The organism is Legionella parisiensis (assembly GCF_001467945.1).
In the GTDB taxonomy this organism is placed as follows: domain Bacteria; phylum Pseudomonadota; class Gammaproteobacteria; order Legionellales; family Legionellaceae; genus Legionella; species Legionella parisiensis.
Genome location: NZ_LNYQ01000012.1, coordinates 576,373 through 681,617, shown reverse-complemented (window position 1 = coordinate 681,617; position 105,245 = coordinate 576,373). Strand labels below are relative to the sequence as shown.

The window sequence follows — 105,245 nt, the reverse complement described above, 5'->3', positions numbered from 1 at the left end:
ATTAAAAGGGGAGGACATAGGGACAACAAAAGGATCAAAGTTATTGTTTATAAGAGTGCCTCCTGATAAAATTGCTCCAATTGCGACGCAGATAAAAAATGAATTAATTGAACAAGCCAAATCCTTCAAGCATTATCCTGGAGTGGTGGAAGTTGTCCCCAGAGTAAAAAATTATGAAGATGGAAAAGCAGCTCACAATGATGCACAACCCATAGATAAATTTCAGATTGAGTTTAAAGATCGTGAATCCCTTGGGCAATTTGTGAAAAATCATAATATTACCGGATTAAAAGGGGAGGACATAGGGACAACAAAAGGATCAAAGTTATTGTTTATAAGAGTGCCTCCTGATAAAATTGCTCCAATTGCGAAAAAAATAAAAAACGAACTAATTGATCAATCAAAATTCATATTGCATTGTCCTGGAGTAAAGAGGGTTCTCCCCAGAGTAAAAAATTATGAAGATGGAAAAGCCGCTCACAATGAGGCACAGCCCTTAGATAAATTTCAGATTGAGTTTAAAGATCGTGAATCCCTTGACCGATTTGTGAAAAATCATAATATTACCGGATTAAAAGACAAGGTGGACATCGGGACGACAAAAGGATCAAAGTTATGGTTTATAAAAGTACCCCCTGAGAAAATTGCTCGAATTTCGAATCAGATAAAATTCACTGCTCAATCCCATTCTATCTTACATTCTCCGGGCGTTTTGGGCGTTGCTCCTTTAGTAAAAAATAGTGAGCCATTCTTAGATAAATTTAAGATTGTATTTAAAGATAAGAAATCTTTTGAGCAATTTATAAACGATCATAATATCGAGCCAGGACACAACCAAGGGAAAGCAAACAATAATTTTTGGTTTCTCGATTTACCTCCTAACCGAATTACACCTATTTTCCAAAAATTGGAACATGAGATATTGAACGGGAGATATGCGCATTATGCAACAGATAATGGACAAAATAGAAAAGATGTTGATTTCGTGGTCGAGCCAACCGATAGCTTAAAAACGAAATATAAAACTCAAAAAGGAGATTTCTTAAAAAGTACAATTCTCAAAGATTTTTATGAAGATATAGAAATGGCTGACTCAGAAGAAGAGGTTCAAAGAATTGTTGATGAATATAAGACGGATGGTAGATATGACATTCTTGCGACCGCTCAAAGATCTACGGTACAGATGTTTAAAAGATTTCTTAACACGTCATCTGAAAATGCTTTTGAAAATATCAGAAAGCTACGATTAGATGAAATCTCAGCAAGCCAAATGGCACTGAGTTAAAATGAATTGTTAGGCCAAGGCCAACCTACGCATCGACTCGAATTTTCTGTGAGCAAGCAAGATGACAAATTTTCTATGCCCTACTAATAAAAGCTTATATAAGGTGCTCTGTAAGACGTTTATTCTGAAATCCATAGATATGGAGGAAGACTCTACATTAGCGTAAATGATAAGTTGGCATTAGCCCTAGCTTATTTAAAGAGATTAAGACAAGGAATGGTATGTTTTATTTAATCAATAGATTACGCTTTATGTTACTTTTTTTCTTATTAATTTTATTTTGTTTATTTAAAGCCATTACTACCCAATTTTATTGGACCGATCCCCCTGGAATTATCTTTGCTGTACTCATTGGCTCATGTCTTTTAGTTATTGGTCATAAAGAGTAATTGCTTGTATTTTTAGTCACAACACTTATTTTTCTGCAGATTGTATTTTTTATACTTCATTATTGTTGTAGTGAGCAGTTGATGTATGTATTCAGAACTATTTTAGTTATTATCTATCTGATTATGCTGAATTATTTTTGTCTTTACATCACCTTAAAAGATCAAACCATTAATCTGACAACCTTATTTGGTTCGATTTCAGGTTATTTATTTATTGGACTCACTTTTGCTTATATTTATTTACTCTTGGAATTGTTAAGTCCAGCTTCGTTTTCTGGTTTAATCATCAAACATGTATCACAAGCAATCTATTATTCATTTATTACCTTAACAACCGTAGGTTATGGTGAGATTGTACCTCTGAAACCAATTGCTCAAATGTTTACCTAGATTGAGTCTTTAACAGGACAATTTTGTTTAGCCGTTCTTATTGGACAAATGGTCGGACGTTTTGTCGCAAGAAAGGAATCCAAGATGTAGCCATCCGAGGTAATGAAACAGGCTCGATTGATTTTCAATTCCTAATTAAGAATCAATCGAGTCTGTTGCATTTAATCCATTCATTTAAGATGTAGGGGTTAGTGACCTCGATAAGTTTGGAACAGGTTGAATTTCAAACTGCAGCCACTGCATTCTTAGTACGAGTTGCTGGGCTATCATGGCATTGTTTTCATTCACTCCTGTAATCCTAATCTTTTCCATACATGCCAGCATAAGTTCAGAAAAACTAATTTCTATGTTATCTGCCAATGAAATTTTGTCAATTCCATTGTCTTTAAGGGCCACAGCAAAATGAGTGCTGTCAAAAAGCATATGCGACACCTGAGGATCTAAAATTGCAGAAGAAGAGAGAAACTTTTCTATAAGTACCTCCAAAGTAGGTGGGGTACTATCCAATTTCAAATACTCGAGTAAGGTTTTCAAACCTCGATTAACCTCACCAGGAAGATTTGCATTATTATAAAAATCCGCTGGAATAGCAGAAATTAGTGCATCCATTTCTCCAGCGTATTGCTCCCATTCACCTTGATCAAAAGTATAAACTTCATCTCCTTGAGAGGCTACCTGGTCCAGAGAGTAACTGTTCGTTAGTTCTAATAAAGCCTGTTCCAGATTTGTATAGGTCTGATTGCAGAAGCATCTTTGCTTGATATGTTCTTTTATCGCTTCGATTTCAGACAGATTACTTTTAAGATTAATGGGTGTTGTTTCTATAAAATATGGAGGTAATTTTAAGGCTGACTCCAAAATACTTCCCAAGGTAATTCGAATCAGTTTTTTGGTTCGCTGCGATCGAACATCTTGAACAAAAGTATGTTCGGAATAAGGTTTTTGTTGAAGTTCCGCTTCAAGTTCAAAAGCTAAAATCGCAGCAATTACCCCTTTGTTTTTTCCAGTAAACAAACTCATTATTTCAGGATTGGTAAACAATTGGATAATTTTGGAGTTTCCTCCTGCAAACGAAAATTCTTGATAGAGTTTTTTCACTTGCGCTAGAACATGCTTGACCTCATTCCCATGTCGTTCAATAAGCTTTTGCCTTTCTTGTGGATGATCGCTTAAATAATTTTTCAAAGAAGCCAGAGAAGCTTCTAAATTATAAGCACAATTTATAGGTGCTTTAAGAGCAAGATGATTTGCGTGCTCCCATAACTGCCCCTTTGTTCTTTGATTTAATTCGATTAATTCCAATGAAGCATAGGACCCTGGAAATTGTTTCTCCAATAATGAGGAAATCTCATAAAAACGATGAGCAGGAACTTCCTTCAAAATCATAGCGAGAACAACAGGTTGTCCTAAAATGTTTGGATACTTATTCAAATAATCCTTAAATTCGGAAAAATTCTCATTTCTAAGGGAGTCAAAAAATTCATTGAAATCAAGCTTTTGTGTCGTTTTCAGAAACTCAAGCGATTCAATGTACTCCAAAGAAAGCGGCAAGCCCCTTACAAAGTCAATTTCCATAAATTGAAACAATTTTTTAAACGCTGCATCCAAATGCTCATGAAGGGTGTTTTCTGCAGCCAAAAGTTGGAAATGTTTCAAAATGGCATCCTTAATTATTTTTCCTTCGCTATTCCCTGGTAACGCATCGATGACACATAAGATATGTGCTAATGCTTCCCTAAAACCGCCCATTCCGTGAAATAGTTCATTTTCTGCAGGGACTCTAACAGTGCATGTATGGGTTTGTCCTTCATTAAAATAGACGAACTCATATGCTGATTTAACAGGACCATCAGCCGCTTCAGCTTGATCATCAGTCGATTTAAGAATCAATTGTATTGAAGGAGTTATTGAACAGTAAAGGTCTCCGCTTTTTTTGGAGGCATAATCATTCATTTTTATAACACAGTGCTGCAAATATGAAATAGGTAACTTAGTTAAATTGATGTTAACTTTTGCATAAGAACCTGGAATTCCAATCTGCAATGGTGCGGTACAAACCAGCCGATCATCTTGAATGCCCCTATCTTCCTTGGTGTTGGAAGTAGGAAATCCCGGCATCCCCTCATTAATACGTGCGTATTCAGACAGTAGATAGGCTGATTTAAAGATATTTTGCAGATTTTCTTCTCTTTTTATATATTGAGCGGTATAGGGACTTAGCGCCACAATGCATTGCCCATTTATCAGTTCCAGTTCATGAGCTTTTAAATAAGGTAGAACCAAAGAATACAATTCTTGAGACAAATTGTTTACTCTTGATTTTGGTTTTGTATGAACCCAAAATAAATAGCTGTTTTCAGATGGCTTCAGTAGTGTAGGGTAAACATTTTGTGCGCGATTCAACGTACGAATTCCGCCTTGAAGTATCTTGAGTCGTTCACTGGATTCCGGCGTTTCGCTTTTTTTATCTGTCAACCATTGAACAATCATTTTTTTATCGAGTTTACCTGCTAAAACAAGATGGGTTTTCTTAATCGGGTATTGCTGAGCATCAAGATTTTCTAAAATTTGATACACATGCCCAGCATCTTTTTTCTGTAAAGCACAGAACGAAATAGCCATCAACAAAATAGAGACATAATCCATATTTTTCTCTGGCTTCAGGGAATAGCCATTGGCAACCAATAACGCAAGCATCGTGACCGAGCCTTCCTTTTTGATTTGGTCGATGGTGGTTTCTCTAAAAAGAAATGAATGAATTTGCGCAAGCGCTTTTTCATTCGAGATAGATTGGAAAAACAAGTGTTCGATAAAATTATTTTGTAATAATAATCCAACGGGCAATTTGAGTAATTTTTCGATCAGACCCCAAGAAAGCTTATTGCTTTCAACAATTGCAAACAAATCCTCAGGCTTAAGCGATTCTGCATAAGCATCAATTAACTGATTTAAAATTGTTTCGTCATTTCCATAATTCTGGATAATAAAACTCAATTGATTTGGCTGAATTACTGGTTTATGAGTCGTTAAAAAATGATAAAACTGCTGGGGGTTGGGTATCCCCAAAAAAGCTAAATAAATAAATTCATCAGGAGCCAGGGAATCAAGATCAAACGTCTTATCTAAATTCAAAATATTTTCAATATTTATTTTGTTTGCATTAGCCTTAACAGCCATTGAAATTAATTTACACGTGCTCAGCTCATGTTTCTTTATTGTGGCTATCTCATCTTGCAAATTATTAGTTAATATAGCCCTTCTAATGTCGTCTAGCTCTCTTTGATTTACCAGTTTTTGCAAGACATCCAAACCTTGATTAATCCCTTGTTCCTCTAATTGCTGGACAGTTTCCGAGCTAATAAATGAGCTTTGTCCCGAAGTTACATAAAGATGGTTTAAATAGAGAATTACCTCTTCTGAGCCACTCTTTATTGCAGAAACATAAAATAACTCTTCAACATTTAGAGCAAAGTCAGTGTTGTCACACAGAAACATAGTAAATGAGAAATCGATTAGATTGCACGCCATTTTTGCGACTGTTAGATTACCCGCGCGCAGGGCTAGATGAAAAAATTTATCACATGTCATATGAGCATATGCATAGTGACAATATGCTATCGCATTACTCATAAAGGGTTCTGATAATTTTTCAGAATGATGAGCAATATAGTGCAGTAACTTTGGGGTAAATTTATGAAACAGTAAGGACTCATCAACTTCTGGCCAGCCGTCACAAGGGCAAAAATTAAAATTATTTGAATTTGATTGGATAAAAAGCGTTAACTCATTTACTAATTTTTTGACAGGCGTAATCTCAGTTGATTGGTCAAATCGTGTTTGCATGATGTTATATCTCCATAAAATTTAGCATAAAAATCCGAGTGTCATTCAGCGGGTCAAATCATTTCACTCATTTTTGTGCTCAAATTTTATACAGAATTCCTTAAGCCAAGCTGAAGTAATATTGCACTATTTTGCAAATATAGGTGTCAGAAATAGAATATTTATTGGAAAAAATACAAATACTATTGAAAATTCACTAAATAAAAGAATTTGGCAGCATGTTTATTCTATAAATAAATATTTTAAATCAAAGAGTTATAGAAAAATAAAGGGTGATTCCTAACGAATGCAAATTGACGTCTAACGAAGTTATATGAAACAGAACTCTGTTTCATCATTTATCCATTATGGGGTTTTATTAAAAAATAAGTTGCCATCTCACCTACTCCCTTCACCAAAATGGTTCCTCTTTTTTCAAATTCGAATCGATCTTTCAGGATTTGGTATGTTGCTTCACTTACATGAATTCGCCCTGGTTCACCGTGAGATTCCATACGACTTGCTAAATTGATGGTTTTTCCCCATAGATCATAAGCAAATTTTTTCTTTCCAATGATACCACCTACTACAGCTCCAGTATGAATCCCTATACGCACTTGAATGGGAAAATGAAGCGTTTCATTCATCCTATTTACCTTTTCAAGCACTTCACATGCAAAATTAGCAACGACTTCAGCGTGAAATTGATTGTTTATCGGAGCACCTGCTACCGCCATATAGCAATCCCCTATTGTTTTAATTTTTTCAAGGCCGAATTGATCAGTAAGTTCATCCATGGTTGAAAATATAGTATTCAACATCCCGATCAATTTCCCCGGGCTCAATTTATCTGCCAAATTAGAAAAATTAACAATATCAATAAATACTGCGGTTACTGAGGGGAAGCGCTCAACGATTGTTTGTTCACCCAGTTTTAAACGTTCAGCAATGGCACTCGGCACAATACTCAATAAGAGATCATCTGATCTTTTCTTGGCCTCCTGTATTTGGATAAGATAAAGTTTTTCTTTATCCCTTAGTATCTTTTTTTCTATAGAAGCTTCAATCCGAGCTTTGAAAATAACAGGATTAAATGGCTTAAGAAGATAATCATCAGCCCCCATCTCGAGACAACGTACTACCGCATCAATTTCTTTAAGTGGGGAAATGACAATTACAGGAAGGTAGTAATATCGACTATCTCCCATGATTCGTTTTAATACTTCAAAACCACTTATTCCTGACGTAATAATAGATAAAAGTATTAAATCGAAATCACCAACCTCTATCTCATCAAGTACTTTGGACGCATCGCCACACGGTGTTGCATTAAATCCAAAATGCTTTAGGCGACGCATTAATAAGTCTCTCGCCATTTCATTATCTTCAACAACAAGAATAGAGCCTTTAGGAGTTGTAGGCTCATAGATAATTTTATTTTCAAGCGGAGGAATAGATAGAATCACATCATGAATTATAATATTCGTTTTCTTAAATTGTGCTAATAGATCGGAGCCCTTCCATTTTATCTGAGCTAATTTATCTATTTCATCTATATAACTAATAAATAATTTCGCGGCTAAAAGAATTTTTTCAATATCATGGGTAAGTTGTTCTTGTTCAATAGAAAACTCTTCATCTAAAAGCAACTCACAATAGCCAATAACGGAATTCAGTGGCGTAAGTAAATTAAATTGCAATTCACTGCTGAATGTTTTCAAATTAAATACTTTCGTTTTTCCAGCAATAGTTCCAAAGCTTAACACCTCATCTACCCTGCTTTGTAAGAGTTTCCCTGATTGTAAAATCTTTTTAAGATCATCCTCGTACATTTCAAGCCGGTAAAACGCAAGTTCATCAAGTAAGATTTCGGTATAACCAACAATAACATCAAGAGGCGTGGAAAACTCACTACGTAAACTGGCAAATAATGCCTCCCGTTCACGCATCAGGTTCGAGTTACGCTCCTTCTTTATTTTTTTATCGAAATCCATTAATTCTGTTTCCTCATCGAGTTAAATGTACTATGGATTCAACAGGCTTTCACCAATCGCTCAATCTTTTCAAGAAGACGAGGGAGATCAATAGGCTTTACTTCATAATCATCACAACCTGCATCGACCGCTTTCTCTCTATCCCCCACCATAGCATGCGCCGTTAGGGCAATAATTGGGATAGCGTTGGTCTTTGGATCAGATTTAAGTTGCCGTGTAGCATCGTAGCCGTCCAAAACAGGCAGACTTAAATCCATTAAAATAAGATCAGGATTTTCAGTTCTCGCCATGTCCACACCCTTTTCCCCATCAACTGCACTAATAATCTCATATCCCTTACGTTGCAAACGCCTTGATAACATATCAAGATTCAATTCATTATCTTCAACAATTAAGATCTTTATCGTCATCGCAATATCTCCTAGCGATTTTTAATTATTTGTTCAATCTGACCAGTTATAGTGGCTACAAGTTGCTCCCGACTATAGGAGTTTTTTTGTAAAACTACTTTGCTCGAATTCATCAGAAAGTCTCGTTCTTCTTGGGTTAAATCCTTTGCAGTGAAGATGATTACAGGAATTTGAGCCCATTTTTCATGTTTTTGTAACTCCCTAATAACAGCAAAACCATCCATTTCTGGCATCATCAAATCCAGGAGAATAAGAGAGGGAGTCTTGTCAGCTAAAACATCTAAAGCTTCACGACCATTTTTTGCTTCCAGCACGTTCCAACCCGACTTTTTGATGGCTCTTCGGATAATATTCCGGGCATCTGCTTCATCATCCACAATTAATATTGATTTAATAGCATCGCGCGGTAATATACTCTCAATTTTTTCCATAAGGGTCTTGGGTTCAACGGGCTTATTGAGATAATCTACAGCACCTAAAGCAAAACCCAAGTCTTTTTCCAGCAGCATTGAGACCAGAATCACAGGAATATTAACCAAATTAGGATCAGATTTTAATGCGGATAAAGTAGTCCATCCATCCATCATGGGCATAATCACATCAAGAGTAATCAAGTCAGGCTGATATTTTTTTGCTAAAGAAAGGCATTCCTCACCATGGAATGCATGCAGCACTCTGATACCTGATTTCTCTAAGGCTTTTTGCATTATGTCATGTATTTTAGGATCATCATCAACCACAAGAACTGTCTTAGCCCCTACTTCTCCCTGGATTTGTTGTTCAGGTAATTTGACCTGAGATATTTTTTCAACTCCCACTTTACTAATCAGCGGCAAAATAATAGTAAACGTCGAGCCCTTACCATATTCACTATCAATACTGACGTCGCCCCCCAGGATTTTAGAGAAACTTTTCGTCAAATACAAACCTAACCCGGTTCCACCAAATCGACGCGCGGTCGAGGATTCTGCTTGAGAGAATGCTTTAAACAATGTACCTAATTGCTCACGGGTCAGTCCTATCCCTGTGTCACTGACTGAAAATTGCATGTATGGTTTACCGTCACTCATCAATGGTTTAACCGATAAAGTAATTGTACCTTCTTTGGTAAATTTAGCTGCATTGCTTATTAAATTTAACAAGCATTGTCTGACTTTCACGAGATCGGTATGCATCATATCCACATGGGGAGCGATCTCACATTTGAATGTATTCGTATTCTTGCTCATCAAAGGAGTAATTATAGCCTCCAACTCCTTAATCATATCGGGAATTTTGACATCTTCCAGAAAAATATCCATCTTACCCGCTTCAATTTTCGATAGGTCCAAGATATCGTTGATGAGCGATAACAAATGTTTGGCTGAAGACTCTATTTTTTTGAGATCATCCAGATAAATCTCCTGTCCTTCATCCTCCATTTCTTCTTTCAATAATTCGCAATAACCAATAATAGCATTGAGCGGAGTGCGTAATTCATGGCTGGTATTCGCAATAAATTCAGATTTTGCTTTATTAGCCACTTCCGAGTCTTTTTTAGCTTCATTTAATTGCATCACCAATTGTTCCAAATTCTGATTTACATTTTGCAACTCCTTGGTTCTTGACTCTACCAATTCGTGTAAATGCTCTTGGGTATATTGCAGGCTTTCAGCCATATCATTAAAGGTTTTAACGACCCGGTTAAGATCATCATAGGGTGTCATACTTAAACGCTGCTCTAATCCGACTTTGTCTTTGGTGATCTTATGCATTGCAGCGCTTAAACTTCCCAATGACCTGGAAATAGCGTGATATAAAAAGTATCCTACAATGCTGATGAATAGAAGTATGCCCAGAGGCAAGACAATCATAATATTGCGATTGGTTGTAATCAGTTTATGGAAAGTCCGTAGTGATTGCTCCCCTAACTCTTTTGTTATTGCATCTAGGTTTTGAAACTGTTTTGAGAGCAACGCTAAATTTTCTTTTATTTCGATATGATTTTTTTGCAGTTGCAATTGGAGATCATTGAGCTCTTTTCGCAAGGCGAGGATGCTTCCTGAACCGTTAGTTAATTGATCAACAACCAAATTGAATTGATTGCCCAAGTCCAATGCGGCTTGATGGAGTTGTGGGTTATCCTGTAATAAAATGCTTAATTGGTGCAATTTACTGCGCGTTAAAGGAATAAGCTGTAACAGTTGATTGTCTTTTAAATTATTCAATTCATCCGAATTTTCTTCATCTGCAATTTCCTCGATTAAAGCCATGAGCTGAGACAGTTCTGTATTAATTTTTTGGTCAATACGATGGGCATCTGTAGCATTACTTAAGACCAGATTTTCCAAAGCTCCTTTAAGTTGAACCCCTTGGGGAAATTTTCCCTCCTGAAAATAGCCACGGAGTTGACGTATGTTTTTTTTATATTGATACGTTAAAATACCACTGATATTTTCCGACTTGTTGTGAATATCTTTAATTTGCTGATCAATAATTCTTTTTTGATTTGCTAACTCGTTTTTCGCTTTTAAAAAAGATTGGGTCAATGTCAACAACCGATCATCAGTTTTTAAAAATTCTTGATAGGTTACTTTAAGATTGTGCAGTGCCTGCAAGACAGCGGAAACTTTATTGGTGACAGAAGCTAATTTTTCCTCACCCTCAATAAAAGTTGCCTCTATCGGTAAACGAGGCTCCAGTTTGGATAAATCATTTTCTTCATGTGCTGTTAAAATACTTTGTTGCCGCACCAAAAATTGAGCGCGTGCATTACTCATTTTAAATCGTGCGTTTTCAATTGAACCAAGTGTTAATAAAATGTTTTGATTTTGAAGCAGTTGATGATTAAGATAGAGCGCTGCAAAGCTAAGGATCATCGTAAAAATAACGGTAAGAATATAGAATAACAGAAATACGTTTACCAATGATAATCTTAGTTTTCTGTACATTAGTAATCCTTCCACTTATTCTTGAACAAACGAGCGCAGTTCAGTCCAATCAAGAGAGGTAAATTTTCCGTTTCTTAATATAGTAGGCCAGACCGTATGCAATGCCTGATGATTGTTTTTATCATAACTGATGGGAATACCGATGCCTATATCCACATCACGCATGTTTTGCATCACATCAATAAGCCCCTCTCGGGTCAATTTATTAGCGTCCGCAGCACGTTGTAATGCCAGGACAAATAACTTTGTCGCGAGGTAGCCCTCTAATGAGATATAGCCTGGTTGGGCACCATTTGCATATTTTATTAGACTCTCTCGATACTCTTTGACAGCAGGAAGATTAGAGTTATAACTAGGGACAACCTGAGTCACGATCACGCGGTTGTCTCCCAATGCACCAATCTCCTGTAGCAAAGTTTCACTTCCCACAAAAGAAACATTGAGGAACAGGGTATTAGGCAGGTCTTCAACCGCTAACTTAATGAATCGAGCAGCCGGTAGATAAGGAGCTACTATAATAATCGCCTTTGGCATTTTTTTTGCGTCCAGGATCTCGGATAAACCTTCCTCCACATTGACGGTATTTCTGGTGAACCGGCCATGCATTAATTTTTCTGAATCTTGATACCCTTCTTCCTTTAACGCTTTTATAGCTCCAAAATAACCGGAATCCCCAAATGAATCATTTTGTGTAAAAAATGCAATTTCATCGGGTTTAATTCCTGCTTTCAATAAACCTTTTACCATAGCCGCAGTTTCTTCCGCATAACTTGCACGAAAATTAAAAACGTACCGATCGGGCGGTATTTTCCGGAGTACTTCCGTTCCAGCATAACTACCATAGAGCAGTGTCCGCAATTCTTGGGCAATAGGTACGGAAACCACTGCAGTTGGTGATCCCACATTGCCGATGACAGCAAGTACTTGATCCTGCGTAATTAATTTACGCATGTTAGGCGCAGCAAGCGAAGGCTCATAGGAATCATTATAGACAATAAATGTTATTTTTTGACCATTGATACCACCAGCCGCATTTATTCTGTCGAAATACGTTTTGATTCCAAGGGTCATGCCTTGTCCCAATGTTTGTGCTGGCCCCCCCAAAGCAGTGCTGCTTCCGATCCGAATAGGCGACTGATTGGCCGTGGACGGAGTTCCTTGTGCAAATGATAATTGAGCAAAAGTAAGAAGTATAAAAATAATACTCCTGTTGAATGAAAATATAATCCATTCCTTTATCATTTGTTTATCCATAGAGAAAAAAATTTATGATAAAAAAAGTATAGTTGATTCAACGCACCTAAGCACCTCGAATAAGGATATATTTGTTAAATAATTTATTATATCGAGAGATCTCCCCTATCTATTTATTGATTTCCAAAATCGAACAAACGAATCACTTTGGATAATAATTAAGCATCACTAGAGTCACCACAGCACCTTTAGCGCTTCGGTTATACGTAGCAAAATCATAAAACTCAACTACCCTCAACGCAAATTTAGAATTGATTTGATATGTTAAAGAGCCGCCAAGAAAAGGATCAACATCTACAGAGTTTGTGTTCTGAGAAAAGAATGGACGAGGAGCAACTGTTGTCGCTGTCAGGTATGTTGAAATAACTGATGCGCCACCGACCAAACTGGTTTTTAATCTATTTTTAGGGTTAAGGGTATATCCTATGATAGCTACCAATGATTTACTTGATCTGGAAATTTTTAATCCATCTTTTATCGTAGAATGAGTAAAAATTTGATTATAATCCAGTTCATAAGTGAAGGGTAAATTGTCACCAAAGCCTGCCCCAAACCCCCACCGCATCCCGCTCGCATTATTGGGAAACGTATCCTGAGGTGTAAAATTTATTGTTGGCTGTTCGGGAGGAGATAATGACAATGGATTGTCATTGAATAAAGTATGTACAAATACATATCCACCTGTCATGTAAAAAGAACCATGGCAGCGCCAATCTGCTTTATCACAACTTTTTTCAGTTCCTGCCGCAAAAATTAAATTGCTTAGAATCATTGAAAAGATTATTGCTGCTTGATGTTTAACCACATGCTTATCCTTAAAATTTAATTGCTTTTATTCTATATAAAGCTCGAACTATTGGAATACTTAATTCTGCCTGTTATGCAACGAACAAGAAATACATAATACCAATAAATAACGTAATTTTTGACCCTAGACACATATATAATTAAGTAGGTCAAAAACAATTATTTCCCAATTAATTTCCTATAGCTCTGAATTGTATTGGCAGTGATTTCTCTAAATCGTTCCGGTGTTAGGTCATCAGAAAGATGGCTGGAGTCCTTGCTGTGAATTAAAAATTTCTCATATGCATTTTTACCCAGGAGGGTAAATAAATTATTTAATTCTGGAATAGTAAAATGCAATAGAGCCAAATTTTCTTCCGGCATAAGTGGCAAAATACTTTGCTTCACCTGCGTCTCATAGGCATAAGCAATCTCTAGCAAAGTTCCCTCTTGATATTGTTTGCTAATTAACTCAACACCAATAGGCATATGGGTCTCTTGACTATAGCCAACGTTAATACTGATAGCAGGTAATCCAGAGTTGGATGAAATTGGGGCTCGCCAAGTATTAACTTTCATCGCATCATAAGTCGCATCTCCATTCGTACTAATCGGCATGAGTAAAGCATCCAGCTGATTTTTATTCATAATCTGTTCAACATATCTCTTATTTTTTTTAAAAATTTCTAAAGCTTTTTGATAAGATACGCCGAATTTGTTTGCAGTGTTTTTCGTGAAAAGCAAGCAATCTTTAATCGAACCAAAACTTCTTGTACGGTTCGACTCACAAATATCACGAAAACTCTTTCTGGTCGATGGAAATGAGGCAAGATATTCATTTACATCTTCGATTTCCCCTGCTTGATTGAATTGTCGATCATTATTGAAATCCGGAAGCGTGATATCAATAAGGGTAGCCCCCATGTTTTGCATATTGTTCGTGGCTTGTTTTATTATTTCTTCAATGGGGGTGGACATCTCATTGAATGGATTAATACCATTTACATTATGTACAATGCCAATTCTCTTGTGATTTAAGCCATTGTTTTTCAGAAAAACAGAATAAGTTTTCACCCGGGGAATATTGAGTGTTTTATGATCCTGAGGATCAGGCTGCGCAATCACATCAAGTAAAATAGCCAAGTCCTCGATATTACGCGCAATTGGACCTGCTGTTCCATCAAGATTACCCATTGGAAAAATACCGCTCTGGCTGATTAAACCAGTACTCGGACGAAGTCCAATCAGGCCATTAAATGCAGCAGGTATTCTAACCGAGCCACTATTATCGGTACCAATACCAAGCAGAGCAAAATGAGCACTGACTGCGGCAGCGGATCCGCCACTAGATCCCCCAGGATTTTGGTCAGGATCATAAGCGTTACCAATTCTACCACTACGACTGCTGATGCCGGACACTCCCCAGGCAAACTCATCCATTCCCCCTTTTCCCAAAATAATAGCGCCAGCATTTCGTAATTTTTTCACTAAAAAGGCATCGTGTGTCGGTTGACTCCCTAATAAAGCATAGGAACCTGAAGTGGTGGTCGTATCAAAAGAATCAATATTATCTTTCAAAATGACAGGGATACAATGGAGCGGGCCTAATGCCTGACCAGTTTTTTTATAATAATCATCTAACTCCCGCGCGTACGTTAACACCGAAGGATTGAGCTCACTAAAGGCATTAATTGGCGCCTTGCTTTTTACACTTAAGTTGTATTTCTTAATGCGCTCCAGATACGTATTGGTTAGCTGTAAACACGATATTTGATGCTGCGCCAGTGCATTCTGAATCGAATGAATGGTCTCCTGCTCCAAATGAAGAGGGTATGCTTTAGAGGGGCTTGAAATTGCGATCTGACAACTTAATAAAGTAGTAAAAAATAATGGAATAAAACGAATTAGCATCATGATAGGACTCAAATAGTGCGGCAGTTTTATTACACCATATTTTTATCTATACTTACATCACTTCAGGTTAGAGCATACCCGCTATTTACTTCGTGTAGCAAATACTTGCACAAGGTAGCATTATAATAGAAAGATTGAGAGCCCAGATGGAAACTATTAATGTTCGTTTTGCTAATCCTCATGATTTGGATTTTATTTATAACTCTTTAGTTGATTTGTTTACAGAAGCACAGGTTATAGAACGATTTTCCCAGACTAAGTCATCTTTATTACAAATTCTTTTTACAACCTCTCCTGGTGCAGAAGTTCTCATCGCGGAAATCGAAAATTTATCAGTTGGTTTTGCACTTTTTTCTATGACTAACCGTAATTTCCCGCTTTTTGATGGCCCAGGTCTTTATTTACATGACTTATATGTGAAAGAGAAATACAGGCGCAGAGGTGTTGCAACACAGCTAGTGAATCAGTTAATAGAACTTGCCAAAGAACGTTCTTGTACACGAATCGATTGGGTATTATTAACAAATAACGCATTAGGACAAAATTTTTATGCCAGTATCGACTCAGCCAGGCCTGTTAGTTATATCCAGTATATGAGAATTAATTGCAATGACTCAGCGATGCTTTAGCTCCTCAGTAAAATGAATCTTGGAAAAATCATTTTCTGAAAGCATTTCGCCAATATCACAGAGTTCTTTGGCAGCAGTGTAAATGCACAGTCACTATCAGGAAACGGTTGGGTTTGAGTGCAGTGTGAGAAAATTTTCTGAGCAAGCGCTGCACACATCAGTATGTGAGCATTGAATAGAAAATTTTTCTCGCAAGATGTGCCAAATACTGTCACATCCAAGAGGTATTAATGCTTAGGACTCATTCCTTTATTATGAAGTTCTTGAAGCGCTTCTTTATTTTTCTGTACATTTAAATTCATTCCGGCTAATACTTCCGGGGCTTTTGTAAATTGAATGTTGGCATATTCAACTACTTGGATATAATTACCCCAGGGATCAAGGAAATCTAAAAATTTCTCTCCAATTAATTCTGCCCCAGCCTTTTTCACCAATTCTTTAACTTTAGAACAATCATCGACCACAAGGCCAAAATGTCGTATTTTATCTTTATGGGGGGTAGTACTTTTCATTAGAGCAATAAATTGATCTCCTAAATCAATAAAAGCATGATTATTATCTTTACCTCGCAAAGTAAAATTAAAAATTTTCCTATAAAATTCCAATGCTTTTTCCACATCTCCAACCTCAAGTGCGATATGGTTAATTCCTATCAGTTTTGCTTTTTCCATCATTAGTTCCTCCTTTATCTCTTTAACAACTATAGCTGATTAATGGATTCGAAAATCACAGTAAAACACGCAAAGACAGATTCAAAAAAAACAAACCAAAAAATTGCCATAAAATTTATTTATTTTATAAATTGGCTATAATATATACTACGGAGACATAACAAGCTGAAATCGCTTCAAGAAAAGTAGTGTATTCATTATGGCTCAAACAAAGCATATCAAAGATCCGACAGGAAAATTTGGGGGAAAACAAGTAACTCATAAAACAGATACTACCCCGCTTTTTCCCGATAAATTGGAAGTGAGACAAATCGTTCAAGGCGGCCAATCGGGTGACTGTTATCTATTGTCCGCTATTAATTCAATTCTTGCGCTTCCAGGTGGTGAAAATTTTATTCGTCAGCGAATGGTTGAAAAAGATGGAGAAATTCATGTACTGCTCTTTGATAATTCCTATAAACCCCACTGGATTGCCATTGATAAATCATTACCAACATTGTCAGGGGTGTTAAGCAGTGGTGCTACATGGGTGAGATATCTTGAAAAAGCATATACAGCGTTTCATACAGGAGATTATAATCAAACGTTAAAAAGTGGAAAAAGCACTCAAGCATTACAAACCTTCATCGGAAGACCACCGGACTCTCTTCCTCTCCCTTACCAATCAAGAAATACACTCGCTAATCTTTATACAAAGAGTATTGCTGGCTGTTCCGGTCAAGATATTTATACTTTGATTTTTTTACTACGCCCTACCAATCCAGCGACCATGCAGAATATGGTAAAGCATGTTTTTAATGGTGAGGGGGCACTCTTAGCAGATTGGTGGGCCTGGGTAAAACCACATAAGAAAGATTGGGAGAAATTATTAAAATCACACCCCTTGACCATTGAAGCATTTGAAACTCACCTTAATAAAATGGAGCAAAGTAATCCCGAAACATGCCCAAAAGAAGCGATGCGAGCAGTAGTAGCATGGATGAATACCAATAAAATACTACCTTCCAGAAAAAGCTACGGCTATGAGGAAGAGCTGTTGTTCTCTGAATTAAAAAATGCAATCGAGAACGATCAACCTGTAGTAGCAGATCCTAAAAATACTCCTTCAAAAGGCATTATCCCAGAGCATACTTATGCAATTGTCGGTGTCAGAGAAAATCCAGAAACCGGTAAAAAATTTGTTGTATTGCGTAACCCATTTTCTGAAAATCGCTCTTTAATTTCACATTTTTTTCTGTCGGGAGGACGGCATACAAGCGAACATATAGATCCTAAAACAGGTGAATCCAAGCTGAAGTTCAGCACGACTAAGAGCTCTACTTTTGAAATGGAATTACGTGATTTTACAGAATCATTTGCTTACGTTGATAAAGGAACATCTCTGCGGAATGCCGATTTTATTCCCGAACAGAATGAAACACCAACGCCCACTTAAATGATAAGATGGCTTCAAATAATACTTCAATATTTGGCAAAATATAACCAAACTGTTCTTTTTTAATAATTCCTTAATGTATTAAAGCTATCATAGAGAAAAAATTAGTTCCAATATGAATTACAGCGAGGAAAATCCTGTGTTTAGTAAGCCGTTAAATACAACAACAGATAAAGTAAATGAAAAAATTGCTGGTATTACTCGTGCCACAGAAGTAGAAGACATCAGATCTCTACCAAATTTTGATGGAATTTTGAGTAAAAACCCGCACCGTGAAAAAGTGCAAGGCTATTATGTTGAGATTCCTTTATCTCAGTATGAAACATTTGTTCCTAATGGTCCTAAATTTCCCGATCGCTATGGTAATAATTATACAGTTGGTCAATTTGATGCACCATTATTCACATTAAAAGAATGGCGTGACAACTGGACAAAAGGTCACCCTGGTAGTGATAAGCCCGATTTATTAGTCAATGCAAACTGGTTTAATGTGTGGACAACAGGTGTACCCAATGTGGGAGAAAAAATCAACCCTAGAACACAACCACGTACCTTTCTTGCCGGCTTATCGGTAAGTAATGGGGAGCTGGTGTCCACATATAAAGTTCTTGATCAGAATAATGTTGGGCTAGATACTATTGTTTTTGATACTACACTCAAAAAAGCGACTATCATCTCACATAGTGATATTGATGATACGTTACAAACAAACCCCAATTTTTATGGTGATAAAAATGCCGTCTCCGGATTTATTATTCTAAGGGATGAAACGAGATTAAAAACACCCGATTTAAACAATAACCATGGAAATCGATTGCCACGTACTGGGGTCGGCTACCAAAATAATGGTAATAATATTGTTGTCATGGTCATTCATAATCCTGATCGTAACTGCGGTGTTACTGCAGAAGAATTTGCAGATTTATTTGCAGCACTCGGTTGTACTGATGCCATCAACTTAGATAATAGCGGCTCTGTAGAGCTTTACTACCACGGATTGGGTGAGCTTGGTAAAAAAACTGTCACGGTGCAAACCCAAACCTGCGATTTTGGGGCGCCAACCGAACGACCCAAGCCTAATTGTTTGGGCTTTAAAAATGTAAGCAGACATACATTATTTGCCAAGGACGACTCAGATATACCTACAAGAAAGCAACCAAGTTCTGATGTGGAAAAACCATCAGCCAAAACAGATGATGAGATAACGTATACTTATCATATTAAACGCTAACTTAAGGTCGACAAAAACTGGAATATGCAATTTGCATTTTCTCATCCATAGAAATTGCCTCAGATGAAGACACATCGGAGGCAATTTTTACTGCTAATTCAAGCGGAAATTTAGCCTGACTAAAAAAACTAGTGCCATCTCGATATGCTTGAGCAAGTACATGAGATGTATATTGTATTTTATAACGTTCGGCGAAATAGGGACATAGTACTGCAATATGAAATGTTGAAACAGTGTCATGAATGCGTCTATCATTGATATAGAGCGTGCAATCATCGACATAAGAAGTAACAACATTGGCTCTGTCTAGATTAAGCAGATAAATAAAGCTATCTCTAGATTTAATCGTTCGAAAAGTAACTGCTAATTGCTGATTTTTTGATATAAAAGCTGGGAGATAAACACGATTCTCATGAATGACGGTTGAATCAGTTTCTTTATTTAAACCTAATCGATTCAAAAATATATCGCGCATTTCCTGATCAGGAAACTCAATTGCCAATGATTTATTTTTATCTTTAACACCCTCAGATAGCTTGATTACTGGACCTATTGCTTGCTGAATAAAATGATTCAATCGCTGTTGCAGCACCTGATCACCGGCACAATAACTATCGATAATTCTGGTAAACCACGTAGAACCATGATTATTTTCAGTTAGTGATGCATGAAGTTGTTCATAGAGGTCATGAAGTAATTTTTGCTGGACCGACTTCTGCCCTGATGATATAAAATCTGGTGATGAAGCATATGCAATGGCAATTTGACGTATTATGTTTAAAACAGAGCGAATACGCGCATAATTGGCAGATTGACGCGGTAAACGATGTAACAATGCTAAAAGATCGTTTTTATGATTAGTTATCCAATTTTTAGAATAAATTTTTGCATCATCCATTAGATTCCTTACAACTGTAATGATTCAATAACTCTAGCAAAATCAGTTTAACTATGTCTAATATTTTTAATTATGTGTTTTATGTAGCATGTTTATTGGAAAAATCCGTTTAAATTCCCGCGAACATGTTGCGAGACGTAGGGGGTAAAGAGCCAGCACTTTTTACGCTTTTTGCCCGGGAACATAGTCTTCAATCAGGATAAAATCTGCCAATTTAGAAACAATTACTTCTGAATTGAGGAGGGGAGAATTTAAATATTTGCGAAGCAAATAGACAATTTGGGACACTAAACGATGAGAAGACATTACCGAAAGGTGACCATGCCTATCTAAGATGCTTAGTGAGTTTGGATACTTATCAACATATTCCTTAATATACCCGAACTCCTCTGGGACAATAGCATCTTCGGTTGCAATAACAAAATGATATGCACTGGAGGCGCTCTCTATTATTTTTATTTTAAGCCGTCTCAAAAACCCACTGTCAATTTCCATTTCCCTTATTGAGTCAGAAAACCATGACAAGGGTTTCATGGCAAGGTATGAACCATTAAACGGAGTACCCACTGTAATAATTAAAAGTACTTCTATACCAGCTAGGCGTGCCAAAAACTCTGCGAAATATGAGGCAACTAAACCGCCGCGTGAATGAGCAATTAAAATGACGCGTCGATGATGATTTGCTTTTATTTTATCTCTGAGTTGTTCCGCAAAAAACTCGATACTTTTTCCCTGATATCGTTGTGCAAAAGAAAGTAAATTTAAGGAAGAAATTTCACTGGGAACTCCAGCTTGAATCAAGCGTTCGGCCATACGTTGAAAAGCGGAAGATTGATCTGCAGTACCATGAATAAAATAAATTGTCGCCTCTGATTCTTGATTTTGCTCCTTGGTGTAGGAAGGATTCTGATAGGTTTGATCCCCCGAGGGAGCCATTAACCAATAATATGTATGAGCAAACATCCCTGTGGTGGAAACTGGCTGTTTTGTCTTTGCCGTATTGAGGGTTCGCTCCCACATAGTTAATTCCCTTTTCATTATCAAATTTCATGGAACAGACTCTGACGTAAAATGAAATAATATAAACTTATTGATAAATAAATAATACGAATGACTATAAAGTCAGTCATGCTTAAGCTAAGCACGAAACAAATAATGATGCAACTCATTCCATCCGCACCACTCCCATGCTTTTCCATTATTTTGTTTCTGCCTCCCGCCCACACACGACTTGTTTGCGGGGGGCGGAATGTAGGAAGTAATTACATGGCCAGCAATAATCTTAAATAATGAGTATAATTAATTCATATAAACTAACAAGGATGTTTTTATGTATGAAGATCTGACTGCCCCTTATCAAGCGCCCAAAAGCATTACTTCTTTACAGCTGGGAGGGATTATTGCTGAGGATAAGGTGTTAGAAAATGCCCCTGTTAATCTCGTACTCAAATCATTTAACCGCCATGGCCTGATTGCTGGGGCTACAGGTAGTGGGAAAACAAAAACCATACAAGTGCTTTCCGAGCAATTGTCCTTAGCTGGAGTTCCTTGCCTGGTGATGGATATTAAAGGCGATATCTCTGGTTTGGCAATGCCAGGAGAAACCAATCCGGGTATTGAAAAGCGCTGTAAATCCTTACAGCTATCGTTTACTCCTCGCGGTTACCCTGTAGAGTTATATACCCTAAGCAGCGTTCCTGGAGTTCCTTTACGTGCAACTATTTCTGATTTTGGAGCCTTACTGTTCTCGAGGATGTTAGAGATCAACGAAACACAGGCGGGTGTCGTTACTATTCTTTTTGAATATGCTAAAGACAACGCGATGCCGCTCATTGATCTACAAGATTTTAAAGCGTTGTTGCAATACGTACAAAGTAAAGAAGGTAATGCAGAAATAGAATCGCAATATGGCGGCGTTGCTGCAGCTTCTATTGGTTCCATTATGCGTAAAATTGTTGAATTGGAATCTCAAGGCGGTGAAGATTTTTTTGGTGAACCTGCATTTAAAATTGCGGATTTATTACAATATAACGCAAACAGTCAGGGCATAATCTCCATTATTCGTTTAATGGACATGCAAGATCGCCCCCAGCTGTTTTCAACATTTATGTTAAAACTACTGACCGATATTTATCGACAACTGCCCGAATTAGGCGATCCCGATACACCAAAATTAGTTTTATTTATTGACGAAGCACATCTGATTTTCAAAAACGCCAGTAAAGCTTTACTCAGTACACTAGATACTATCGTTAAATTAATTCGCTCTAAAGGTGTAGGCTTAATTTTTTGCACGCAAACGCCTAATGATATTCCCGAAGCTGTTTTAGGGCAACTTGGATTGAAAATTCAGCATGCTCTGCGTGCATTTACCGCAAAAGATCGACAAGCAATGAAATTAGTCGCGCAAAACTTTCCTCCGTCAACCTACTACGATACAGAGAAAATGTTGACCTCTTTAGGCATTGGTGAGGCACTCTTGAGTGCTCTTGATGCTGAAGGAGAACCGACTCCATTAGTTCACTGTTTGATGAGGCCTCCAGAGTCAAGAATGGGGGTGTTAACTGAAGCAGAGACACAGCGGATGCTTATCAAATCTCATTTGTATCAACGCTATTCCCGTCGGGAAAATCCAACCTCCGCTGCCGAAATGCTTGCAGCAAAAAAACAAAGCCCAACTATGGATGCTCCTGCGCCTTCACAAGAGAAAACGGCACCATCTGAACCTTCTATTTTGGTCACGATGAGTAAAAACACTCTCGTGAGGCAAGTCGTCCGGGATTTTTTTCGTTGGTTATTAAAAAGTTTAACAAGCCGTAAACGCTAGCCTAAGGTAGATTTGAATCAAAATAAAACCATGTAATGGACATTTGATTCCTAAGGTAACTTATAATTTAAGTTACCTTGTGCTGGTTGCCTGGAACCAGGATTATGACGTAGCCTCTTAATTTTATCTCTTCCTTTACATATCGCTTTTTACCCATGTTGTTCTTAAAAAAATATTCCTTAACTCAAATTTGCTAAAAATGTAGTATCATTAGTGAAAATTTAAGCAATCCTTATAGGGGAGTAAGATGTCGCTGGCAAAAATATATGCAGAAGAAGCTAAAGATTTCGAGCACAGAGTAGAAAAAATATCAAAAAATGCAAAAACAATTCTAGCAAAATATCCGCATGATTTTGATGAGGAACTTGTGAGCTTTGCTGTGCGGTCTATACTACGATACAATGATATTGATGCCTATGAAGAAATTTCAGACTCCCAATGGGCGGTAGTGCTTAATGAAAAAACGCTTTTTAATGCAATTCTTGCTTACTATTTTTCTGCGCTTGATGAACAACTTTTTCGGCAGTCTAATTGGCTTCACAAAAATGATGTGCCTACAGAAAAGCAAGACATTAATATACGTACAAAATTTTTAGGTGAATTGTCTCGCATTCGTGAGAAAAAATTTGAGGGGCACTCCATTGAGGAAGCAATTCAATTTAAGTTAGCACAAGCGAAAGAATTGAGTGATGTAATTACAAAAACCGACATAGAACACCTCAAAGATCATCATACGCTAAACATCTTAGAAGTTATCTCCAGCATACTAAAATTATTTAGTATGTCTGTTTTTTGCCCACTTTATTTCGATCCCATAATTTCCAACAAAAGCCATATGGGAAATGCATTCAGTACTCTTTGGTCTGGTAAATCATTAAACACGATTCACATGGAACATTTGAAAGCTAAATCAGAACAACTGGAACACGCCTGTAACGTCGTGAGCGAAGCCTTAGCAACGTCACCAGAGGGCACGTCATTGATGCCAGAGCCTAAATAATATAAGACACATAGTCTGATTTAAGAGCCTTTTAGATGCCGCGGACAAGATGCGGCATAGGAGAAAACGTCTATTTGTCTCATGTAACGTCAGCTCGAAGTTCTCTCTGGTTGAAAACGAAGAGCTGCAAAGCTTAACATGCTGTTTTCGTGAGCAAAAGAAATGCTAGCTGTTACAAGAGAGTAGCCCATTGCTACTTTTCATGAAATGGATGAGTAATGCAATAACTACTCTGATAATAAATAAATTTCTTCTGGCTTGCATCAAGTTTACTCCCATCTAGAGGGCTCTATAATTTGTGAGTACCATTTGCTTTTCGCTTATTCCAAGTGAGGGAAGAAAAACACGTAATAATTCCGTAATAAATAATTAGTATAATAAATATACCGAGTGATTTTTTTTTCGGATATAATTATGGCTGGTGATGATTATGGTTTAGCTGAAATACGTACTTTGAGCGACGCTAAAGATGCTTGGGAGTCTTTTGCAGGTCGGTTTTTCTCACCCGAAATTCCGCCAGGAGTCGATGTAACGTTTAATCCAGAATTACGTCAATTTACGCCTAGACCAAAGAAAGACGCTAAATACAAACATCCCGGATTCAGAGACAAAGAAACTAATGAGCTGCCTGTAGATGCAGAAAGAACGCTGCACTCTGATGATTTTGATGACTTTTTAAATGGTAATACGGTTACTATTCCTGAACGTATTACTCTTACTCTAGATGGGTTAAAGAAAGTCAAAGACGCACTTGAGCGTGGGGATTATGAAGATGAAGCTTTAAAGACGGAAGATCATACGTTTTATGCCTTGTGGTTATTCAAACAAAATATAATCACTCGCCAACAAATGAGCACTATTCTCGCTAGAGCCCAGATTCCGCAAGAGTACCCACTGGAGCGAACGTTCCATATTTTTGCTAATGATAATAAAAACGATATTACCCTTAGTCCAGAAGCTAAACAATTATGGCTTCCAGCTCTTGCGAAAACTTGGTATGGTAAAGAATTTACTGAGGAACATCTAACACGATTATTGCTACTTCTTAAAACTGCTCCAAAATCAGAACAAATCTTCTTTATTTCAAAAGCAAATCCAAAGATTGTTCCACCAGAAGAACGTGCATTAGGAACGGCTTTGGAGATAAACAATGCCTGGCACATGACACAATATGGGGGAAAAACATACGATCTTCACTTTTCTTTCGGTTTAACTGAAGCAGTACAAATTGCAAAGTATGGAATCAATGGTGCAGCAGCCAGTCGTACAAAACTAGGGAAGGTAGGAATTGATGCAGTAAGAGAGGGCGTTGAGTTTTATTATAGGCCTACGGCGATTAGCATGCCTGATAGCGGCGTCGAAGCAACTACTAAAGGAATTCATGGTTATACTGACAGTCCAATGCCTGCAGTAACTGCACACGATGTTTTTCACTCAAAACTGCATAATACCATCCGACCGGAATTTCATATGATGTTAAATCATATGAGTCAGGTCATTTCCAAACACACAAAACAAAAATGGTCAAAAACAATATGGGAATTGGTAGATCGCGAGTTTCATTCTTTTCAATACCAAACAATAAAGGACTTGACCCCTAAAAAAGGTGCAGCGCTTTTCGTGCAAATGCTTCATCGTAATGGAAGAGATCCAGCGTTTTTATTTAAGAAATATGACCCTCTAGAGTTAAGTGATGATGGTTTTGCCATAGTTTGGAACATGGTAAATCAACCTGATGTGTGGAAAAGACTTTATAAAATTGATATTGATCAGATAGGCTTTCCTTATGGCAAGTTAATTGAAAAAATGAAGGATTTTAAAAAAGAAGTGGGGAGTGAACATAAGCATCCAGAGGTACTTAGACTTAAATATCATTTTTTTAATGTAATTTCGAATAACACCGAGTTTAAAAAAATATGCAATCTACTTGATACGCTTGGAGATAAATTAATCCTTGATAAAGAGCAAAAATTAGTATTTGGAAAATATACTAAAGGAGCGGATAAAAATTTAACGATACTTAAATTTAAAAATTTTGGTAAAGAAGTGCAGATTGATGAAGGTTCGGTAAAACAATTAATTCCCATATTGGTAAACATGCGCCTTGCTATGAAATTTGGTGAAAAAAATGATGAAGCCGTAAACGGGGAGTTGAAAAAAGTATCTGGGGAATTCAAAAGTACTTATCAACAGAGTAAACTCTCGAAAGATCTACTGGCGACATCAATTTCTAACCTACCATCATTAACGGCAAAACTAGATTTTCTGGAGGCATGTTACGAAGAAATTATTCACTCAAAAGGATATACCAGGAGACACGCCACCGCGGATAATATGTTTTCTTTTTTTAAAAATCCATTAACTACATCTCAACGAGAACATATTGTTTTATTAAAAGAGAAACAAAATGAATTAATTGCCCAGTATCAGAAAGAAAATAGTTTAGATCAAAACGATATTGCAGAACTAGAGTGGGATATGAAAAATCGCGGATCAAATCTGTATCTTTGTAAAACCGAGCGATTTTATTTGCATATCGATTCTACTGTCCCTTCTGCCAGAATGTAAAATCTAGGCAGCAAGGGCAGCAACCACCACTTCCATAAAACATAGCGTTCTTGCAGCATTAAGGCATTCTGTTTGATCAAGAAAAATCAGTATATTAAGATTTTTAGCGTTTCTTTTTCAATATGCTGAGCGATTACAGGCTGTCAGACCTTCTGCCTTCTGTATCGCACCCATTAAATCACGGCCCGGGTAAAAGTTGACGAAAGAAATGAATGTCTTGATGACGCATTTCGCTTATTTTATGTCCTGCAGAAAAAACGGGACTTTGGCGCGGATAATAACAACAGAAATATCATCATCCACTCCTAAGAGTTGCGATGCCGAAATCATTTCTTCCATAAGCCCAAGTGATCGCATTGCGTTGATTTGGTCGATTCAAGGTTAAATTAAGCAACAGGCTGCTCATAAGCAGGCAAAAGTGTATAATATTTGATTATTAAATCTCTTTTCCTTCTGACAACCCAAGAATGAATCACTTTGGTACCGTCAAATTAATACTGTCGAAGGGCAAGAAGACGGGCCCCCCAGTCTTCTTACTTTATTCCTTACTTCAGATTCAATACAGAAAAATAAGCACTATTCGCTATATGATATTCCGTAGCCCTCTCGAGATGATGCTCACTTGTAAACTGAGCTATTTTCATCATTGCTTCATTTTGGATGGCGGCCATTTTTCGATGTGTCGCTTTTTCGAAAGTTTGGAGCTTTTCTGGCTCTAGCTTAGGAAAAAAAAGCCCCTGCCTCTGTCCTGAAGCCAAGATTTTTGCAGCTTTTCGGATTGCTACAAAATCCTGAGCACCTTCGTCTATCACTTTAGGTAATGAAGGCGAGCAAGGAGTCCCCCCTAAATCTTCTGCCAAAATTATAGAATTGATAGGATCGCTGATTATGCTATCAAAATTTAATTGATCCAACTGATTGCTGTTCGCCAAACATCGTGCAGCACTAGCCAGCGTTTTAACATACTTCAACTTGGGTATTAACTTATGAAGATTATGTATATCGAAGAGATTCGCAGCCTTCATCGTTTCGAGTAATTTAAGCAAAGAGTCATCCGTCAATTCAGCTTTACACACTGCCGCAACAATTACATCAGTAGACAGTTTAACTCTTCCTTTACCCGCGTCAGGTTTATTCTCCGCATTATAGATCAGCGAATGTTCTTGTAAGTACTCAATGACCTTTGCTACCTTATCAGCACTTTGCGGGTATTGATCTAATCCGTCATAGGCCGCATTCACAGAGCAGTCGAGCTGGCTCAATTGAATCATCGCCCGTGCTAGCCCAAAAGCATATTTCGGATGAGAGCAAATCACATCTGTTGTTTGATTATTGAAAAGTGCTGCCTTTTTAAGTGCCACTACCGCTTCGGCCACGCGATCAGGATAATTCGTGGCAAAAGCCAAATTTAACACATCCTCTTCCAGGCTTTCTAGATTTAAGATTTCCACCGCATTGACTAATGCAATACTCTCACCAGAGCGGACAAATAGTGTTTCTAAAATCAAGGGAAGAAGCTCAGGCTTGATAGTCATTTCCTTTAGCCTGCCCGTAGCACATTCTATATCGAATCCATTTCTCTCAACACTTAAAATATAATTCAAATAAAGCTGCAGATTCCAACCAGCACTGTTAAAATTCTTGATAATTTCTTCGGCAAAAGAACACTTATCGAGTATGTCATCAACAGCAAACAACCTATCTAAACTATCTTGCGTATCAGGAAGAAGCTCTAACAATTTATAAAAATAATAAGGATTTTTTAATTTCAGGATGTTCATCACATTATCACGATTGAATAATTTCGGGTTAATCCTGTATAACGTTTCCAATGCTTGTTTCTTGCTAAGAGGTTGTTTCACTTCAATTAATAGCGGAACCACATCGTCTGTATTAATGCCGTAACGATTAAGAGTGCCCAGTATTTCAAAATAAAGAAAAGCATCCTCTTCGAATGCAAATTGCCTAAAACATCTGAACATCTCTACTAATTGTTCTGGTTCTGACATCATTTCTGCTGCATGCAGAACGATTGTCATGGTAGAAGGAGAAATTTTTTTGCCAATAGAGGCCAATAATGGTGCTAACTCTTTGGCATGTTTAGCATTTTTCGCCAAAAACCCAGCATGTTCTGCTGACAGTTGTTTCTGATTATTTAAACAATCTAATGCTTCATAACCACCAAAATAACTAACAAGTGTTCTAAAAATACGGCTACTCTCCGAATCTCCCTCTCTATCCTTCTTACCAATCAAAATAGTGGCTAATTCTAAAAGTAACGCCGGGGGTAAGGTATCAATACCTTCAAGTTTGCTATTACAAAATTCACGCAGCTCTTTTATATGCGACTCATCCTTAAGTGCTCTAAAATATCCTTTATTTCGATCATATAACTTAACTTGTTTCTGTATAATTTTCGCCTTCATTGACTAATCCTTTTGTTATTACTCCTATTTGCCTTTGACATAATACTTCAGCAATAAATAAATAAATAGGCAGAATAGTGAATCCGACTTTAGAAACAAAAAGATAAGTATTTGCCCAATATGGAGGAGTGTTGTTTCGCTGCTTGCAACTAGAGCTTAGTGAACGATCAATATCATTAGTGTCTATGCCTTCAGGCCCTATAGCTGTTTTGAACTGGAGTTTAATTTATTTAAAGCGATTTATTTCATCACTAATATGCTCGAACCTACTTTCCACATTATGCCCCTTATGCTGCAAAGGAGGAGAATATTCGTGCAAAATGGGAAAGTACGTTAACAAAGCTTTTCACAAATAGCTTTACTCGGCTTAAAGAGCTGCCAATATCTTTTAAGTCTTATGCCAAACTGATGACCAAAACACCGATGAAAATTAAAACTCCTCCCACAATAACTGAAAAATTCACGTGCGTTTGATTAAATAAAAACCAGGTAAAAATAATAGTAAATATCGGATAAGTTAATTCGACAATTCCAGAAATCGTGGCGTTTTTAAGATTAATGGAAGCTGCGATGAAATAACTGGCGATGAGAACAATAACAATCTCGACGATTGTTAATAAGAGCAGACCAGAATCAGTGGTTAATATTTCAACATCTCTTTTCATTGTCGTAAAAAAAGAAATACTGGTAAACAATATGGCCCCAATTATCATTTCCAATGCCAATAATGTAATCGGTGAAATACTGTGTAATATTTTTTCAGCCAAAGCGTAATTAAATCCCCATAAGATGGCGGCAATAATAGCAAAAGTGAACCACATAACTTACTCCCGGGAAACAGACTTTTTTTGATTTTTTTCTATTTTGAAAGCGAGCCAGATCCTTTAAGAACAAGGTCTGGAGCTCAAAACAACCTGGGTATTATAACATCAAATAGATAAAAATTCAATCACTTATTGAACAATTCGACGCACTTGAACTTTTTGCATGTCCTAATAAATTAAGAAATCAGCTAAGATAGGAATAACCATTTAGAATGAAATAGCAGAGAAACGATCATGAGTCACGATTTTAAAATTAGATTTGCAACAGCATCCGATGTACCCTTAATTTTAGAATTTATTAAAGAATTAGCGGAATATGAGCGATTACTGGACGAGGTGGTTGCTACTGAAGACCAATTGTTGAAAACCCTATTTGGTTCTAAAGCTTATGGTGAAGTAATTATCGGCTATCTTGAGGAAAAACCGGTGAGTTTTGCTTTATTCTTCCATAATTACTCAACATTCTTAGCAAAACCAGGTCTTTATTTGGAAGATTTATATGTTAAGCCCGAGGCACGCGGTCAGGGAATAGGACAAATTATGTTGGCCTATCTTGCTAAGTTAGCAAAGGATAGAGGTTGTGGACGCTTTGAATGGTGGGTATTGGATTGGAATGAAACTGCTATTAAATTTTATGAAAGGCTCGGTGCCAAACCAATGGACGAGTGGACAGTGCATCGAGTCAGTGGCCAGGCATTGGATGAATTAGCTGCCAGCTATACTGAACTAGCACCGATACAATGCTAACTTGAATATTTTATTGCATTCAAGTAAATTGCCGTAACTCATTGGCTTAAGGCTTAACACGAATTATGCATCAAATTATTCAGACACTTTTTTTTATTGGATTTTTTGTTATCGCATTCATTATAGCATTACCTTGCCAGCGTCTTTTTAATATAAGTGACGATCAAGATCATCGATATAAGCATTTGGATGGCGTAAGAGGGTTAGCTGCATTGGGTGTTGTAGCATGTCATGTGAATCATCATCTACTTGCTTTTTTTGGTATCGCTGGCATACCCCTAATTGGAAATCGCATAGGGTTTATTAGTGTGCAGTTATTTTTTGCTTTAACTGCCTTCTTATTTACTAAAAAAGCATTAGAAAATAAACTCGACCCCGCTTCTTTCTATATGGCAAGAGTAAGACGAATAGTCCCTCTTTATCTTTTTGTTGCCTCAATGACCATTCTTGTATGTTTTTACCTGTCTATAAAAACATCGAATGAATTCCCTCTTCATTTTAAAGGAATTATCGATATATTTTCATATGGCTTTTTAGGTGATGGGGTACTCTACTTTGGTAGTATCAATGCATTGTCCTTTATTGGTATTGCATGGACTTTAAGTTATGAATGGAAATTTTATTTAGTCCTCCCCCCTTTGTATTTTCTATACCGTCAGTCCACATTCATGGCGATTACAATCGTTTTATCTGTTCTTCTATTAGCTTTTCGTGATTTTTACACTTTAGGCAATGCGTCATGGCCGTTTTTTATCATTGGAAGTTTTGGCGCATGGTTCATGTGTCATTATCCAAGCTTACAGGATTCAAAGATAAAACCCTTTTTAGGGACTATACCATTATTAGCGCTTCTCTTATCTCTCATATCACCGGGTCAATTCGATTTCAAACATTTTTTTCTAGCAGGTATTTTATTTCTCAGCATTCTCATCGCAAAACCTAAAATATTAACTTACAAGCCTTTACTCTTTCTTGGCCGGATAAGCTACAGTATTTATCTTCTTCAATACCTTGTAATATTCACCGTTCAGCAATTTACCTCAATGCATCCAGTGGCACTACTCACTCATCCAATACAAAAATTCATCGTTTGTTTTAGTATTGGCATTATATTAATCCCGGTAGCGACCCTTTCTTATAAGTTGATTGAATTGCCTGGGATGAAAGGGACTTTTTGGAGTCAATTTGCTTTCATAAAAAATTTAGTACGGAGAAGACATCGGTTACTCACTGAATAATTAAACATGGATCCCTGCCGGCTTAGGGATGATTGGTATTTAGACATCACTGTAGACTAGAAAATGCCCAAGAAATTAATTAATAAACTATCATTTTTTGGAATGAATTTTGAAGATGTTTTTACTGAAGAAAATATATTTACACGTGATTTAAAGAAAAGTGCATTAACAAAAAATCCCACTCCAATTCCTGAAATTGATTTAGTATACGTGCTCGCCGCAAGAACAACTGTTTTAAGTCAGATTGCCGATGTCGAGTTGATTCAACAAAATAAAAGAAAAGAAGAGGAATTCGATTGTGTAGATGACATTCATCGCCTGAAACTTGGTATTGAGATTGCCACCCAAGTATGTGCCCTGCGTGCCGGCAAAAAGCCTGAAAAATTAACTGAAAATGATTATGTCATTCCTATTTTTTATAATGGTAGAAAAATCCATAATGAAGACTTAAAAAAAGCCTTAAGAAATCCCCAACAGCAGCAAAAAATAGGTCTGGAGCCACTTCCCTATTATCCTGCACGATTATTTACAATCTCCCCTCTGTATCATCCCAGGAAAAACAACATAGGCCAAAATACCGTGGCACAGGCCCAATCGTTTCGCCATTATCTCGAACACCACGCTCATAAACATATTGCTGTTGTTTCCAGTGCCTTCCACCTCCCCCGCGCCGCAAGGACTTTTGGTCTGGACTCTCCTCAAATGGATGAGGCATTGGATCTGGAATCAGAATTAAGCCCATCTCATTCTCTGAGCGATGTACAGTTGTTCTTGTATGGTGTGCACAAAAACGAAGCTCGAAATGGCATCAAGATGGATCTTATCGGCGAAAATGATGCTATGAAGAACTACTCTTCTGGAGATAATCCATCTATTTCCAGATATCTCAGCAGGAATGTGTTTTTTACGAATGAGGACATTCTTGCATATAAAAGTTTTGCTCAAGCCCTATTCTGGAGCAAACATACGAAGACGGTCACTCAGCAAATAACTGCGACTGAAGAAACGCATGACACCATCACCTCTTTTGGGAAGTCCTAATCAAAGTCTTGGTGTCTTGATTGGTATTGGAGCCTATTATTTTAACCAAAGCTATCAATGAGCTAAAATCCTCATCAGAAGACTTGTGGATTTTTATAATAAATCCCCAATTTTTTTGCCATCCATCCATTATCTGGAAAAGTTGTTCCCGGCACTTCCCAAACGCCTGTTGCAAAAGCGCCAGCTCCCCACAAAATTGAAAATATATGCGCATTAACTGCTGCTTTTAATTGATCGGAATTATTATGGGCCCAATTAAAGTTGTTTAACGTCAAGCACTGACTCGCATTTTTGCCAGCACACACACTATAACCATTGGGTAAGTGAGCAATATCAACATTAATCCAGGAAGCGATATTGCTTAAATCTGGTTGTAAGTTTGAGTCACCAAAAAAATATACCGGCGCCGAACCCTCTTCATGAGCTTCTAATACAGGCTCATTTTGGGTAGGTATATGGGCAGCAGGAATTTGCCATAGCATGGCAGGTATGTAATTTTTACCTGCTTGTTGCCCTAGTCCTTCACTAATTTTTTTTGTCATCGTTAGAAAATTTTGCCATGCAGCATCATTGTAAAATGTTGCTTGATTCATGAGTAAACTGGGGAATTTACTGCTGTAATCATCAGCGCCATAACGATCAAAATAAATAAAATCAGGTTTATATTTACTGGTAAATAATTCAAAGCTCTTTAAATCAGCCAGAACCTTATCCACATAGGGTTGCACAGCAGTTGCTCCCTGATGAATCCACCATCCCCCTTCCGGCGCTGCAGAAATATTTTCATGAACGCCAAGAGCAACATGAGGCCCAAAGTATTTAGCTATCCAGTTTTGAGCTTGTAACCAACCATTAAAACTATCTGAGAAATCAGGGATGTTATTATTTGCAGTTGCCGCAGCACACTGAGGCATCACATAATCATTAATGCACGAGGAAAAAGCTTGCCCCGCAGTATAATTATCCGTTTTAGACTTTAACCATACTAATAAATCAGTTGGGGTAACACGGGCTATAACCGGTTTTTTATCCCAGCCATAAGTACAATTGGGTGTGTTCAAGGCATTGTAATCCATTTTTTTAGCCATCATGCAATAAGCATTCGCAACCGCTTGACCGACGGGTATATATAAAGACTGTACTGTTTCTACACGATTTGTATTTCCCAGGTAACCAAGCATATCTGGGTTTAATAAGATAGTGCCATAGGTTCCTGTCTTGCTGTATGCATTATCCTCTAACGTTTTAGACAAAAACATGAGATTAAAGAAATGTTTCGTCAGATCGTCTAAATGGGTCACACTCTCTGTATTCCAGCCTCCGCTGAGTTGCCAGCCATATTCAACTAACACAGGATTAACAGGGTGGCCAGTATTCATTTTTATATTTTTGGCCATGTTGATCATATTCCAAATTTTATAAGGAGTTTCTATTTTTCCAGGATCCCCGTCGCCACCAGCACCATTGTAGGTAAACACTGAATCGATGCGAATATTAGTCGGTTCTTGCGGTGCTCCGTTTGTTATGGTTCCCATGGCTAAGTAGTTTGGCCATCCAGAAACAATGGCATTATTTTTAGTTTGAGCGTACACAAGACTCGAGGAGATTATTGCAAAAAGAAACAAAAAATTAGGAACCATTTTTTTCATTGAATACTTCCAAAGATAAAAAATATTCAAATTATACTATAATTGTCCAACTTAATCCAAAAATTGATTATGACCTTATTATCGCCACTGCAATAAAATTTATTTTTATAACACCCACCGATAAATCCTGGTTGCAAGCAATAAGGATCTCCATTTTATTTTCTCAATTACAAGGTACGCTCTGAGGCCTTGTTTTCATTAATTGTCTTTTCGAGGATTGCTTTTTTATCTGGCCATTGCTGAATTAATGACTTGTTCAATTGGGAACAATGTTCAGCTAGCCAAGGCCCCACTTGCACCAAGAGCAACGGTATTTTAGGTTTGACGCATGCTTCAAATTCTTTCCGCGCTTCTTTTTTACACAGATCCTTATTTTCGAGGCAGTTTTTTATAATATCATCGGTTAATTGCCGCCAATTTTCCGGTGGAGCCACTCCTAAAAAAGAATCAGTCATGATTTTTGATAAAATATTGTGGCTCATCGATGTAAATTTTGGGGGATCAATTTTTTCTTCGCAAAACTCATGCCGTAGAAGTTCATTGACTTGTTTTCCAATCCGCTCGATTTCATTTATGTTGAAACAGGGGGTTAAATTAGTACCCGCTTGTGGGACAGGTTTTGCACTGAGTAAATTGCTGCTTAAAACAAGACCTAGACATAGTAATATCCTTATCATGTTTTCATCCTTAATTAATACCCTTAAATGAATATAGAAGAAAAATCAGAAACATGCTATTTCACGAGGTTATAGCGACTATGCGCCTACCTGCGCTAAATTAAAATTCAGACGAAACGATCTTCTTCTGTGATTCAATAAAATTCTGATATTGTTTCTCGATTAAAAGAGCGAGGTTTAAATCCTTAATTTGTATTGACCACTGCGTCCCCACACATGAACGAGGAAAGGTTTGGTACTTATTATGAGGAAACCGTTTTACCATTAGAACGATCATTAAGAGAGAAACTTGCCCCCAAATTACAGATCAAAAACAGAAACAACGCTCCACCATTAAAGTAACCAATTTAATGGCAAGACCCATAGAGCACACTTAAGAACACTTTATGGAACAGATACTCGAACAAATTTGGAACTGTAGAACATCCGAAGAACGTTGATGCATGCAGCATACAAGCAACTAAGCAAAGAGCCCCTTGCTTTAAAGCTAGATGAACATCATATGCAATTGATGGAAATACACTCGCAGTTATCAAGTTTTAAAACTCGCTTCCAAACTTTCTTCAACAAATTAATTAATCCGAAAGATAAAGAGGTAGACCTGCCAAAGTGACTACAGATGTGAATAAATCAATAAGTTGCAGTGGTCATGATGGGCAGCAAACAAATTACGGCCAGTGTTCTGCATGGGTTTCAGCTATCTGCTAAACTCATCTGCAGAGGGAGGCTCTGATGACCACAACATTTTTATTTTAAAATTACCCTCATCTGAATCAGACGATATGGCTAAACTCCCATCTTCCAAGGTCTTAAGGCTGAAGGTAATTTTGAGCTCCTTGGGTTTCTTCTTTGTCGGAATTTTATCGACTGAATCAACAAAGAAACGAATGACTTCGGGTAACACAGATAAGGAGTCTTTAAAATTACCGCTACCCTCTCCCGTGCTTCCTTCCTCTACTTCAATGAGTATAGAAGTATTGCTTCCAGCAAATGATTTATATTTAGGCATCGTCGTCGTCATCCTCAGTAGTGCCAGCTTCAAGATCCGGCAATTCCATATCACTTTGCAACCATACCAGCGTGGTTGGAACCTTAAACATCCAGGCCTCAGGGTCATCCGGTGCGATAACTATATCCTCGTTAATATCACCAATCATGCTTTCATTTTGTAATTCAGCAACATAGTCTTTATAGAGTTTAAATTCAGACTCTGTATTATCTTCTACGCCGGGGGCCACAACTGTTCCGGAAGGGTCAGGGGGATCAAATTGCGGTACATCACCTCCAGGCCACATTTTACCGGTCAGTTGATAAAAGAGGATGGCTTTGGTTGCCTCAATGCGCACAGGAACAAGCACGCGCGCAGCACCAGCACGTAAAAAATCTGCAAATAAAGGGTCGTTATCTTTAATTGGATAAATATCAAGCCAATATTTTTTACGCCCCCAGTAGTAAGGATAAAACTCATAGGTCATGTTCTTCCAATCAAATGATTGTTCCAAAAATTGGATTTCTGGAGTCATTTCTAAAGCATTATCAACATGAATTTCTGGGTAATTATTGGGGACATTCGCGTTGGTGTTGTGAGTTATTCCAGGTACGGCATTATATTTAAAACCAGTCCAGAGGGTAATACACCCTTTTTTTAGTTCCTCTTTTTCAATAGTGCGATTAAGAAGAGGATTGTTTCCGCCAATTTCAACACCCTCTTGCACTTGTGCTGCTGCAAGACGCTCTTCATATTCAAGCCTTTTTTTATTATAGGCAGCCATAATCGTCTGATAGGTTTTAAGCCGCCATTCATCTTCATATTCCTGGGTTAATTTGCAAACGATCGCAATGCTTATCATCAGGGAACCAATTCCATGCCCCCGTACACCAATAGGAAACATGCCGCTAATAGCGGGTATGCTTAAACCATTTGAAGTGGATTCCCCCTCATCACGACTCAGCACATGCACAGACCGATGGATGGAAAAACGATAAACGTCTCCTGCTCCGCCAAAGGTATAATACCAAGAGCTGTTACCGTAAACGTATCCGGGAGGAATTTCCAATTCGCTGTCTGTAAATACCCATTGTTCTTCTGCAGTTAATTCCCGACCCAGGACCCGTGAAACAATCACTTCTTTTCTCGGTGGAGGTGCAATTTCATCTGCACCATAGCTCTGCGCTAAAGCAAGATAGTTGGTACGGGTAATATGATGGGGACCTAGAGGTTCATTTGACCCCGGATCGACTGGCGGCAGGGGCTCTTCAGGGAGTATTTCATTATCAAGTGTATGATGTCGTGAAAAAATATAAAATGCGGCGGGTTCGGGTACCATAAATTCATAATATAAACGTTTACCATAGTTCACGACTTTAGCTCGGTAATATTTATCAACCCAACGATAAATACCACTTTTATTTTCGCCATCCGTATTCTCAAACTGATGATAGTTTTTTTCTTCAAATTCATCTAAAGTTCGGATTACTCGTTCTTCCCGAACACGCTCAACCAAGCTTTCTAAAGAGTGTTCCACTACTTCCTTGGCATAATTGACGGCATTAAGATCAGACTCAGTTTTGGAATTGCTCGTTGAAAATTGTGTTGAGACACCGATTTGCACAGGCCCAAACCCAGCCGAAATTTCAGCACCGACCTGAAAACGTGTTTCAGATTGAATGGTTTTTTGAGTTTCCTGCTGCATTTCAAAGCGCTCGGTAGTTTGCAGATCACGCTTACTCTCTTCCGTGCGTTCAAACTCACTGCTTATGGTTTCTTCCATTTGTCGTAAACGACGGTGATGACGGCCACGGCTTTCTGTCGCCATGACATTCTCGATATGAGCAACTTCTCCAGCAGCATAGCGGACGAGGGTTTGCTTTACCACCTTTAGATCGGCAATGCCAATGGGTTTAATCTTCGGTTTGGTCATTTGTTGCATCCTTTCTACGTACGATTACAGGGACACCCCTAACCAATGTAACTCGTTTTGTATACTCTAATTTAAAAACTTCACTCTCCAGTTCCGCTTCCTGTCTTTCTAATAAGGCACTGAGTTGGGTTGCGTCATGCGTATCCAGGGAGATACCCAAACGTTCTAAAGTCTTTGCTGCATCGCTGCCAATTTCCTTAGCTGTAAGTATCCAGGGTGCTTTTTTCGTACTTATTGAGCCCCCAGAATCTGGAATAGGTTTTGTTTTTTCTGATTCTTCTTTTTCTGTAACTTCAGCCAATTTGGCGTGAAATACTTTGACGATTTGGGTACGTGTTGCCTGTAATTGTGCGATTGCTTTTCTTGCATCAGCAATTTTATTGCTGATGCTCAATGGAATTGAGCTACTGCCTGTATTCTGCTCCGACTCTTTAGTATCTTCTGTTGTTACTGCCTGCACCAATTGATTGGGCACAGCGAAAGACCATTTATTAAAATCGTTGATTAACTCTTTGAAATCATCTCCAGCCACCAATCGTTCTAAAAAATGCCAGAATCTAAGCCAGAATTCGAGTACAGGGCGATCTTGGGCGCGTCGATCGATTAAGGTAATATTACTGTAATAGCTATGCCACAATAGTTCTTTTAGCTGCTTAAATTCCTTACTCCCTATAAAATTTTCCAGGGAATCAAAGCTCGAATTAATTTGTTTTAATAAGGGATTGAAAAAGGATTTGAATTGAGTTTCATTTTCAGAGATTTTCAAAAACCTCAGAATTTCTGCGTGCCTAGCTAAAAAAGGTTGCCAATTGGGGGCACGTAAAAAATAAGTGGATGAGTCCATAAAATCATTGGAAACACGGCGACGTGCGTCCTCCAAAGAAACATTATTTGTTGCCAGCCCTGTTATACGATTCACCCATTGGTGACTATCAAAATTAATCGTACGCCTTGGTGTTGATTCCTCAATATCAGGGTTTCGGATCACAGCGAATTTGAATAAAATTTCCGTTTTCATCATTTTGAAGTATGTCTCATCATGAGACTTTATAGTCCATAATGAACAAGTATAGTTCGCAAAAAGGATTTTTCAAACAACAGGATAAGGATATGACTGCTTACGAAAATTTTTCAGCCGAAATAAGTAAGAATAAAATCAAATTAAATTTTGTCTATATTTTAAGCGGAAAAAAACTGGTTATTGAGCTAAGTGATTTACGTGGCGCACAGGCACAAGGACGAATGCCGGCTTATTATCAATATTTGGAACCTACATCTGATCGACCGTATGCCATTTTTAAAATCATAGCAGGGCCTGGCGTAAGTATTACGTTCAGCGGATATCCACCTGAGCCTTATGAAGCCAATTCATTTTATCCTTTAATTGAGATCATTAGAGTACAAGATCCTGAACTCGTGCCTACCATTGGCACAGATTTTAATACCCATAACTTGCTTGGCGAATTCCAAGTAAATCCGCCTGAACCGCCACAAGGTAAAGATGTTGGCGATCTTAAGAAGTGGTATCTGTATTCGATACCCTCCAGTAATTTTTTTACGCTTTCACCACTTAGTAATGGAATTATTATTCGCCATCAGCAATCAAAGCAGGATTTGATTATAACCGTACCACGTCATAGTGGTGATATAGAGTTTTTAGATTTGTTAAACCAGGTTGATCAAGTGCATTCGGATGCACAATTTGCCTTTCAGATTAATGCAAAAGGAAGCATGGATGCCAAGCGCGGAAATAAATTTAGTAATATACCTCTGCTCGAAATAGTGAAAACACCCGCTGTTAAAATCGAATTAGTACGGGAACCCATTTATTATACTCCCGGCAATGTATTGCTCGGTGGTAAAAAAACCTCAAGTGCCGGGAGTTTTTTTGAAATTTATGAAACAGAAAAAATAGCGAATGTCCCCACGCAAGGGCTGAAATTTAATGAGATTAAATCCTACTGGCAACACCTTAATCCGAAGACAATCCCAATTATTCAACCGATAGTACTTAGTCCTGAGCTAACGGCCATCGATTTGGCCGTTCGTTTTATACCCGCTATTGGGGATGTAGTTGATATTGCTGAATTTACCAAAGGTTGGTATAGCGGCCGTGATTTATACGGTCGAAAACTATCGAGTACAGAAATTGCAATACTTGGTCTCGGAGCACTGCTTCCCTTCGCCGCAAGCGGTGCTGCCCGCAGTGTTGCCGTATTAAGACGCTCTTTTGGGCGTAGAGCAGAAAAAACAGCACAATTACTAGAAAAAATAAAAAAAGGTGGAGTAAATGCAGAAGATGCGAAATTGATTCGCGAAACAGAAAAAAGAATCAAGAAAGGGCTTGCAGCGACCGCGCAACAAGTGGAAGAACTGAGCAGAATCTATAAAAAAATTAAAAGCGAACCACCCACTGTTGATGAGCTACTCAATGTAGATGGCACGGGATTTATGCATAGTGAGCTGCAAGAGGCTTATCGTGCCTATACAAAAGGTAAATCAAGCCCTGAAAGCCCCCGCAAATGGGCCCTGGGTAAAACGCGAAATCCTGAGGCAATAAAGCTACTCAAAGGTTTTTTAGGAAGCGACTATGTAAGACGCGCCAAGTATAAACTAAGACAAACACAGCATCTTATTAATAATTTTGAAGTGCCACGGCCAATGGACTTGTCAGATGACGAAGCTATGCAATTATTAGCGAAATTCTTCAAGCAACCCCAAAAACTTACAGAGCGGCTTGATGATATCTTTCCAACTACTTTTGCCGGCATTAATCCTAAAGAGGTATTAAAAACGTATCGAATTCGCACAGCCACCGTCACTCAAGGGAGTTTCAATGTTCTTAAAGGCAATTTAGCGGAAATTCTTTCAAAAGAAATCAAACTAAAACATCTTGATGAAATACGCAAAGCGGTACCCGATGCCAAACTGATTAGCGGCCTTAAAATTCAATTAATGGAAAATGGGAAACTCAATCCAGAAAAATTATTTGCTGATGATGTAATCGCTGTCATTGAAAAAGGCAATTTAAGAATTCTCAAATTGTATGAGGTAAAATCAGGTTTTCGAGGGGGGCACGAAGCAACCGAGCAGATTTTTGACTGGATAGAAGGGCGCTTGCCTCATGCAGAAGGCAGCAGATTGCTTCTGCCCAATGGCCAACACTTTACCTACGATCCTGGCAGTATGGGAAAAGGCCGTGTCATTGGCCTAAACAACGCTCCTCGTTGCATTATAACAGCGAAAGGTGCGTCGCATTTAGGAGTGGATTCCAGCATGCAAGTAGCTGCAAGAACAGAGCGTATCGAACTTGATATCACCTCAAAGCAAATGGAAGAAAAGTTGAAGAAACAATTTTTCACGGAATATCTTGAAGAAGTTGCTCGCAGGAAACAGTTGGCTGATTTTAGTCAAGAATTTATGGATGAATTAGCAAGTAGAAAAATAAGAACAGAGTTTAGTAATGAATATCAGGAACAATTGGCTCGTAAAAAATCAAGTGAAATCCTGGTGGATGTTATCCCTGTACCACAAGTGGAATACCTTGAAGATGTGACCTCCTCCCAACTTGATTATCTTGTTGCAGAAATTTTCAGCAAGGTCACGATAAAGTAAGAGAACCGCACACTTTTTTGACCCAAAAACTGTTCATTCAGCCTCTTGCTGAATTAACGAAATATAATGTCGCTATCATCAGATTTTATCTCACGAGAAAAACCACGCCCATGAGCAAGATCGCATAAATCCTTAGTTTTTTCCTTTAAACAATGTGCTAGAGAAAGCTTTTTTTGCAAAAACCGACTGGTATTTATGGCTTCTTTCGAATCGTCGTGTGCCCAATACGCCATAGTCATTAGAAAAATAAGTGTCAAGCCTGTTTCTTCAATAGCGCGGTGGTAATAAGTCGCTGAGCGTTGCGCTGCTTCTCTCCACCATTGTACTGTTCTGCTCACTCGCAAAAGCGCAGGAAATTGCACATGAATATGCCCCACCTCCAGCTGTGACCAAAGCATTTGTCTCACAACATTACGATGGGTTTGCAACACTTGAAACCAAGACATTAAGAGTTTATGTAAACGCTCAGGGGTATTTAGCCCTATCATTTCTGGCTGCTCGGCCCTTGCTAACATTGCTTTGTCCGCCCTATCGAAAAAAGCATCTATCAATTCATTCTTTTCACGGAAACAAGAACGAATATCCTCTAGATTAACGTTAAGTCGTTTGGCGATATCAAAGAGCCTCACGTTCTCCCATGAAGTCTGCTCCGCAAGAGAGAGCGCAGCATTTACAATTTCATTGGCGGTTACATGCACTTTTTTCATAATTAAAATCCTTTTTCTCAAACTCTATACTATAGGTATAGGAGCAATTTACTGCCTTCTCAACTTAAAACACGCAGTCATGACATGAGTTAATTTTTCAAACTGCTACAAAGTGAGTGCTGTACTATGATAATCAATCAAAAGTACACTATGTCTTCCTATGAGCTAGACAAATCAACATTTATTACAGGAACGATTGTTATAATTTCTTGTGCACTTGTTAGCCTTGGCTAACTTGCTGCAATGTTCTGTGCAAGTGGCATATTTTCCTTTTGAGCACGCGATAAGATCATAATCAATAAAAATACGCCTTTAAGATCATAGACTTATGAAAAAGACTTATGAGGATCAATAACAAATTTTTTTGGTGCTCCATGGTCAAATTCAACGTAAGCACGGGGTGCCTCATCTAAAGTAATAACAGAAACATTGACCGCTTTTGCTATTGGAAGCCGGTCGTTTAAAATAGCCATCATTAAACCATAATTATATTTCATTACTGGCGTCTGGCCTGTAGCAAACGACAATGATTTGGCCCAACCTGTACCCAAGTGCAAACTTAAAATACCTTTTTTTGCTGCTTTGTCTACCGCACCTGGATCTGCTGTGACATATAAACCAGGGATCCCAATAGCACCAGCAGCCCGGGTTACCTCCATCAATTGATTGAGAACCACAGCAGGTTCCTCAATCGTTTTTCCATCTGCATCGTGACCTCTCGCTTCAAAACCAACGCAGTCAATAGCACAGTCAACTTCAGGTACCCCTAAAATTTGCTGAATTTGTTCGCGCATAGGCACATCCAAAGAGGGATTGACCGTTTGACAGCCAAAGCTTTTGGCATGAGCTAGCCGATCTTCGTTGACATCACTAATAATGACCACAGCTGCGCCAAGGAACAATGCAGAAGCAGCTGCAGCAAGACCAACAGGGCCTGCGCCCGATATAAAGACCGTTGAGCCTGATTTAACACCCGCGTTGATACAGCCGTGGTAACCAGTAGGTAAAATATCAGACAGACACGTTAAATCACGAATTTTTGCTAGAGCCTGATCTTTATCAGGAAATTTTAATAAATTAAAATCTGCATACGGAATCATGACATATTCTGCTTGCCCCCCAATCCAGCCGCCGAGATCGACATAGCCATAGGCACCTCCTGCACGCGAGTCATTCACATTGAGGCATACGTCCGTGAATTGCTCTTTGCAATTTCTACAACGTCCACAGGCCACATTAAAGGGAACAGAACAAAGATCACCTATTTTTATAAACTCAACATCGGATCCGGCTTCAATCACTTCACCGGTAATTTCATGCCCTAAAATCATTCCTGCTGGAGCTGTCGTTCTTCCTCTCACCATATGCTGATCACTACCACAAATATTAGTAGATATCACTTTGAGTATTACTGCATGATTGATTTTTTTTCCTTTAGGATTAACGAATTTGGGGAAATCGATTGCATCAACTCGAACAGTTCCTTTACCGGTATAAATAACACCGCGATTTGTTTGCATTCCATGCTCCTTAAAGATTAGGTATTAAATTTTTTGATAAAAATCGAATAAAATTTCATTCCGTTCAAACACCTTCGGCTCCTCATTTAATTTTAGCTCTTTTTGTCTTGTTTTCTATCATTTTGTTCACAGGATTATACGCTGTATCTTACCTTCCACACTTTATGCGCAGAAGACAGCTCCTATATCCAGGCACAACCGACTGGATGCCCGTGCATAAAGCACGGCAAATAGGGCAAAGATAAGTAACAGAGTAAACACTTCCAATAGTAAGTAGCAAAAAATATTTACTACAATCATTAGTGTACTAAGATATAGATATATATATTTATCCTCTATGCAGGTACGTTATGGAAAACTATTTGATAAAAACCCCGCATCTTGGTTTGCGCTTAATTAAAAAAGGGGATGACAAGCATTTAAAGCGTATAGAAAGAGATCCCGCAGTTAAAGAGTTTTTTCCTGAAGGTTTGTTAAACGATAAAGACATCAAGGATTATATTGACGAATGTCTGGTTGATTACCAAGAGAAGCGTTTACCATGTTTTGTTATTTTTAAGCTATCTAATGACGAATTCGTAGGGGAATCCTATTTCAACCAGCTGGAGTCTGGAGAAATAAAAGTAGGATATCTCTTACATCAAAAATTTTGGCATAAAGGGTACGCAACAGAAATATTAAAAGCGCTTTTGCGCTGGGCAAGGGAGAATATCGAGACAAAATATATCATCGCCTATGCCGACAGAAAGAATACTGCTTCATTCAGGGTCATGCAAAAATGCGGTATGAAGTATTATAAAAAAGGGCACTATAAGGATATGGCTTGTTATTTTTACCGCATTCGTAATCAATAAATTTGAATCTGTTTACATTTCACTCCCTTGGGGAGCTACACAGAAAAAAGTGATTACATTCTTTAGTACTTTTTCACAGAGGTTAAGTTGTTCAATCGTTATAAATTCATTTGGATTATGTGCCTGTTTAATATCACCAGGACCACAAATCACAGTAGGGATATGTGCATTTTGAATGATTCCTGCTTCTGTTCCATAAGAAACTTTTAATCGCTCCTGTATTCCGGTCACAGCACGAACTATCCTCGTGATCGATGAGTCCTCAAGAGCACGAAATCCAGATGCATCAGAGGTTTCATCAAAATAAATCATTGCTTCGGAGTAGGTTTTTCTCATCTCAGGCAGCAGCTCATTATGAATATAATTTTCAATTTGACTGCGAAAATTTTCAATGAGAAATTGATTGATATAACGCACTTCAAGAATAAATTCACACACTCCGGGAATTACATTTGTTGCATTGCCGCCACTAACAATATTAACGGTTATCGTACTGAATGGACAATCATAATCATTATCAAACGGCCCATTTTCTTTTACATAACGAGCAATAGAATTAATATAAGAAATTAAACGACTTCCATACTCGATTGCATTACATCCTTCAAAAGCAAGGGAAGAGTGAGCTGCTTTTCCCTGTACCTGACAATGGTAAAGCTTTCTGGATTTTCCGCCTATTATTGGTCGCATATTAGAAGGCTCACCAACAATACATCCCTCAGGACGAATGTCATGTTTTTTAAGAAAATCAATTACATAATTCACGCCGATACAACCTATTTCTTCATCACAGGTAAATGAAAAGTGTATCGGCTTCAACAGGTTCAACTTTTTAAACTCGGGAACAAGAGCGAGAATGACCGCAAGAAATCCCTTCATATCACATGCCCCACGACCATAAATTTTATTATCAGACTCTGTGGCTACAAAAGGATCTGTATTCCATATTTGCCCTCCTACAGGAACCACATCAGTATGACCTGAAAGAAGAATACCTCCTTCTTTTTGATTATTTCTTGCAGGAATTGTTGCAAATAAATTAACTCTGGATTCTGTCGGTCCAGGTATAATTTTCGAATAAATGTGATGTAATTTAAACCAGTTATCAATGCTTTCAATGAGCTCCAAATTCGAAGTCTTAGAAATCGAATTGAAACGGATAAGCCGATCCAACCATTGTAACGTATCCATTACCATCCTTGATTGAATAATTAATAATCAATGTGGACCACAAAATATAGCGTGTCAAGCAGTTGTACTCGCATACACGTCAAAATAAGCGTGTACAAAAACTGAAAATTATCATTAATACTAAGCAATAAATCGCTGCATCATCCTTTATATAGATTATAATTAACCAAAAGGAATTATTTTCGCGAGGAGATTTATGAAAAATCTTCGTTTTAAAAAATCTACAGTTGGATCAATTGGTGTTGAATTGGAACTTCAACTTATTGATCCGAAATCTTATTCGTTAATTTCCAAAGCCAAGGATCTGATTAGAAATATTAAAACCGGTCCGAATCAAGTAAGAATCAAACCTGAGATAACGCAAAGTATGATTGAAATTAATACCTCGATTCATCTGTCGCCACAAACCATGCTTCAGGAATTATTTGAATTAAAAGCCTATTTGTTAGAGCAAGCATCGAGCCTTGGAATTACTATGTGCGGTGGTGGAAGTCATCCTTTTCAAAGCTGGGCCATGCAGAAGATATTCCCTACATTAAGGTATAAAAATATTTCAAGACGATACCGCTTTTTATCCCAAATGGCGACCGAATTTGGTCAGCATATCCACATAGGCTGCGGTAACTCGGAGAATGCACTTTACCTTACCCACGCGCTTTCGCGATATGTGCCTCAATTAATTGCCCTATCCGCCTCTTCGCCTTTTTACCAGAGTGTCAATACTAACTTTTGTTCATCCCGCTCTATCATGTTCAATGCATTTCCATTAAGCGGGGCTATACCCTACTTAATCAATTGGAACGAATTCTCGGACTATTTTTATAAAATGCGGCACCTGGGTATTGTCACATCCATGAAAGACTTTTATTGGGATATCAGACCAAAACCCGAATTTGGCACAGTTGAAATAAGGGTTTTCGATGCTCCCTTAAGCATCAAAAAAGTCGTTTTAATTACCGCCTATATTCAAGCTCTGGCCATTTATTTATTAGAAGAAAGGCCCACGCAAGTAAGCAATGATTTATATTATCTCTATAATCAAAACCGATTTGAGGCCAGTCGTTATGGTTTCGACGGTACTTTTATTAATCCTTATACAATGAAACATGGTTTAATTGTTGACGATATATTTGATACGGTTGAGAAAATAAAAAAATATACGAGTCAATTAGGAAATACTGACTATGTAGCTCAATTATCGGATGACGTAACCAATAAAATTAATGATTCCTTTTTGCTACTACAAATATTGAAAAAAGTAGGCTCCTTACCTAAAGTTGTTGAAGAGCAATGCAGAATATGGTCCGAAGAGATGAATCAGCAAGAATATCATTACTGAGGATATATCAATGGATACTATGGTGATTGAATCAGATGAGAACGAGTTAAATCTTAATAGGCAGCTGACCGATAGCATAGGTGACTTTCTGAATCCGATTGAGCTGGAGCTCCTGCTGAAACACGCCAAAATTTCTTCATTCACTGCAGGTGAAACTATTGTACATCAAGGAAATGAAACCGATGGAATCTATGTCATCCTTGAAGGGGCGGTGCGTATAACCGCACAAATAATGAGCGGGGGCGTCACCAATATGGAAATACTTCAGCCAGGCCATTTTTTTACGGTAAATAGTCTTATTGAAAATACAGCTGCCTCTACATCCTTTATCGCATCCGATGCAGTTCTCTGTATCCATATATCAAATAGTTACTTTGAATTGCTTGCTGATGATTTTCCAGAAACTCGTTATAAGATATTACGGGTGGTTGCACAACAGATTTGTAACAGCTTAAAAACAACACATGACATCATTACTTCATTTATTTCTAATTCGGATATGACGAGTTTGTCATTTTTTGAAAGAATTATTCATTCATTAAATCAACCCAAGAAAATTATTTTTGAAGAAAGTAATATCAATAAGAGAGAAATAGAGAATCTACTTGCACTTAAATCATTTACTCAAGATGAAATTGCTATCTTACTCAAACATTTCATTATTTTGAATGCACCAAAAAATTGCAAACTGGTCAATGAAGGAGATAACACTGCCTCATGCTATCTGGTTATTTATGGTGCAATTCAATCCTGCATCATAAAAGACAGTAAACTCGCAAAACTATCGGTGATTGGCCCAGGAACATTAATTGCCAGCATAGGTTGCATTGAAAATAATGTATTGTTTAATTTTACATATGTTACCTGCGAACATACCGTTTTATGCAAGTTGTCTGAGGCAACCATACAACGGATTAAAGAAAACAATCCTCTGCTTTGGTATAAACTGTTTAATTTAATTTTTAGCTCGCTGGTAGCTCTGAAAAAATCCATTTATAAACTGGACATAAGACTCCACATAGAGAACTATAATAGGTAACATGATATGTGCAGAATATTAACCTACCTTGGTAAACCGATCCTGGTTGAAGAACTGCTCTATAAGCCAGATAATTCATTTATCAAACAAAGTTATAATCCCAAATATATGTCCCATTTACTTAATCTGGCAGGATTTGGTATGGCCGCATGGGACCATACATCACCAAACCCCCAATTGCCTTATTTATACAAGACAACGCAGTTGCCTTTTTACGATGGTAATCTGTATAACCTCGCCTCTAAAATTTCGCCTTATTGTCTATTAGCGCATTTACGCGGAGTTTCTTATCACGAAAAACAGATCATCTCAAATCAAAATGTACATCCATTCATTTTTTCAGGTTCGAATGTGGTGCTTGCTCATAATGGCTCGTTAAGCGATTTTGAACTCATGCGTTACGATTTACTCGAATATATTGATCCTGAATATGAAAAACATATTCATGGAACTACGGATAGCGAATGGATTTATTCTATTTTTTTATCTCAACTGCCTAATCGTGCAGGAAATTACGAAACTGAAGATATTATTAAGGCAATTATTGAAACTTTAAAAATACTTCATCATGTTCGTCAAAAAAGAAATATAAAAATTAATTCACCGGTTAATCTATTTATAACAAATGGCGAATTTATTGCTGCTACCCGATTTGTGCTGGATTATGGATGGCCAGAACCCGATGATCCATCTCCCTCTGCCCACTCCGGCTATCACTCATTATGGTATACCTTCGGCGATAGTTATGGGTTGTATGATAACGAATACAAAATGAAAGCAGGTACTAAAAAAAGCATAATTATATCATCTGAACCTTTGACTGAGGACACAACTACTTGGCTTGAGGTTCCCGAATATACTCTTGTTGTCGCAAGACAAGTTGGAGATGAAATTAATATTACCTCTCAAGATATTAACTTATAATTTCAGCCCCTGAGCAAGGAGTTATCTGGTAAATCCTGGTTGCAGGCAACCAGGATAAGCTTGGTTTTAGATAAACATCTGATTTCGAGTTTCCACTTTATCATTTGTTTGTTTCAACACAGATAAAGATGCAGGTTGCCAGAACATATCTCGGGGTAAAAAAGCAGATGGAGTTTTGTATTGCTTTAAGGTTTGCTCTTCTTTATCAATTAACAGGTCAATTAATACATCATTTGCGCTGGTTTGTGGACGGCGCAGTGCTGCGAATGTGGACGAGACTCTTATTTTTTCATTCAGCGGTTTAATCTGATTTTCGTAATTTTCCAGTTGTTTTACCAGATCAAATGTATCGCTTGAAATGGATGATTTTAAATAGTTACTCAGGCACAGATCTGAATCCAATTCAAGAAATACTTTGACATCAAATTCATCACGTAATTTTTTATCCAAAAAAATATCTGGCCCAAAAACGATGACATCGCCCTGCTCACTCTCTATAGCAGATAATAATGAATGGATAGAATTATATGCAGAACTATCAATTAAGGTAGTGTTCTTTTTATTTAATAAAGAATAACATTGTTCACTGAACGCCTTATAATCACTACCTACAGGACCACAAACAGCCAATATTGTCATTGAAATCACCATGATGAGTAAAAAAGCGGCAAGTATACTGCTTTATGAATCACTTTGAAACTATCCAATCAAATTATTACTTTGCAGGTTGAATCGTTTGACCTAATACAAGAGACTGGATAAGCACAGAGCTTGGTTGGTAGCTTGCAACCATGATTTAACTTTCCCTAAAGTGCTGCTAACGCCATTAAATTAATATATGAATTCACAATCTTATAGATATATAATAGGGAAAATGCTCAACCACTTTTAAAAAATGATTACTCTCATCACTGGTGCTTCAAGAGGAATTGGCAAAGCGTTAGCGTTGGAGTTTGCAAACCACGGCCATGATTTAATTTTAACCGCGCGCAATCAAAATTTATTGGAAGAGCTCGCTGATCAAATTAAAGAAAAGTATTCAGTCAAAGTAAATGTCATTGTATTGGATCTCAGCACACCCGGATCAGCTGATGATTTAATCAATCAAATCGAGACACTGAATATAGAAGTCGATTGTTTAGTGAATAACGCGGGCATAGGTTATCTTGGTGACTTCATTTCTATGGATGCCGAGTATTTAAAAGCGTTGATGCAACTCAATATGGCAACATTGACAATGCTCACTTATTATTTTGCCAAAAAATTTGTTCACAAAGGCAAGGGCAAGATACTCCAGGTGGCGTCTACTGCGGCCTTTCAACCAGGCCCTTTCATGTCGGCATATTACGCATCAAAAAGCTATGTGGCCTCTTTTTCGGAAGCGCTGGCTTATGAATTAAAAGGAACAGGAGTTACCCTTTCCATCCTCTGTCCGGGCCCTACTCAGTCAGATTTTTTTAAAGAAGCAGGAATGGAGAATAGCTTTTTAGCCAGGGGCTTCATTGGGATAAAATCTACAGAGCAAATTGCCAAAGCCGCCTATCAAGGCTTTAAGAAAAACAAACTTTTTATTATTCCAGGTATCATGAGTAAAATACTCGCTTCCTCCGCTAAATATACTCCTGATGCACTAAGTCTTAGAATTGCCGCTTTTCTTCATAGACGCAATCAGGAAAATACCTGATAACACTAGCAGCTAGACTACGTGCCAGCGGCGCCGCCAACACGAAAGTATTCATTGAAGACTGCTGGATAGATGGGAATTTCGCGGGCAATGCCCGGGTCATCCTGTACTCATCAACATTTAATGCTGTTCAAAATAATCGGGGGGTACGCCGTAAATAGAACAAAGCATGGGTTTATCTAATTTTTTTTCCCAGACAGGATTTTTAAGAACCTCCATTGCATTTTCATAACCTGTATTCATGCGATAATTAACTGCGGAGCGAACGAAGTTATAGTCTTTGAATGAATGAGTAAAGGGAGAGCCCCGATAAATTATATGCACCACACTGAAATGTTTGCTATGTCCCAATTCGAGTATTTTCTGAACGTCAGGATCTTTCCTTGCCTCCGGACTTAATTTTTCACCCAGAAACTGAATAGCCGCTTGCAAGTTTTGGCGGCTAGTATAAACATTAGTGAGTCGTCGTGAGTGACTGGCATAACGTATGTCTTTTTGCCTTTCTTCAAGTTCATCCATCGTTTGCGGCAATCGTCCTTGCAGACTAAAACAATCCACTACAAAACATAATGTATCCAATTCGGGTAGAGCATCCAGAACTGTCACAAGAGGCGTATTCGCATAGATACCACCGTCCCAATAATAATCATCACCGATTTTAACTGCGGGAAGGCCTGGGGGGAGTGCGCCGCTTGCCATGATATGCTCAGGAGTGATGGTAATTTTTTGATTATTAAAAAACTCCATCTCCCCCGATACCACATTAACCGCTCCCAAACAGAGGGTGACTTTTTTATCATTAATGCGATCAAAATCAATTAAACTTTCCAATGTTGTTTTGAGAAAGGAGGTATCATAATAGCTGAGTTTATCCGGTGTATCATAGGATAACGGCGATGGTGGAAAGGGACGGGGTTTAAAAAAGCCCTCCAGACCATTAAAGATCGTATTCATAGCACCCACGCGGTTATGAAAATGATGTAACAAATTTGGAACTTCAGCCTCATAAAATACATCGGTCCATATTTTAGGTACAATCGTATTCCAAAATGCAGTTAATTTTTCAATTTGCTGGTTTCTTGGATTCCCGGCAATAATCGCGCTGTTAATGGCTCCTATAGATACTCCCGCCAGAAAATTAGGATGATATCCTTTTTCATGGATTGCGCGAAATGCACCAACCTGATAAGCCCCTAATGCACCGCCTCCTTGAAAAACACAGGCAATCCGGTCATACGTTTGTTTGATATTATTTAAAGGCACTACAGGCTTATTTATGCGGCATAAAGGGCTTTTATGATGTCTTGATACTTTTTCTTTAATTTTCTTTCCCATACTTATCACTCCTTACCGTCCTTGTTCTTTACAATTATAATCGATAGCTGCAGATTTTTTACAAAAAAAATGACTCAAAAACAAATTCAAAAAAATTAGGGTCTTCTATTCACCAAAAACGCCAGGCAAAAGGAGAGCGATACATGGAGTTAAAAGATGCAGAAATGCTTTGCAGTAAGTGGCTTCCATCATGGACCGGCGGTCCAGAAGCAGTTGAAAATCTATTGTCTTTTTATAGTGAAAACACCTTTTATCTCGATCCAGTGATGAAAGAAGGTATTCATGGAAAAAAAGATTGTCCACAACGTGGCCTGGTTGCTTGCAACCAGGTTTTATCCTTTTTTATTCACCGTAGGATCTATTCTGTAAACCAGATAAGATATACGGTGCTTCATATCAGATTCGTGTCATGACGCAACACTGCTTTACCGAATCATCATTTGAATGGAATTCAGATTAATTAAAAAAGGAGTTTGTTATGAAAATAAACTATTTAATGGGCGCTTTGTTTTTGTCACCCCTTCTTGCTTTTGCTCATGCTGACAGCAATTCAGAAGGGCTCATTTTTTCTCCCTTGCCTAAGAATAAAAATACTATAAGCAGGCATTATAGTAACGAACAAGAACTACCTGATGTGCAGCAAATGATCCAAAGAAGCATTGATTTTCCAACGCAAGTCGTTCGTGTCCGCGGTAATGTTGCAGGATTGAAGCTCAGTTGCGAGGAAGTGGAAGATGAAATCGATCGCGTATTTTCAAAAAAAATCACTCCCAACCTGTTTACCTACAATATTTATGTCAACTGCGGCTATGATCAGGATAGTCCGGAGCAACATGCGGTAAATTTTTCTATTCAAAGTTATTTTGATCCATTAACTGATAAAGCCATTGATTATTTAAAAGCCTACCTGCAAAAATACAATGGATATAATTTATTCAATGTTGCAACATTACACATTGAAAATGCCAAAGGGGTTATTACATCGATGAATCTGAATGCGGGTTTGAAAAATAACCCCGATAAGCCTCCATTTGCGCTTTATAGCCAGGATCGAAGCAATTTTTATTTTAAAAGTAATTTCGACATGAGAAAGGAATTAATTGCCGATATTTACCAACGCTTTTATTCTAATGATCCCGAGATGATTCTACCCTTTTTAGACAAATGGATTTTCTCCTATGCAGGAGCAGTTTATTACTCTATTTTAAAAGCCTCCAATTATCTTGAGTTGCAACCTGAAAGAATATTTGTAATGGAAAATGAGGGAGATATCTTTGTATCCGATTTAAAATATTACTTTACCAATCTCTGCATGAAGAGAAATCCCAATAAACATTGCTTGTAACTATAAAATCATTGATAGCGTATCCTGGTTGCCAGCAACCAGGATTTCCACTTCATTATCACTCACAAGTAACTCTGTTATCATGATGCTATGGCTCTTTGCTCTTTTCCAATATCGTCTAACCGTTCCGCTATCATCTTTTCAAAAGCTTGTGCCGATGATGTGGTCATACCAAGAACCTGCATCGTAGTATTTTGAGCCTTGGCGAGGGTATCGTATCTTCCATCACGTTTATACCTCTCAATAACTTCATTTACCGCCTTTGGAGTACCTGCATTTTCCAGATCCTCATAAAAATCCTTGAGAATCGTACTTTTTAAAAAATCTCCCCTACATTGTTGGTATTTGTCTTTAATGCTTTGCTCTTTCAAAGTGTCACATGTAGCCACTGAAGCAACGTCCCTATTTTCTTTATTCGATGTTACATAATGCTGATACTTGCCCTTCAATAACCCATTTTCCATTTTTTCAATTTGAACAATAGGTACTGTAAGATAAACTTTTCCCGCATGTCCAGGATGCTCTTTTGCCCCACTCATATATTGACCATATAACGCTTTGAAATTATCAAGAAAGTTCTTATTTTTAAACTCAATTTTAACGCCGCCTTTTTCTACTAGCGGAAGCCTTTCAACTCCAGAAGCATGATGCTGGATAAAATGTTGGATAAATGCTTTATGTGTGTCAACGGAAGTAGATTGGTGTACCGGTGGACTAGGTTGCTTGACAGTAGGATGGTGGTGAACCGTTGCTCCTGGGTGCTTACTTGTCGAGTGGGGAGTCTCTGTTCTTGGTTGCCTGAGGTTAGAATGGTGGGTCTCTGTTCTTGGTTGTCCGACTGAAACTTGATGCTCCGGACGACCTGAAACAAAGTTTTCAACGTTAGAGTATTTTGAATCTTTTTTATATCCTTCCTGATCTGAAAATGTCTCAAACCATAGATGCCTAACCTCTATAGGATATTTCTGTGTACTAAAGTGTTTCTCCAGTCTGTCTCTGATCGCTTCCTTATACTGAGAATTATCAAGCTCCCCCATTTGCTGAAATAAAAAAGTCCATGCTTCATCTACTGAGATCATCCCAGATAGAGTTTTTTGTTGACCAGAAGCCATCCAGCCACCACTTACCTGTGCACTAATCTGGCTGCCATCGATCAGATTGCCCGTTTCAAGAGCATCGCAGATTGTCTTAAGCGATTCTTCAAGCCTTGATGATCGCCCCGCAAAAATGCCTGCATTGATTAAACTTCTCGTCGTTTCAATAAATTCAGTTTGTGATAATTTTGTATCTCTTGGAAAAAGAACAACATCAATACTTTTTATAGCCTCAGGCTTTACCAGAACAATCGGGATAGCGTTGCCGTATGAATCTTTCTTGGTTGCTGTAACATCTTTTGAAACATCTGAAGGAGAAATGCTCCTGATTCTCTCGTAAAAAGTGTCTCGCTCTGATGTCGTACGAAATTCAAATTGAACAGTGTCCAGGGGTTGTCTTGCATTATGCTCTGGATTATTATGCTTAAAACCTTTAACTCTGAACTCAACATGTGCACCCATTGTCAAAGCGATCGCCCTTGATTTTTGTACTGTATCATTTTTTTCAGTGACAGTAGGAGGCTTTATCTCTTTGCAAAATTGAAGTATGTTTGCTTTTAACTTATCAAGATCCACGCCATGAACCGCGCGTTCTATAGTTGCCTTGTTTGTAGACCCAAAATAGGTTTCTATAAATTTATCATCAAAAAAAGCCCCAAGGTCGCCCACAGCTTTTTGAGGATCGTTCGTTACCTTACCTATGCTACTCATACCTGTCATATGGCTAGTAGGTTCATAAGTTTTTCCATTTGCTATGCAATCTAATGCTTTGAGTAAATCGGGAATAAATTGAGAATCACTTCTGAATCCTAGAGAAGTGTTTATTGTGATTTTTTGTAAATTTTCTAAATCTTTTCCATATTTTCTCAGTAACTCCGCAGCAGCCTGTTGTGAAAGCATTTTAAAATACCTCAAATACTCTTTATTTCAGTATAGTATATTGCACCCATTCTGTATATCAAGCGCACACTTCATTCCTATATTGTTTGTATGCAACCAGGCTACGGAACGATAGATTTTTCAATCACACCTATTTTACTATCTGGCTCTTCTTTTTTTGTTTTTTAAAAAAATTATTGAAGCCGCCAATAAGGGTATTACCGACAGAAAATAGCTTATCAAGCAGACTAAAATCCATTTTTATTTCATAACATCTTACGGTGTTACTATCATTAAAATCATTAACCATCATTTGTGAAAAACACAACAGCATATAGTTGAGAACCGTCCCATCCTGTTCGCCAGATCAAAAAGAATGGCTTAGTGCCCGAAGAAATTCAATTTGACAAGGATGCTGTTCTTCTCATGATTCATGATTATACCCAGGAAACAGGTGCGTAATTTGGAACGTAAGATTGGTGCAGTCTGTCGTAAAATTACAACAGGTGCCAGGTTCTAAAGGCTTTCTCATTACGGGAAATTAAGTACGTTAATGCAAGAATCCGCCCAAACCTCCTTCTCTTATATTCGTTCTAAAGCACATCTGCTTGGAATATAATCTGATTTATTTTCTTGCAGTAACCGTAGCGGGTTGCAAGCAAGGCTACAACTCCTTCAAGTTCGCTCTTGGAAGCTCGTTATGAGTTCTTTATACTGGTCTTCGTTAAAACCTATTGCAAGCGTTTTGCCATTTTGCACCAAAACAGGTCTCTTGATGAGTGAGGTATTTGCCATAATAAAATCAATTTTTTCCAACAGGCTCAACGCTTCATAATGGTCTTTATGTTTTCGGTACGTCATTCCTTTTTTGTTAATGGGAAGCTCACCTAAATAATCACCCCATGCTTTTATTTGTGCTTTTGTTGGCGGAGATTTTTTGAAATCGATAAACTCGTAATCAATTTTATTTTTCTCTAAAAGAGTACGTGCTTTTTTTACAGTATCACAATTGGGGATTGCAAACATTGAAATCATTCTTGCTCCGCAGGACTTGATCACCAGACATCAAGCCATCTTATATTGTTGTATTCATTTCTGCCAGTACATTTTAATCAATCTATTATGATTGTTTCGAGCTCTTTTCTAGACCGCTGGCCTAAAAGATTTCTAATTCTTTAATGAGGGTCAAAAGGGTCGGGAATAACAGGTTTTTCTTCAGGATTCGATGTATCACCCGATAACCCCTTACTTAGATACTCTTCAGACTTAAAAAACACACAATGATCAGAACTTGTTTTTGCTGATTTATTTTGTTTTTCATACTGCTCCAGTGAATTGCTTATTACAGTATGACCCAGCACAGTTGCCAACTCGTGCAGTGTTACAGAAACTACTGAGGTATCATTGGGTTGAACCGGTCCAAGTTTTTTCTTAACTAATTCATCCATAATGCGTTCGTCGAGCTGTGCATTACGAGCAAATTTATACAAAGAATTGACTTGAACATCCAATGACATAGTTATTTTCGCAGGACAGGCAAGCAATTCTTTTAGAACATCAATATGGTTATAACAAATAGCAGTTAAAATTGGTGTATTTCCTTCTTCATCTGCGACGAGATCAGGATTAACACCCTCTTTAATAAGATTTTTAACCATGACGGGATCATTATCTAATGCGGCAAGGAAAAGCAGATGCGAGCCTGACCGTGCGGCTTTTCGTGCATCGATTTTATGGAGCTCTTGAAACTCAGGTTGCTGTTCCCATGCGGTCATACGTTTTTTAAGGGATTCCTCATTCGCTTTATTACAATAAACATTGGTTACAAAAGCACACTGACTACCAGTCGAAAATACGTTATAAACTCGCTGGGATATTTCTCGTACATTATTCCCAGGGATATGCTCGGGTTCACGACCGCTATTGATGAGTAGCCATTGATCCAACGCCGGATCATATCCAACGGTAATGGCATGATCGCTGCTGCCAAGAATAAAGACAATAGGCTTTTGGATGCCCTGCAATTCATTTTTAAGCGTAGAGAAATATTTAAATAACTCCTCAGAACTATAGGCACCGATGAAGGTCTTTATCCTACTAACTCCCCCACGTTGCTCAAGCTTTTGGGAAAGTACAAGAGGAGCGCTGAGTAGTGTATCTTGTTTTAATTGCTTCCCTGTTTCAAATAAAGGAAGGTGTAACCCTGGTTGTTGATATATTTCTACGCCTTCAAAAAAAGCCATATAATCATTGTCTGGATCAGTAAGCATGTCCTTGATTTTTTCCAATGCATTGTCACACTTCTCTAATTCCTGCTTGACATAAATAGCATATAAAAATTCATTCTCTTTCTTGTTGACCTCTGCCCTTAATTTATCGAACGGAACATTTTCTACACGCAACAAATGAGTCGACCACTCTTTTCTCTTCTCACGGAGTTTCTCTTCAATCTGCAAAGTAGCTATTAAAGTTTTTTTTGCCACATCGTTTAATTGTTGGGCCGGATTTACAGTCTCCGCTTCCAGAAAATCCCTAACCTTCCGAATACCTTCAAATTCACCATAAATACCGATAAGGCGTTCAAAACGCCCTTCAAATAGCTTGAACTCTTCAGCGAGAATAGCCTGCATACCCATATTGGCAACGCCAAAACACATTCCTCGAGGATCCGGGTGATATCCTGTTTCTTGCATTAGCCCAATTAACCAGTCTTTATTTTCTTCCTCTCTTTCTTGTGGCATATCTGCCTCCATTACTTGCTCAAGGCACATCAGCCTACTTTTTTATTATAGCTTAAGTATAAAAAATGTACGACTCGTTTTTATTCCAGGCGCTCAATAAAGCGAATATTATTGATTTCATTGGAGGTTTATTGAACCGACTGATAGCACTGTTTAGCTGCTCTGATAAACCCTGGTTACAAGCAATCGTTGCTCATAGTTTATTTGAGTAGTGTCATTAAAATAGACTTACCATCTGGCGTGTCGATGATTCCCATTTCATGAAATCCCGCTTTTTCATAACAGCGTTTTGCACGTAAATTATTTGGATCAGCTTCAGTAATGATTTTCCTAATCAGAGGGTTTTGAAATAAAAATTGAATAAATTCTTTTATCATTAAAGTGCCGAAGCCTTTATTGATATAATTTTCCTCACCAATAAATTGATCTAAACCTACTGTATTTGCATCCTCATCCGGCCACCACCCCTCACGTGCTTTGATCACCCAATAATATTGAATGAATGCAATCGGTTTTTTATTTATATAAACAATATAAGGACACACAACATCATCATCAATACGCGCTCCATATTTCTCTTTAATTTGCTCTGGGGTAAGTTTATCATTCCACCATTCCAGGACATGGGTTTTTTCGAACCATCTGCATAATAGATCGAGATCGAAATGAGTAAGCGGTTTAAATATCATCATTCAATTTTATATGGTTCGTTGGTGGATATGACCCAATATAAATAGTACGTTCATGATAATATCCATTAAAAATTGTTTATTATTCTAATTCACTCGAAACAAATCCTCGCGTCCTGAAGCAATGCCTGTATAGACCTTAATGGGTTGTGCAAAAAGTGAATTATCAAACACAAGTAAGTTTATTATGTTCATCCAGGGGACCTTAGGTGCTCGCCAGTGTCGCTTTTTCACTTAGACTATCGTAGTACTCTTGCAGCACCGTTACAAATTTAACTTCCATATACTGCAGTATCCTTGCTGAATAACTCCTTGTCCTGTCTGCAAAAACTCCCTGTTCTTTAGCGATTTCAGCAAGCTTTCTATTTTTTTCTTGCAGCATGGATTTTTGTACTTCAAGATTATATGCTATCTCCATCCTTTCATTTAGATTGGTTAACTCTTTAGACCAGTAGAAGGTAGCTTTTAATTTATTAGGAGAATGATCTTTATCCCATAATGCTCTAAGTTTTGCAAAATTGATGGAAGGATCCATGTGCTCGAGGAGTTGCATGTACTTTTTAAGATAAGATTTAGGAAAATCTTTGCCTTCAGTTATTCCATCTATCCTGCGCAAATTCGTAATCACTAAAAAATATCCCTCATAATTATGCTTTTCCCTTAAATTAATAGCTATATCAATCCAACGGCAAAACGCTTTACGTCGGGCGCCTCCTTGGACTTGCATTATATCCCTTTCAAGATGAGTTTCTAGGTACTCTCTATTTTCTAAAAATGCTTTTAGGTTGGGGCTCGCCTTTGACCACTTGGAAAAACCATCCGGGTTTGCAAAATCATTCAGAGGGATTTTGCTATAATCTGCTCTTAATTGTTCATCGATGAGCGTTGCATCGACTTGTACTAATTGATTATACATTTTGAGATGAGGTTTAAAAGCCTTATTCTTTGTTAATTTAAGATTTATATCCATTTCCATTAATGTGTCGCGCACTAAAAAATATCCCTCATAATTATGCCGTTTTCTTAACATGATTGCTGTATCAACCCAGCGAAAAAAAGCATGCATCTGAGCATCTTGAGAGGAGTGCTTGCTGATGTTTTCCTTAATAAAATGTTTCAATGCTTTGCGAATTTCCAGATATTCCTCAGCACTTGAATTTGCTTTCCTAAGCACGACATCAAAGAATCTGGCATGCTCATAAGCAAATCGAGATTCAATATAATCAAAGAATATGTGGCGGTCTGGATCTCTTCTTATTTTTTTTTGAGTCTCTTTATCAGCAAGCATCTCATCCCACTCAAAAGCACCATTGGGCCTAATTAAAATCTGTTGTTTTTCTATTAGATTTTTAAAAAAAGAATTTTTAGACATAGTTATACTTTCACAACCCCAAAATGTTCAATTGTAAGTCTACCTGCTTATTTTAATCAAGCAAATGCGGCCGGATTACAAGCAACAAGGTTACTCTTGCTTACACCATTGCATATTTCTTAGGGAAAAAGAAGTCACGCTAAAACTTTGTTGGGTCAATATCCCAACTTACTTGCCGTGGTTAAAATCAACATAAAAACTTTTATGTAATTTGTTTAACCGTAGAAACATAGCTTCCCAGGTATCCTTCCATGATTCATGCGTCACAGTAAAAAACTTATCCAATATAGGGATTTTTACTGAACTGACTAAACCAATCGCAATAAGACACCAAATCGCACCAAATTCATCTGGATTGGTTGACAAAAAAATTGAGGCAACTGGGCCATAGAGAGAAGAGGCAAGTACCGCTAAATATACACCATAAAAACAGGGAAAAACGAACACAGTAAAATAATAAGTAAACACAAAATAACTGCAGTTATTTAAAACCCATTGCCATGCAATATGCCAATCGCCACGATAAGATAAAAACGATGTTTTAGCGCAACCAATCGTATGGCCAAACTGTGTTTTCAAATTAAGAAGACTTTCCATACTTACAACGGGTGTGCAATGTTGGGAAAAACATCCTGGGAGCGAATGACTCGTTGATAACCTGGAAAGTAATGCTATGGCACTGATTGCTGAAAAAAACATGGCATATTTCATCCAATACATTCTTCTTTTTTTAGGAAGCCAGGAAAGATACATAAATGAGATAAAAAAAGGCTGGAAACACACATGCAAATATCCCAATAGCGCGCATAATGAATTAAAAAAGCCTGGGGTGTTTAACACGAGATAATTAACTGCTTGCAACGTTTCCATCAACGATAAATAAAAAATTGTTATCCCTCTGAGGCCATTCGTATCATTCCAGCGTTGTTGATATTTGCGCATCTTTCGAAATTCAAAAAAAGCACCTGTGTAGCCAAATAGGGCGAGACATGCGGAAGCCTGTCCTGACCAACACATAATAATCCTTAATCCATTAGAAGATGTAAAAGAATACTCAAAAAAAACTGAGTTGAATAGTTTAACCTTGCTGTCAATTTGGAGCAGCTAGTAAGAAAGAATAATTAATCTTATACTAAAATCATTGTCTGAAGTGATTGCATTAAAAATATTCAAGAATAATTAAAGGTATCAAAAATATAATGGATCAATATGAAGTTAATACTCAGGTTAATTTGCAAAATCACATTCAATTCAACAAATTTAACACTAAAGTGATCATTGTCATTTATCTTATATTTTGTGCCATTATTGGTTTTTCTATCGATATTCTCCAAGGGATAGTGACAGAAGATTTAAGCCTTACATGGGCTATAAAATCTTTAATTTTATTTGGGCGTCCTATATATGCAGCGAAGATAACGATTCTATTAGGGATATTCGTTTTGTTCTTTTTTTATGCATTTCATAATAAAATTATTCGCTTAGGATTACATATCCGAAACTTATTCGCTCAGACAAACAACGACTGTGAAAAAGTTATTCTCGAAGAATACCGGAAAATAGGTAAGGCCATAGGCTTAAAACATTTACCCCCGTTATGGGTCGCAGAACATGAAATTGTGAATGCTTTTTGTAGTGGCTATAATGAAAAAACCAGTGTAGTTGTTGTAACAAGAGGATTAATTGAACGATTAACATTACCTGAAATCAAAGCGGTGCTTGCTGTAGAGTTATATCATATCAAGTTTTATGACACACAAATAATTCAGGCAGTTTCCTTTATCAGCAATGGATTAATTATTTTTTTTGATACTTTTTATTACAGATTCCTTTACGGCAAAAAGAAAATTCAAGATATGGATTTCTTTGAGAGGTGTTTTCGTCGTTTTTTGATGAATATTCGTTTTACCCTACCTGTTTTCACATTCTTATATCGCTTTATTTTAAATCCAAATCGCATTCATTATGCTCATATCATGGCCACGCGTTTATTGGGAGATAATCAAAGTTTGATTTCAGCCTTGATTAAGGTTCGCGATGCCCATCATATTGATAAAGAAGAGGTTGCTACAGCATACAGTGAAATCTCACATGATGAAATAAGACGTGAAGCCTATTTTTTTGACCCCGCCAATTTTAACTTGGCGCAAACCTTTTCTACTCCCTTCAGCACTCAACCGAGCATTGAAATGCAAATAGAAAAGCTGGAGATTTCCATAAATCTATTTACATGCAAGACTATAATGGTTTAAGTAACTAGACCCACTTGATCAATATCAAATCATTTTGTATAGTTTTATTAATACATAAATTATTAAGTACTCTAAGGATATATGCAAGTTAAATCAGAAGTGATAAATGGATTGGCTGCTACCGTTACTAGAACGTCGAAATACCCTATCCCCTGGACGGGTAAAAAAGAGGAGCGTCCAAAAGATTATTTTGAGCAAATGCAAACTTCCATAAAATATAAAGAAAATAAACAAAACGTAGAGATTATCATTCCTTCAGTTCAAACAGAGCAAGAAAACAGAACAAGAAAGTTAAGAGTTCGGGTTAATGGTAAAGAATACCCTTTTAATAAAGCAGCTATTGCAACTTTGGATATGTCTCTAACTTTTGATCTTCCTGAAATGGAGAAGTTATTAGCTTTGGTCAATAATTCAGTTAGTCTTAATGTAGACTACTCCGTTTTACGTGCCAGTCTACCTTTTTTTTATATTCAAGATGCAGAATATCAAGTGCCTGAAGATAAAGCTAAGGTAATTGGCACTCATGATGGTCAGCTGTTAAAGACCCATGGCGATATTGAACAATTAGCTCTACCGTATATCAATGCCATGAAATACCATCCTAACATAAGAAGAGAGCTCTACTTCCCCGTGGCCACGTTAGGGGATCCGCATCATTGGAATGTTGGCATTTTAACTATTGATGAACATGATAACCCCACCCTAACTTACCTTGAATCTTCTGCACCTCCAGTAGATGAGACTTATTTAAACTATTATAAACACGATGTTCTTCCTGGAATTAATAAAGCATTAAGAAGAAACGGCTATAAGACTATTGATGAACAGGATATTATACTGGATGCATCCAAACAATTTAGTTTGAGAGGTTGTGGTATTGCTGCAGCATTAAATATACAAAACCTACTCAATGGCATCTTAAAATTAAACGAGAAGGACCAACCGCCCTCTACAGATAAACGGATAAGTATTGAAGAAGATGCCGTAAGGCGAGTACAACTTGCAATGAGGCTTACCAAACATGATGATTACCTCGCTCAATGGCGAGATGCATTTCCTGAATATCATCAGCAAGTAAGCGAAGAAACACACTATAAACATGAGGGTGTATTACGTGAACTTACAACTCATCCCCGTTTTTTAAAACAAAAAGCTAAAGAAGTTTTTCCGGATATTGACCCTCATGAACGGCTTAAAATTGATCTGGAGCTTTATGAAAGAAAATTTGACACTTTATTAGAGCAGCTTAAGGAGCAGCTTAAGGATATACGTGATGAATTGTCAGAAAAAAATACAAAAACCAAAGGGAAGTATGAGGCAGTGGCATCTGACGTTAACACCTTATTCGAGACGCTGGAAAGAGAGATGGGGGAATTTTTTGCAAACCCATCGGCGAGCAAATACCTGGACTGTCATAAAAAATGCACTAAAGTAATAGAAAATGCTGAGCACGAATCGGCAAATCATAGGGGTTGGCATAAAGTGAATCCCATTTTAAGAGGTTTCGCTGGTGTTCTTGTTGGCCTTTCAGGTATAGGAATACTCATTGTCGCAAATAAATCGAAAAATGGTTACTTTCAGACTTTCTTTGCTAAACCTCCTACTGAAACATTTAAAAAAATCCAAGCATTTAAAATGCAATTTGAAGCGGATAAAAAAGCATTCGAAGAGGACGAAAAAGAACTGAGCGAAGAAGCAAAAAAATTAGACCGCTAAAGGATAGAACCTATATAGGCTGATTGCAGGCCCCACCGGCCTATCTGCTTTTTGCCACAAACAGGGTCTAAAGAAAAAGCTTCTTTGAGAGGTTCCAGTACTCTATAAACCCAAAATTAAGAAAAATTAAGGTGGTTGAGCGTGTCGGGCAGCTTATCCATGTTTTGTTGCTCTTGATGTTGCATATATTTTATATAGTGGATGCGGCGCGCCAAGGATCCTATCGGATTAAAATCTTTTGCCATTTCAATCTTATTGAGACGTACCAACAAATCATCTACAGAGTTACTTTTTTTCAGGATTTGATTGACTGCATCTAAATGATGCCGCCGCCAATGAAAAGTAGCAAATAGGGTAAACCCAGGGGAGCAACTGGTATTTTTTGTATAATCATTTAAAAGATTTGTCGCTTTCTGGAATAAATTGTCTGTGGATGAGTTCGTAAGTTCAACATAACTTTCGGGAAAATACTCTTTTTTTCTGTATTTATCCAAATCTATTTGTTTTTCTTCTCGATGACTGAAAATACTGCAGTTACCGCTTGGAACTGACAGGGTTTTTACAGAAAGAGGCAACCTGATAATCACATTACGTAATGCCCTATCTCCAATAGCGAGATCATTATCAGTTATATCACCTAAAAGGTGGATTTATTGCATTTGCTTAGGGAAACTGCTAAAAAATTTAAATAGTTCATCAAAGGAACAGTTTTCAATCACATCCGCATTCACTGTAAAACAAGTACAATGCGCTGGAATAGCCTTAATTACTTCATCTGCATCTTTCCATTTTTTACCAGTACGAATTCTAACCTTGGTTACATGTCCAGGCAGGTTTTCCAAAAGATCAATACACGCCTTTTGCGATTGCAAAGCCATCTCCTCGCTGACATTCTTTAGCCAATCATCCGAGCTGTTGATCTGGCTATCCCAATAAACAACCGAAGTAACCGACTCAGGAAGCAAGGATACGTTGTCAGCAAGGTCTTTAGTTCTAATATGAATATCGTGGTTCTTGGGCTGCACCAAACGCATCATCTCGACAGCTTCTTTCAAAAGCTCCTTTGTGATTGGGGTATCGTGGTTCCGAGCACAATATCCTAAACCACCGCTCTCATAATTTACTTCTATATTCTCTGATTTTTTAACCAGATCGCTTTGAGTAGGCTCGAATGAGAATAGAACTTTTGGAAATTTTGATTTCATATTTTAAACTTCAACAATCATTTTGCTTGATGTAATTATAGTCTTGTTTATTTTAAAGAGGCTTAATTGCACTACGTAAAATCCGCATTGTTACATTTGTGCCGTAGCCCTGGTTGCAAAGAACAAGGCGCTTTATTTTTAAATATTTGGCACTATAAAAAGTGCTCCTTGTGGGCTTAGTGGTGCTTGAGATATTTTCTATTTGTTCCTGATAACGCTTCGCAATAAATTCAGGATCATGTGCAGCTTTTATTGTCCGGTTACCTTTTTGCATAAATACAATTTCAAGATGAGTCAACTCCTTATTTTTTCTGTTTGTAGATTCAATAATCGACTCATCTTATCGAATTGTTGTGCAGGTAACTGAAATTCTTTAAATCAGTGGTCACGTTGGCTAATAAAAAATATTGTTCTTGTTGCTTCGGATAAAAAAATACCATCGGCTTTCTCCAATCTATTTAGGCGTACCCCTTTGTGACCCTTTTGTTGAGTTTTTTACTTTAGATCTCGCAATTGCCCTTCCTGTAAGCTAATTAATTTTATTGATTTTAATTGCGTATCTAACTTATGGATTAATTCTTCAATCTGCCCGCAAAACTGAGTTAAAATCGGGTGCATTTTGGTATTTAACTGATTCACATAATCCAATTGTTATATTAGTTCACTACGTATTTTTTGAATTTGAGTTGAATCGCATATTGATTTTGGACTGTTACCCTCAACTAAAATCATAGGATCAATATGTGTATGGGATAGTTTACCGCAATGGCCTTGATGGATGATCTGTTTTTCTTCTTGCGCCAAACATAAGCAAGGGAAATATAGATTCAGCCTCATTTGGATATTCACTAAGGGCTTGAATAATCGCACCATTACTGTACTTTGACAGATATAGGTCAATCTAGGCTTAAATTTCCAACAATTACTCGCAGGAATGAGTAGTTATGATAAGAGTATCTTTGGAAGATTATTCATTGATAAAGAGAAATGATGTACCAATTTCCCACCACCATCCGCGGGTACGCTGACGCAGCGTATACGCTTTTTTCGATTGATAATATACTTCCCTGTATTTCTCGCTATGATACCATGCTCGGCGTGCTGCTGCTTTTAGTAAATTCCTCCAATTCCTCTTCTAAATCAGTAACTATTTTCTTTGCTCCTTGAATCAATTGATTTATTGATGTGAGAAACATATAACGATCAAGGCCACGCTCATCATTATCAGTAAATTCTTTTTCAAGAGTCTGGAGGTGTTCCCTTGCTCGAACTAATTCGGCTTCTACTTCTACTTTTAATCTCATCGTTCCTTTTCTCCATTAAATGAAATGGGTTCCAATCTTTAATTTTAAATATTATTAGATGGTTATAGCGTATTGTTCGTGTTGTTTTACACTATACATTCCCTTTAAGTCAATTTTTAAAGATCTATTAGCCCAACCAAGCTACAGATCTTATTGATTCTGAAGTCGATTGAAATTTGCTAAGGTATGGAGTGTCTTTAAATTAAAGTTGTAATCGACCGAATCCTATACATGCCGAGAAAAAGAAGTCGACGCCTATTCCGATGTCCCACCCCCACGACTTGTTCGCGGGGCGTAGGCAGGGATGTGCTCAAGAGACAGTTGTGAGCAATCAGGGCGATTTGGTTCTACGTAAGGATATTGCTATGAAAATATAAGTCCAACCACTGATAATCATATCAATCGCAATAAACAAGCCGATGACCCATAAGGCACTCATTGGCCATTGTAACAGAATCAGGATACCAAGTATTAAAGAGCATATCCCTGCAAACAAGATCCAAACCCAACCCTTGGTATTTCGTAAGGATACAGACATACTAATGCGGACAAAGCCAATCACGATAAGCGTCCAAGCCAGTAGCGCAGTAATGACAGTTGACGCTAATAAAGGATCATATAAGACAATACCTGCGCCAACAAGGTAGAGTATTGCCACAATAATTTGCCAAATCGTACCTTTCCATTCTTTGTGTTTAAAAGCATCTGCAAAATGTGATAATCCTGAAATCATAAGTAAGGCAGCGAAAAAATACATGCTGACTATGGTTAATAAGATATCCATTCCTAAACCAATAATGCCAAAGATCAAGAGCAGAATTCCAAAACCCAAAAACCATCCCCAGTGACGTTGCATGATTTTTGTATCGGGATGAAGCACAATATCATTTGTATTTTCCATATCATTTCCTTTTGATTATGTAATTTAAATATAGCTTATTATTTACAACTCTATCTTTAGGCTAAAAAATTATCCCTGAGACAACGCTCTAAAGAAAATTCAGGTGGAGATTCCATGGTTCAATTCAGGTGTCATACTGTGCCCCCTACTATTCAATTCATTTCACTTATAATTTAAAGCAAGAGAGATCGTGTTCCTCAATAGTACCTAAAAAGGTGGCTGGTTGTATGCCAAAATTGCCATCAGAGTGATTACGCGATATTGTGCCTATCTCTGTTTTATTTGCCTCTTTCTCGACCTTTATAAAAAGTGCTCCCGTCTGTGTCACTAAAGTAGATTTTTCAGCACCATCAGCGATAATCAGTTGTACATTTAGTGACATATGGTTGTCATTAACAAAATCAGATAAAGCCCTTTGTACGCTATCATAACAAATTTCAATGCCGAGCTTCATTCCAGAAAAATCTTTAACAATACTATCTTGCATTCCTGCTTTGAAAAATCCTCGGCGCAAGTCCATGAAATTTAAAAAACCTTCATCAGCATAGTCAAAATCATAGTTGGTATGGGGGTGTCTTTTTTTATATTTTTCCACATGGCCACGATGAAAAAAATAAGCGGTATTTCGATAATAATTATTTGGCTCATTTTTAGCTTTTTTATACCAACAAAAGGTTCCCGGAACAATTAACATGTCTGTGTCCATAGAAAGTTCTTTTAATTTATTTTTGAAGGCATTTTTTTGTGCTTGAGAATAATATCTTTTATAACAGAGTTCAGATTGATCTTTAAATAAATATTCAGGTGCTACAAATAGTGCTTTTGGTGGCCGTGTTTTAGCATCATTTAGTTGTTTTTCTTCCTTTTTTTTACTGCTAAAATTTATAAATTGAAACTTTGACTTTTTGCTTTTATCAGAGTGATTATTCGTTTTTTTTTCAATGCTGTCTTGTAAATATTTTTTAGCAAGAACAACCCGTTTTTCCAAAATGTTTAAACGTTCTTCAAAAGAAGAAGAAAAAAAATTTTCGTCCGGTTGAAAAACAAAAACCTTAAAATGTGCTGATTCTCTCGAAAAGGAGTTGCTTTGTTCCGGTGCCGTTTTACAATTGGCGGTCATATCTTGATCGACCATATATAAACCTTTAATGATAAAATGATCAGCAAAATCAGGCTACGCGTCTAATAATGGATTATAGTAATCACGATCATCGTCCTCTTCTATTGGGTTTTGTGGATCGGCTTTATTAACAATGACATCTTCAATTTTATCAAGTTGTTTGGCTGGATTTTTTTGATGTTCAAAGAAAAATGAACGATTACATCCCCAGTTTATCAAATCTTTAGTTACTATTCCAACTCCTGCAGTTAAGACACACCTTAAACGCATCTATGTTCCACAGTACTTGAGACACTATTGCACGCAAATGGGGGCAGGACTTGAATTTTGCATTTCTCCAGTAGCTTTCGTTATCAAGGAGTTTTTACATTAGCAAAATTCAAGCCCCTCTTCTGTTGGTGCTAACCGACGATATTTCAAATCGCCCCCTTCTTCAAGCTGCCATTAACTGCATTAAATATTTTTCACAACAACCTCCCTTGTCTCATTGGACTTAAATACCTTGAGCAAATTATTGGCAGCCGAATTATCGTGATCAGAGCGAACATATTTTCCTTTGACATGATGAAAACCCGATACAACGATCTTACCTGCCTTCATTAATCTCGCCAATTCTTGTGCACGAAACTTTCGTCTGTCGTCCAGCTCAAAAATAACGAAACGGCGTAACTTGCGGGAGTATTCCGCTGAGCGTATCCGTGCCATCATCGAACGAATAATAACCTGAGCAAATAGAACCATGTTGCCATTCACCACCAAAGCTGAATCAGGAGTACCGTCAACGGTTAGCTCTCCAGCAGGAGTTGAATCATCAAGGGACCCGGCAAGTAAGCTAAGCTGAGCGCCAAGGCCTGCGCCCAAACTGTCTCGAAGAACATTCGGAGCATTGTCAAGTTCCACTGCGCCATTCCAAACTTTCTGCACAAGTGTTATCCACAATAAAATACCCAGGGCAGCTAAGCTTCCCACTCCTGTAAAGAGAAGTGCCGACGCCCCAATAGTTATTACCCATTTTAGTGCGCCATAGAAAATCTCATCGCTATCATCCACATCAACATCAATCCCCGATGTATCCATCGTCATCCCCGTTGTACCACGGATCAGTTGAGGAATAGCCACGCCATCGAAGTCGATATCAACATCAGGAGCGACATCGATAATAGGTGTATCGATTGCCCGAACCACATGCCCCGTTATTTGAATTCCATTATTGGCCATCGACATCGACAGTGATGTAATCTCCGCACCATCAACTTCCTGTCCCACTTTGGCATCTGCACCCCGCTCCAAAACCATATCCAGAAAATTTCTGTTATAGGCAATAGCAAGCCCGGTTCGTGGTGCAACGAAACTTTCTCTTATTATTAATGTCGCGGGCGTTTGCGGTGGACTGGCTGATACGGCGAAGGCATCGACACTGTCAGAACCGGCCGGTGTTAAGGTAAGCGCAACATTCCATTCAGAATCTTCAGGTCTGTTATCAGGGTCGACGAATCGTGTGGTATTCAAGCCGCTAACCAGACTATCGGCTATCGAAAGCCGTGTATTGGCAAGGATGTCTTGTACTTCGGGACTATTCATGAAATTGTCGATGTCTGCTGCGATTTCTGCAGGTGAAGGAGTTCCATCAACTCCATCATAGCGAAAACCGATCTCCGCAACTGGCTCGGCATCCACCAGGATAACTGTTAACCTTGCTGCGGCATCAAGAGGAATAGTCAATGGTGGTGCATTGGGGTCGGTAGCCGGCCGTATCTCGATCGTTCCCAGAATACGCAAGATACTCCGGGGTGAATCGGGTCCCTGCGTTATCATTGCAAACTCTAATGGATCGAGCAAAACAATAATATGAGAAGGTTGCCCTCCAATGTCCCGGTCAAATTCCATACGATCCGGGAGCCGGCCAAGTCGAGTTAACTCACGAAGAAAATCACTGATTACGCTAAAAGAAATTCCAACCGCCGCATCTGCGCTTCCTAAATCAATATTCATCATACACCTCCTTATTTGAATTAATGCAAGGATTCCTTTCAATTAATAATGATTTGGTATTGTAGATGCTTTATGCTCATTGAACGGGCTCCGGTTGCAAAAATTTGGGCGTCCTATCCCCTTACACTTACCTCGTGGGTATTGGAGCCCAGTGGAACAACTCCCCATAAGTGTTCATTTCAAAAAAACAGCAACTGAATTTAGGTATCTCTATAAATATAGCACTCAGGAAAAGAGAGTCTGTTTTTTCTGGCACAAAGTTTTTCTAAGCATGTGCGGGGGCACTTTTGCCTTTTACCATCACCTTCTTTTGTCAAGAGTCTTTTTGTACTGGCTTATGCAAAGGTTGAAATGAACTCATTTAACCGTTACCATGACTAACAATTTGAATACAAATAATTAGAACAGAAATAAAAATCAGGGGTGTTATTTATAGTATCTGAGTTTTCAAATAGCCAGAGAAATCTTCACAACAGTATTGAAAGTAGCTTTCAATACACCAATTACTGCACTCGCCAAAAAATATTAACCAAGGGAGGATTATCAAATGGATAATCAAATAAACAATCTCTTAAAATCAACTAAGAATGCTGAGCAATTGGCTTGTGCACCTGAGCAAGAAGAAATTTTTTTTAAAAGTAATGGCGTTTTAACACTAGGGGTAGAAATTGAGCTGCAACTTATCGATTCTGAAAACTATAATTTATGCTCAAGAGCAACTGATGTACTCAGTGCCACAGCCCATCTCGAAAAAATTAAGCCCGAGTTTTATTTAAGTACTATAGAGGTGAATACAGATAAATGCATTACCACCCAGGAGGTTGAAAAGGATCTTTATACAACACTTGCTGCACTACAAGGTGCAACAAAAAATTTAGGAGTTTTATTTTCAACAACTGGTTCTCACCCATTTTCTAAATATTCGGATTGGGAAGTTTCTCCTACGACGCGTTATCAGGAGTTAATTGATCGTAATCAATGGCTTACACGTCGTATGAGCGTCTATGGTCTTCATGTTCATCTTGGTATGTCTAGTGGTGAAGATTGCATTCGATTTAATAACTTTTTCATGTATTTTTTACCTCATTTATTGGCACTGTCCTCCAGCTCTCCTTTTTGGCAAGGCATTGATACCGGACTTGCTTCATGTCGTCCTACTACTTATGAGGCTCTCCCTACCGCAGGGCAGCCTTACCATGTCCGTACATGGCAAGATTTCGAAAACTTGTATAAAACATTAAAGTTGTGCGGTTCGATTAAATCACTTAAAGATTTATGGTGGGATTTAAGACCAAGTCCTGGCTTTGGAACATTGGAAATCCGTGTATGTGATGGTGCAGCAACGCTTGCAGAAACATTGGCGCTTGTTGCATTGATTCATACTCTTGCTCACTGGTTCGCTGATAATGGTAGTTGGCTTGAATCCGTAGCCTATCCTCCCTATTGGCTTTCCCGGGAAAATAAATGGAGGGCTATTCGTTATGGCCTGGATGCTGAGTTAGTAATGAATACAGAGGGAAAAACCAAGTTAATGCGTGAAGATATCAATGAATGGATTGAAAAATTAAATCCATATATTAAAAAGTTAGACTATCAAAATTATTTTTCTACTCTGCAAGTGATTATGGACTCTGGTACAAGTTCCGAACGCCAACGAAAAGTATTTGCCCATTATGATTGTCTTAAAGAGATAGTCAAGCACAACATAAACGAATTTTTATTACAAACTCCTCAATACCAATGTGAATCTGTTCTTACATAGTAACCCAATAAGCGGATCTTTAATAAAAATAAAGTCGAGGAAGACATCTATGAAAGTAACCTATATATCAAAAAAACTAGGTGAGATACTCATTAAAAGTGAATTGAATCAATATACAATGTGCTCAAAAAGATTGGTGGCAAAATCCCTTAACCAAGATGAGGTGCATTTTTTAGTCGATAAATACACCCGTCTTTTAGAAAATCCTGAAAATACACTGTTGTTTGGTAAAGGAGAACCCTGGACGCCTGAAGCAGTAGAAGAGTTCATCCAGGAAGGGACCAAATGTTGGAACTCTGGTAACAAGTTCTCTGTGTTTTCAATTTACCTTTCCGCGACTCAAGAGTTCATTGGTTATCTCCATATAAAACATTCTTTAAACGATTTCTCGAAGGTAGGAATTGGTCATACTAATGTTGGGGAGATTATTTATATTATTGATCAAGCGTTTTGGGGAAAAGGCTATGGAACTGAAATTGCCGTCTTAGGAAAAAAATTCATTAAACACATTATTTCTGATTGTGCCAATGAAACCTTAGAAAAGGATATTAAAGAAATTGTTGCTACAACTCATCCTTCTAACGAAGGCTCAAAAAAAATTTTACAGAAAACACTAAAAAATCAGGAGCAGCACGAATTTACTAAATTTAATGGACAGCCTCGTCTATTATTTTTCAAACCCTTAAAAACCGATGTTACCTTGATCGATGAATCTGACGTTTTAACCGCAAAATTATAAATAAGGAGGAACTATGTGTGGTATTGCCGGCGAATTCCAATTCAATAAAAAAAATATTCCTCTTTTTAATTTGGAAAAGGCTTTGCTTAAGCAGTTCAACCGCGGCCCTGATGATGGTCAAATATACCTTACGAAAGGTATGGCGCTGGGACACAGAAGGCTGAAAATATTCGACCTGTCTTCTCGTGGAATGCAACCTATGGTTGATTCAGATTTAGGTCTAGCATTGGTTTTTAATGGAGCAATCTATAATTTTGTGGAACTACGTGAGGTCTTAAAATCTAAGGGATACTCTTTTATTTCAAACAGTGATACCGAGGTACTTCTCAAAGCCTATCATGCATGGGGGAAAGATTGTGTGCATCGTTTTTCTGGTATGTTTGCTTTCGCAATCTGGGAACAAGATACAGGCAACCTCATACTTGCCCGCGATCGTTTAGGCATTAAACCTCTTTATTACAGCGCTGATGCAAATTATGGATTTAAATTTGCATCTACTTTACCTGCATTAATCGAGTTTGGTGATATCGATACATCAATTGACAAAACTGCACTTCATTATTACCTGACATTTCATGCTGTCCCTGAGCCGCTTACTATTTTATCTGGTGTAAAAAAACTTTCTCCAGGCTCCATAATGACCATTCATCCTGATGGTAAAATTGTAGAGGAGACCTACTGGGACTTAAATTTTGATAATACAAAAGCCGATCATTATCGTGATGAAAATTATTGGATAAAGGAAACTTATGAGGTATTGAAATCAGCAACGCATCGTCAATTAGCAGCAGATGTTCCAGTCGGTATTCTGCTTTCAGGAGGGTTGGACTCTTCGTTACTCGTGGCGATGGCTTCCAAACTTGGATATAAAGAAATCCAAACATTCTCTATAGGTTTTGATAGCTTAAACGGAAATAAAGGCGATGAATTTTTCTATTCAGATCTGGTTGCTAAACACTTTAATTCACAACATCGGCAAATGTTTATTTCAAACAAGCAATTAGCCTACTCATTGGGAGAATGTATTTCTGCAATGTCAGAACCTATGCTAAGTCACGACAATATTGGTTTTTATCTTCTCTCTCATGAAGTTGCCAAATACGTTAAAGTAGTACTTTCAGGTCAAGGTGCTGACGAAATCTTTGCAGGTTATCATTGGTTTCAAAATATACATGCAAATCCAATGTTACCGTCACAGTCAGCGCAAATAATTTTTAACAAAGTAGCAGATCGTTCTTTTAAAGAATATCAGCAACTTGTAATGCCCGATTTTCACACCTCATTTCATGCTTCTGATTTTTTAATTAAACTTTGTGAAAAAAATAATTCTAAAAACCCCATTGATAACCTGCTTAAATATGAAAGTACCTTTGCACTAGCAAATGGACCTTTAAGTAGAGTTGATAACATGACCATGGCCGCAAGTCTTGAGGCAAGAGTACCCTTTCTGGATGAAGAAATGCTTAAGCTCGCTCTTTCTATGCCCCTTCAATATAAATTACCACAAAAAGGGAAATATATTTTGAAACAACTTGGAAGAAAAATGCTCCCTAAACAAATTGTAGATCGCCCAAAAGGATATTTTCCTGTCCCAGCATTGAAATATTTAGAAGGAAGCACCTTAGAGTTAATGCGTGATGTACTTTCTCCTGAAAACATAAAGCAAAGAGGCATTTTTAATTTACAAGCAGTTCAAGACCTATTTACAAGCGCAACAAAGAATTTTACCCCCTCAGGTATCTCTAAACTATGGCAAGTTGGCTTACTTGAATATTGGTTGCAACAGCATAAGTTGTAAACAGCATGGTTGCCGCAAGCAAGCGCGTAGGCTGGGTCATTTGACCCAACAAAAATTTATCATCTCCTTATGCCGGTAGTACATGGAGTACGAACAATTTCTCCGGTTTACTACAACCTATTTCTTTGGGGAAACTGGATAGGTTCCCTGTTGATTATGGAAAAAACCAAGAAGAATACTTCCGTTTCATATTGTACGATTATTTAAGCAAGCATTGACAATTGACTTACACCGGGGTATCTGGCAGATTACACATATCCATATTTAGCATCATCAAAATATAGAAAATTGTATTTCGTCGCCCAAGGGGTACATGAAGGAAGAGACTTTAATGAAAATATTTGGTGTTTATATCGTATCTGATAAAGATGAAATTATTTTATCTGTTAATAATGAAACAGACTCTATCTCGAGCTTCTTTCCTATAAAAAAAGATGATCCGTTTATTACATCTAGCACGTTGAAATACGCAAGTAAAAATCCCAAACATTTCCCCTATAAACACGAAAAAAAGTTTTACTATGGAATAAACGATGGAACAGGCAACGTGTACTTCCTTGTTTCAGATGTAAAAGACAATGAATTAGTTAAGACTTTATTAGCACAAATAAAGGAAATTGACTTAACAGCGGAAACACAACAAAACAAGTCGATTGCTATTAAAAATAAGATCTCAGTGTATGCAAATGAAACAACTATGTCAGTGGCTCCTGGTATTATTTTCCGTGATCTAAAAAATAGATTTAATAATCTTTGGTCTTAGCTTCGCACTAGTTCCTAATCACCAACAAGCGTAGCCTGGTCGCGCACAACCAGGTTTCACCAGCAAAAGCAGCAAAATAATGCCATGACCGTTGTTAGAGTGAAATACTCGTTGCAAGCTACCTAATCACCCCGCTATTCTATAGAGCAACTCTGAAAAGTTCTTATAACCTCGTGCGTCTTATTATTAATAATAAATCCATTATAGTGCGTGGTTTGATTATGTGCCTTTGCCATCATCCAGAGATAGAGCTCCTCTATATCATCACTATCCCTTTCATCTATAGTTTTCTCTTCTACATATAACTTTGCAGTATAAATAAACATCATTCAGTCCTCATTAAATATTAATATTTAGTGATATCAAGAAAGAACAATTGTTTATTTTTTATCCTTATTCGAAAATTGATCTGTATCCCTTCCTTTTAGTATGGCATAAATACCGCTTTAAGGATCTATCCGATTTAAACGGGGTAAAGATACCTATTGGTGATGGATAACATAGAAATGAATACTTCTTGTTGAACATTTATTTAAGAGCGGCCAATTTGTGCTTTAGCCGTATTTACGGAATGCCCCCATTTAAAGATAAAATAACCAGCTTTTTATAAGATTTATATGTTATACTATGTCTTTGGCTTAATTAACCACCTATTATCTTCTTATTGTCTATCAGGTGAAATTCATTTTCTCATCACTGTAATTTCTTCACTGTATCTTTTAGTCACTTAGAAGCAAATTGACTATTGGATAGAGGAATTTATGAGCGCTAACACCTGCCATTATTGTCTGGAAATTAAAGATCATTTTTCGATAAGAGGGCAATACCGAGCTCCAAACGGGAAATTTCTTTGCTATAGACTATGCCAATTGTGTTCCGATAAACTAATTAGAATCAATACATATTCTGATAAACAAAGTCGTCATGTATTCTTAAATACAGTAAAAGATAATGCTAAAAAAAATCCATTATATACTGATGGAGTAGTTTAACCTTAAGCTCTCTATCACCATAATAAGCTACGAAAGAGTGTCTCGAAACCTCATATTAGGATGAACCAATATGAGGTCATTTTTTTAGGCAACATTAACACTGATCGTATCATCCTCAATACGCACAGGGTATATCTTCAAATTTTTAGGTTTACTTAGCTTGCCAAGTACGGTACCTACAACTGGAGGCCAGGGTGACCAGCATTCAGGTTTACCTGTGGTAAGATTAAAAGCACTTTTGTGAAAAGGGCAAACGATAGTGTTTTCATCCGTTATCATACCTTTAGCCAAGGGTAATTTGAAATGAGGGCATTGGGAAGCAACAGCGTGAACTGCATTATTATGCCAGAGCAATAAAATTTTATGACCATCAATGGTCTCACAATGACGCTCTTTTTGCTGCAGTTGACTTAGGGTAATTGTTTGTTTCCAAGACATAGTAGTTTGATCCTTTTCGTTTTTTAAGATAGCGGATCGTTGGGATTTTAGCAGAAAGAATATCGACTTCCCAGCAAGCCAACTCTATATTGCTCCGAAAATAATTTACTTCTTGGGATTTTGGGGTGCTGAATAGACGCTTTAAATGGATATTTAAGGTGTGGGGGCATAAGACTGAACATTATTCGACGGATAGTAAGGGAAAATACTATTGGCTTTATAATTGCAATAAAGCCAACAAGATCATTTGCAGAGCAAGTCATAGTGCCTCCTGCCTTAAATATAAGTCATCTGGTCGCTCCTGGCGCCTTGCAGCCAAGCGACGCTTACTGGCCTCCCATTAATCTCAAATCATTATTGATTATTGTTAATTTAGATATATAGTGCTCAGCAAGCACGGGATCATTTACTACTCTGGATAATTTGCCCCAAACAATATGATCCTCATTTTTATCGGTAGGATATAACATCCATGATTCAGAATAGCGATCTTTTAGGAAGGCAATTGCCATATTATTTAAGTCAATAATGCTATTAATAAACACGCTTTTCGCATCTTGGGGGTTTTGGTACACTGAAGCCATTCCCATGATTAATTCAAAATAAATACTCGCTATGTCATGGGGATCTGCGTCTTTTAAGAGATCAATTGTAATTTTTTCTGCGGGCCATCTAATGATCGGAACTTCATATATTCCATAAATTTCCCTGACAATGGGCAAAGGATTAGAAATACTCTCCCCCATACTGTCGTTGTCAATTAAAGAGAACACATTTGTTTCAATATCATAGAACGTATTTTCCGGATGAAAATCATCATGAATTACCGACAGCAGATTTCTTGGCGATATAAATTGCTCACTGCCAATGATGCTTTTATGTAACTCACTGGTTTGACGACCAATTTTATAAAAAATATCTTTAAGTTTGTTTATATCTCTATTTTGCAGCAGTTCATAACTCATTGTTTTAAAAAGTTCTTTTCCATGGGCAGCTTCAAGAATAGCGAAATAATAATTATTTATATCATTTTTTACTGTGTAATACTGGATTAACTTACTTAAACAAATGGTAGCGGCTTCAGGATTATTTTGAATCTCTTGTAGTTTGGAATAGTTTTGTAATGCATACAAAGACTCAGCTTCTTTTTTAGTTGAAAGCCCTTTTATAACAAATTTCATTTGATTGTCTATATAAACAAGATAGATAAAATTATTTGCAGCTCCTGCTTTTAATTTTGTGACCGAAACATTTTGTTCATTAAAACCATTTGCAGCGGCAAAATGTTTCGCAACGTAAAGAGCAATTTCAGGCTCCCAAACTTTGGTAACCCTATTAGAAAAAGTCCCAAAGTCATATCGTTCAATATTGGCGGCGATCGAATTGCCGGGCATTAAACAGACGGCTAGGACACTAACAATAAAAATATAATTTAATAGACTTAGAGTTTTGGATTTAAGTATAGAAAAGTTCAATTCATATCTCAAAGGATTAAAAGTGACCAAAGTGTATGTCATGTGACATGTAGGATCAATAGGTTATACTTGCTTTGCTATTATGCATAACTCCCATTTCCTTGTCCCTGCTCAAGCAAAAAGCATAGACGATTTGCCTGCAGGCGCTTCGAGTTACTATGAGAAGAACTTTGACTTAATAATTACCTTCCAAAAAACCAAGATGTAGCAAGAGTCATTTGCTATAAGTAAACTCATTAGTAAACCACAACAATTTGAACTAAAATTAACCAAAAATGAGAAAAGATAAAATGGTGTCCGTTTCTGGAAACGTGCCAGTAAAATTTTTACGCTTCTATGCACGTTCGTTAAAGCACGAAAGGAGAAACGAAAATGAAAATATTGATGGTGTTAACCTCCCATGATCAACTGGGCAATACTGGGCACAAGACCGGTTTTTGGCTTGAAGAGTTCGCTGCACCCTATTATGTTTTCCTCGACGCAGGTGTCGAACTGACCTTGGCCTCTCCGAAGGGTGGGCAGCCTCCGGTCGATCCGAAAAGTGATTTGCCAGAAAATCAGACTCCTGCAATGGAGCGGTTCAAGAAGGATGACATGGCGAAAAATGCGCTTTCCCATACTGTCAAACTTGCCGACATGAAAGCGGAAGATTTTGACACGATATTTTATGTCGGTGGCCATGGGCCTTTGTGGGATCTTGCCGAAAGTTCCGTTTCAATCAACTTGCTCGAATCCTTCTACAATTCCGGAAAACCCGTTGCGTTGGTATGCCATTCCCCAGGCGTGCTGCACCGTGTAACCTACAAAGGCGCACCTATTGTGCAGGGCAAACGTGTGACTGGTTTTTCCAACAGCGAAGAAGAAGAAGTGAAACTGACAAAAGTGGTACCCTTTCTCGTTGAAGATGAGTTAAAACGACTGGGTGGACACTATGAAAAAGCCCCAAATTGGCAGAGCTTTGTAATCACTGATGGCCGTCTCATCACAGGACAAAATCCCGCATCGTCCACTGCGGCAGCTCAAGCGCTTCTCAAGCTCATCTCGCGGAACAAGAAGGCAGCTTAGGTTTAAACCCCTGCCTTTCCCAATCAATATAGGTTCAACCTGGTTGCTTGCAACCAGGTACCAGAAACAGCCTGGGGTGATATTTCAGTGGGCGAAATAACAAAGAAAGGACAGACCGTTAGTGCGCTATTTTATTGAATCATGCTGTTATGAAAAACTCATTAACAATGAGGGCAAAACATACACAGTCGGGACTTTGAATTTTGCTTTTCGTTAGTAGCTTTCTTTATCGCGACAGTACCTGGTTGCAAGCAAACAGGCTACACTTGCAGGAAAAGATTAATATACAAGGAGAGATGGTGATGGATTTACAATTAGAAAATAAAAAGGCATTAGTAACAGGTTCTACTGCAGGTATTGGACTCGCTATTGCACAACAACTTGCCGCTGAAGGAGCTGTGGTAGTAATCAATGGGCGAACAGAACAACGCGTACACGAAGCGATAAAACAAATAAAAATAAAGACACCTCATGCCCAGTTAATTACAGCAGCTGCTGATATAGGTAAAAAGGAAGGAATAAATAAATTAATAGAAGAAGTCCCCGAAATAGATATTCTTGTTAATAATGCTGGAATTTATGATGCCAAACCATTTTTGGATATTTCCGATGAGGAATGGCTGCAGATGTTTGATGTTAATGTAATGAGCGGGGTACGTTTAAGCAGACATTACTTGCAATCTATGTTGAAAAATAATTGGGGGCGAATTATTTTTATTTCCAGTGAGTCAGGTGTGCAAATACCAAGTGAAATGGTGCATTACGGTATGAGCAAAACGGCACAATTAGCCGTGGCCAGAGGAATAGCAGAAAACCTTGTAGGAACTGGTATTACGGTAAATTCAGTCCTTCCAGGGCCGACGCGAAGCGAAGGAGTTAACCAATTTATAAATAGCTTGGGAAAATCACAACAAAAAACAGCCGAGCAAATTGAACAAGAGTTTTTTGCGACCATGCGCCCTTCTTCTCTTATTAAGCGTTTTGCAACTCCCGAAGAAATCGCTAATGCAGTCACTTATCTATCGAGTCCCTTAGCTTCTGCAACTCATGGAGCTTCTGTGCGAGTCGATGGGGGAATTATCCGTTCTATAGTTTAACTTCCTATAAGTGCTGCAAGCAACAGGATACACTATATTCGTGAGTTGATAACTTATGCTATTTCATCTAGATTATAAATAATAGAAACAATAGGGAATACAAGATTGTTGTATGTGTTCCAATTCAAGGATGAGACCTATGTCGCTATTAATCAATTACATGAAGACGTTACGCTTCCTCTTAAGACGGAAGGATCTGGGTTCTTTTGTCAAAGAGCACGACCGCCTGTTCTATCTTGCAAAGCAAACTCACAATCATGCAGTCGTTGCCTCCCATTATTATGATCTCATGGCGGAGGTAATTGAGATTGCTTACGGCACCAGTTGGGTTTTTTATCCGCCGGATCATGCGGGACAATCACGCGAGGAGACCATTTCAAACTTACATAAGCGGATCAATTCAGTACTCTGTCTTTTACCCGGAAATACGGCCCTCGATATGGGCTGTGGCCTTGGTGGCGCAGCACGTGATATTGCCCGTCTTTCTCAGGGGAAGGTGCTTGGGGTCACCTTATCTCAGGCTGAAGTAGAGCGGGCGAATGCCCTCAATCGTGAGCAAAATCTGGATCACTTATGCGAAGTCACTCAGGGAGATTATACACAAAATTTGCCGTTTCCTAATGACTCCCTGAGCTCAGCTTACAGCATTTACTCCCTTAAATACATTTCCAAGGACCTGCTTCCCCAAGTATTCAAAAACATCCATCGTGTAATGCAACCGAATGCACGATATGTAGTCTATGATGCAGTTCTGACCTCTAAATACGATATGAACAACCCACAGCATCGCGCGTTGGTTGAGCGGATTGAGTTTGTGACGGGTATGCCTCCTCTGCACACGAGTGAAGATCTGATCGATGCGGCCCGCAGCGTGGGCCTAAACCTGGTCTCTGAAACAGAAACATCAAAAGATCTTGGTTGGAGTTATTTTTTTACTGAAAACAAGCTCCTGGCTGGGGCGCTTCGTTCTCAGATAGTGGGGAGCGCGATTTTAGGTCTCGAAACGGTTCGCTTCTTTCCAAATGGATTTTCAGACTTCTACAACACGTTCATCGCAGGGACTGTGAATGCCCTGGTCGATGCAGACCGCTTAGGGATTGTGTCGTTCTCTCGGTTGCTCGTCTTTACAAAGACCGACTCCTGATGTTTTTAAAAGGACTCTAAAACCATGAAAATATTGGTCACAGGAGCTAGTGGACACATTGGAAATAATCTCATTTCTGAGCTTATTAAAAAACAATATGATGTCCGAATACTTGTGCGAAGTGAACTACCCAAATACCTCGCTCATTTTCCGCTGGATGTGTGCGAAGGAGATATTTTACATCCGGAGTCCTTGTATGAAGCTACTCGAGATATTGATACCGTTTTTCATTTAGCCGCGAAAATTGCGATTACTAATCGAGAGGCAGAAGAAGTCCGTAAAACCAACATCCAAGGCACCCAAAATGTTGTCAATGCGTGCCTTAGAAATCAAGTAAAAAAGCTAGTTCATTTCAGCTCCATTCACACACTGATTCAAAATTCTCAAAAATCTAATGCTGCTCACATTTTAAATGAAAATTCCCCTCTTGTTTTAGAATCCGTGAATATTTACGATCAATCTAAAGCCCATGCTGAAAAGATAGTGCTTGATAGTTGTGAGCAAGGATTAAATGCAGTGGTGGTTAATCCCACGGGAGTAATTGGACCTAATGACTATAAATTATCACTCATGGGCACTGCAATAATTAAAATATACAAAGGACACAACCCAGTTTTGGTGCGTGGGGGATTTAATTTTGTTGACGTACGTGACGTGGTTCAAGGTGCACTAACTGCTGCCGAAAAAGGTAAATCTGGAGAGCGCTACATCTTGGGTGGCCATGACATAAACATGCATTATTTAGTACGATTGATGTCCACTGTAAGACAAAAGAGAATGACTCGTTTGTTCCTCCCCCCAAACATGCTTTACTTTGTGGTACCCCTCATGCAGTTTTTTTCTAAAATCACTAATACAGAACCGCTCTTTACCAAATACGCAATTGAAACGTTGATGTATCCCCCAACGATAGATTGTACGAAAGCCGAAAATGAATTAGGGTACAAAAAAACAAAAATTGAAACAACAATCCATGATACTCTTGATTGGTTTTCACAGTCTGGCAAAATAAAATTATGACTCAAAACAATCTCACTTTATTTCTTTATTTCTGGAGTGCTTTAGCCGTTATCGTATTCTTCACGCTTTTTTTCAAACGAGCGCCTTATGGCCGTTATGACCAAGAGGCTCAATCACTTAAAATCCCTGCACATGTTTCATGGTGTTTTATGGAATTGCCATCGGTGATCACCTTTTTGGTAGTTTTTCTCATAGCAAAACCATCAGCTTATACCTGGGTATTTTTTGTAATGTGGCAATTCCATTACGTCTATCGTTCCTTAATCTATCCGTTTCGCTTGAAAAATGCGAAAATGGTTCCAATTGTTATCACGATATCCGCCACTTTTTTTACGGCGGTGAATGGTTTGGTAAATGCCTATTGGCTCACTCATTTTCAAGAAATTACCTTATCCACGTTACAATCACCCCATTTTATCGTTGGTTTGATACTTTTTGTCTCGGGATTTATAATCAATCAACATTCGGATAACATTCTGTTTAACATGAATAAAAATAAAAAACCCGGATCATACCAAATACCCTACGGTGGAATGTTTCGTGTTTTGAGCAGCCCAAATTACTTTGGTGAAATTCTCGAATGGATTGGTTGGGGTGTGGCGACTTGGTCACTTGCTGGTTTTTCTTTTACTTTGTGGACAATAGCCAATTTAGCCCCTCGGGCGATTACCCATCATCGTTGGTATCAGGCACATTTTTCCGATTATCCTCAGGAAAGAAAAGCGCTAATTCCGTTTCTTTTTTGAAAATTTGAACTCAAATTTATAGGAATAAACTATATACAATTAGAAATAAGACTTGCGCCGCTGTCACTGTGAGTCCGTTTTGTATCATAGCTTTGACATTTTCGCTTCCAGCAAAACCCATGGCAGCAAACATATTAGCGCCAGGATAGGCATAATTAGTAACACGGGTCGCAAAAATCATGCATAAAGCAAACGTTATCATGGGTAATTGCATCTGAAGCACACTAGGAAAAAAAAGCTGATGCAGCATTTTAATGGTTGCTTCCGCAGCGCCTGGCATGCCAAAAGCCCCAGTGAAACCAATTAACAGCGATAAAACAGGTTTTCCACCTAAATGAATTAATGGAGATAATAGTTCTGTTAATGCACTAAATCCTCCCGCCTGATGAATTAAAGCCATAAAAGGATCAAATAAAATAAACAAAAAGAAAAGATGCAGGCTTTTTTGCATTCCCTCGACCAACAATCTAACAATTTGATTTAAACTTAACTTACTCGCCAATCCAGTAATAAGCGCTAGAAATAACATGACAAAAATAACATAGGTGGTTTTTGCTTGAGCAAATAAGCCATAGGCTACACAAGCCATAAAGGAGATCGTAAAGAGCCAAGTAGTGCGCTTTTGTTGTTTACTGGGAACAAATGGCTCTGAAGTATCCTCTTCGTCGCAAGATTCATGTGCGTACTTTCGTTGTAATCGGTTCGCCATAAACCATGTGGTAATTAAAGTAACTAGGGCCACTGGAAGAGATGCATAAAGAAGTACGGCCTCATAATTTAATCCTGTAACGCCCAGTAAAGCCACTACTGGAGGGGCAAAAGGCCCAAGAATCAAAGCTTCTTCCGCTGAAGCCTGCATTAACACAGCCAAACTAGGACGTGATAGTCCAACAGAACCCGCAATAGGGCGTAAACTGGGTGCTAAAATAGCTAATCCCCCAGCCAAGGTGCCAAGCAAACCTACAATGATAAAAGATGAAAGTACTATGCCTATTTTAGCGCGTCGCTGAGTATTAATCCCAATTCCATAAACAATTTGGTGCACCAAAGTATGACTGACCTGAGTATGCGTTAAGATCTCGCCTAAGCCATGTCCCAGCATGATAATAAAACCAACTAAAGCCATGAATGAGCCTAAAGCATCAGCCATAGAATTTCCAATGTCGATTGGGCTACTTAGATTCCATAAATAGCCCAGTCCAACACAGAGTGCAGTCGCTATTAACGCATCAACATTGCGAAATAACATCACAGCATAAAGAACAATAATGGCTAAACTGGCTAATTGAATGTAAAAAAACATTACTGGATCACTCCAATCTGGTTTAATCCTTGGGTAATACCTTCAATTCCCAAGCCAGGTTTGTCTGACAAAATAATTTTATTGCCAAGGCGTTGTACCCCACCAAGAATATAATTGTCACGAATCAAATAAACAGGATCAAGGTCCGCATAGAAGATATCCGGCTTACTTAAAGCAAAACTGGTTATAGCGGCAACACCAATGGGCGACTCCAGCATGCACCCGACCATGATTTTCATTTGTGCTGTTTTAGCAATATTATAAATGGCTTGCGCATTCGCAATACCACCCGATTTCATCAACTTAATATTGATGCCATCGCATGCATTAATTTTTGCAATATTCAGAGTATCTTCTGGGGAGAAGCAAGCCTCGTCAGCAATGATAAGACAGTCAACCTGTTCACTAATAGCCTTTAAGTGCACTAGATCTTGAGCACTAACAGGTTGTTCGACCAAAGGAATATTCAAATGCTGTTGTTTCAATGAATCAATAACCTTTAAGGCATCTTCATAAGACCATCCCTGATTGGCATCTACAAGTAAGGTGATAGAATTGCTTACAGCATGACGAATAGCTTGGACGCGCTTGATGTCTTCAATTGGATTCAATCCTAATTTTATTTTTATCGTTTGGTGCCCTTGATTGACGAGGTCAATGGCATCCTGCACCATAGAGTCAATCTCTTTAACACTAATAGTAATACACGAGCTAATGCTGTTCTTATTACCTCCCAACAATTTATAAAGAGGTAAACCACAATATTGAGCAAATAAATCATGCAATGCGATATCAATGGCAGCTTTCGCAGAAGTATTACCTGCTATGGCCTGGTTATTCATTTGCAGTAATAAATTCAATTCAGAAATACTTCGTCCAATTAACTGTGGACCAAGTATGGTTTTAATTGCAGTGATAATAGATTCCGTACTGTCTCCAGTGATGGCTGGCGTTGAAGCTGCTGAGCCATAACCCCAATTGCTACTATCCGTTTTAATCATTACCACCACATCCTCAACGCATTCGGTACGTCTTACGGCAGTTATAAATGGGCGAATTAATGGAATAGTTAATTGCGCAATATGAATCTCCGTAATCTTCATCTAAGCACCTTTGTTAAGTTTATTGCGTCTAAATACATTCTCTTTTTAAGTTAGAAGGATATTTTTTAATGAAATGATGGCTCAATATACCTTATTTTTTTAAATTCAACCAAATCGCCAGAGTTTGTGGAAACAAGCTCTAATTTCATACAAAATGCAAATCCGTTCTTTTTTCATACACCTTTTGTGAAAATTAGTTTACCAGGAAGAATCATTGTTTATTCGCTATCTCAAAATAAGATTTAATTTTTCAACTAAAATAAATTTGAGGACATTAAAAAGGAATTTATATGTTGATTAGAACCAGCAGGTATTTTCTGTATTCCCTTACTCTTTTTTCCTTATATATCCCCGGATTAACTTATGCGGAAGATAATTACACCTCTAAGTTTATTAACGAAAGTAATCAAGGAGCAAAAAAATATACCCTTGTTAAAACAAGAATGTGGCCCGAATCAGGATGTATTATAGAAAGCGGAGCGAATATGATTTTTCCTGGCGAAAGTACACAACTTGTTATCGCAAAAAAACAAGGTTGTGATCAAGCGGGTATCGGTTATTCCTTATACAAGACTACCGACAGCAAACAAGAGCATCTACTAGGTTATGTCTCTCACCGGTTTCGTGACGGTACTTTTAGCCTACAAGTTTCGATTTTTTGTAAAAATAAGCAGTGTATATTTAGAGATCTGAATCCTGCTCAAGACCGAAAATAAACATGCATTACTCTTGGTTTGGATGAAAATAACCATTTTGATAATACAAGGGGGCTCTATGCAAAGTCATATTGAATTTACAGAATTAAATCTGTGGTGAGCTACTAAAACTGACGCTCAGTATGCTCATTGTGTACAAAAATGATAATCATGATGAAGTTAATCAAAAATATAACTTTAAGCATTTACCTTTTGAGATAGAAAACTTAGCTGATTTAGAGGCAGCCAATACCCTTAGTCCTCAATAAAAACTAATGGGGCGAACGTTTAGCGTAGCCTGCGTGCAAGCAACCGAGCTACGCTTGCTACTTATTCTTGCTTTATAATGTCTTGAGTCCTTCCTCAATGATAGAAAGTCCAATTTCCAAATCTTTTACATCAGTAGAAAGCGGCATGAGGAGACGGATTACGTTTCCATATCCTCCGCAGCTAAGAATTACCAGTCCATGCTCCAAACAAAATCGTGTTAACCTGTCCGCCGCTTCTTTATTTGGTGCCTTCGTGTCTTTATCTTCCACAAGTTCCAACGCCTGCATTACACCCAAACCACGAACATCACCTACTATTTCATATTTTTCTTTAAATCCAGAAAGCCTGGAGTGAAGTACTTTTGAAAGATTAGTGACATTTTGCAAAAGCCCCCCTTCTTCAAAGATTTTGAATACTTCAAGAGCTGCCGCACAACTTAGGGGATTTCCGCCAAAGGTTCCGCCCAGCCCCCCCACCATTGCAGCATCCATCATTTCCGCTTTTCCTGTAACAGCAGCGATCACTGTTCCACCACCCAGTCCCTTTGCTGATGCAGTAAGGTCAGGATCCACGCCCATTGTTTTCATCGCAAATAGATTTCCAGTGCGTCCAAAACCAGATTGAATTTCATCTGCAATGAGTACAATTTTGTTTGCCGTACAAAACTCACGAAGTTTTTGTAAAAATGGAACTGGAAATTGTATGAAGCCCCCTTCCCCTAATACAGGCTCTAGAATCACTGCAGCCGTATTTTCAACGCCGACACGAGAATTAACCAGTTCAGAAAAATCATCGAAACACTCTTCGACACAATTTTTTCCCTGCCAACGATACTCATATGGAATGGAAGCACGATGAACTTCTGAAAGAAATGGGCCAAATCCATGTTTGTAGGGTTTGTTCTTTGCTGTAAGCGCCATAGCCATATAAGTACGGCCATGGTACGCATGATCAAAACAAATCACTGCGTGCTTCCCAGTATAGGCACGAGCAACTTTAATCGCATTTTCTACGGCTTCAGCTCCTGAATTTAACAGGATTGATTTTTTTTCAAAACGTCCAGGTGTGAGAGCATTTAATTTTTCACACACATTGATATAACCTTCATAGGGAAGAATATTAAAACTCGTGTGCATGAATTTTTCGGCCTGGACCTTGATTGCATTGACTACTGCATCGGGACAATGCCCTGTATTTACTACACCAATTCCAGATGAAAAATCCAAAAATACATTTCCATCCACATCCTCTACAAACGAACCTTTTGCGCGTTCCACAAAAATAGGAGTCGCGTGAAATGGGCCGCGCGCAACCTGTTTATAACGCCTTTCCATCAATATTTTAGATTTTGGCCCCGGTATTTGCGTTTTAATATCGATTTGATTCATTAGTACCACCCTATTGGTGCATCATCCAGGTTAATATTCACTTGCTTGATTTCAAGATAGCTTTCGATTCCATACAAACCTAACTCACGACCAGAACCACTTTGCTTGTATCCACCCCAAGGCATTTCATTATGAGTTGGATGGTAGTGGTTTACCCAAAGAATTCCGGCACGAATTTGCGAGGTCACTCGATGCGCACGAGTTAGGTCTTTAGTCCACACAGCGGCAGCCAAACCATAATCAGTATCGTTTGCAATTTGAATTGCTTCTTCTTCAGTATCAAAAGGGATAACCGCGAGTACCGGGCCAAAAATTTCTTCTCGAGCAATGCGCATTGAGGGCTTCACTTCATCAAAAATAGTTGGCTCAAAAAAATTTCCTTTCTCAAAAGCTTCACCTGCAGGACGTTTCCCGCCACAGATTAATTTTGCACCTTCCTCAATCCCTATCTTGATGTAATGTTCTACTTTGTCGCGGTGAGCACTTGAAACCAGCGGGCCCATTTTTACGCCATCATCTAAACCATGACCTAGCTTGATATTGGGAATTTTTTTCAACATTCCTTCCAAGATTTTTTTGTGAATAGAACGCTCAACGATCAAGCGAGAACCCGAAGAACATACTTCACCTTGATTGGCAAAAGCACCAAAAAGAGCGCCGTCAATTGCCATCTCCAGATCACAGTCTGCAAATACAATATTTGGATTTTTTCCACCAAGTTCTAATGATATTCGTTTCAAATTTCCCGTAGCGGCTTGCATTATTTTTTTGCCGGTAACAGTTCCACCAGTGAATGCAACTTTATCTACCATCGAATTCGTGGATAATTCTTCACCTACTTCCAAACCGGGGCCAGTAATAAGATTCACGACTCCTGCTGGAAATCCACATTGATCAATCAGTTTGAATAACTCCAGGGCAGTTAACGGTGTCAACTCTGAAGGTTTTAATATGACGGTATTTCCTGCTGCAAGTGCTGGGGCAAGTTTCCAAGCTGCCATAAGTAGTGGGAAATTCCAGGGAATAATTTGTCCGCACACACCAATAGGCTCACGGACAACATAACTAAATGAGTTCGCTGGAACCGACATCGTTTCGCCATGTATCTTAGTAGTGAGGCCTGCATAAAATTCAAAACAATTGGCTGCATCGGCCACATCAAATTCTGCTTCTGCCAAAGGTTTTCCACAGTTTCGTGTTTCCAGCTCTGCCAGCAATTTTGCATTGGCACGAATCAAATCAGCGACTTTGAATAATAATTTACTTCGATCAAGCGCGGATGTTTTTCTCCAATCACCTTCATCGAAAGCCTTACGTGCCGCCTTGATTGCGAGCACAACATCTTCTTTGGTACTTTCTGGAACTTTTGCAAGCAGTTGGCCATTACCGGGATCAATAATATCGCGAGTGCCCCTGTTTTTAGCTAAAGTAAATTTTCCATCAATATACATTTCATAACTTTTCATTTATTAAATCCCTTTTTATTGAGTGTACTCAGTTTATTATAACTCCGACTTCTCTCCCTTAATTATTTCTAATTAACGAAAAATATTCAGTTAGAATATTAAAATCAGATTATTTTTGTGAGCTATACTAAAAATATAGTGGGGTAGCTAAATTTATACCTCTATTTCAAATAATTACAAATAGATGCTTCTATTTGAGGGGTGCTTTATGGATCAATCTACGGCTCAAATAGTGTTTAAAAATAAAATTCTAATTCTTGGATTCGGCAGTATTGGGCAAGCAATATTACCTCTTTTATTCCAATATTTTAAATTGGACCCGTCGCAAATTCACATCATCTCAAAGCATACTCTTGGTGCAGATGTGGCAAACCATTATAACATCTCCTTCAAAGAAAGTGCGGTTAAAGAAAATAACTACCAAGAACTGTTGTCCTCTATTCTCAAACCTGGAGATTTTTTATTAAATTTATCCGTAGGAGTATCTACTATTGATTTAATAAAATATTGCCAGCGAAATAACATATTATATTTGGATGCAGCTGCTGAGCCTTGGGAAGAAAGGTGTAGTGATAAGAGTCAACTCCTTTCTAACTATGCTTTACGTGATGCTACATTACAACATAAAAAGCAGGGGCCCACCGCAGTTTTAACCCATGGAGCGAATCCTGGATTGGTATCCCACTTCCTTAAACAAGCCTTATGGAATGTCGCAAAAGATAATGAATGGGAAGGCGAGCTACCGCAAAAATCGGTGGAATGGGCGCAATTGGCTCATGATCTTAATATAAAAACGATACATATTTCTGAACATGATACGCAAATTTCTTCTCAAATTAAAAAACCGGATGAATTTATCAATACATGGTCAGTCGATGCCTTAATTTCTGAAGCGCTTCGACCTGCCGAACTAGGCTGGGGAAGCCATGAACGCCACTGGCCTCATGATGCGAATCATTACAACTTTGGCTCAAATTGCGGCATATATCTCAGTCGGCCAGGAGCAGAGACCCAAGTCCGTACTTGGACCCCTAACTCTGGCCCTATTAATGGTTTTTTAATTACTCATGCTGAGTCTTTATCTATTGCAGAATATTTAACTTTAAAAAAAAATAATAAAGTGTATTACAGGCCAACAGTTCATTATGCTTATCATCCTTGCCCTGATGCTATCTTATCTTTAAAGGAACTCGTGCAAAGAAAATACATACCTCAAAAAGAAAAACGAATTATTTTAAAAGAAATTGTTGAGGGCACCGATGAACTTGGAGTTTTATTAATGGGAAATAAAAAAGGAGCTTACTGGTATGGCTCTCATCTATCCATACATGAGGCTCGAAAATTAGCTAACCATAACAATGCGACAAGCTTACAAGTTGCTGCTGGAGTTTTATCGGGTATGATCTGGGCCATTAAAAATCCAGAACGTGGAATTATAGAACCTGAAGATATGGATCATGAGTATATTTTGAGTTTAGCCTCCCCTTACCTTGGAAAAGTCGGTGGCTACTATACAGATTGGACTCCCCTACAAGACAGAGGCAATTCAAATAATAAAGATATTGATCAAATTGACCCTTGGCAGTTTATTAATATTCGAATTAATGAAGGAGAATAGAAAACCTTTAAAGGAGTTAGGGGTCAGTTTTTTTCCTACAGGAAAGGAAGACCTGATACCCGTTTTGCTTCTAAAAGTTCCATGCTCAGATGTCCATGCGCAGGCAACACAACCGCCTTACTTATAAAGAAATTATTAGGATAGAAATTTAATTAATTTTACGTACATGAACTTTTCGTCCTTTTAATTTTCCACTTTGTAAATATTGGTGCGCTTTATCTGCTTGGCTGTGGTGGATTGCAACATAGGAGTGCATTGCAGTGATATTAATTTTTCCAATAGTGTTTCCTGCTAATCCTGCATCTTTGGTTAATGCCCCAAGGATGTCTCCGGGGCGAATTTTATCTTTTTTCCCGGAAGAAAGGCAGAGTGTCACCATTTCCGGTACCAACCGAGTCGGGTGATTATTTTCTAAATTATTAATGTTTCCCCAGTTGATAGGATACGGTAAGTTATTTTCAATGGCGCAAATTCGTTGTGCGTCCGCAGGTGTTGTAATACTTAAGGCAATGCCTTTACTCCCTGCTCTTCCAGTTCGACCAATACGATGAATATGAACATCATGATCAAAAGCGAGATCAAAATTAATCACTGCAGGAAGCTCCTTTATATCAAGCCCCCGCGCTGCAACATCTGTGGCTACCAGAATCGTACAACTATGGTTGGCAAAACGCAAAACAGCAAGATCACGGTCGACTTGCTCCATATCTCCATTTAAAGCAAGGGCGCTGAAACCCTCGTGGATAAGCTGGTCTGTCACATCCACTGTTTGTTGTTTGGTATTACAGAAGATTAACGTCGAACTTGGACGATAGTGCAATAGCAATGATTTTAACAAGGGAAATTTCTGCTCTTGTTTCATTACTTCATAAAAATGTTGTTCAATATCAATTTCCTCAGAGGGAGTTGCAACATGAACTTCTTTAGGATTTTTCATGAATTGTTTTGAAAGCTGTTTGATTTCTTCAGGATAGGTCGCAGAAAAAAGTAAGGTTTGGCGTTGTTTGGAACACACAGAAATAATACTTTTCATATCATCAAAAAAACCCATATCCAACATTCTGTCTGCCTCGTCTAAAACTAAAGACTTTACTTGGGTTAAGTCTAAAGCGTTGTTTTTCAAATGCTTAAGAACCCTCCCCGGAGTTCCTACAATGATATGAGCTCCATGCCTCAATGAATCAAGCTGAGGCTTCATAGGTATTCCACCAGATAAATTAATGACTTTGACATTAGGCATCAAACAGGCTAATCGACGGATGGCTTGGCTTACTTGTTCTGCCAATTCACGGGTAGGACAAAGAACCAAACCCTGTACTGCAAAAAAAGAAATTTTTAAATTATTTAAAAGAGACAAAGCAAAAGCAGCGGTCTTCCCACTACCTGTTTTTGCTTGAGCAATTATATCCTCATTTCTAAGAATAATAGGTAGGCTTTGCCTTTGGACAGGAGTCATGTTTTCATAATTTGAAGAAGCAAGACTCTTTATTAATTCTTGGCGAAGGGGAAGCTGAGAGAATGAAAGGTGTGGATCGGCATGTTCTGATTGCATCATTGGGAGCGCTTATCTTGATAATAGGTGAGTAGTTTAACATTTTTTAGTACAATTTTATATCAGTTTATTTTGAGTCGCTTTCAGGAGATCCCTCTCTAGTAGGGATGGCATACTCCATAACCTATAGCAAAGCCTGTTGCATTATTTAAAATGTCTTCAAAATAAAGGCATCAATGGCTGTATTGTAAGTCAGGCGTAGGTTAAAGGCATTGCCCTGGAGCGGCGTAAACTCTTTACCTTAGATTTTCAAATTAGGACAAATTATCGATATCGCCCGCGCGAAGTTTTATTTATTTTCTCTTGAGCCATATTAACTTTTAATGGACGTCCTTCTAATACTTTCCCATTCATTTCTAAAGATGACTGGGCATCCTGTTGAGAACTAAACGTGATAAAGCCAAATCCCTTAGTTTGACCCGTAAGGCGATCTTTAATTAAAACAAGCTCATCTACCTTACCATATTTAGAAAATTCTGCTTGTAATCCTTCTTCGGTAATTCCAAATGGTAAATTGCCTACATATATTTTATTTTGTTTCACTGCCGTTTCCTTGAGTTGTACGAACAATGATCTTTAAGAGTAGGCATCAATAAATAAGAAGACCTAAAGGGATATTGCGCGCTAATTAAAACTACGAGGGAACATCCTAACATTTAAGGTGGTAATAGGCAATTGACAAAGCGTCTTGCCATAATTTCTCGGACTTGCTTCCTTATTTACAGTAATACTCAATAAGTTTACTTTTATTTGAGTTTCAGATAAGTAAAGGAAAGACCTGACCCAGATTCGCTAAAGTTGAGGACCTACCTGTTTCCTTGTGTAGTATTGCAAGTTACTGTGTAATTTCATATTCTTGGCTCCATCGATAATTTGCCTCAGTCATCAAGGATGTACCGAATGATACGCAGAATAGTTGCCACCTTAGTTTTAAGCTTCATTTTCTCCAGTTTGAGTTGGAGCATAGAAAATAAAAGTTTAATAAATACTCCTGGATTATATCTTGGACTATCTGCAATTAAAGATACTGCATCCTATGATTTTAAGCGAACCGAATCGAACAATGCCTTACCCTTTCTCGATTTGGATCATTTTGACTGGCATGGCTCAGGTTATGGAGGGGAAATTTTTTTGGGGTATGGCAAGCGGTTTATAAATAATTTTTATCTTGCTTTAGAAGGTTTTTATGATGTCAGCTCCAATAAAGGAACTATTAAATTCACTGATTCTAATGCACTCTACACCCGAAACCTTCATGGAACCTTTCGCCAAAGATGGCAATACGGCGTTGCAACAAGACCTGGATTTTATTTTAATGAATATTCCCTATTATATGGGCGTATAGGATACCTGATAAGTAATATACAACTCAGTGGTGGGATCACCCAAACTGGAGAAATAGGTAGTTTTTCTGGAAAATTTTCCTCAGATAAAAATTGCCAGGGACTGCAATTAGGTCTTGGAGTTGAAATGGCTGTAAGCTCCAGACTTAATGCTCGAGTAGAATGGATATGGAATAGCCTGCAAAATTTTACCAATCAATCACTTATCAAAGACTCGAATTTAAACCCCTATACCACATTTAGGAAAGCATCTCATGTGACATTGGAACAAATTAAAGTAGGTTTAAGGTGGTAATCCAAATCCTAAGGCCTGAAACGCAATTTCACCATGCACTCGCAATTCGGATCTTCCCAGGAAAGAGTTAAATAAGCTTTATATTAACTTTGTTTGGGTCTGTCCAAATATCATTTAATCCCAAATAACATTCTTTATTCGGATGTAAGTTACCCCTTTTCCTACCAAAATTAGAAAAAACAGTTTGTTCTACTAATTTCAATCTAGCTTCTTCTTCTGTATTGGCCCAAGCATCTTGGCCATTTTCGAGAAGATTTTCATACCCCCCAATATCTTTAATTATTTTTATCGTTTCCTTATCTATTACTCGTAATCTATAGTGATTCATTTTTAGCTCCAGAAAATTAATTTATTCCCCTTTTGTTTTATATTAGCTTATTTTTAAATAGACCAACGATTAATGAATACTAGAGTCGAACAAAAAATTGACAAAATTGAGCCTATAAAAGTCTGTACCATTACTTGTACAGAACATTTCCCAAATTAGGGGTCCGGCCACTGTAGTTACCAAATTTGCCCTGTTCTTGGGCTAGCATCCAAATGAAAAGAGAATCCAAGTATCTCCAGAAGATTGATTAATTTCAAATTCATCAAAATATAAATAAACATTTTGTTCTCGATATGAAAAGTGAATGAAACGCATAACGCGAACGTAGAAAGGTATAATGTCATCAGATTAGTACATATCGAATGATATAATCTTTATACAATCCCTTATTGTATCGTAGCATCAATATGTAGATGACCCTCTATAAACACTTTAATACAATAACTTCGCACGCGGAACCAGCCCAGAGAGCGTCCCTTTTGTCCCTAGATTGAACATTAGGACAGGTTGATTAGCATAAATGGCTGCTTGCTAGATCCAACTTTCATTGGCGGTAAATACTATAGTTAACCATCGCTGCGGGCTTTCTCCCCCCATAGCAACAGCTATTTCGTGACGGATTACATCCAATGACTCAACATTAGAAATTTTATATTCAGGAGGGACGACAATATGAATTTCAATAAACTGCGCTCGCCCAATTTTGGCTACGTAGCTTGAATAGGTCTTAAATTCGTAGCGTTTAATGAGATCATCTAAAAATAGTCTTACTTTCTCATCAAGACTAAATGGGGCTATGAGAAAAATATCTCTCATTGCATTTCGTACTGTCGACATCGGTACAAAAAACAAGAAGGTAGACATAATGCCTAATACAAAGGGATCAATAAAAGGAGTGAGGTATTGATATCTGCTCCCGTCCATAAATTGGGCGATGACAAATGCAACTAAGAGTGCTAATGAAATCGATCCGGACATGAGCCAACTATGGGCATCAAGTCTTAAAAATTCAGAATTAATTTTTAGGTTTTTATGTCGCACATAACCATACATACCTATTGATAATACGGACATAAATGAAGCAACAATAAGTGCCAGGTCAAAATTCGTTTCTCGCCCTCCAGATAACATACTGCCAATGGCATTTATCAAAGCATAGGCTGAAACCAGGATAAGTATACTGCCGTTAAAAACCAATACCATGGGTTCAACATGCCAATAGCCATATTGAAATCGACGATTACCTTCACTAGTCAAAAGTCGAGCAACTAAGAGCGCAAGAACTGACATGACTGCATCTATCATATCAAACATACCATCAAAAATGATGGCTAATGATCCAGATAGCAGGCCACATATGATACCTATTAGTGATAAAAAGGAAGTCATCACTATGGATATTTTTAGAACGCGTTGTTCAATCGCTCCCTCGGCGACAGCCAAAATTATCTCCTAGCATTAATAAGTTAAGAATTAGCTTTATTGTATTAGTCAGTTCATTTATTCGAAAAACCTGTCAAAGTGTTATGCTTATAAATCCTGGATTTAAAATTAATCATACCTATATGTCCTAATGAACTGCTACTCATTATAAGCTTTCTTCTTTCTGTTTAGCCACTTTCCAATTAAAGAAACACTTAAAATGTAAATTCTGTTATAAAAACAGTGATACTCCGGTGCACGTTCAACAAAAACATCGAGTTTCTACAATTTAAATTAAAGGCCTCCAAAAACCTTCATGTACTTTAACCGCTTTCGCTTCAAAATAAGGACCACTTGCCCTCACCATTCTCTTTCCCTGTTTAAAAATTTCAGCACTAGGAATCGCTAACCCCCCATAAGCATGTTTTTCCAGGGTTTGAGTAGAACACCCGTAAACCACACGGGATATTCCTGCCCAATAGATAGCTCCAGAGCACATCGCACAAGGTTCCGTACTGGTATAAAGAATGGCGTTTTTTAAAATATCTTCAGAAAATTGTTTGGAGGCTTGTCTTATCAGAACCATTTCAGCATGTGCGGTCACATCATGCGATGATATAACTAAGTTTTCTGCGGTTAAAATAACTCGTCCTCGATACACTAATAATGCGCCAAAAGGATGATTTCCTTTTTGACGAGCTAGTTGTGCCAGTTGAAACGTTTTATTCAAAAAGTTTTGATGTTCTTCAGGCATGTCAGCAGCAAATACTTGGCACGATAATACAGCGAGGAAGAAAACAATCAGGTATCTTTGCAACATTATTTTTTCCTTGTGGTTACACATAGTTACTCCTATTACGAATCGCCTTTCCTAACCAGAAAAAGCACACATCATGTGTCATTTTTTCTGAAGTTTTTGCTACAATCCAAGACTCAACTTCTTGCCAAATATCACTATTTATCTCTTTTTTATCCCATTGTAGAAAAAAAGCAATGAGCCATTTCATCTCTATGCTGCCTTGATGCGGCAGCATGATAGATGTTGTTTTAACTTCTTTCTCAAAGGGTATATTTAAGTTAAGCAGTACTGACTCTATATCATCTGCAGTATAAAAATGTTCATGTGGATTTCCTATGTAATGCTTGAAATGTGATTGAATTTCATAAATTCCCCGATGCCCTCTTAGTACAATTAAGCTTGACTCCCCAGCATCTGCTATTTTCCTAACGATATAAGGTAAATCCAAAGACCAATAAAGACATTGCGAGGCGATAACCCAATTGAAATACTCATTACCTGAGTTTTCTAAAAAATAGCGCTCAGCAGTTCCAACAAAAGTGTTCGTTTGAACGGGAATGGGAAACTGATTTTTGGAGTATTCTAATAAAGCGTTAATACTTGGTTCTACACCGGTTATAGTGACTTTTGCGGGCATTCTACTTGCATAAGCATTAATTATTTTTTTAATTAATGTACCGTCATGGCAACCTAAATCCAAAATATTGATCTCCTGTGAAGGGGGAGAAAAGCGAGTACTCATTAAGTCAATAAGTATCGATTTTTCACTCGCTTTAGCGAAATAGGTTTTGAAAAACTCACTGCGATCATACACAGACATTTTTAGTCCTTATCCGTTGAGGTCAATATAAATAAACATGGTTTGGCGAATGCAACCAATTGCTCCGGGAATAATTCACTCCCAAAGATTCAATGAATTGAAAAGATAAAGCTTTGCGTGAATAGCAAGAATTATTTACTGGACTGCAATGAACAAAATTACCATGAAATAATAATGCATCCCCCGCCTTGACTTCCAAGGGTGTATAGCAATAATTTTCGGTTCTAAAATCAGGGATATAAACCTCATTGAGCAGATCAAATTGCCTGATCTTAAGTTGATGATTTACTCGTGAAACCCACTTTAAGGGCCAGCGGTTACTGCCCATGATTCCATACATGCACGCATTTTCTATGCATGCATCTTCTAAAGCTAACCATAAAACAACTACCGAAGTAGGCTCAGTATAAGCAAAAGTTGATTCTTGATGAGGCCTAACCTCACTGCCTAAACCATGAGGATACTTAGGAATATAAACGCTCAAATGACAAATTGGTCGTCTAAATCCAATACCTTTAAAAATCGACCTGAGCATGGGATTTTTATAAACTGTTTGTTGCATCATTGAATATTTTTCTATGAGATGCATACCATGCCCAATTCTATTAATTACCCTTATGTTATCTATTACCTCATAAAATACATGCCCTTTGTGGCTGGAGGATTGGAAATAAGGTTCAGTGACATAGTCTCTTGCTTGTGCTTCTGGTTTCAAAGGATTTTTAGAATAAAAACAAACGATTTTATTATTCCAGTTTTGCGCAATATCTAATTCGGCATCGTGCTGTATGATTTCAATTTCATTCAATAATTCAGTTCGCTCTACCTGATTAATGTACTCTTTAAGAACAATGATGCCATTTTGGTTGTAACTGTGGATTGCCTGGTTTAAATCGGCTTGAAGATCATAAAGATTATACTCTTTTAATGGATTCGAATTGGGAATGGTTTTCATCGTTCCTCCTATTCAAATGCTACAAACGGACATATCACTTTTATGTCCAAATCAGGGTGTTTTTGGCGCTTTATGCTGTAATTTAGGGGGATAATTGCAATCTCTGTAGATGCACCAGCTGCTGCACTAATGAGATGACCACCAAAAATTTGGAAATTATCATCACCTATGGCTGCATGAATGTGCACAAAAAAGCCTTCATCAGCTAAGGTCAAATTGCCAGTTAAGGAGGCAATTTCATAGGTCCCATGAAACAATCTCTTGGTATGTTGTTGCGTATCACAATGATAAAAACCCATAGTGATATTCGACAGAGCGCCAATGCCTGTAAAAATGGCGGATTTTAAATTAAAGGAATGTGCATAATGAATTATGCTTTGAAACAGGCTTTCACCTTCTTTTAGGCTTAATATAAAAGGGGAATTTTCAAGCTGATGCATAATGATGGCTCCTATTGAGTTAACAATAAAGAGCCATCACCAAAAATCTAAAGATGTGCTCGATCAGGATGGCCTAAAGAGTACCGAACACTAACGATTTTCTTGGCTATAAAATACTCGATTTTAATCTCACATGTCAAATGTGACTATGCTCTTTACTGACCGGCCTCCTCCAAAAAGCGTTTACTAGTAATAACGATATATTGCGAGAATCAGATAAAAATAATGGGCAGTAAACAAAACCAAACATATTTAGCTGTTGTCAAAAGTAAGGTAGCAAAGACGTCTTAAATGTTTTACATTGTTAGAGCGTGCGATGCTGTAAGCTGCGTTTGATAATCTAACAACTCTCTATTAATTTCTTTTAGTTTTGCAGTAGATGCATTTTTGCTGGCGCATAAAAGCGCCGCTATAGAAGTTATTACCGAATTGTCTTTTTCCGGAGCACCAGCTGCAAAGAAATTCAACTTATTTTGCTCTTTAAATTCTGGTAAGCGCTCAATCCTGTCAATTGTCTGACTTAGGTCCTTTGTGCCACTTATAAAGTCCCCCATTATTTTATCATAAGGAACAGGAATTGATTTTAAATCACTTAGCAATTGTTTGCTTTGATAATAAAGGATATGGCCTTGTATTCGGTTTTCAAGACTGTTGACAGCGTGTTGTCTTTGCGAACTAAGCTTAGCCCCCTCGTGCTCCTCTTTCCAGGTGTCAATGGTTTGCTGTACTTCAAAAAGAAGTTCAAGAGTTGCATCTGGGTCTTGATATCGTGCACGCTTTGAAAATTTTTCAACAGCTTTATCTATAGGCGTGAATGGCGAAGTGAAGGAAAAAAATTCTTTGCTATCCTTTCTCCACTGAAAAAGTTCACTATGAATTTTATCTTGCATCGTAGCATAAACATATAATTTTGGAGCATTATCCCGCAGATACTCAAATGATAAGAGCCGGGCGTCCAAATGCTTAATAACGATGTAATCTTTTATCATAGCCTTGAGCTCACTACAATTTACATCAGCGTCATCAAACTCTCTTTTCCCCCTGCCTACAGGCCTAAAATAAGTTACTTTAGTAAAATTATTAACTATATGTAGTTCTTCTCTCAAGAAAGTATTAGCTTGTTGAGTTTGCTCATAATCAGGCACAAAGTGACCGCTGGCGCTATCTAACATCATGACATCACCATCATCAGAAACCTCTATTTGTCCAGCCATAAAGAGGGGGAGATCAGAATAAGAATCTGCATAAGAAGGATGAAGAATAGCGTATGGATTAAAGATAAACCATTCATTTGTTCTTTGAGGAGCAACACTTTGACCAACAAAAATACTTCCATTAACGTGAACCGTATAAATGCCTCTTTTCGGGTAATCTTTGGTGGCTAACATCATGGTATCATAACCCTTTATTGTTAATTTATTCGTGCTGAACGGTTCAAAGGTAAGGTGTCTATTATCTTTAGAACCAGAAGTTACCAATTTAATAAGCTTTCCCTGATGAGGTAATGCGCGAAATTGTTCAAGTTCTTCCTCATTGTAAGCTTTCTCTTCAACTTCCTTTTCTTGACGGTAGGCCCAAAAATTATTTCCTGTATCACTCTTGCGCCCGCCAAGCGTTAATAAATTGTCACTTTCTTTCAAGTTTTGTTTAAATTGTGCAAATGCAGCTATTTGTTGATCCTTTGAACGATGTTGGATGGTTTGATAAAAAGCGAACGGATCATTGCTGGCATCACCGGGATTAGGACGAGTCCATGGCATATAATAAGGATCCAGGTCTTTTAAGAGCTGTCTTGCCGCGATTTTTTCTCGAATTTTATCGGGATCTGATTCATTAAGAAGATGACCTAGTACCGATAAAATAGATGAGGATAGGTCACCATAAGTTTGATTGTGGGGCTTTGATTCAGCATAATCCAAGAGCTCTGTAAGATGATCAAATCGTGTGTATATAGTTTTGGCGTCATAGACGTTGCCAAGCATCCGCTCAACTTCTTTATCAGGGTTTCTTTTAGTTTTACTGCGCCAATCATTTACAGATATTAAAGTTGGAAAAGGCATAGATCCCCAAATTTGGCAAATAAATATACTAATAGTATATGCCAATTGATTAAATATGGATCATTTTGATCCTATATTATCAAAATCTGACGCCAGCCATCTTTCTAGACAAAGTATCAACTAACTGATATATATAGAAATGCTCTAAAAAAAAAGGAAGATCATGGACCACATCACCCGTAACGCTTTATTTTCCATCTTTGCAGGTACCCTATTATTACTAAGTTTTTCCACTTCGGGTTTTGCTCAGTGCAAAGGAAATGCCGAATCATTTGAATCTGGGACAGCAAAACATGAGAAATGGGAATCAATAGGCAATAGTTACAGTAAATCCACTAGAAAAGCTGTCCTATTTAATGAAATGAAAGGGGGAATTGCCAAACTTCCTGCAGGCCACAACCACCCAACCCATTTTTACAAACATAAATTACTGGTTGTCATTATGGAAGGAACGCTACACCTTCATCTTAATGGTAAAACAACAACTTACAGGAAAGGAGAATATTTTATCCTGCCTGCTTATACTTGCTTTAGCAGTCATTCTAAACATGGCGCGACAATAGTTATGGTTGGGGCAAAACCCGGAGATAGTTATCCAGCCAAGTTAAAATAGCGAACTTCTCAGGTTAGGTCATTTGACTCGACAACAGCAAGCGTATCCTGGTTGCCTGCAACCAGGATATCGATTTAACTCCCCGATCCTCATTCACCAAATGCATTATTTACTATAAATTAACTTGGGTTGTAATGATTTATTTGACCCTCCCGGCCACTTCTCAATGTGTACAAATATTGATACAATCGCATGAAGTTTAAAAACACTTTTAATATAATCATCTACTTATAGAAAGAAAATAATCATTATGTCATCAAAATCGTTTCAGCTATCGCTTGTTGCCCTCATTATTATTTCCTTGTTAGGTTGCTGTATGGAAATCGATATTTCCTTACCCAGCTTCCCGAGCATAATGATTTTCTTCGGCACTACAGAAGCACAAGTCCAAAGTACATTAAGTCTTAATTTTTTAGCATTCTGTCTTTCAGGTCTGTTGTATGGGCCACTATCCGAAACTTTAGGGCGACGTGGTTTAATGATTTTTGGCGCTACCTGCTTCTTAATCGGAGCAACTGGTTGTGTTTTTTCATTTTCCATATATCAGTTAATGTTTTGGCGTTTTATTCAAGGTTTAGGTGCCAGTAGTACTTTGGTAATAGGCTTTGCCATGATTTCTGACCGATATAGTGGCGAAGTGGCTACAAATTATATTAGTAAAATCAATGCCTATGTCACTATTTTTATGGCAGCCGCGCCTATTTTAGGCAGTGCGATTATCAACTATTTTACTTGGCGAGCTAATTTTACTTTCATCGCGATTGTTGCGTTGATTTCATGGTTTTTTTTGATTTGGCAACTACCGGAAACTAAAAAGGATAAAAAGCCTTTAAAGCCTTTGAACATAGTTAAAGATTATTGGACGGTTTCCACACATAGCAAGTTTTTAATTTATGCCGGTATGCCCAATATGCTGGTCACGGCTTATCTAACTTTCGTAGGTAGTGCGTCATTTTATTATATTATTACGTGTAAATTATCCTATTTCCAATTTGCCATGCAGCAGGGATTAATTGTATTACTATTTTCTCTCACCAGTTTTTATGCCGATAAAGTGATTTCACGTATCGGAGGCCGGAAAGCGGTGCATTTAGGGATGGTGTGTTGTACCCTGTCCATTGTGCTTTTCACTTATTTTGCCTTCCAGTATCCAGAATCCCCACTTTTAATTACATTTGCAATGTGCTGGATGGCGGTGGGATGTGCATTTCCAATGAGCGTAACTTTTGCACAATCATTGGAGGTTTTACCGAATCTCAAAGGAGCCTGCTCCTCTTTTATTATGTCAACACGATTGTTTTTTTCTTCTGGAGCCGTAGCGTTAACAGGCCTTTTATTTGATGGTTCGATGCGGCCTGTTGCCCTCGTCATAGATGGAGCGATCATTTTAGGAATAGCTATGTATTTTATAATGGAAAGAATGAGAGCCCATGAGGAGATTCTCTGCAATACACCCTCAAATGCTCCTGCCGCTTAAAAAAGTAAAATAATCAAATTCTAAATGATGCTTTCTCAAAATACTCTTCTGTTATCTCTTCATCAGAATCTTCTTTTATTTAAAAGAGGATTCACTTCTTTTTGTATAGAAACTATTTTTCTTGAGCTTTTTCGGCTTAGATTCATATTGTTCTTAATTACATTAAGCTCCTGAAGAAGTGATGCCTAGGATGACGCTTTATAACGCATGATGTCCGTAATTCTCCGATGAAATCGGACATTTTAAAGTATAAAATCCGGGAAAACAAACAACCAAGCTAAAATAACAATCCCAATCACATCCTGAACATGCTTCAGAAAAATATTAAGAATAATTGATTAAAACATTAAAAAAAACACAATATTTATTCTATTTGATCTTTAATTGATCTATAATCCAGCTATATGTAACAATCGATATTTGATTATGGCAAAAACTCCGTCTTCTAAATTTTTGCTTGCAATGGGAGTTGATCCATTAGAACAACCCATCCATTTGCCCTCTAATTTAAATGAAGAATTTCGTACCGCATCTGCATATTTTAGAAACAATCCAGATGTTTTTAAATTAGCAAGAACAGATAAACCAAAATTCCAAGAAAGATATTTTGTTAAACATGGGGCGCAAGCAAAACTTCCTGATATACACCATAGTTTTTTTAATTTTAATGGTAAATTAGTCTGTACTCTACCTGGGGAAGAAGGAATTATAGGTTCAGGTATGTATGGCAAGGGGCGTCTAGCAATGGACGAATATGGACAAGTTTTTTTAATTAAAATCGAGAAAAAAGCTGTTCTTCAGAAACGCGCTCGATTTAAAAAGGAATTTGGACCAGAATTCGATGTGCAGGACTCAATGGAGGAGGAAATAGCGATTGGGAAAGATGTTGGGCTAATTGTTGCCTCAAGTCAGAAGGGAGGAGATAGTGAGGAATACAATGTGCCAGATTATTCTGAATACATTCCAGAACAAAACTATGTATTAATGCGATTTGGGGGGGATAGCGTCAAGCAAAAAATTAAAACTCCAGATTTGACTCCCGAACAAAGACTGGACATGGCGATCCAGGCTGCCTGGCAGTGTCATTTATTGCATCAAGGTTATTTGTCAAAATCAGGTGTCCCATACGTACATGGTGATTTAAAACCCGAACAGCTCGTCGTAAATGCTCAAAATCAATTATCCTTAGTGGATTTTGGTTGTGCCAATAACCGATTAGGGGAAAATCATGGGAATGATTCAGGTTCATTTAACTATTTATCAAGCTCATGTCGGGCTTATACACGAAAAGAGGTAGATCATTTTGCCCTACTTAGAACAATTTATATGCCCGAAAAATTTGAAGACAAACTGGGGAATACAAAAGAAAGAAAAAATACATTTAACTCAGATAATGTTTCCATATTAGACGATGATTGTATTGAGCAATATAGCCTTAGAAAATGGCTTGATACATCCAGTGGTAAATTACCTAAAGACAGCAGT

The 105,245-nt window shown here is 37.8% G+C and carries 89 protein-coding genes (1 of these 89 running past the window's edge); 38 read left to right on the top strand and 51 right to left on the bottom strand.

The window, feature by feature from the left end; translation table 11 throughout:
• The 3 genes from Lpar_RS19195 to Lpar_RS05610 form a co-directional block, all read left to right on the top strand.
• A partial coding sequence (locus Lpar_RS19195) for a hypothetical protein (protein WP_193392446.1) occupies positions 1–1,285 on the top strand: 1,285 nt, incomplete at its 5' end.
• Between the two features lie 221 nt (positions 1,286–1,506).
• Complete coding sequence (locus Lpar_RS18780) at positions 1,507–1,674, top strand: hypothetical protein (protein ID WP_156416191.1); 168 nt, start codon at positions 1,507–1,509, stop codon at positions 1,672–1,674.
• Between the two features lie 81 nt (positions 1,675–1,755).
• Positions 1,756–2,064 (top strand): ion channel, encoded by a 309-nt coding sequence (locus Lpar_RS05610; protein WP_058516997.1) that lies wholly within the window; start codon positions 1,756–1,758, stop codon positions 2,062–2,064.
• Between the two features lie 174 nt (positions 2,065–2,238).
• Here Lpar_RS05610 and Lpar_RS05605 read toward each other — a convergent pair whose 3' ends face one another.
• The 7 genes from Lpar_RS05605 to Lpar_RS05575 all read right to left on the bottom strand — a co-directional run bounded on the left by Lpar_RS05605 (position 2,239) and on the right by Lpar_RS05575 (position 15,174).
• A complete protein-coding gene (locus tag Lpar_RS05605; protein ID WP_058516996.1) occupies positions 2,239–5,907 on the bottom strand; it encodes a hypothetical protein in 3,669 nt (1,222 codons plus the stop codon).
• A 338-nt stretch (positions 5,908–6,245) separates the two neighbouring features.
• Positions 6,246–7,880, bottom strand: coding sequence for an adenylate/guanylate cyclase domain-containing protein (locus Lpar_RS05600; RefSeq protein ID WP_202814064.1), 1,635 nt, complete (start codon positions 7,878–7,880; stop codon positions 6,246–6,248).
• Positions 7,881–7,918: 38 nt separating this feature from the next.
• Positions 7,919–8,290 carry a response regulator gene (locus Lpar_RS05595; RefSeq protein WP_058516995.1) on the bottom strand — a complete coding sequence of 124 codons (372 nt, stop codon included), beginning with the start codon at positions 8,288–8,290 and terminating at the stop codon, positions 7,919–7,921.
• An 11-nt stretch (positions 8,291–8,301) separates the two neighbouring features.
• Positions 8,302–11,220 (bottom strand): response regulator, encoded by a 2,919-nt coding sequence (locus Lpar_RS05590; RefSeq protein ID WP_058516994.1) that lies wholly within the window; start codon positions 11,218–11,220, stop codon positions 8,302–8,304.
• A gap of 15 nt (positions 11,221–11,235) precedes the next feature.
• The gene (locus tag Lpar_RS05585) at positions 11,236–12,462 is read right to left on the bottom strand and encodes an ABC transporter substrate-binding protein (protein ID WP_065236068.1); all 1,227 of its coding nucleotides are present in this window, start codon (positions 12,460–12,462) and stop codon (positions 11,236–11,238) included.
• A 154-nt stretch (positions 12,463–12,616) separates the two neighbouring features.
• Positions 12,617–13,279, bottom strand: a complete 663-nt coding sequence (locus Lpar_RS05580; protein ID WP_058516993.1) for a hypothetical protein — start codon at positions 13,277–13,279, stop codon at positions 12,617–12,619.
• Positions 13,280–13,440: 161 nt separating this feature from the next.
• Entirely contained in the window at positions 13,441–15,174 is a 1,734-nt protein-coding gene (locus Lpar_RS05575; protein WP_115341279.1) for an amidase, read from the bottom strand.
• A gap of 146 nt (positions 15,175–15,320) precedes the next feature.
• On the opposite strand from Lpar_RS05575, the gene Lpar_RS05570 reads away from it, so the two are divergent.
• Complete coding sequence (locus Lpar_RS05570) at positions 15,321–15,803, top strand: GNAT family N-acetyltransferase (RefSeq protein WP_058516992.1); 483 nt, start codon at positions 15,321–15,323, stop codon at positions 15,801–15,803.
• A 227-nt stretch (positions 15,804–16,030) separates the two neighbouring features.
• Here the strand turns inward: Lpar_RS05570 and Lpar_RS05565 are convergent, their stop codons facing one another.
• Positions 16,031–16,477: a VOC family protein gene (locus tag Lpar_RS05565; protein ID WP_237759346.1), complete on the bottom strand. Its 447-nt coding sequence runs from the start codon at positions 16,475–16,477 to the stop codon at positions 16,031–16,033.
• Positions 16,478–16,673: 196 nt separating this feature from the next.
• On the opposite strand from Lpar_RS05565, the gene Lpar_RS05560 reads away from it, so the two are divergent.
• Together Lpar_RS05560 and Lpar_RS05555 are read left to right on the top strand one after the other, a co-directional pair.
• Positions 16,674–17,909: a C2 family cysteine protease gene (locus tag Lpar_RS05560; RefSeq protein WP_058516991.1), complete on the top strand. Its 1,236-nt coding sequence runs from the start codon at positions 16,674–16,676 to the stop codon at positions 17,907–17,909.
• Between the two features lie 139 nt (positions 17,910–18,048).
• Positions 18,049–19,140 carry a phosphodiester glycosidase family protein gene (locus tag Lpar_RS05555; protein ID WP_058517080.1) on the top strand — a complete coding sequence of 364 codons (1,092 nt, stop codon included), beginning with the start codon at positions 18,049–18,051 and terminating at the stop codon, positions 19,138–19,140.
• Position 19,141: 1 nt separating this feature from the next.
• Here Lpar_RS05555 and Lpar_RS05550 read toward each other — a convergent pair whose 3' ends face one another.
• Both Lpar_RS05550 and Lpar_RS05545 read right to left on the bottom strand, forming a co-directional pair.
• On the bottom strand, positions 19,142–20,038 hold the full coding sequence (locus tag Lpar_RS05550; RefSeq protein WP_058516990.1) for a hypothetical protein: 897 nt from the start codon (positions 20,036–20,038) through the stop codon (positions 19,142–19,144).
• A gap of 162 nt (positions 20,039–20,200) precedes the next feature.
• Positions 20,201–21,058 carry an esterase/lipase family protein gene (locus Lpar_RS05545; protein WP_058516989.1) on the bottom strand — a complete coding sequence of 286 codons (858 nt, stop codon included), beginning with the start codon at positions 21,056–21,058 and terminating at the stop codon, positions 20,201–20,203.
• Between the two features lie 310 nt (positions 21,059–21,368).
• Here Lpar_RS05545 and Lpar_RS05540 point away from each other — a divergent pair, with 310 nt between their 5' ends.
• From Lpar_RS05540 to Lpar_RS05530, 3 genes are all read left to right on the top strand, one after another.
• Positions 21,369–22,865: a helicase HerA-like domain-containing protein gene (locus Lpar_RS05540; RefSeq protein ID WP_058516988.1), complete on the top strand. Its 1,497-nt coding sequence runs from the start codon at positions 21,369–21,371 to the stop codon at positions 22,863–22,865.
• 247 nt (positions 22,866–23,112) lie between these two features.
• Positions 23,113–23,865, top strand: a complete 753-nt coding sequence (locus tag Lpar_RS05535) for a hypothetical protein (RefSeq protein WP_058516987.1) — start codon at positions 23,113–23,115, stop codon at positions 23,863–23,865.
• 414 nt (positions 23,866–24,279) lie between these two features.
• Positions 24,280–26,433, top strand: a complete 2,154-nt coding sequence (locus tag Lpar_RS05530; protein WP_058516986.1) for a hypothetical protein — start codon at positions 24,280–24,282, stop codon at positions 26,431–26,433.
• A 545-nt stretch (positions 26,434–26,978) separates the two neighbouring features.
• Here the strand turns inward: Lpar_RS05530 and Lpar_RS05525 are convergent.
• Both Lpar_RS05525 and Lpar_RS05520 read right to left on the bottom strand, forming a co-directional pair.
• Positions 26,979–28,859, bottom strand: a complete 1,881-nt coding sequence (locus Lpar_RS05525; protein ID WP_058516985.1) for a hypothetical protein — start codon at positions 28,857–28,859, stop codon at positions 26,979–26,981.
• Between the two features lie 395 nt (positions 28,860–29,254).
• Positions 29,255–29,680 (bottom strand): DMT family transporter, encoded by a 426-nt coding sequence (locus Lpar_RS05520; RefSeq protein WP_058516984.1) that lies wholly within the window; start codon positions 29,678–29,680, stop codon positions 29,255–29,257.
• Between the two features lie 237 nt (positions 29,681–29,917).
• Between Lpar_RS05520 and Lpar_RS05515 the strand changes: the two genes are divergently transcribed.
• The 3 genes from Lpar_RS05515 (at position 29,918) to Lpar_RS05505 (ending at position 32,709) form a co-directional block, all read left to right on the top strand.
• Positions 29,918–30,430 (top strand): GNAT family N-acetyltransferase, encoded by a 513-nt coding sequence (locus Lpar_RS05515; RefSeq protein WP_058516983.1) that lies wholly within the window; start codon positions 29,918–29,920, stop codon positions 30,428–30,430.
• A gap of 65 nt (positions 30,431–30,495) precedes the next feature.
• Positions 30,496–31,668, top strand: coding sequence for an acyltransferase family protein (locus Lpar_RS05510; RefSeq protein WP_058516982.1), 1,173 nt, complete (start codon positions 30,496–30,498; stop codon positions 31,666–31,668).
• A 63-nt stretch (positions 31,669–31,731) separates the two neighbouring features.
• Positions 31,732–32,709, top strand: coding sequence for a hypothetical protein (locus Lpar_RS05505; RefSeq protein WP_058516981.1), 978 nt, complete (start codon positions 31,732–31,734; stop codon positions 32,707–32,709).
• A 74-nt stretch (positions 32,710–32,783) separates the two neighbouring features.
• Here Lpar_RS05505 and Lpar_RS19300 read toward each other — a convergent pair whose 3' ends face one another.
• The 5 genes from Lpar_RS19300 to Lpar_RS05475 all read right to left on the bottom strand — a co-directional run bounded on the left by Lpar_RS19300 (position 32,784) and on the right by Lpar_RS05475 (position 38,977).
• The gene (locus Lpar_RS19300) at positions 32,784–34,358 is read right to left on the bottom strand and encodes a hypothetical protein (protein WP_058516980.1); all 1,575 of its coding nucleotides are present in this window, start codon (positions 34,356–34,358) and stop codon (positions 32,784–32,786) included.
• Between the two features lie 167 nt (positions 34,359–34,525).
• On the bottom strand, positions 34,526–35,035 hold the full coding sequence (locus Lpar_RS05490) for a hypothetical protein (protein ID WP_058516978.1): 510 nt from the start codon (positions 35,033–35,035) through the stop codon (positions 34,526–34,528).
• A gap of 697 nt (positions 35,036–35,732) precedes the next feature.
• On the bottom strand, positions 35,733–36,044 hold the full coding sequence (locus Lpar_RS05485; protein ID WP_058516977.1) for a CU044_2847 family protein: 312 nt from the start codon (positions 36,042–36,044) through the stop codon (positions 35,733–35,735).
• A complete protein-coding gene (locus Lpar_RS05480; protein WP_058516976.1) occupies positions 36,037–37,956 on the bottom strand; it encodes a hypothetical protein in 1,920 nt (639 codons plus the stop codon). The genes Lpar_RS05485 and Lpar_RS05480 overlap by 8 nt, the downstream gene beginning before the upstream one ends.
• The gene (locus Lpar_RS05475) at positions 37,937–38,977 is read right to left on the bottom strand and encodes a hypothetical protein (protein WP_058516975.1); all 1,041 of its coding nucleotides are present in this window, start codon (positions 38,975–38,977) and stop codon (positions 37,937–37,939) included. Before Lpar_RS05475 ends, Lpar_RS05480 begins: the two co-directional genes overlap by 20 nt.
• Positions 38,978–39,066: 89 nt before the next feature.
• Between Lpar_RS05475 and Lpar_RS05470 the strand changes: the two genes are divergently transcribed.
• Positions 39,067–41,571 (top strand): hypothetical protein, encoded by a 2,505-nt coding sequence (locus Lpar_RS05470; protein ID WP_058516974.1) that lies wholly within the window; start codon positions 39,067–39,069, stop codon positions 41,569–41,571.
• 53 nt (positions 41,572–41,624) lie between these two features.
• On the opposite strand, the gene Lpar_RS05465 is transcribed toward Lpar_RS05470, so the two are convergent.
• Together Lpar_RS05465 and fdhA are read right to left on the bottom strand one after the other, a co-directional pair.
• Complete coding sequence (locus Lpar_RS05465) at positions 41,625–42,278, bottom strand: ubiquinone biosynthesis protein COQ9 (protein WP_065236067.1); 654 nt, start codon at positions 42,276–42,278, stop codon at positions 41,625–41,627.
• A 326-nt stretch (positions 42,279–42,604) separates the two neighbouring features.
• Positions 42,605–43,798 carry a formaldehyde dehydrogenase, glutathione-independent gene (fdhA, locus tag Lpar_RS05460; RefSeq protein ID WP_058516973.1) on the bottom strand — a complete coding sequence of 398 codons (1,194 nt, stop codon included), beginning with the start codon at positions 43,796–43,798 and terminating at the stop codon, positions 42,605–42,607.
• 350 nt (positions 43,799–44,148) lie between these two features.
• On the opposite strand from fdhA, the gene Lpar_RS05455 reads away from it, so the two are divergent.
• Positions 44,149–44,652 (top strand): GNAT family N-acetyltransferase, encoded by a 504-nt coding sequence (locus tag Lpar_RS05455; RefSeq protein ID WP_058516972.1) that lies wholly within the window; start codon positions 44,149–44,151, stop codon positions 44,650–44,652.
• Positions 44,653–44,664: 12 nt separating this feature from the next.
• On the opposite strand, the gene argE is transcribed toward Lpar_RS05455, so the two are convergent.
• Positions 44,665–45,843, bottom strand: a complete 1,179-nt coding sequence (gene argE / locus Lpar_RS05450) for an acetylornithine deacetylase (protein WP_058516971.1) — start codon at positions 45,841–45,843, stop codon at positions 44,665–44,667.
• Between the two features lie 196 nt (positions 45,844–46,039).
• Between argE and Lpar_RS05445 the strand changes: the two genes are divergently transcribed.
• Genes Lpar_RS05445 through Lpar_RS05435 form a run of 3 tightly spaced genes read left to right on the top strand, consistent with a single transcriptional unit; the run spans position 46,040 to position 49,145 of the window.
• The gene (locus Lpar_RS05445) at positions 46,040–47,182 is read left to right on the top strand and encodes a YbdK family carboxylate-amine ligase (RefSeq protein ID WP_058516970.1); all 1,143 of its coding nucleotides are present in this window, start codon (positions 46,040–46,042) and stop codon (positions 47,180–47,182) included.
• 10 nt (positions 47,183–47,192) lie between these two features.
• The gene (locus Lpar_RS05440) at positions 47,193–48,221 is read left to right on the top strand and encodes a Crp/Fnr family transcriptional regulator (RefSeq protein WP_058516969.1); all 1,029 of its coding nucleotides are present in this window, start codon (positions 47,193–47,195) and stop codon (positions 48,219–48,221) included.
• Positions 48,222–48,227: 6 nt separating this feature from the next.
• Entirely contained in the window at positions 48,228–49,145 is a 918-nt protein-coding gene (locus Lpar_RS05435) for a class II glutamine amidotransferase (protein WP_058516968.1), read from the top strand.
• 66 nt (positions 49,146–49,211) lie between these two features.
• Here the strand turns inward: Lpar_RS05435 and Lpar_RS05430 are convergent, their stop codons facing one another.
• The gene (locus Lpar_RS05430; protein ID WP_082650336.1) at positions 49,212–49,784 is read right to left on the bottom strand and encodes a nucleoside/nucleotide kinase family protein; all 573 of its coding nucleotides are present in this window, start codon (positions 49,782–49,784) and stop codon (positions 49,212–49,214) included.
• 256 nt (positions 49,785–50,040) lie between these two features.
• On the opposite strand from Lpar_RS05430, the gene Lpar_RS05425 reads away from it, so the two are divergent.
• Positions 50,041–50,829: an SDR family NAD(P)-dependent oxidoreductase gene (locus Lpar_RS05425; RefSeq protein ID WP_058516966.1), complete on the top strand. Its 789-nt coding sequence runs from the start codon at positions 50,041–50,043 to the stop codon at positions 50,827–50,829.
• Positions 50,830–50,949: 120 nt separating this feature from the next.
• Here the strand turns inward: Lpar_RS05425 and Lpar_RS05420 are convergent, their stop codons facing one another.
• Complete coding sequence (locus Lpar_RS05420) at positions 50,950–52,164, bottom strand: patatin-like phospholipase family protein (protein WP_058516965.1); 1,215 nt, start codon at positions 52,162–52,164, stop codon at positions 50,950–50,952.
• Between the two features lie 143 nt (positions 52,165–52,307).
• Between Lpar_RS05420 and Lpar_RS05415 the strand changes: the two genes are divergently transcribed.
• Both Lpar_RS05415 and Lpar_RS05410 read left to right on the top strand, forming a co-directional pair.
• A complete protein-coding gene (locus Lpar_RS05415) occupies positions 52,308–52,577 on the top strand; it encodes a hypothetical protein (RefSeq protein WP_058516964.1) in 270 nt (89 codons plus the stop codon).
• A gap of 65 nt (positions 52,578–52,642) precedes the next feature.
• Positions 52,643–53,509: an Lpg0189 family type II secretion system effector gene (locus Lpar_RS05410; RefSeq protein ID WP_058516963.1), complete on the top strand. Its 867-nt coding sequence runs from the start codon at positions 52,643–52,645 to the stop codon at positions 53,507–53,509.
• An 80-nt stretch (positions 53,510–53,589) separates the two neighbouring features.
• Here Lpar_RS05410 and Lpar_RS05405 read toward each other — a convergent pair whose 3' ends face one another.
• Positions 53,590–55,503, bottom strand: coding sequence for a hypothetical protein (locus Lpar_RS05405; protein WP_058516962.1), 1,914 nt, complete (start codon positions 55,501–55,503; stop codon positions 53,590–53,592).
• 363 nt (positions 55,504–55,866) lie between these two features.
• Here Lpar_RS05405 and Lpar_RS19660 point away from each other — a divergent pair, with 363 nt between their 5' ends.
• Positions 55,867–55,944, top strand: a complete 78-nt coding sequence (locus Lpar_RS19660) for a hypothetical protein (RefSeq protein WP_420324252.1) — start codon at positions 55,867–55,869, stop codon at positions 55,942–55,944.
• Positions 55,945–56,157: 213 nt separating this feature from the next.
• Here the strand turns inward: Lpar_RS19660 and Lpar_RS05395 are convergent, their stop codons facing one another.
• The 5 genes from Lpar_RS05395 to Lpar_RS05375 all read right to left on the bottom strand — a co-directional run bounded on the left by Lpar_RS05395 (position 56,158) and on the right by Lpar_RS05375 (position 61,301).
• On the bottom strand, positions 56,158–56,517 hold the full coding sequence (locus Lpar_RS05395) for an arsenate reductase family protein (RefSeq protein ID WP_058516960.1): 360 nt from the start codon (positions 56,515–56,517) through the stop codon (positions 56,158–56,160).
• 140 nt (positions 56,518–56,657) lie between these two features.
• A complete protein-coding gene (locus tag Lpar_RS05390; RefSeq protein WP_058516959.1) occupies positions 56,658–58,223 on the bottom strand; it encodes an ankyrin repeat domain-containing protein in 1,566 nt (521 codons plus the stop codon).
• Between the two features lie 200 nt (positions 58,224–58,423).
• Complete coding sequence (locus Lpar_RS05385; RefSeq protein ID WP_058516958.1) at positions 58,424–58,915, bottom strand: GNAT family N-acetyltransferase; 492 nt, start codon at positions 58,913–58,915, stop codon at positions 58,424–58,426.
• Between the two features lie 202 nt (positions 58,916–59,117).
• Positions 59,118–60,284, bottom strand: coding sequence for a RasGEF domain-containing protein (locus Lpar_RS05380; RefSeq protein WP_058516957.1), 1,167 nt, complete (start codon positions 60,282–60,284; stop codon positions 59,118–59,120).
• A gap of 168 nt (positions 60,285–60,452) precedes the next feature.
• Positions 60,453–61,301 carry a DUF5765 domain-containing protein gene (locus Lpar_RS05375; protein WP_058516956.1) on the bottom strand — a complete coding sequence of 283 codons (849 nt, stop codon included), beginning with the start codon at positions 61,299–61,301 and terminating at the stop codon, positions 60,453–60,455.
• 182 nt (positions 61,302–61,483) lie between these two features.
• Between Lpar_RS05375 and Lpar_RS05370 the strand changes: the two genes are divergently transcribed.
• Positions 61,484–62,536, top strand: coding sequence for a M48 family metalloprotease (locus Lpar_RS05370; protein ID WP_058516955.1), 1,053 nt, complete (start codon positions 61,484–61,486; stop codon positions 62,534–62,536).
• A gap of 81 nt (positions 62,537–62,617) precedes the next feature.
• Positions 62,618–64,252 carry a hypothetical protein gene (locus Lpar_RS05365; RefSeq protein WP_058516954.1) on the top strand — a complete coding sequence of 545 codons (1,635 nt, stop codon included), beginning with the start codon at positions 62,618–62,620 and terminating at the stop codon, positions 64,250–64,252.
• Between the two features lie 116 nt (positions 64,253–64,368).
• Here Lpar_RS05365 and Lpar_RS05360 read toward each other — a convergent pair whose 3' ends face one another.
• From Lpar_RS05360 to Lpar_RS05325, 7 genes are all read right to left on the bottom strand, one after another.
• Positions 64,369–64,839 carry a DUF5617 domain-containing protein gene (locus Lpar_RS05360; protein ID WP_058516953.1) on the bottom strand — a complete coding sequence of 157 codons (471 nt, stop codon included), beginning with the start codon at positions 64,837–64,839 and terminating at the stop codon, positions 64,369–64,371.
• Positions 64,840–64,902: 63 nt separating this feature from the next.
• Positions 64,903–65,457: a hypothetical protein gene (locus Lpar_RS05355; protein WP_058516952.1), complete on the bottom strand. Its 555-nt coding sequence runs from the start codon at positions 65,455–65,457 to the stop codon at positions 64,903–64,905.
• 1,079 nt (positions 65,458–66,536) lie between these two features.
• Positions 66,537–66,761, bottom strand: a complete 225-nt coding sequence (locus Lpar_RS05345) for a hypothetical protein (protein ID WP_058516950.1) — start codon at positions 66,759–66,761, stop codon at positions 66,537–66,539.
• A gap of 331 nt (positions 66,762–67,092) precedes the next feature.
• Positions 67,093–67,662: an HdeD family acid-resistance protein gene (locus Lpar_RS05340; protein ID WP_058516949.1), complete on the bottom strand. Its 570-nt coding sequence runs from the start codon at positions 67,660–67,662 to the stop codon at positions 67,093–67,095.
• Between the two features lie 166 nt (positions 67,663–67,828).
• Positions 67,829–68,797: a carbon-nitrogen hydrolase family protein gene (locus Lpar_RS05335; protein WP_058516948.1), complete on the bottom strand. Its 969-nt coding sequence runs from the start codon at positions 68,795–68,797 to the stop codon at positions 67,829–67,831.
• Positions 68,798–68,836: 39 nt separating this feature from the next.
• Complete coding sequence (locus Lpar_RS05330) at positions 68,837–69,052, bottom strand: hypothetical protein (RefSeq protein WP_058516947.1); 216 nt, start codon at positions 69,050–69,052, stop codon at positions 68,837–68,839.
• Positions 69,053–69,235: 183 nt separating this feature from the next.
• Positions 69,236–70,777 carry a hypothetical protein gene (locus Lpar_RS05325; RefSeq protein WP_133133956.1) on the bottom strand — a complete coding sequence of 514 codons (1,542 nt, stop codon included), beginning with the start codon at positions 70,775–70,777 and terminating at the stop codon, positions 69,236–69,238.
• Between the two features lie 544 nt (positions 70,778–71,321).
• Between Lpar_RS05325 and Lpar_RS05320 the strand changes: the two genes are divergently transcribed.
• The 4 genes from Lpar_RS05320 to Lpar_RS05305 all read left to right on the top strand — a co-directional run bounded on the left by Lpar_RS05320 (position 71,322) and on the right by Lpar_RS05305 (position 75,836).
• Entirely contained in the window at positions 71,322–72,536 is a 1,215-nt protein-coding gene (locus Lpar_RS05320; RefSeq protein WP_058516945.1) for a carboxylate-amine ligase, read from the top strand.
• Between the two features lie 49 nt (positions 72,537–72,585).
• Entirely contained in the window at positions 72,586–73,275 is a 690-nt protein-coding gene (locus Lpar_RS05315) for a GNAT family N-acetyltransferase (protein WP_058516944.1), read from the top strand.
• 13 nt (positions 73,276–73,288) lie between these two features.
• The gene (locus Lpar_RS05310; protein WP_058516943.1) at positions 73,289–75,073 is read left to right on the top strand and encodes an N-acetylglutaminylglutamine amidotransferase; all 1,785 of its coding nucleotides are present in this window, start codon (positions 73,289–73,291) and stop codon (positions 75,071–75,073) included.
• A 313-nt stretch (positions 75,074–75,386) separates the two neighbouring features.
• A complete protein-coding gene (locus tag Lpar_RS05305; protein WP_058516942.1) occupies positions 75,387–75,836 on the top strand; it encodes a hypothetical protein in 450 nt (149 codons plus the stop codon).
• A gap of 134 nt (positions 75,837–75,970) precedes the next feature.
• On the opposite strand, the gene Lpar_RS05300 is transcribed toward Lpar_RS05305, so the two are convergent.
• From Lpar_RS05300 to Lpar_RS05290, 3 genes are all read right to left on the bottom strand, one after another.
• Positions 75,971–76,165 (bottom strand): hypothetical protein, encoded by a 195-nt coding sequence (locus tag Lpar_RS05300; protein WP_058516941.1) that lies wholly within the window; start codon positions 76,163–76,165, stop codon positions 75,971–75,973.
• Between the two features lie 747 nt (positions 76,166–76,912).
• Positions 76,913–77,266: a Rieske (2Fe-2S) protein gene (locus Lpar_RS05295; protein ID WP_058516940.1), complete on the bottom strand. Its 354-nt coding sequence runs from the start codon at positions 77,264–77,266 to the stop codon at positions 76,913–76,915.
• 326 nt (positions 77,267–77,592) lie between these two features.
• A complete protein-coding gene (locus Lpar_RS05290) occupies positions 77,593–78,783 on the bottom strand; it encodes a hypothetical protein (RefSeq protein ID WP_058516939.1) in 1,191 nt (396 codons plus the stop codon).
• 330 nt (positions 78,784–79,113) lie between these two features.
• Here Lpar_RS05290 and Lpar_RS05285 point away from each other — a divergent pair, with 330 nt between their 5' ends.
• The 5 genes from Lpar_RS05285 to Lpar_RS05265 all read left to right on the top strand — a co-directional run bounded on the left by Lpar_RS05285 (position 79,114) and on the right by Lpar_RS05265 (position 83,813).
• Positions 79,114–79,806, top strand: a complete 693-nt coding sequence (locus Lpar_RS05285; protein WP_058516938.1) for a type 1 glutamine amidotransferase domain-containing protein — start codon at positions 79,114–79,116, stop codon at positions 79,804–79,806.
• Positions 79,807–80,108: 302 nt separating this feature from the next.
• Complete coding sequence (locus Lpar_RS05280; RefSeq protein WP_058516937.1) at positions 80,109–80,903, top strand: SDR family NAD(P)-dependent oxidoreductase; 795 nt, start codon at positions 80,109–80,111, stop codon at positions 80,901–80,903.
• A gap of 139 nt (positions 80,904–81,042) precedes the next feature.
• A complete protein-coding gene (locus tag Lpar_RS05275) occupies positions 81,043–82,047 on the top strand; it encodes an SAM-dependent methyltransferase (RefSeq protein ID WP_058516936.1) in 1,005 nt (334 codons plus the stop codon).
• A 24-nt stretch (positions 82,048–82,071) separates the two neighbouring features.
• Positions 82,072–83,067 (top strand): NAD-dependent epimerase/dehydratase family protein, encoded by a 996-nt coding sequence (locus tag Lpar_RS05270; protein ID WP_058516935.1) that lies wholly within the window; start codon positions 82,072–82,074, stop codon positions 83,065–83,067.
• Entirely contained in the window at positions 83,064–83,813 is a 750-nt protein-coding gene (locus Lpar_RS05265; RefSeq protein ID WP_058516934.1) for a DUF1295 domain-containing protein, read from the top strand. Before Lpar_RS05270 ends, Lpar_RS05265 begins: the two co-directional genes overlap by 4 nt.
• Before the next feature lie 16 nt (positions 83,814–83,829).
• Here the strand turns inward: Lpar_RS05265 and Lpar_RS05260 are convergent, their stop codons facing one another.
• Positions 83,830–85,116: a Na+/H+ antiporter NhaC family protein gene (locus Lpar_RS05260; RefSeq protein ID WP_058516933.1), complete on the bottom strand. Its 1,287-nt coding sequence runs from the start codon at positions 85,114–85,116 to the stop codon at positions 83,830–83,832.
• The gene (locus tag Lpar_RS05255) at positions 85,116–86,219 is read right to left on the bottom strand and encodes a dipeptide epimerase (protein WP_058516932.1); all 1,104 of its coding nucleotides are present in this window, start codon (positions 86,217–86,219) and stop codon (positions 85,116–85,118) included. The genes Lpar_RS05260 and Lpar_RS05255 overlap by 1 nt, the downstream gene beginning before the upstream one ends.
• 290 nt (positions 86,220–86,509) lie before the next feature.
• Between Lpar_RS05255 and Lpar_RS05250 the strand changes: the two genes are divergently transcribed.
• On the top strand, positions 86,510–86,935 hold the full coding sequence (locus Lpar_RS05250; RefSeq protein WP_058516931.1) for a hypothetical protein: 426 nt from the start codon (positions 86,510–86,512) through the stop codon (positions 86,933–86,935).
• A 320-nt stretch (positions 86,936–87,255) separates the two neighbouring features.
• On the opposite strand, the gene gabT is transcribed toward Lpar_RS05250, so the two are convergent.
• Positions 87,256–88,572: a 4-aminobutyrate--2-oxoglutarate transaminase gene (gabT, locus tag Lpar_RS05245; protein WP_058516930.1), complete on the bottom strand. Its 1,317-nt coding sequence runs from the start codon at positions 88,570–88,572 to the stop codon at positions 87,256–87,258.
• Positions 88,572–90,038: an aldehyde dehydrogenase family protein gene (locus Lpar_RS05240; RefSeq protein ID WP_058516929.1), complete on the bottom strand. Its 1,467-nt coding sequence runs from the start codon at positions 90,036–90,038 to the stop codon at positions 88,572–88,574. Before Lpar_RS05240 ends, gabT begins: the two co-directional genes overlap by 1 nt.
• A gap of 208 nt (positions 90,039–90,246) precedes the next feature.
• Between Lpar_RS05240 and Lpar_RS05235 the strand changes: the two genes are divergently transcribed.
• A complete protein-coding gene (locus Lpar_RS05235; protein WP_058516928.1) occupies positions 90,247–91,656 on the top strand; it encodes a saccharopine dehydrogenase C-terminal domain-containing protein in 1,410 nt (469 codons plus the stop codon).
• A gap of 148 nt (positions 91,657–91,804) precedes the next feature.
• Here Lpar_RS05235 and dbpA read toward each other — a convergent pair whose 3' ends face one another.
• Both dbpA and Lpar_RS05225 read right to left on the bottom strand, forming a co-directional pair.
• Positions 91,805–93,211: an ATP-dependent RNA helicase DbpA gene (gene dbpA / locus Lpar_RS05230; protein WP_058516927.1), complete on the bottom strand. Its 1,407-nt coding sequence runs from the start codon at positions 93,209–93,211 to the stop codon at positions 91,805–91,807.
• Positions 93,212–93,472: 261 nt separating this feature from the next.
• Positions 93,473–93,751: an RNA recognition motif domain-containing protein gene (locus Lpar_RS05225; protein ID WP_058516926.1), complete on the bottom strand. Its 279-nt coding sequence runs from the start codon at positions 93,749–93,751 to the stop codon at positions 93,473–93,475.
• A 357-nt stretch (positions 93,752–94,108) separates the two neighbouring features.
• Here Lpar_RS05225 and Lpar_RS05220 point away from each other — a divergent pair, with 357 nt between their 5' ends.
• Positions 94,109–94,846: an outer membrane protein gene (locus Lpar_RS05220; protein ID WP_058516925.1), complete on the top strand. Its 738-nt coding sequence runs from the start codon at positions 94,109–94,111 to the stop codon at positions 94,844–94,846.
• 67 nt (positions 94,847–94,913) lie between these two features.
• On the opposite strand, the gene Lpar_RS05215 is transcribed toward Lpar_RS05220, so the two are convergent.
• From Lpar_RS05215 to Lpar_RS05185, 7 genes are all read right to left on the bottom strand, one after another.
• Positions 94,914–95,174: a hypothetical protein gene (locus Lpar_RS05215; protein ID WP_058516924.1), complete on the bottom strand. Its 261-nt coding sequence runs from the start codon at positions 95,172–95,174 to the stop codon at positions 94,914–94,916.
• Between the two features lie 531 nt (positions 95,175–95,705).
• The gene (locus Lpar_RS05210; protein ID WP_058516923.1) at positions 95,706–96,617 is read right to left on the bottom strand and encodes a cation diffusion facilitator family transporter; all 912 of its coding nucleotides are present in this window, start codon (positions 96,615–96,617) and stop codon (positions 95,706–95,708) included.
• A 268-nt stretch (positions 96,618–96,885) separates the two neighbouring features.
• The gene (locus Lpar_RS05205; RefSeq protein WP_162264339.1) at positions 96,886–97,416 is read right to left on the bottom strand and encodes a nucleoside deaminase; all 531 of its coding nucleotides are present in this window, start codon (positions 97,414–97,416) and stop codon (positions 96,886–96,888) included.
• A gap of 16 nt (positions 97,417–97,432) precedes the next feature.
• Positions 97,433–98,215, bottom strand: a complete 783-nt coding sequence (locus Lpar_RS05200; protein WP_058516921.1) for a class I SAM-dependent methyltransferase — start codon at positions 98,213–98,215, stop codon at positions 97,433–97,435.
• A gap of 22 nt (positions 98,216–98,237) precedes the next feature.
• Positions 98,238–99,170 (bottom strand): phytanoyl-CoA dioxygenase family protein, encoded by a 933-nt coding sequence (locus Lpar_RS05195; protein WP_058516920.1) that lies wholly within the window; start codon positions 99,168–99,170, stop codon positions 98,238–98,240.
• Between the two features lie 8 nt (positions 99,171–99,178).
• Positions 99,179–99,610, bottom strand: a complete 432-nt coding sequence (locus Lpar_RS05190; RefSeq protein WP_058516919.1) for a PPC domain-containing DNA-binding protein — start codon at positions 99,608–99,610, stop codon at positions 99,179–99,181.
• Positions 99,611–99,906: 296 nt separating this feature from the next.
• Positions 99,907–101,670, bottom strand: coding sequence for a hypothetical protein (locus Lpar_RS05185; protein WP_058516918.1), 1,764 nt, complete (start codon positions 101,668–101,670; stop codon positions 99,907–99,909).
• 163 nt (positions 101,671–101,833) lie between these two features.
• On the opposite strand from Lpar_RS05185, the gene Lpar_RS05180 reads away from it, so the two are divergent.
• The 3 genes from Lpar_RS05180 to Lpar_RS05170 all read left to right on the top strand — a co-directional run.
• The gene (locus Lpar_RS05180; RefSeq protein ID WP_058516917.1) at positions 101,834–102,283 is read left to right on the top strand and encodes a cupin domain-containing protein; all 450 of its coding nucleotides are present in this window, start codon (positions 101,834–101,836) and stop codon (positions 102,281–102,283) included.
• Positions 102,284–102,533: 250 nt separating this feature from the next.
• Positions 102,534–103,760: an MFS transporter gene (locus Lpar_RS05175; RefSeq protein WP_082650332.1), complete on the top strand. Its 1,227-nt coding sequence runs from the start codon at positions 102,534–102,536 to the stop codon at positions 103,758–103,760.
• Between the two features lie 426 nt (positions 103,761–104,186).
• Positions 104,187–105,245 carry the 5' portion of a protein kinase family protein gene (locus tag Lpar_RS05170; protein WP_058516916.1) on the top strand. 903 nt of this gene lie beyond the right edge of the window, so only the first 1,059 of its 1,962 coding nucleotides appear in the window; the start codon lies at positions 104,187–104,189; the stop codon falls past the right edge of the window.

Bases quoted from the DNA above. Each gene is read 5' to 3' on its own strand.
- Lpar_RS18780 (WP_156416191.1), top strand. From the start codon at position 1,507: ATGTTTTATTTAATCAATAGATTACGCTTTATGTTACTTTTTTTCTTA.
- Lpar_RS05610 (WP_058516997.1), top strand. From the start codon at position 1,756: ATGTATGTATTCAGAACTATTTTAGTTATTATCTATCTGATTATGCTG.
- Lpar_RS05605 (WP_058516996.1), bottom strand. From the start codon at position 5,907: ATGCAAACACGATTTGACCAATCAACTGAGATTACGCCTGTCAAAAAA.
- Lpar_RS05600 (WP_202814064.1), bottom strand. From the start codon at position 7,880: ATGGATTTCGATAAAAAAATAAAGAAGGAGCGTAACTCGAACCTGATG.
- Lpar_RS05595 (WP_058516995.1), bottom strand. From the start codon at position 8,290: ATGACGATAAAGATCTTAATTGTTGAAGATAATGAATTGAATCTTGAT.
- Lpar_RS05590 (WP_058516994.1), bottom strand. From the start codon at position 11,220: ATGTACAGAAAACTAAGATTATCATTGGTAAACGTATTTCTGTTATTC.
- Lpar_RS05585 (WP_065236068.1), bottom strand. From the start codon at position 12,462: ATGATAAAGGAATGGATTATATTTTCATTCAACAGGAGTATTATTTTT.
- Lpar_RS05575 (WP_115341279.1), bottom strand. From the start codon at position 15,174: ATGATGCTAATTCGTTTTATTCCATTATTTTTTACTACTTTATTAAGT.
- Lpar_RS05570 (WP_058516992.1), top strand. From the start codon at position 15,321: ATGGAAACTATTAATGTTCGTTTTGCTAATCCTCATGATTTGGATTTT.
- Lpar_RS05565 (WP_237759346.1), bottom strand. From the start codon at position 16,477: ATGATGGAAAAAGCAAAACTGATAGGAATTAACCATATCGCACTTGAG.
- Lpar_RS05560 (WP_058516991.1), top strand. From the start codon at position 16,674: ATGGCTCAAACAAAGCATATCAAAGATCCGACAGGAAAATTTGGGGGA.
- Lpar_RS05550 (WP_058516990.1), bottom strand. From the start codon at position 20,038: ATGGATGATGCAAAAATTTATTCTAAAAATTGGATAACTAATCATAAA.
- Lpar_RS05545 (WP_058516989.1), bottom strand. From the start codon at position 21,058: ATGTGGGAGCGAACCCTCAATACGGCAAAGACAAAACAGCCAGTTTCC.
- Lpar_RS05540 (WP_058516988.1), top strand. From the start codon at position 21,369: ATGTATGAAGATCTGACTGCCCCTTATCAAGCGCCCAAAAGCATTACT.
- Lpar_RS05535 (WP_058516987.1), top strand. From the start codon at position 23,113: ATGTCGCTGGCAAAAATATATGCAGAAGAAGCTAAAGATTTCGAGCAC.
- Lpar_RS05530 (WP_058516986.1), top strand. From the start codon at position 24,280: ATGGCTGGTGATGATTATGGTTTAGCTGAAATACGTACTTTGAGCGAC.
- Lpar_RS05525 (WP_058516985.1), bottom strand. From the start codon at position 28,859: ATGAAGGCGAAAATTATACAGAAACAAGTTAAGTTATATGATCGAAAT.
- Lpar_RS05520 (WP_058516984.1), bottom strand. From the start codon at position 29,680: ATGTGGTTCACTTTTGCTATTATTGCCGCCATCTTATGGGGATTTAAT.
- Lpar_RS05515 (WP_058516983.1), top strand. From the start codon at position 29,918: ATGAGTCACGATTTTAAAATTAGATTTGCAACAGCATCCGATGTACCC.
- Lpar_RS05510 (WP_058516982.1), top strand. From the start codon at position 30,496: ATGCATCAAATTATTCAGACACTTTTTTTTATTGGATTTTTTGTTATC.
- Lpar_RS05505 (WP_058516981.1), top strand. From the start codon at position 31,732: ATGCCCAAGAAATTAATTAATAAACTATCATTTTTTGGAATGAATTTT.
- Lpar_RS19300 (WP_058516980.1), bottom strand. From the start codon at position 34,358: ATGAAAAAAATGGTTCCTAATTTTTTGTTTCTTTTTGCAATAATCTCC.
- Lpar_RS05490 (WP_058516978.1), bottom strand. From the start codon at position 35,035: ATGATAAGGATATTACTATGTCTAGGTCTTGTTTTAAGCAGCAATTTA.
- Lpar_RS05485 (WP_058516977.1), bottom strand. From the start codon at position 36,044: ATGCCTAAATATAAATCATTTGCTGGAAGCAATACTTCTATACTCATT.
- Lpar_RS05480 (WP_058516976.1), bottom strand. From the start codon at position 37,956: ATGACCAAACCGAAGATTAAACCCATTGGCATTGCCGATCTAAAGGTG.
- Lpar_RS05475 (WP_058516975.1), bottom strand. From the start codon at position 38,977: ATGATGAAAACGGAAATTTTATTCAAATTCGCTGTGATCCGAAACCCT.
- Lpar_RS05470 (WP_058516974.1), top strand. From the start codon at position 39,067: ATGACTGCTTACGAAAATTTTTCAGCCGAAATAAGTAAGAATAAAATC.
- Lpar_RS05465 (WP_065236067.1), bottom strand. From the start codon at position 42,278: ATGAAAAAAGTGCATGTAACCGCCAATGAAATTGTAAATGCTGCGCTC.
- fdhA (WP_058516973.1), bottom strand. From the start codon at position 43,798: ATGCAAACAAATCGCGGTGTTATTTATACCGGTAAAGGAACTGTTCGA.
- Lpar_RS05455 (WP_058516972.1), top strand. From the start codon at position 44,149: ATGGAAAACTATTTGATAAAAACCCCGCATCTTGGTTTGCGCTTAATT.
- argE (WP_058516971.1), bottom strand. From the start codon at position 45,843: ATGGATACGTTACAATGGTTGGATCGGCTTATCCGTTTCAATTCGATT.
- Lpar_RS05445 (WP_058516970.1), top strand. From the start codon at position 46,040: ATGAAAAATCTTCGTTTTAAAAAATCTACAGTTGGATCAATTGGTGTT.
- Lpar_RS05440 (WP_058516969.1), top strand. From the start codon at position 47,193: ATGGATACTATGGTGATTGAATCAGATGAGAACGAGTTAAATCTTAAT.
- Lpar_RS05435 (WP_058516968.1), top strand. From the start codon at position 48,228: ATGTGCAGAATATTAACCTACCTTGGTAAACCGATCCTGGTTGAAGAA.
- Lpar_RS05430 (WP_082650336.1), bottom strand. From the start codon at position 49,784: ATGACAATATTGGCTGTTTGTGGTCCTGTAGGTAGTGATTATAAGGCG.
- Lpar_RS05425 (WP_058516966.1), top strand. From the start codon at position 50,041: ATGATTACTCTCATCACTGGTGCTTCAAGAGGAATTGGCAAAGCGTTA.
- Lpar_RS05420 (WP_058516965.1), bottom strand. From the start codon at position 52,164: ATGGGAAAGAAAATTAAAGAAAAAGTATCAAGACATCATAAAAGCCCT.
- Lpar_RS05415 (WP_058516964.1), top strand. From the start codon at position 52,308: ATGGAGTTAAAAGATGCAGAAATGCTTTGCAGTAAGTGGCTTCCATCA.
- Lpar_RS05410 (WP_058516963.1), top strand. From the start codon at position 52,643: ATGAAAATAAACTATTTAATGGGCGCTTTGTTTTTGTCACCCCTTCTT.
- Lpar_RS05405 (WP_058516962.1), bottom strand. From the start codon at position 55,503: ATGCTTTCACAACAGGCTGCTGCGGAGTTACTGAGAAAATATGGAAAA.
- Lpar_RS05395 (WP_058516960.1), bottom strand. From the start codon at position 56,517: ATGATTTCAATGTTTGCAATCCCCAATTGTGATACTGTAAAAAAAGCA.
- Lpar_RS05390 (WP_058516959.1), bottom strand. From the start codon at position 58,223: ATGCCACAAGAAAGAGAGGAAGAAAATAAAGACTGGTTAATTGGGCTA.
- Lpar_RS05385 (WP_058516958.1), bottom strand. From the start codon at position 58,915: ATGATGATATTTAAACCGCTTACTCATTTCGATCTCGATCTATTATGC.
- Lpar_RS05380 (WP_058516957.1), bottom strand. From the start codon at position 60,284: ATGTCTAAAAATTCTTTTTTTAAAAATCTAATAGAAAAACAACAGATT.
- Lpar_RS05375 (WP_058516956.1), bottom strand. From the start codon at position 61,301: ATGTGTTGGTCAGGACAGGCTTCCGCATGTCTCGCCCTATTTGGCTAC.
- Lpar_RS05370 (WP_058516955.1), top strand. From the start codon at position 61,484: ATGGATCAATATGAAGTTAATACTCAGGTTAATTTGCAAAATCACATT.
- Lpar_RS05365 (WP_058516954.1), top strand. From the start codon at position 62,618: ATGCAAGTTAAATCAGAAGTGATAAATGGATTGGCTGCTACCGTTACT.
- Lpar_RS05355 (WP_058516952.1), bottom strand. From the start codon at position 65,457: ATGAAATCAAAATTTCCAAAAGTTCTATTCTCATTCGAGCCTACTCAA.
- Lpar_RS05345 (WP_058516950.1), bottom strand. From the start codon at position 66,761: ATGAGATTAAAAGTAGAAGTAGAAGCCGAATTAGTTCGAGCAAGGGAA.
- Lpar_RS05340 (WP_058516949.1), bottom strand. From the start codon at position 67,662: ATGGAAAATACAAATGATATTGTGCTTCATCCCGATACAAAAATCATG.
- Lpar_RS05335 (WP_058516948.1), bottom strand. From the start codon at position 68,797: ATGGTCGATCAAGATATGACCGCCAATTGTAAAACGGCACCGGAACAA.
- Lpar_RS05330 (WP_058516947.1), bottom strand. From the start codon at position 69,052: ATGCGTTTAAGGTGTGTCTTAACTGCAGGAGTTGGAATAGTAACTAAA.
- Lpar_RS05325 (WP_133133956.1), bottom strand. From the start codon at position 70,777: ATGATGAATATTGATTTAGGAAGCGCAGATGCGGCGGTTGGAATTTCT.
- Lpar_RS05320 (WP_058516945.1), top strand. From the start codon at position 71,322: ATGGATAATCAAATAAACAATCTCTTAAAATCAACTAAGAATGCTGAG.
- Lpar_RS05315 (WP_058516944.1), top strand. From the start codon at position 72,586: ATGAAAGTAACCTATATATCAAAAAAACTAGGTGAGATACTCATTAAA.
- Lpar_RS05310 (WP_058516943.1), top strand. From the start codon at position 73,289: ATGTGTGGTATTGCCGGCGAATTCCAATTCAATAAAAAAAATATTCCT.
- Lpar_RS05305 (WP_058516942.1), top strand. From the start codon at position 75,387: ATGAAGGAAGAGACTTTAATGAAAATATTTGGTGTTTATATCGTATCT.
- Lpar_RS05300 (WP_058516941.1), bottom strand. From the start codon at position 76,165: ATGATGTTTATTTATACTGCAAAGTTATATGTAGAAGAGAAAACTATA.
- Lpar_RS05295 (WP_058516940.1), bottom strand. From the start codon at position 77,266: ATGTCTTGGAAACAAACAATTACCCTAAGTCAACTGCAGCAAAAAGAG.
- Lpar_RS05290 (WP_058516939.1), bottom strand. From the start codon at position 78,783: ATGACATACACTTTGGTCACTTTTAATCCTTTGAGATATGAATTGAAC.
- Lpar_RS05285 (WP_058516938.1), top strand. From the start codon at position 79,114: ATGAAAATATTGATGGTGTTAACCTCCCATGATCAACTGGGCAATACT.
- Lpar_RS05280 (WP_058516937.1), top strand. From the start codon at position 80,109: ATGGATTTACAATTAGAAAATAAAAAGGCATTAGTAACAGGTTCTACT.
- Lpar_RS05275 (WP_058516936.1), top strand. From the start codon at position 81,043: ATGTCGCTATTAATCAATTACATGAAGACGTTACGCTTCCTCTTAAGA.
- Lpar_RS05270 (WP_058516935.1), top strand. From the start codon at position 82,072: ATGAAAATATTGGTCACAGGAGCTAGTGGACACATTGGAAATAATCTC.
- Lpar_RS05265 (WP_058516934.1), top strand. From the start codon at position 83,064: ATGACTCAAAACAATCTCACTTTATTTCTTTATTTCTGGAGTGCTTTA.
- Lpar_RS05260 (WP_058516933.1), bottom strand. From the start codon at position 85,116: ATGTTTTTTTACATTCAATTAGCCAGTTTAGCCATTATTGTTCTTTAT.
- Lpar_RS05255 (WP_058516932.1), bottom strand. From the start codon at position 86,219: ATGAAGATTACGGAGATTCATATTGCGCAATTAACTATTCCATTAATT.
- Lpar_RS05250 (WP_058516931.1), top strand. From the start codon at position 86,510: ATGTTGATTAGAACCAGCAGGTATTTTCTGTATTCCCTTACTCTTTTT.
- gabT (WP_058516930.1), bottom strand. From the start codon at position 88,572: ATGAATCAAATCGATATTAAAACGCAAATACCGGGGCCAAAATCTAAA.
- Lpar_RS05240 (WP_058516929.1), bottom strand. From the start codon at position 90,038: ATGAAAAGTTATGAAATGTATATTGATGGAAAATTTACTTTAGCTAAA.
- Lpar_RS05235 (WP_058516928.1), top strand. From the start codon at position 90,247: ATGGATCAATCTACGGCTCAAATAGTGTTTAAAAATAAAATTCTAATT.
- dbpA (WP_058516927.1), bottom strand. From the start codon at position 93,211: ATGATGCAATCAGAACATGCCGATCCACACCTTTCATTCTCTCAGCTT.
- Lpar_RS05220 (WP_058516925.1), top strand. From the start codon at position 94,109: ATGATACGCAGAATAGTTGCCACCTTAGTTTTAAGCTTCATTTTCTCC.
- Lpar_RS05215 (WP_058516924.1), bottom strand. From the start codon at position 95,174: ATGAATCACTATAGATTACGAGTAATAGATAAGGAAACGATAAAAATA.
- Lpar_RS05205 (WP_162264339.1), bottom strand. From the start codon at position 97,416: ATGTTGCAAAGATACCTGATTGTTTTCTTCCTCGCTGTATTATCGTGC.
- Lpar_RS05200 (WP_058516921.1), bottom strand. From the start codon at position 98,215: ATGTCTGTGTATGATCGCAGTGAGTTTTTCAAAACCTATTTCGCTAAA.
- Lpar_RS05195 (WP_058516920.1), bottom strand. From the start codon at position 99,170: ATGAAAACCATTCCCAATTCGAATCCATTAAAAGAGTATAATCTTTAT.
- Lpar_RS05190 (WP_058516919.1), bottom strand. From the start codon at position 99,610: ATGCATCAGCTTGAAAATTCCCCTTTTATATTAAGCCTAAAAGAAGGT.
- Lpar_RS05185 (WP_058516918.1), bottom strand. From the start codon at position 101,670: ATGCCTTTTCCAACTTTAATATCTGTAAATGATTGGCGCAGTAAAACT.
- Lpar_RS05180 (WP_058516917.1), top strand. From the start codon at position 101,834: ATGGACCACATCACCCGTAACGCTTTATTTTCCATCTTTGCAGGTACC.
- Lpar_RS05175 (WP_082650332.1), top strand. From the start codon at position 102,534: ATGTCATCAAAATCGTTTCAGCTATCGCTTGTTGCCCTCATTATTATT.